Genomic DNA, 115,343 nt, shown 5'->3' with positions numbered 1-115,343 from the left:
TGCAGCAAAACGATTATCATGAAAACCTGGCAGACTCTACGCACCTGATGGAGCTCTTTAGGTTAATCTATACCTTAAAAAAAGTTGTGATTGCCCAGATTCATGGGCATGCTATTGCAGGCGGTTGTGGGTTAGCTGCCATCTGCGACTTCGGTTTTACAGTACCCGAGGCAAAATTTGGCTACACCGAAGTAAAGATCGGCTTTATTCCCGCCATTGTTAAAGTGTTTCTTTTGCGCAAAATCGGGGAGTCGCGGGCTAAGCAACTGCTGCTTACCGGCGACTTGATCTCTGCAGCGGAAGCCGAGAAGTATGGCTTGGTAAACTATGTGGTGCCTGCAGAGGAGTTAGATGCAAAGGTTTATACTTTCGCTCAAAGGTTATGTGCCGAAAACTCAAAGCAATCCATGGAGGTAACAAAGGAAATGGTGGCGAGGGTCCAGGAAATGACTTTGGAAGACGGCTTGCAATATGCCGCCGAAATGAATGCCATTGCCCGTGGCAGCGAAGATTGCCAGCGTGGCATTGCCTCTTTCCTGAACAAAGAACCAGTAAAGTGGTAAATATCTGTTTAATATCTTAAAACTAAATGTTAAACTTGTTGTTTGCTTAGTATGATGGCAGGCTTAGGAATAATGTTATTAACCTTTGTGGCTATGGAAGGCGTGGCCTGGCTGATGCATAAATATGTGCTGCATGGTTTTATGTGGTTCCTGCATAGGTCGCACCACACGCATCATAAACACGCCTTTGAGTTAAACGACCTGTTCTTTGCCTACTATGGTTTGCTGGCGATGCTGTTTTTTATTTTCGGGAGCGAGCCAATAGATTACAGGTTTTGGATAGGCGCAGGCATAACGCTGTATGGCGTGGCCTATTTCCTGATACATGATGTGTTTATACACCGGCGCTTAAAGTTGTTTGGCAAAACGTCTAATGTTTACTTAAAAGCTTTAAACGTGGCGCATAAGGTACATCACAGCAAACAAGGGAAGTATGGCTCAGAGTCTTTCGGGATGCTTTGGGTAGCCCCACAATATTTTAAGAAGGCGAAAGAGATTTTAAGAAATCAACAGGAGGATAAACGTGGCCCAATACACCATTAAAGAATTAGAGCACCTATCAGGTATAAAAGCGCATACTATCCGCATCTGGGAGCAGCGCTACAATATACTTTGCCCCAAACGCACAGAAACCAACATCCGGTACTACGACGATGCCGACCTGAAAGCTATCCTTAACATATCGCTCCTGAACGAGCGCGGTTACAAGATATCAAAGATAGCGCAAATGCAGCCGGAGCAGATCATGCAGACGGTGCAGCAGCTTTGCGATGAGTCCTGTCGTGGTTCGCATCACATCAGCACGTTGGTAAAAGCAATGGTTGACATGGATGAAGAGGCTTTTGAGAGAACTTTGTCTACGGCTGCGCTGCAGCTTGGCCTCAAGGAAACCATGAATGAGGTGATAAACCCTTTTCTTACAAAAATCGGCATCTTGTGGCAGACAGGTAACATTACGCCGGCCCACGAGCATTTTGTGAGCAACCTTATCAGGCAAAAGCTTATAGTTGCCATTGATGGGCAGGTGGTCCGGACCCAGGAGGATGCACCCGTGTACATTTTATACTTGCCAGAGGGCGAGCTGCACGAGTTAGCGCTTTTGTACATAAATTACCTGCTGCGATCCAGCAACAAAAAGGTAGTATACTTAGGGCAGAACCTTCCTTTCGAGGACCTGGAGAAGACTTATAAGCAGTTTAAGGCAGACTGCATCTGCACGGTTTTAACCTCTTACCCTGAGCGGGAGCAGGTGCAGGCGTATATCAACCAGCTTTCGGCAACTTTTCCTGAGTGCACCATTTACATGTATGGCCACCTTGTGCAAAACGAGCAACTTACCTTTCCAGATAATGTTAAACGCATTGGCAATTCAAGAGAAATTATAACTGTTTTTGGTTAAAATTAAACATTAATGTATACAATCCCCTGCCGCTAACGTAAGTTAGTAGCAGGGGATTTTTCTTTTTGCTGTTTGCAGTAAAATAATGTACGTACACAGGGTTTAAAGTGTTGTTTGTCTTTTTTGTTTAATACCAGCTTAAATAAAGGTGAACAATTAGTGCTTTTTAATTTACGATGACGTATATTTGTTTATCGTTTTACATATAAATGATAAACAAAATGACTGCTATCGAATTTAATAATCTTATACAGGCTGTTGCTCAATCTCTTAATCCGGCGGCAATGAACTTGACGCGGAACTCAGATGATGCCAAAGACTTGGTACAGGAAACGATGCTGAAAGCTTTAAACAATAAAGACAAATTTAAGGCCGGCACGAACCTAAAGGCGTGGTTATACACGATCATGCGCAATACCTTCATCAACAACTATAATAAAATTACAAAGCGGAGCAGCAACATTGACAGCTCTGATTATTTAAAGTACTTGAATACCGATGAAAATTACGTGACGCAAAACAAAGGCACGGCAACTTTCGTCATGAATGATATTAATAAGGCAATCGAAAACCTGAACGAAGAGCATCGCACTCCTTTTATGATGTATTATGTTGGGTATAAGTACCTGGAGATTGCCGAGAAGCTTAACATACCTATCGGAACAGTAAAAAACAGGATACACATAGCCCGTAAAGAGCTGAAGAGGGTGCTTAATGTATACAATCAGGATGCCTAAAAAATAACCTAATAACCTCCATCTATGCCCTTAAATAAAGTAATAGTCATTGGTTCGGGTTTCTCCGGCCTTTCTGCGGCTACTTGCCTGGCAGATATGGGCTATGAGGTAACAGTACTGGAGAAAAACGAAACACCCGGCGGCCGTGCCAGGAGTTTTGTAGCCGATGGTTTTACGTTTGATATGGGGCCTAGCTGGTACTGGATGCCAGATGTTTTTGAGTCTTACTTCCGGAGGTTTGGCAAAACAGCTTCCGACTATTACGAGCTTAAGCGCCTAGACCCTTCTTATACAGTTGTTTTTGGAGAGGATGATTTTGTAAACATACCGGCAACTATGCCTGCGTTGCATCAGCTTTTCGAAAGTATGGAGAAAGGCAGCGCTGCGCAGTTAGATAAATTTCTGGAACAGGCGGCTTATAAGTATGAGGTAGGTATAAACCAGCTGGTGTACAAGCCCGGGCGTTCCGTTTCGGAATTTATGAGCCCGCGCCTGCTGCTGGATGTGCTCCGGATGGATATTTTCCAGTCGTTTTACAGGCATATAAGGCGTTACTTTAAAAATGATCGCATTCTAAAGCTAATGGAGTTTCCGGTGCTTTTTTTAGGTGCCTTACCACAGAATACGCCAGCCTTGTATAGCCTGATGAACTATGCCGACATTAGCCTGGGTACCTGGTACCCGATGGGTGGCATGTACAAAATAGTAGAGGGTATGGTTAAGCTGGCCAGCGAAAAAGGAGTGCAGTTTGAATTTGGCCGGGATGTGCAGCAGATAGAGGTGGTAGAAGGCAAAGCAACACGTATCATAACAAGTACAGGAAGATTTGATGCTGATATTGTTGTTGCCAGCGCCGATTACCACCATGTAGAGCAACAATTATTACCAAAAGCCTGCCAAAGCTACTCCGAAAGCTACTGGGGCAACCGTGTCATGGCGCCATCATCCTTGATATTTTACCTGGGCGTAAACAAGCCGCTGCAAAACCTGCAGCACCACAACCTTTTCTTTGATGAAGACTTCGGGCCGCATGCCCACGAAATCTATACAGACCCTAAGTGGCCTGAGAAGCCGCTTTTTTATGTATGTGCTCCTTCTGTAACTGATGCAACTGTAGCACCTGCCGGTTGCGAAAACTTGTTTATACTTATACCTGTGGCTCCTGGGCTAGAAGATAGCCCGGAAATGCGCGAAGTGTACTTTGGCAAAGTGATGGACAGGCTGGAGCGACTTACAAAGCAGGAAATACGCCCGTTTGTTACATACAAGCGCAGCTACGCGCACAATGATTTTATAGCTGACTACAATGCCTTTAAAGGCAATGCATACGGTTTGGCAAACACGCTGCTGCAAACCGCTTTACTTAAACCAAGCCTGAAAAGCAGGAAAGTTAAAAACCTGTTTTACACAGGGCAGCTTACAGTTCCTGGGCCAGGTGTGCCACCGTCACTTATTTCGGGGCAAGTGGTAGCCGCTGAGGTAGCAAAAGAGTATGCAGCCCCGGTTGCAGTTAAAGTATAACATCAAACTAACGAGGGTGCATGGAGCTGTTCAAAGATACTTGTTTACAATGCAGTAAGAAAATAACAGAGGCTTACAGTACGTCTTTTACTTTGGGTATCAAAACCCTGGATAAAAAATTTCATCTGCCTATATATGCTATTTATGGGTTTGTGCGCTGTGCCGACGAAATTGTAGACACTTTTCATGAATACGATAAGCGCCAACTGCTGCAGGAGTTTAAAGAGCAGACCTTTAAGGCTATAGATACTGGCATCAGTCTAAACCCCGTACTGCATGCTTTCCAATGTGTGGTGAATGAGTTTAATATAGACAAGGCTTACATAGAGGCGTTCCTGAAAAGCATGGAAATGGACCTGGAAGACCAAGCCTATGACAGGTCTCTGTATGAGGAATACATTTATGGCTCTGCAGAGGTAGTGGGGCTAATGTGCCTCAAGGTTTTTTGCCAGGGAAACAAGGAGCAGTTCGAAAAGTTGCAAAAGCCTGCGCGTAGTCTTGGCGCTGCCTTTCAGAAAGTTAACTTTTTAAGGGACATGCGCAGCGACTACGATGAACGCGGCAGGGTATACTTCCCGAAAGTGGATTACCTGAATTTCAACAATGCCAGCAAAGCAGAGATAGAAGCAGACATCAAAAAAGACTTTGATAATGCTTATGTTGGAATTATGAATTTACCACGATCTGCCAGAATGGGCGTGTACCTGGCGTATGTGTACTACCTCAAGCTTTTCCGGAAGATCCAAAACCTGCCTGCAACCCATATACTTAAAGAACGCGTAAGAGTACCTGATAACACTAAGCTGGCATTGCTGCTCGGCTCATACCTCAAGTACAGACTTAACGCTATTTAATGATTACACTATTTATTTCCTTACTGTTGGGTGTCGTTGTAAACGTTGCTCCGGCAGATCGCTCTAAAACCTATGCTTTGGCAGTACTTCGGCAGGAATACCTGCAGGCCAGCAAAGACGAAGCTGCCGCAAAGCAGTTTCATAAAAAGATGGCAGCTTACACCGAAAAGCACCCCGTCAGGCTAGCATACAAGGGCGGATCAGAGGCTGTTATGGCCAAGTATCATTGGAACCCTTACTCTAAGTTAAAGTATTTAAGAACAGCGGCATCTTATTTTGAAGAAGCCGTCGCGCTTGATAAAACCAATCCGGAAGTCCGGTTTTTAAGATTTACAGTAGAGCATTACATACCCCGGTACCTTAACTTAAGCGGGCACCTGGCAGAGGACAAGAGCATCATTATCGACAACTTGAAAAAGTACCCGAACTCTAGTCTTTCAGCAGAGATGGCCCGGACTATAAAAGATTTTATGCTGACAAAAGACCATTGCACGGAAGCGGAAAAGCAGGAAATCAGAAGTATAAATATTAATTGATACATACGCATGGCAACCGCCGGATTGGCAGTTGATCGTTGGCCTAGTTTAAACCCTGACATTATTATTTAAGCATGTACATTTACCTGTACCTAAACATCTTCACCATCCTTTTCCCGCTGTTGCTCTCCTTTGATAAAAAGGTGGCGTTTTTCAGAGGCTGGTATGCCCTATGGCCGGCTATAGTCATTAACGCGGTATTTTTTATACTATGGGATGCTGCCTTTACAAAAGCGGGTGTTTGGGGCTTTAATGAAGCTTACTTAACAGGGGTATACTTTTGGGGCCTGCCTATAGAGGAAATAATGTTCTTTATTACCGTGCCCTACGCGTGCGTATTTATTTATGATGTGCTCAAGGCTTATATTCAGAAAGACTTGCTGCAACCCTATGCAAAAGCTGCATCACTATTGCTGCTTGTTGTGCTCCCTGTTATAGCGCTATTCAATTTTGAGCGGATTTATACTTCCATAACATTTATACTGCTTGCGCTGGCCCTGCTGGTGCATCTTAAGTTTTATGGTACACGATACCTGGGGCGGTTTTATTTGGCCTACCTGGTGCATCTGGTACCTTTCCTGCTGGTAAATGGCGTGCTAACCTATCTGCCTATCGTGTGGTACAACGATGCTTACAACCTGGGCCTGCGTATAGTCTCTATACCTGTGGAAGATACGATGTACTCTATGCTGATGCTGTTAGTGACGATATCTATTTATGAAGGTATAAAGCAGCGAAAAGCAATTAAACAATATCAACCTTCAGTTGTATAAATAGTATGAGCGGCCTAAACGTTACCATCGACAACAATTCCGGTTTCTGCTTCGGGGTGGTATATGCCATACAAATGGCAGAAGACCTGCTGGACGAACAGGGTTACCTGTATTGTTTGGGTGATATCGTTCATAACGATGTAGAGGTAGAGAGGCTGCAGCAACGTGGATTGCGAATAATTAACCATGAGGAACTAAGAAAACTGCATAATGAGGCTGTTTTGATAAGAGCACATGGCGAGCCGCCGGAAACTTATCAGACAGCGCTCCAAAACAATTTAACCTTGATAGATGCCTCTTGCCCGGTGGTGCTTAAATTGCAGAATCGCATTAAAACATCTTACGATAAACAAGACCAGATTTTTATTTATGGCAAACATGGCCATGCTGAAGTGCTGGGCTTGCTGGGGCAAACAAACAACCAGGCTGTAGTTTTTGAAAGTATAGAGGAGTTGCTGCAGCATGAGTTGCCGCCTAAAATTACGCTTTACAGCCAAACCACAAAAAGCACCGATAGCTTTTACCGCATAAAAGATAAACTGGAGCAGGATGGGTATGAAGTAAACAGCAACGATACTATTTGCAGGCAGGTGTCTAACCGGGATAAGGAACTGCGCAAGTTTGCTTCTAAGTTTGATAAAATCGTTTTTGTGTCGGGTACAAAGTCATCGAACGGCAAGGTGCTGTACCAGGTATGCAAGGAGACAAACCCAAGTACTTACTTTATATCAAAGGTTAGCGAATTGCAGCCGGCATGGTTCGAAAACGGAGAGTCTGTCGGGATTTGTGGCGCTACCTCTACACCCATGTGGTTGATGGAGGAAGTGCAGGAGGCTTTACTGGCTATGAAAGTATAGCATCTGCTAATCAAGTATCAGGATTTATTAGCTTTGCAGAAATAGGGTTTACCAAGAGCTTTAACAAAGTATAACCGGGGAGAGTTGTAGAGGGAGGAACACAAAAATGGCAATAGCACGGCAAAAAGATAGAAGAGGAGTGGCAATAGCAGCACTTGTAGTTGCTTGCTGGTCTGCTTTGCTTGTATACTTGCTGGCATATTTTGATGTGTCGTTTGCCTCGCCGCTTACTTATCTGTTTATTCTGCTGCAAACACACCTCTACACAGGCTTGTTTATTACCGCCCACGATGCCATGCATGGCGTAGCGGCACCGGGTAATCCTAAACTTAACAAAGCCATTGGTGCAATAACAGCTTTCCTTTTTGCCTATAACTGGTATCCGCGCCTGTTGCCCCGGCACCATCAGCACCACCGCCATGTGGCCACAGAACAAGATCCTGATTATCACCATGGCTCGTTTTGGCCCTGGTATTTTAGCTTTTTAAAGAATTACATTACCTGGTGGCAGATTTTGCTGATGGCTATTACTTACAATGTGCTGCAACTGTTCTTTCCGCTGCAGAACGTTGTGCTTTACTGGATGCTTCCGGCCATACTTGCTACTTTTCAATTATTCTATTTCGGTACTTATTTGCCCCATCGCGGCGAGCACTCTGCCAGCAATCCTCATAAATCCACTACGCAAAGCAAAAATCACTTGTGGGCCTTTGTCAGTTGCTATTTCTTCGGCTACCATTACGAGCACCACGACAAACCTTATCTGCCTTGGTGGCAGTTGTATAAAGCTAAAATATAAGCCGGATATACTGATAATCCTATTTTAATATTTTGGGAATATATTTATATTATATTGATATAGAGGGTATTATATATTCATTTGAGATGATGTGGAATGTTTTGTTATCGTTTCCGAAACATTTTCTAATAGCAGAAGTATGAATCAGCTAGAACAGGAACATGTATACCTGTAAACTTACGCACTTGATTCTACCACTTCACCCTTTGTAAACTATATGAACCGTCATTTACGACTTCTCTATATCATTCCGTTGTTTTTGCTGTTTTCTGCGTCTGCAGCTCAGGCTGGTAAAGACCCTAACATGGTTAAAGCCGGTGTGAGCTACATCTGGCTTTCAGAGTATGACAGCCAAGGTATAATGTTCAGCAATAGCTTTAGCCATCACTTTAGCGATAGGTTTGCCGTGGGGTTAAACCTGGGCCTTGCCAGCGGCTCCCGATACGACGATGTGAAAGAGATTTACTCTATTAAGAATGCCTTTTATATGGGTAACCTGGAGGCAAGCTTCGATGTGATGAACAATGAGTCCGTGGCTTTCAGGCTTGGGGGTGGAGTTGGTGCAAGGCATCGTGCAGAGATCAATTCCAACTCGGAGGATGGTACCGTTGATGGTTCTGTAAAACACATTAAAACATCGGATGTTGGTTTTAACGGGTTTATCGAAAACGACTTTAATATTTTGCGCAACGGCGTAGCAGGGGGCAGGGTAGGTTATTTTTATTATAAAAGCGGCACATCGGTGCTATCTATAGGCTTGCACCTGGGTTTTAAATTCTAATATAAACTTTAAAGCACATAAAAAAGGGGGAGCCATAGTATGGCTCCCCCTTTTTTATGTGCTGTGTGTTTTAGTGTGCTCCTGCTTCTTTCTTGCAGCAATCATCCAATCGTTTGTAGGCACGCTCAGAGGCAGGTTTGCTGTCGGCATCATAACCTGTTTCGTTTATTGCCTTTCGGATGTTATCCGGGCTTGTTTTGCGGCTGTCAAACACAACTGTCAGTACTTTAGAGTCCACATCAAGCGACGACGATTTAACACCCTTCTCATAGGCCATCGCTTTTTCCAGGCTCTTTTTGCACATGCCGCAAACAGCTGAAGTTTTTACTTCAAGGGTTTGTTCGTTTTTAGGCTGGGTTTGCGCATTGGCACCAACGCAAATGAAAAAAAGTGTAAAAACGGCTAAAAAGGATTTCAGAGTTTTCATGTGATAGTTATTTAATGTATTGTTAATCTATTTTAAAGCGTAATCCGGCGTATACAACGCGCCCTGTAATAGGCCCCCAAACCATACTAGCGTCAAAATTTGAGCCGAAGGGTTGGTCAGTACCAATAATAGGGTTTTCCTGTTTATAGTTCAAAATGTTTTCGGCTCCGGCATATAGTTCCCAGCGTTTGAATGCCCTGCTTACCTGCGTGTTAAAAGTATAAAACCTCTCCGACTTATGCACATTGTCTTGCTCTATAGGTGCTAAAGGCATCAATCCAAAATACTGTCCTGTCAGGTCGGCGCGCCATTTATCGAAAGGTGTGGCAAAACCAAGGTTTACAAAGAAGCGGTGCTGCGGAATCATCGGTTTTTGTATCAGCTGGCCGTTATACGTGGTTCTTACATCAAAATACTTGTAAGCCGTTTTCACATCCAGCCCTTTCAAAACCTCATACTGTAGTTCCGCCTGAAAGCTTTTGGAGAAGGAACGCCCATTCAGGTTATAGAATAGTGCCTGCGTTGGCTCAGAGTACATATCCAGCACTACCTGGTTATCAAAGGTGGTGTAGTAATAGTCAGTTACAAATGTGCCTGGCCTGCCGCCTAACTCGAAATACTGTGTAAACGAGCCGCCAATGTTCCAGGCCTCTTCGGGCTTCAGTTCTTCTTTGGCTTTAATCGCACGTGAGCTTACAAGTATGGCTGAGTTCTCGGCGACTGGGTTTGCTATCCGAAAGCCCTTTCCGGCGGCAATCCTGAAAATAGTGTTGGGCGTAGCATCATATTTAACATTTAGTCTTGGTGTAAACACCGTACCATATATACTGTGGAAGTCTACTCTGGAGCCAGCTACTAATGTTAAGTTTGTGGCATTGTTGTAGATATACTCCAAAAAAGCGCCTGGTATGTGCTCGGTGCGGCCAAAGGTGCTATCTGTTAGTGTTTCAGTATAGTCATCGTAAGTATAACTCAGGCCTGCTTTGTAAGTATGGCCCGTGTGCCCAAGTATAGACTGAAAAATAAGACGTGCAGAGCCGCTGTTTTGCTCTCCGTCATAGTCGCGGAAGCCGTAGCTGGACTTAAATTTATAGTGCGCCACCGATGTAATTAAACCAATGCTTTGGTAAGGCCTGCCCGGGTAAGTATAGGAAGACTTATTGTAGGCAGAAAACCTGTCTGTTTCGGAGTTGGTGCCATAGTAAAGCTGCTGCTCCTGCGGGATATCCTCTTTATACTTTAGTTGTCCGCCCACCTTGTTTTCATGGAGGGCATTTACGCCAAATTCCGACACTACGGCATCGTGGCTAAACTTCCACTTGTTAAACACATTGTATTGCGTGCCAATAGGCAAATCCATAAAGTCATCATCGTTGCGGTCTACACGGTTTCCCAGGTAGTTGGAGTGCAGCATCAGAATTGTGCTCCACTTTTTGCCCACAGAAGTGGCGAGGTTCAGGTTTGCATCGAATTTGGCTAAACTATTGCCATACAAGTTAAAGTATACACGCTCTGCCTTTTCAGGATCTTTTAGCAACACGTTTACCTGCCCCGATATAGATTCATAGCCATTCAGCACAGATCCTGTGCCTTTAATAATATCGATAGACTCTATGTAAGTGCCGGAAAGGTAGTTGAGCCTGTAAGGTATGGCAAGGCCGCGTAGGGCAGGTATGTTATCAGTCGTTAATAAAGTATAAGAGCCATCTAAACCCAGCATTTGTATCTGCTTTGCTCCCGATACAGCGTCTGTTGTAGATACTTCAACTGACGCATTTGTTTCAAAGCTTTCGGCCAGGTTGCAGCACGCCGACTTTTCAAGATCACGGCTGGTGATTACCTGTGAGTTAGTGGGGGTGAGGGAGGAGTAGCGCGCCTGCTGCCCTTCTACCACTACTTCCTGAAGCTTGTTGTTGGGCGTAAGCTGTACTACAATGTTGTTCTTGCCAGCCACAGTAATTGTATCTGCTTTATGGCCTATGTAGCTCACAATAATCTCTGGTGTAACTGCATCGGCTAGCGAAAGTGCAAATGCGCCGTTGGCGTTGGTAGAAGTGCCGATGGAGGTGCCTTTCCAGGCTACGTTAGCGCCTATAAGTGGTGTTTGGCTGTCGGTGTTAGCTACTACTTTGCCAGTTAGCTGCTGTGCTGCTGTGGGTAGTGTGGCTAAAATGTATAGTGCAAGCAATGCAGGTAAAGTGCGCAATAGCTTTGCTGTCTTGGTCTTCATTTTAACTTAAAGTCTAATTTACATAGATACAAACTGTAATGGGCACAGGTGTTGTTGCGAGTGCCGTTTCTGTACTATAGTAAGCGTTAGACTAAAAGTGTATGCAACTGGTGGAGCAGTTTGCGCCCGTAAATTGGCGGAGAACTGTCGGAGTAAGTATAAACGAGCTGTGCGGAAGCTTGTAAAACAGCTTGTTGAGGCGTAAACAGTTTGATGTGATGCGGAAAGTATACCGGTAGTTGAAGATTGAAAACCTTAAGCGAAGAAACAGGCTCAAGCTTCTCAAAAGCTACTCTTTCAGTACAGCAATCATCTGTATCCGCATCCGGGTCTGATGGTTTTTTACAGCACTCATCCATGTCCTGGGCAAGTGCTGTGGTTTTGATACCAGCCATTAAGCAGAACTGCTCGCTAAAAGCGACACCAACCGAGCCGAGTAAAATACTCAGGGTCAGTAAAAGCAAAATGCTATGTCTGGTGCTCTGCATCACGGTACAAATATACAATCTGTTTCCCACTTTACCCCACTTTTCCATAAACAAGTAGTTGCTCTGCCATTTTGCCCCACTTTACTGTGGAAATCTATAGTATATATAGTTTATGCTATGTAAAAAGCTGTAAAGTATTGGTTTATATGTATTTGTGTTTATTGATTCTCGTATTTTAGTTAAAAACTATATAGGGTGCAAAAAAACTTATACCCAATATATAGCGTTTTTAGTGTAGATAATGTGGATAAGTGGTGTGGATTACCATAATTTATCCACAAAGTGGTAAAAAGTGGTAGATTGTGGTTGTGGTGTTTTGTTGAATCGCTACATTTGTATAGTCCGAATACCATACGGACCAAGCTATATTGTCTATGAACTTCCTCTCTGGCGAATATGAATGCAAGATTGATCCGAAGGGAAGGTTGGTTTTACCTGCAAAGATAAAAGCCAACCTGCCGGAGGCGTCTGGTAATCATGTGGTGCTGATGAGAGGATTTGAACCTTGCCTGGTGCTTTATCCAAAGGCAGAATGGAAGGTGATTTATGATAAAGTAGCGGGCTTGAATGAGTTTAATGAAGAATATCGCCACTTCCAACGAAATTTCTTTCGTGGCAACACGGAAATTGAGCTGGATGGGGCAGGTCGTTTTATAGTGCCAAAAACGATGTCGCGCTTTGCTGAGCTGGAGAAAGAAGCAATTGTAGTTGGGTTAGGTAATCGCGTGGAAATCTGGAATCCTGATAAGTATGAGGAGTTCCTGATAAAAGACCAGCAGAATTTCTCGCAGCTGGCACAAAAGTTTTTAGGTGATAAACCGGCAGAGGAGCCTTTGATTTAATGGAGTACCATCGTCCTGTTTTGTTTCAAGAATCTGTAGATGCCCTGGCAATTAAGCCGGATGGTATTTATGTTGATGTAACCTTTGGCGGTGGAGGGCACTCCTCGTTAATAGCAAGTAAGCTTACAACCGGTAAGCTTTATGGTTTTGACCAGGACCGTGATGCTGAAGAGCAGTCGAAGAAGATTGAAAGCCCGGCATTTCAGTTCGTGCGTGCCAACTTCAGGGATCTTAAAAAATACCTGAGGCTTTACGGTGTAAAGAAGGTAGACGGCGTGCTAGCTGATCTTGGTGTTTCTTCTCATCAGTTTAACGTGCCGGAACGCGGCTTCTCAACAAGGTTTGAAGGCCCCCTGGATATGCGCATGAACGCAGAGGCTGGCACAACTGCTAAAGAGGTGCTGGAGACTTATTCAGAAGAACAGCTACATCGCATCTTTGGAATTTACGGAGAGGTTAAAAATGCCCGGACGCTTGCGCGTTTAATTGTGGAGAAGAGGGTGAGACAGCCATTTGAAACTATAAACGACTTTAAGCAGGCTATCAGTTCTTGCACGCCAAAGGGGAAAGAAAATAAGTACCTGGCGCAGGTTTTTCAGGCACTTCGGATTGAGGTGAACGACGAAATGCAGGCGTTGGAAGAGATGCTGGAGCAGGCAACAGAAGTTTTAAGCCCGGGCGGTAGATTGGTGGTTATATCTTACCACTCTTTAGAAGACAGGCTGGTGAAGAATTTTATTGCCAAGGGCAAGTTTTTTGGTGAGGTGGAGAAAGATCTGTTCGGAAACGAGATAAAGCCGCTCGATGCAGTAACCCGCAAACCCATTGTGCCATCAGAGCAGGAATTGCTCGAAAACAGCCGCTCCAGAAGCGCCAAACTCAGAATAGCAGAGAAAAGATAAATAGGATGATTAAATAACAGGCTATTACATAGCTCCAAATTTTTACAGTAACTATGGCTTCAAATGTTCTAATAAAACAAAATACCCCGCCGAAGGCCAACTCGGCGCGCGTGAAGCCAAAGGTGGAGCAGCCTAAAAAGCCTTCTGGCAGAAAATTCAGCATCTTCAAGCTCCTGGACAAGTATACCAACGTGGATGCTTTGTTCGAAGAAGGAGTTCCGCTTAAGTACCTTCCGTATATACTTTTTACGACGTTAATTACCCTTTTCTACATTGGTAACACGCATTTTGCCGAAAAAACAATCCGCAGAATCGATAAGATCAAAGTAGAGACAGAAGACCTGCGCGCAGATTATACTACGCTAAAGTCAGACTACATGGAAGCCAGCAAACAGTCCGAGGTTGCACGCAACGTAGAGCCACTCGGCCTGGTCGAAAGTTCATCGCCACCTTATCAAGTGATTGTGCCTGCCGATGAATATTAAGAAGTCCATAGTGTTAAGGGTGCGGGTAGCCTTTCTGGTTATCTGCCTTTTTGCGTGTGCTATTGTGTACAAGGTGGTGCAGATCCAGTTTATGGACGGGGCCCGCTGGAAGAAAATTTCCAAGGAAAGACGTATCCGTTACCAGCCTGTGTTTGCCACACGAGGTAACATTTATTCCGACAACGGAAGTATACTGGCAACCTCATTGCCATTTTACCGGGTTGCATTCGATCCGACGGTTGCCGATGCGGCCACTTTTAATGCAGGCGTGGACTCTTTGTCTATGCTTTTGGCACGTTTCTATAAAGACAAATCAGAGGATTATTATCGCCGTAAGATAAAAAACGCCCGCCACGACGGTAGAAGATACCTGCGACTAAACAGCAGACAAATAAATTACCAGGACAAGAAAATGATGGCGCAATGGCCGATTTTCAGGGCCGGTAAAAACAAAGGCGGAGTCATATTCGAGAAAGTAGAGAAACGTTTTAAGCCATTTGGCTTGCTTGCCGAGCGCACAGTAGGCTTTATAAACGAAGATAAGAACGGAGCTGGTTTAGAGTTCAGCTTTAACAGCCACTTGGCTGGTACTAACGGAGAGGCGCTTTTTGAGCGTATGGCTGGTGGTAACAAGCCTATTTATGATGGCACGGAAGTAAAGCCGCAGCACGGATACGACATTAAAACCACCATTGATATTAACCTGCAGGATGTGGCAGAGAACGCGTTGTATAAAGCCTTGGAAAAGACCAATGCTGAGTACGGCTGCGTGATTATGATGGAGGTGAAGACAGGCGAGATAAAAGCAATTGCTAACCTGGGAAAAACAAAAGGCGGGTACATAGAGGATTATAACTATGCCGTTGGTAACCAAGGACGTACGGAGCCTGGATCTACTTTCAAACTCGCCTCGATGATGGCCATGTTTGAGTATGCACCAGAGGTTAAACTTACAGATAGCGTTGATACGGGAGAGGGTACATACCGGATCAAAAACACGACTATGACTGATGCCAAAAGAGGCGGATACGGCATGTTATCGGTGCAGGAGGTTTTCGAAAAGTCTTCTAATATCGGCGTTGCAAAGCTGATGGAGCAGCATTTTAGTAACAACCCGCAGGCGTTCGTGGACTACCTGAATAAGTTTGGACTTAACAGTACACTTGGTTTCCAGATGGACGGCGAGGCCAGGCCATACATCAAAAGCCCACAGGATAAAAATTGGTACGGTACCACGCTCACCTCTATGTCTATTGGTTATGAGATGAAGTTGTCGCCGTTACAGACACTAGCCTTCTACAATGCCGTTGCAAATAACGGCGTAAAAATACAGCCGATTATTGTAAAAGAAATAAGCAAGACAAATACCGTTATACAGTCTTTTAAAACCCGTGTGCTAAACGAGAAAGTATGCTCTGACGAAACCCTGAAGCGCCTGCGCGAAATGTTGGAGGGCGTAGTTGAGAACGGTACTGCAAAGAATATACTAAGTAAAGATTACAAAGTAGCCGGTAAAACAGGTACGGCCCGCAAGGTAAAGAACGGCCGCTATGTAATGGAGTACTCTACTTCTTTTGCCGGTTATTTCCCAGCCGATAATCCGAAGTATAGCTGCATTGTGATCATCGACAGTCCTAAGGGCGTGAATGTGTATGGTGGCGATGTGGCAGCACCGGTATTTAAAGAGCTTGCCGATAAAGCATATGCGCGTGACCTGGCCATGCACAAATCTTTGAAAGCTAGAGTGGTTCCGAATAAAGACAGCATGCCGGCAGTTGGCGGCGGCAGCCTGGAAGACCTTACCTATATCTGCAATAAAATAGGTATCAGTAACCACGCAAACGGCACCGAAGAGGAGTGGGTGAAAGCAGAGCCGAAAATGCGCTCTTTAGATTTTAAGCCAAACCCTGTGTTGGCGAACAAGGTGCCGGATGTAAAAGGTATGACCTTGCGCGATGCCCTGTTTATACTTGGCAATCAACACCTTGATGTTAGAATTGAGGGAGCGGGCAAACGAGTAAAGCAGCAGTCGCTGGAGCCGGGAACGGATATTACGCAAAAAACTAAAATAACAATTGTACTGAGCTAATGCAGTCGCTGCAGAACATATTAAAAGACGTTAAGGTCCTAGAGATAAAGGGAGGAAAGGATGTGTCCGTTCAGGCCATCACATTCGATTCGCGGCAGGTGCGTGAAGGCGTTGCCTTTGTGGCCGTGCGCGGAGTGCAGGCTGACGGGCATGATTATATCCAGAAAGCAGAGGATGCTAAAGCTGCGGCAATAGTTTGTGAAGAGCTGCCAGCAGAGCTGCAGCCAAGTATAACGTATGTGCTTGTGCAGGATTCCGGGGACGCTTTAGGTAAAATGGCATCAGCGTTTTACGGCCATCCATCTTCTAAGCTAAAGCTGATTGGTGTAACAGGTACAAATGGTAAAACAACATCCGTAACGCTACTGCACAAACTTTTCAGAGAGCTGGGGTATCATGTTGGGATGCTCTCAACAGTACAAAACCAGATTGACGAGGAGGTAATTCCGTCTACACATACAACTCCGGATGCTGTAAAGCTGAACGAACTGCTTGCACAGATGGTAAAAGCCGGCTGTGCTTACTGCTTCATGGAGGTTAGCTCGCATGCTATGGTGCAGAAGCGGGTAGCAGGGTTACAGTTTGCAGGCGGTGTTTTCACGAACATCACCCACGACCACCTGGACTACCACCAAACCTTTGACGAATATATCAAAGCAAAGAAGCTTTTCTTCGATGGCTTGCCGAAAGGCGCGTTTGCACTTATCAACTCCGACGATAAGCGAGGTGCGGTAATGGTGCAGAATACCAAAGCCAGCATACATGAGTTCTCTTTGCGGAAGGTAACAGAGTTTAAGGCGCGTATTATCGATAACACCATACAGGGGCTGCACATGGAAGTGGACGGACAGGAAGTATGGTGCAAATTGATAGGGTCGTTTAACGCCTATAATTTTCTTGGGGTATATGCTGTGGCTGTACTGCTTGGCGAAGAACCGGTAGAGGCGCTAACGATACTTTCCAGCCTGGAGTCTGCAGCAGGGCGCTTTGATTACATTGTTTCTGATTCGCAGGTTACAGCTATCGTTGACTATGCCCATACGCCTGATGCGCTGGAAAATGTACTGAACACAATACAGCAGATACGAACGCCCCTTCAGAAAGTGATAACAGTTGTTGGCTGTGGCGGAAACAGAGATGCGGCTAAGCGGCCTATCATGGCTGATATTGCCTGCCGCTTTAGCGATAAAGTTATACTTACCTCTGATAATCCGCGCTTTGAAGAGCCGCAGGCTATACTTGAGGATATGCAGAAAGGTGTTAAGCCACTTGATTTCAAAAAGACATTGTCGGTGCTGGATAGGAAAGAGGCTATAAAAACAGCCTGCATGCTGGCTGAGCCAAATGATATCATACTTGTAGCCGGAAAGGGCCACGAAACTTACCAGGAAATTAAAGGCGTAAAGTCTGATTTTGACGACAAGCAGGTGTTACGCCAGATGTTTCAGCAACTGGGTAAATAAAAATAGAAAGCTAAAGGAAACCGAAGTATAAATTAATGTTATATCACCTTTTTACATACCTCGACCGGGAATTTGACTTTATAGGAGCAGGTGTGTTTCAGTACATCTCCTTCAGGGCAGGTATGGCTACGCTTGTGTCGCTGCTGATTGCAATGATTTTTGGAGGTAAACTGATAAAAGTATTGCAGCGCAAGCAGGTGGGTGAAAGTATACGCGACCTTGGACTGGACGGACAGCTAGAGAAGAAAGGTACACCAACTATGGGTGGGCTTATCATTATACTGGCCATACTGGTTCCTACCTTGCTTTTTGCGCGCCTGGATAACATTTACATCATCCTGATGCTGGTTTCTACCGTATGGTTAGGCTTGATCGGTTTTCTGGATGATTATATCAAGGTTTTCAAAAAGAACAAAGAAGGGCTGGCAGGGCGCTTTAAGATTTTAGGCCAGATAGGCCTTGGCGTAATTGTGGGTCTTACATTATACTTTAACGACGATGTGGTGGTACGGCAGTATATGTTAGCCGACGGCACGACTTCAGCAGTTAATGCTTCGAAGCATTACGTGGATGTGCACAGCATGATCACAACCATACCGTTCCGCAAAAACAACGAGCTGGATTATTGTAACCTGTTCTCTTTTGCAGGTTCGTTATTTCAGGGTTGGTCATGCTACCTCTATATTCCGTTCGTGATCCTGGTTATTACTGCAGTATCAAACGGTGCCAACATAACAGATGGTATAGATGGTTTAGCAGCAGGCACATCTGCCATTATAGGTTTAACGCTAGCCATTTTTGCATGGATATCGGGTAATACCATTTTTGCAGACTACCTGGATGTCATGTTTATCCCTAATTCCGGCGAACTCACAATTTTCTGTTTGGCCTTTGTGGGAGCTTGCGTTGGGTTTTTGTGGTATAACACTTATCCGGCACAAGTATTTATGGGTGATACGGGTAGCCTGGCCATTGGCGGTATTATTGCCGTGTTGGCGCTGATTGTAAGAAAAGAGTTATTGATTCCGATTCTGTGCGGCATCTTCCTGATAGAGAACCTGTCGGTGATGCTGCAGGTGAGTTATTTTAAGTATACTAAAAAGAAGTATGGCGAAGGGCGCCGCATCTTAAAAATGTCGCCGCTGCACCACCACTACCAGAAGCTTGGTTACCATGAGTCCAAAATAGTAGGCCGTTTCTGGATTGTAGGTATCATGCTGGCCATTTTAACGCTGGCAACACTTAAACTTCGCTAACGAAAAACGATTAAACTGAAAATGAAGATAGCAATACTAGGAGCAGGCGAGAGTGGCGTAGGAGCTGCATTACTGGCACAGGCTAAGGGCATCGATGTGTTCGTTTCAGACATGGGCCAGATCAAAGACCAATACAAAGCCAAACTGGCAACTGCTGCTATCCCGTTTGAAGAAGGAACCCATACGTTAGATATAATTCTAGATGCTGATGAAATCATTAAAAGTCCTGGCATTCCTGATAAAGCTGCAGTTATACAAGAAGCAACCAAGAAACAGATACCTGTAATTTCTGAAATAGAGTTTGCCGGGAGGTTTACCAATGCCAAATTTATTTGCATTACAGGCACCAACGGAAAAACTACAACTACCCTGCTAACTTACCACCTGCTCAAGAATGCGGGAATCAATGTAGGGCTTGCAGGTAATATCGGGGAAAGCCTGGCAGAGAAGGTAATCGACAATAAGCATGATTATTATGTAGTGGAGCTAAGCAGCTTTCAGCTGGATAACATGTACCAGTTCAAGGCGCACATTGCCGTATTGCTAAACATCACGCCTGACCACCTGGACCGCTACGAGTACAGCATGGATAAGTATGCCGCCTCAAAACTGCGGGTTGCACAGAATATGACAGGCAGCGATTTCTTTGTTTTAAACGCTGACGACGAAAACATAGCCAAAGCATTCGACTCTGTAAATTTTGCCGGTACTTCAGTACCCATTTCGTTGCAGGGTGCAGCAGGTGCTAAAGTATACTTTGATGGGGCAAGTATTAAAGTAGAGGAGCAGTTTTACGAAGGCACAGTAGATACTTCCAAGTCTGGTCTTATCGGCAAGCACAACCAGTATAATACCATGGCAGCAGTAGCTGTAGCTAAATTGGTAGGTGTTGCTGATGATGTGATAGAAAAGGCGCTGGAGACTTTTGAAAACGCAGAACACCGCCTGCAGCAGGTAGCAGTAGCCAAAGAGGTAACCTATATCAACGACTCCAAAGCGACCAATGTTGAGGCAGTATGGTATGCGCTGGAAGGCATTAAGCAGCCAATTGTATGGATAGCAGGTGGCGTGGACAAAGGCAACGATTATACTACCCTGGTAGATTTAGCCCGCGAAAAAGTAAAAGTGCTGGTATGCCTGGGTAAGGACAACGAGAAATTAAAGGAGGTTTTTGGCAGGGTAATTCCAATCATTGCAGAAACAACCTCTATAGAGTATGCCGTGCGTTTAAGCCGCTCGCTGGCTACCCCTGGAGATGTGGTTCTTTTGTCGCCGGCTTGTGCGAGCTTCGACTTATTTAACAATTACGAGCATCGGGGGCTGCGCTTTAAAGAGGCCGTGGAGAAGATAGTTTTAAAAAAATAACATAACCGATTTAGCCAAAGGTTTATGATAAAGCAGTGGTTACAGAAAAACCTGAAAGGGGATCCTGTATTATGGGGAATTGTACTGATGTTCTCGCTTATAAGCGTGGCCGTAGTATATTCTGCCACAGGTACGCTTGCCTATAAGAAAATGGAGGGTAACACGGAATATTTCCTGTTCAAGCACTCTTTTCTGATTCTGGTGGGCTTGGGTTTTATGTGGGCTGCCCATAAAATTGATTACCGTTATTATGCCAAACTTTCGCTTGTGGCGCTGGTAATATCAGCACCTTTGCTGCTCTTTACATACTTCTACGGCTCAAACATCAACGAGGCTTCCCGCTGGATCACTATTCCTGTTATCAACCAAACGTTTCAGCCGTCTGACTTAGCAAAACTGGCTTTGATCTCATTCCTGGCCAGTATGTTATCCAGAAGGCAACAGGAGATGGGCAAAAATGAGGATGTTTGGGCTGATATAAAGAAAATACTCCTGCCGATTTTTGGCTGGACAATTGGTATTTGTGCGCTTATTGCCTTAACAAACACCTCTACAGCTTTACTCCTCTTCCTTACGTGCCTGTTGCTGATGTTTATCGGTAGAGTTCCGATTAAGTACCTGGCTGCCGTGGTGATTGTAGGTGGTATTGTAGGTGGTGGCGCTCTGGCAGCAGGTCAGCGTTTGGATACGGCCATTAGCCGAGTAGAGGATTTCATGGATCCAAACGAAACGGCTTTCCAGTTAGAGCAGTCTTACATTGCCATTGCTACGGGTGGTGTAGTTGGCAAAGGCCCGGGAAATAGTGATCAACGTGATATTTTACCTCACCCATACTCCGACTTTATCTATGCCATTATCTTGGAAGAGTATGGCTTACTGGGCGGTATTGCGGTGCTTTTCCTATACTTAGCTTTGCTGTACCGGGGGCTTGTAACTGTATCCAACAGCTATGGGGCCTTTGGCGGCTTGCTATCAGCGGGTTTAAGTTTTAGCCTTGTTATACAAGCGATGGTAAACATGGGTGTTGCCGTAGGGCTAGGCCCGATCACAGGTCTGCCATTGCCGCTACTAAGTATGGGTGGTACCTCCTTGATATTTACGGGTATATCTCTCGGGATTATACTTAGCGTTAGCCGCGGCGACAGCAAATTGAAAGATGCTGCTGTTGGTGCACCTGTTAATGATGTTTCACCGGTAAATGTGCCTGTAAATGCCTGATAAGCAGCGGCCATATAGAGTGATAATAAGCGGTGGCGGCACCGGCGGGCACATTTATCCTGCTGTTGCCATTGCTAACCAGTTAAAGGCTATTAACCCTGCCACAGAAATTCTTTTTGTGGGGGCAAAAGGCCGCATGGAAATGACTAAAGTGCCTGAGGCCGGCTATAAAATTGTGGGGTTATGGATTAGCGGAATCCAGCGTCGGCTTACATTAGACAATCTGTCGTTTCCGCTTAAGGTGTTGTCAAGTATAAAAGCATCGCACAAAATCATAAAAGACTTTAAGCCTGATGCGGTAGTTGGCGTTGGTGGGTACGCAAGCGGGCCATTATTGTATGCCGCAACAGCACGTAAGATTCCGGCGCTTATACAGGAGCAAAATTCTTATGCTGGCATTACAAATAAACTGTTAGCTAAACGGGTTAATAAAGTATGCGTGGCATATCCAAACATGGCTGCCTTTTTTCCGGAAGATAAGCTGGTGCTAACAGGAAACCCCGTTCGCAGCGACATATTGGACAGCAACTCTAAACGAGTTGAAGCGCTTGCGCATTTTGGTATTGCAGCCGATAAAAAAACTATACTTGTGATAGGCGGTAGCCTGGGTGCAAGAACCATCAACCAAAGTATAGCCGCAGGGTTAGAGCAACTGGCGCAAGCCGGGTACCAACTTATCTGGCAAACTGGCAAAGCTTTTTACCAGCAAGCGCAGGAGTTGGAGCAGAAGTATAGCTCACAAGGTATAAAAGCCTTTGATTTTATAAAACGCATGGACCTGGCCTATGCAGCAGCAGATGTGGTGATCTCAAGGGCAGGCGCTTTGTCAATATCAGAGCTTTGCCTTGTAGCAAAGCCCGCTATACTGGTACCATCTCCTAATGTGGCCGAAGACCATCAGACAAAGAATGCTATGGCATTGGTGCAGCAGCAGGCAGCCATACTTGTACGAGACCAGGAGGCAGGGCAGAAACTGGTGCAAACAGCCCTACAACTTGTGCAGAACGAGGAAGAGCAGAAGCGCCTAAGCCAGAACATACTTAAAATGGCCAAGCCCAATGCGGCAGCCGACATAGTAAACGAACTAATTAAACTGATCAAGTGAAACTGGAGCAGTATACATATATCTACTTTTTAGGCATCGGTGGCATTGGCATGAGTGCTATTGCCCGCTGGTTTAATGCGAAGGGATATCCGGTATGGGGTTATGATAAAACCCGCACACCGCTTACCGAAGCATTAGAGCAGGAAGGAATACGCGTGCACTACCAAGATGATGTAACGTTGCTGCCACAGGAGATCATCGAAAACAAAGAGCAGACCTTGGTGGTGCTGACGCCAGCCATACCTGCCGAGCATACCGAGTGGGCATACCTAAGAGAGCATGGCTACACCATCAAAAAACGCTCAGAGGTTTTGGGGATTATCACTTCCGGCGCATTTACGATAGCGGTTGCAGGCACTCATGGCAAAACGACGACCTCATCAATTGTAACACAGTTGCTGCGTCATGCAGGTGTAGATTGCTCTGCTTTTCTGGGCGGTATTTCTACAAACCTTAACTCAAACTTGCTGATAAGTAAAGGAGAGGGTGGAAGTGAAACAGTAGTTGTAGAGGCTGATGAGTACGACAGATCTTTTCTGACGCTTTATCCTGATGTGGCTATTGTAACATCCGCAGATCCGGATCACCTGGATATCTATGGAGATACTGAAGAAATGATCCGCACTTTCCAGAAGTTTATCAGCCAGGTAAAACCTGGTGGTCATTTATTTATACAAGAAGGCACGGATTCGCGATTGACTGACTTAGTGCAGGAGGGGGTGCAGGTTATAAAGTATGGTTTAAACAAGGGACAGGCACATGTGCAGAATGTAAGCATAAACGGTCGCTGGTTCGAGTTTGATGCACAAAGCCCACTAGGGAATATAGCAGGGTTGCGTCTGGGCTTGCCGGGTTTCCATAATGTGGAGAACACCTTAGCCGCTATACTTGCGGCACAGGTTATGCAACTAGATGCGCAAAGTATAAAGGCAGGAGTGGCGAGTTATACCGGCGTAAAAAGACGATTTGAATTTGTGTACGAAGGGCAGGGCAAAGTATATGTAGATGATTATGCGCATCATCCCAAAGAGATTGAAGCTTTTATGACGTCGCTGCGTGCGCTATACCCAAACAAGCGAATTAAAGTGCTATTTCAGCCGCACCTGTACACCCGTACACGTGACTTTGCAGCAGAGTTTGCCCAAAGCTTAAGTATGGCCGACGAGCTGGTGCTGCTGGATATCTATCCGGCACGGGAAAAACCAATTCAGGGAGTAAACTCAGAGCTGATTTTAGAGCAGGTTACGTGCAACCATAAAGAAATATTGCACAAAGAAAATATAATTGAGAATTTGCTTAAAAACAGCGATTTTGATGTATTGGCAACTGTTGGAGCCGGTGATATCGACACGCTGGTAAAGCCTATCAGAAATTTTTTAGAAAAAGAAGGTCATGGGCTTGAATAGTAAAATAAAATCTTTAATTTTTGCAGGTTGTAGCATCATATCGATTGGCGCTCTCGCAGGTTTTGCTGATTCTAGGCAAAATGAAAAAATCTGTAAGAAAGTGTCAATAAATATTGATAATGAGTACAATAATTACTTTATTGGGGATAAGGAAGTAAGAGACCTTTTAACACGTGAAGGAGATCGCAAATTAGAAGGGCTTCCGAACCGCAATATTGATCTTAAAAACCTGGAAAAACGCATCGAAGCAAATAAATTTGTAAAAGATGCCGAAGTATACCGGGGGCTAGACGGAAATATTCATGTTAAAGTAAAACAGAATAGGCCTATTGCTAGAATTATACGACCAGACCAAGATGTCTATATAGATGCGGAGGGCAACATCCTTCCACTCTCAGACAGATACACCGCTCGTGTAATACCAATAACCAAGTCGGCTTTATTAAAGAACCTGGATCGTGAGTTCTTTCAGGATTCAACAGGACAGGCTTACCTTTCTTTGCTGCAGTTCATTGAGAACGACCAGTTCTGGAAGGCACAGATTGCCCAAATGCACATTGACGGCAAAGGGAAAATTTCGTTTCTGCCGCAAGTGGGGGAGCATACCATAGAGTTTGGTAAACCCACCGAAGTAGAACCAAAATTCAGGAAACTGATGATCTTTTATAAAGAAGTGCTGCCTGTAATGGGCTGGGACGAATATAAAAGAGTGAATGTAGAGTACGAAGATCAGATTATTTGCGAATAAATATACAGATATGCAGAACGACAAAATAGTAGTAGGCTTGGACATTGGCACAACCAAAGTTTGCGCACTTGTTGGTCGGAAAAATGAGTTTGGAAAGCTGGAGATACTTGGCATGGGCAAAGCGGTATCGGAGGGCGTGGTACGTGGCATGGTCAGCAACATCGATAAGACTGTTGAGGCCATCAAAAAAGCGATCCGCCAGGCCGAAGAGCAGTCAGGTATCAACATTGGCGTAGTGAACGTAGGGATTGCCGGTCAGCATATCAAAAGTTTACTGCACAACGGCAGCATTACACGCCAGGTAACAGACCACGAGATTACCGTAGAGGATGTTAACCGCCTAACAAATGACATGTACCGTTTGGTAACACCTCCCGGTAGCGAGATTATTCACGTAATGCCACAAGAGTATAAAGTGGATTACGAAGAAGGCATTATTGATCCGGTGGGTATGTCTGGTGTGCGTTTGGAGGGCAACTTCCATATTATCACAGCACAGTCAAACGCTATCAATAACATTAATAAATGCGTAACGCGTGCCGGTCTTGCGGTAGAGAACCTTATCCTGGAGCCGCTTGCTTCGTGCATGTCGGTGCTAAGCGATGAGGAGAAGGAAGCAGGTGTTGTATTAGTAGATATTGGCGGCGGCACAACAGATTTAGCCATCTTTAAAGACAATATCATCCGGCATACAGCAGTTCTTCCGTTTGGGGGTAACATCATAACTTCTGATATCAAGCAAGGCTGTATGGTGATGCAAAACCAGGCAGAGCAGCTTAAAGTGAAGTTTGGTAAAGCAATTGCAGACGAAGCCTCTGAAAATGAGATTGTTTCGATACCAGGATTGCGCGATAGAACGCCAAAAGAGATATCTTTGAAAAACCTTGCCTACATTATTGAGGCGAGAATGGAGGAGATAGTGGAACTGATATACGCTGAGATTGTTCGTTCAGGGTATGCCAATAGCTTAGCAGCGGGCATCGTTGTTACAGGGGGAGGGTCTCAGTTGCAGAATCTGGTGCAGTTGGTGGAGTACATTACAGGAATGGATACACGTATCGGTTATCCGAACGAGCACCTGGGTAAATCTAAGATTGATGCCGTAAAGAGCCCAATGTATGCAACAAGTGTAGGTTTGGTGTTGGCAGGTTATCAGTCTATCGATCAGATGGCAGCAGGCTATACTGAAACGCAGCAAGAACAAACAGAATACAAGAAGCCAACTACTACCCAAAAGGCTGCTAAAGAAAGCAATGGCGGTCTTTTCCAGATGATCAAGGGCTTTTTGTCTGACGACATAGACAATAAACAAAGTTATTAACCCATTATAGAGCAGGAGAAATTAGCATGACTTCAATGTACACTTTTGACTTACCATCAAGCAGTAAGTCCATCATTAAGGTGATTGGCGTCGGGGGCGGTGGAAGCAACGCTGTTAACCACATGTATAGCCAAGGCATCAAAGATGTCGAGTTTATTATATGTAACACCGATGCCCAAGCCTTGAAAAGCAGCAGCGTACCTACTAAGCTTGCCATCGGGCAAAACCTTACGGAAGGTCTTGGAGCTGGTGCTAACCCTGAAAAAGGCAAACACGCTGCCCTGGAAAGCAAAGAGGAAATCCGCGAAATGCTTAGCTCTGACACCAAAATGGTGTTTATTACGGCTGGTATGGGTGGTGGTACCGGTACTGGTGCTGCACCGGTTATTGCTAAAGTTGCCAAAGAACTTGGTATCCTGACTGTAGGTATTGTAACTGCTCCTTTTGCCTTCGAGGGCAAAAAGAAGAAGACAGCTGCCGAAAATGGTGTAAAAGAACTTAGCGAGAACTGCGATACTATACTTGTGATCCTCAACGACAAGCTGCGCGAGATGTTCGGTAACCTGACTATCCGTGAGGCTTTCGCGAAAGCGGACAACGTATTAACCACAGCAGCTAAGTCTATTGCCGAAATTATTACGGTTACAGCTGAGGTTAACGTGGACTTTGAAGACGTGAAAACGGTTATGAAAGACTCTGGCGCTGCAGTTATGGGTTCTGCTACGACAGAGGGCGAGGGCCGTGCGTTACGCGCTGCCGAAGAAGCTCTTTCTTCTCCGTTGCTTAACAACACAGATATTCACGGTGCTCAGAAAATCCTTCTTTCTATTATGTCTGGTGAGCAGGCAGAACTGGAAATGGACGAGTTAACCGAAATCACAGAATACATCCAGGACAAGGCAGGCCAGGAAGCTGAAGTGATTTTCGGCCATGGCATCGACTCTTCGCTTGGTCAGAGCATCCGTGTTACTGTTATAGCAACTGGCTTTGCCAGCAGCTCTGATAACATCATGGAGCCTAAGAAGACTGTTTTTGATCTGGAAAGCCAAAAAAAAATTGAAGTTGCTGAGCCTGCTAAAGTAGAAACTCCTGAAGTAGCTGCTTTTGTAGCGAAACCTGTAGTTGCTCCTGTTGCGATGCCTCAGACGCCTGCTCCGGCCCCGGCCGCACCACAGCAGACCTATGAGCAGCAACAACCTGCACGCAGACCAGTAGAGCAGCCACAGCGCACCATTTATACTTTGGATAGCAATTCTCAGAACGATTTCTTTGCTTCAGTATCAAACGACGAAGATCGTGCTGCTAGAGAAGCTGAGCGAATTGCTGAAGATCGTGAACTGATGCAGCGCCGTGCTGAGGAACGCCGTGAGCGCCTGCGCATGCTTAGCTCTGAAATAACTTCAGAGGCTATCAAAGAAAAGTTGGATGTTCCTGCCTACCTGCGCCGCAATGTATCACTTGAGAAGGTGTCGCATTCTTCTGAGCGTAGCATATCGCGCTTCAACTTAAATGATGACAATGAGATACTAGGCGACAATCGTTTCCTGCACGATAATGTTGACTAAATAACAATTAAGTTTAAAACGAGAAAGGGCCGCGGTTTACTGCGGCCCTTTCTCGTTTTAAAGGTCTTAAACGTAGGTTTAGCTTATACCTGCTACAAAAGCTAGAACTTTATAAACTGTTCTACATGCTGCTCCAATAGCTCCTGGTACAACTCATTTGTTAGTTTGCTGCCGTCAAAGTTCTTTTCTATATGTGCGAATTTAGGTTTCATGGCCATCACGTGCATACCAAGGTAGTTAAGTATATCTGTCAGGTGACTAAGTGAGAGGCCGCTGCCTTGCATACCCGATGATATGCCGATTAAGGCCCCTTTCTTATCCCGGAAGGTATTGGGGTAATCTAGTCCATCAATAAATGCTTTTAGTACACCAGGGAAGGAGGAATTATACTCGGGAACAACAAACACAAACTTATCAGATGCAGCAATCAGGCTGCTCAGCTTATTGAACTTTTCATTTTTACCTACATTATCATATAGAGCAGAGGTTGTGAAGTCTCCTGGTAAGTCGGCTAGGTCTAAAATCTGGTAGCTGATGCCACGTGCCTCCAGTAGCTTAGCATACATATCTACAACAGCTCTGGAATTTGATGCAGGCCTGTTTGTGCCCGATAGTAATGTGATCATTATATGATGTTATTTTATATTTCCTTAACACTTATACTGCGCTAAGGTTATACTTGCTGCAAGTATACTTGATATGTTGCAAAAGAAAAAGGCGAGGAGCAGTTGCCTGCCTCGCCTTTTCTGTATGAATGCCTTATGCTTTTAAGCGAGATTCTCTGAGGTAGCCGTAGCTGAGATATACTCTCTTCGTAGCATCGCAATGTTCTCTAAAGAGATACCTACCGGGCACTCAGCTGCACAAGAACCAATGTTAGTACAAGCACCGAAGCCTTCGATATCCATCTGGGCCACCATGTTCTCTGCACGTGTCTTACGCTCAGCCTTACCTTGTGGCAACATAGCCAGCTGAGATACCTTTGCAGAAACAAACAGCATGGCAGAGGCATTTTTACATGCTGCCACACAGGCACCACACTGAATACAAGTAGCTGCGTCAAAAGCCTTGTCAGCAATTGATTTTGGAATAGGAATAGCATTTGCGTCTGGCACACCACCTGTGTTTACAGATACATAGCCACCAGCCTGCTGAATACGATCAAACGCAGAACGGTCTACTACCAAGTCTTTGTGCACCGGGAAAGCAGCAGCTCTCCAAGGCTCAATGGTAATGGTATCACCGTCGTTAAAGTGGCGCATGTGCAGCTGGCACGTAGTTGTACCACGCTCTGGGCCATGCGCACGGCCATTGATGAACAAGCTACACATACCGCAGATACCTTCGCGGCAATCGTGGTCAAAGGCAATAGGATCTTCGCCTCTACGAAGTATATCTTCGTTCAGCACGTCCAGCATTTCCAGGAAAGACATATCCGGAGATATACCCTTCACAGGATATGTAACCATAGAACCTGCTGCATCTTTATCTTTTTGGCGCCAAACCTTTAGTGTCAGGTCCATTGGTTTAGCATTTGGATTACTTCCAGCCATCTTATTTCAATTATGAATTACGAATTAAGAATTACAAATGAATCAGTAAGTATGAAACACTTATAATTATTCATGATCAATTATTTATAGCTACGCTGTGTTAGCTTCACGTTTTCGAACTGAAGTTCTTCTTTGTGCAGAACCGGATCGTTGCCTACACCTGTAAACTCCCAGGCAGCTACGTATGCAAAGTTCTCATCGTCACGAAGGGCTTCGTTCTCAGGGGTCTGGTACTCTTCACGGAAGTGACCACCGCAAGACTCGTTTCTGTGCAGCGCGTCATCTACCATCAACTCGCCTAGTTCAAGGAAGTCAGCAACACGGTTTGCTTTCTCAAGTGTGATGTTCAGTTCTTCGTTTACACCAACAACTTTAACATCTCTCCAGAACTCGTCGCGCAGCTTACGAATTTCCTGCTTGGCAAAACGCAGGCCTTCAGCGTTACGGGCCATACCGCAGTAATCCCACATAATCTGGCCAAGCGCCTTATGGAAATCATCTACCGTACGTGTACCGTTGATGCCTAAAAGCTGGTTGTTTTTAGCAATAACAGCAGCCTCTGCTTCTTTAAACGCAGGGTGATCGGTACCAACTTTATCGTAAGGCGTTTTAGCCAGATAGTCACCGATAGTATAAGGAATAACGAAGTAACCATCAGCAAGACCTTGCATCAGGGCAGATGCACCTAAGCGGTTTGCACCGTGGTCAGAGAAGTTACACTCGCCTGTTGCATATAAACCAGGGATATTAGTCATCAGGTTATAATCTACCCAAAGGCCACCCATAGTATAGTGAACAGCAGGGTAAATACGCATTGGTCTTTCGTACGGGTTCTCGTCTGTGATCTTAGCGTACATCTCAAACAGGTTACCATACTTGGCAGCAATTGCCGGCTGGCCTTCGCGCTTGATTGCATCGGCAAAGTCAAGGTATACAGCCAAGCCAGAACCTCCTACACCGCGCCCTTCGTCGCAAACAAGTTTTGCGTTACGTGATGCTACGTCGCGTGGTACCAGGTTACCGAAGGCTGGATATTTACGCTCCAGGTAGTAATCACGGTCTTCTTCTTTGATGTCGTTAACTGTGATTTCACCTTTGCGCAGACGCTGAGCCAGTTCTACAGTTTTAGGAACCCAAACACGGCCATCGTTACGAAGCGACTCTGACATAAGCGTTAGCTTAGACTGGTAGCCACCAGATACCGGTATACAGGTTGGGTGAATCTGAGTATAGCAAGGGTTAGCGAACAAGGCGCCTTTTTTGTGTGCTCTCCAGGCTGCTGTGGCGTTAGAGCCCATTGCGTTGGTAGAAAGGAAGAATACGTTACCGTAGCCACCTGTTGCCAACACTACTGCATGTGCACTATGCGATTCAATTTTACCTGTGATCAGGTTACGAACCACGATACCACGCGCCTTGCCATCAACCATTACCAGGTCAAGCATTTCGGTGCGCGGGTACATTTTTACTTTACCATAAGCAATCTGGCGGTTAAGGGCAGAGTATGCACCTAAAAGCAGCTGCTGTCCGGTCTGGCCACGGGCGTAGAACGTACGCGAAACCTGTGCACCACCGAATGAGCGGTTTGCTAGCAAGCCGCCGTACTCACGGGCAAATGGAACACCTTGTGCTACGCATTGGTCAATGATATCTACCGAAACCTGTGCCAGGCGGTAAACGTTGGCCTCACGTGCACGGTAGTCACCACCTTTAATTGTATCGTAGAACAAACGGAAAATAGAGTCACCGTCGTTCTGGTAGTTTTTAGCTGCGTTGATACCACCCTGTGCGGCAATTGAGTGCGCGCGGCGAGGAGAATCCTGGAAGCAAAATGCTTTCACATTATAGCCAAGCTCACCAAAAGTAGCAGCTGCAGATGCACCTGCCAAACCAGTACCAACAACAATAATATCGTATTTACGCTTGTTAGCCGGGTTTACCAGCTTCACATTAAATTTATGCTTATCCCACTTTTCAGCTAAGTTGCCTTCCGGGATTTTAGAATCTAGTATCATAGTAAACTATTTCAGTTTAATTATAACTCGAAGAAAAAGAAGAAATATAGCGGAATGATAGCAAACCCTAGGCAAACAATAACTGAGAAAGCGTAACCGAACTTCTGGATAAATGGAGTATACTTTTTGTGCGTAAGCCCAAGTGATTGGAACGCGCTTTGGAAACCATGAATCAAATGGTAAGCCAAGGCAACCATAGCTAATACATAAATGGCAACATACCACCAGATCTGGAACGACTGTACCACACGCAGGTAAAGGTTATCATACTCCACATCTTCCACAACAACGCCTTCCAAACCGCCGAAGCGAGCCGGAACGAAGAAGTTCCACAGGTGGATGATCAGGAACACAAGTATAACAGTACCTAATAAACCCATGTTACGGGAAGACCAGGGGCTGTTTTCTCCCGGACGGTTCTCTGCGTATCCTACCGGACGAGCCGCTTTGTTACGACGCGTTAAAACGATAGCATCATAGATATGGAAAAGGAATCCTAGTAGCAGGACAATTTCCATGGTGCGGATAACAGGGTTGGTTCCCATGAAATGAGAGTAAACGTTGAAGGCAGCACCTCCATCGTTTTTAAAAAGCTGCAGGTTACCAATCAGGTGAACCACCAGGAAAGAGCACAGGAAAAGACCCGTAATCGACATGATGATCTTGCGTCCGATTGTACTGGAAAACGTTTTAGTAAACCAATTCATCTGTATTAGTTAAAGGTTAATTAATTATGCATTTTTAATTCTCAAAGGTACTAGAGGGCCTATTATAAAACAATTTTAGGTTAATATTTTGAATCAATCTAAATTGTAATGCGTAGGATTGAAAACCTTTATTATGTAAACCATCTTTTCTACTCGTTGTTGATAATAAAATCAAAGTTTTTTAGTTTACTTTATAGCTGATTTACCGCCAAACCCTACCTATATGCCGAACAGTTTACGCAAAAAGTATCTGCTGCATGGCGGTCTGTTGTGGGTGTTGATATTGTTGTTGGGAGCTTATACAGAAGCACAGGCCACGCACATTAGAGCAGGAGATATTACAGCCAAACGGGATACGACACCCAACCCCAACCCGTTACGCTTTTTCTTCACCATGAGGATATATACCGATAGAGCCTCTATTGCGGATGATCCTACAGTAACAATAGCAAACGGAGACGGAACCACCAGTACAGTACCCAAAGAGCGAAATGCCGTTGTCGGCGACCCTGCTGACCTCGTGGACGTGGAGATTTACCGTTGGGAATATACTTATCCTGCACCCGGAACCTATATTATTTCCTGGACAGGTATAAACCGTAACCCTAATATCTTAAACGTAACCCCGCCCTCAGACCAGTTAACCTTTTTCATATCAACTACCATCAACATCAACCCGCTGCGGGGCTTTAACAGTACCCCGGTACTTACCGTACCCCCAGTAGACCTTGCTGCGGTAGGGCGTGTGTTTGTGCACAACCCCGGTGCTTACGATGCCGATGGCGACAGCCTTGCATTTAAGTTAAGAGTGCCACAGCAGCGTGGTGGTACTGCAGCCCTGCCAAGCAATGTGCCCGGCTATGTGCTTCCGAGTCTTTATGGCGGTGGTTGTACCACTTCTACGGGCAGCGGCAATTCCTTCCTGACGCTGGATGTAACAAACGGACAATTAATTTGGGATGCCCCCTGTATAAAGGGAGAGTATAACGTAGCCTTTGTAGTGGAGGAATGGCGTGTGTCCGCAAACGGAGCTGTCAAGCTTGGGGAGGTAGTGCGCGATATGCAGATAATTGTGAAGGAAACGCCTAACCGCCCTCCGCAATTGGCGCCTAAAGATACTTGCGTTATAGCAGGCACAACACTTAACGGCATTATACGCGCTACAGACCCTGATGGTGATCTGATTGACCTGACAGCGATTGGCGGTATATTGCCTCCGGCCACTTTCAGGCAGACTTCCAGAACACAAGGGGCGGCAACCGGGCAGTTTAGTTGGGCGACCAGTTGCTCTGATGTGCGCGAAAGACCTTACCAGGTAATTTTTAAAGCAGAAGACGTACGCCCGCCAAACGAGACGGAACTGGTTGACCTGCAACCATGGAATATCAGAGTAGTGGGGCCACCGCCCCAGAACCTGCTTGCAACCAGCTCCGAGAGAACAGTAACTGTAACCTGGGACCCCTATATTTGCCAGAATGCCTCTACCATACGCATTTACCGGCGCGAAGGAGCCTCAGGGTTTGTGCCGGATGTATGTGAGACAGGCGTACCTGCCAGTACAGGGTATGTGCTAATTGCCGAAGTTGATGCAAGTGAAACCTCTTATACCGATAATAATAACGGTGCAGGCTTAAAAGCAGGAGCAGAGTATTGCTACATTATTTATGCAGAGTTTCCTGGGCCGGCCAGAGGTAAAAGTATAGCCTCTAATGAAAGCTGCGTAGTTATTGAGCAGGACATCCCTTATCTGACTAATGTTACTGTTGATGCAACAGACGCAACAAACGGACGGATAACTGTTAAATGGATTAAGCCTAGAAATATAGAGAGGTTAACGCAACCATTGGAGTACCGCCTGTACCGCAAGGTGGGGCAGCAGACTGGTGCCGGCTTTACAGAAGTGAAGCGTACCCGCAACATGGATGATGTAACGTTTGAAGACCAGGGGTTGAATACCGTAGACAACGCCTACCGATACAGGCTTGAGTTTTACCAGGCACCACAGGCAGGCGGCCAGCCAACAGCTTTGCGCGACAGTACTGAGGCATCGAGTGTGTTCTTAACCGTTACACCGGGCACCGGAGACCAGAAAGAGATCAAGCTTGACTGGACCTATAGCGTGCCTTGGAAAAACGAAGTGCGCCGCCACCTGATCTATCGCCAGATAAACGGAACATTTACGCTTATAGATAGTGTGACTGCAACAGCATCGAGCGGTACATATACAGACAGGGGCACTTTTGGAGGCGCAGCACTTGAGCGTGGCACTTCATACTGCTACTATGTGCAAACAGTTGGCTCTTATGAAATAAAGGATATACCATCGCCGCTGCGTAATAACAGCCAGCAGGTATGCGCGGTATTGCCCAAAGTAGTGTGTGCCCCGATACTTAGCATACAGCAACTGGACTGCGCTGTGTTTAACCAAAGCCCGACGCAGCCACCTTACCAGAATGTGCTCACCTGGGAGCCGCAGATAACCGGCGACTGTACCGATGAGATTGATTTTTACACGGTATACTTTAAGCCAACAGACGATGCAGAGTTTGTGCAGCTTGCCACCACAAAAGAAACAACCTATACCCATACCGGCTTGCAGTCGTTTGCGGGATGCTATGTGGTAACGGCAACGGCTTTAAATGGGCAGGTAAGTCCGTTTAGCAACGAGGCCTGTAACGATAACTGCATCAACTTTACGCTTCCTAATATTATTACACCAAACGGCGATGGCCTTAACGACATCTTCCGACCCGATAAAAAATCATTGTTTATCAGAAGCATGAAGTTTAAGGTATTTAACCGTTGGGGAGTGCTGGTGTACGACAAAACAGCAACAGGCGGAGGCGACGACGTATACATTAACTGGCCAGGGGTAGACAACAACGGAAACCGCCTGACAGATGGAGTATACTATTACGAAGCTGAAGTTGAATTCTTTACCCGCAACCCTGCTGAGTCGCGTAAGAAGTATAAAGGCTGGGTAGAAATTGTTAGATAACATGGCATCAAACCATAAAGAGGATTTAAGCAAAAGAGCCGTCGTGTTTTACGACGGCTCTTGCGGCTTTTGCCAGGCAAGTGTGCAGGTGGTGCTAAAGTATAACCAAAGCCAGGATTTATACTTTGCAGCCCTTCAGTCTGACGTTTTACCCGCGCTGGTGCCACAGGCGCAACTGCCGCAACCTTTGCCCGATTCGATGCTGCTCTACGAAAACGGAAAGCTGTATACGGAGTCTGAAGCAGCCCTCCGGATAGCCCGCCATCTTAATTTTCCGCTTTCTATACTTTACTATTTTAGGTTTATTCCTTTATCTTTCCGCAACTTTGTATACCGCTTTGTAGCGAAGCACCGCTATAAAATTGCAGGCCGCACCGAAAGCTGCATGCTGCCGAGCCCGGCACAGCGGGCAAGGTTTGTAGGGTAATTACATGTTAGATTGTTTGTTTTGAATAAGTATAGCCATTAAACTATATGGCGGCATCATAGCAATTTAGCCTGGAATAAACTTAAGTATAAAGTCATTTAATAATAAAATACAAGAATGAAGAAAGCATACGTTTTCCCGGGACAGGGTTCTCAGTTTGTGGGAATGGGCAAAGATCTGTACGAGCAGCACGATGAAGCAAAGAAGTTGTTCGATAAAGCAAACGAGATCCTGGGTTTCAACATCACCGAGATCATGTTTAATGGCACCGACGAGGAGCTAAAGCAAACAAAAGTAACGCAGCCAGCCATATTCCTGCACTCTGTAGCGCAGGCGGCAGTAGCAGCTGAATTTCAGCCTGATATGGTTGCAGGCCACTCTCTAGGAGAATTTTCTGCCTTGGTGGCCAGCAAAGTATTGAGCTTTGAAGATGGTTTGCGTTTAGTATCGAAGCGTGCATTGGCGATGCAGGCAGCCTGCGAGGCAAACCCATCTACGATGGCGGCTATACTTGGCCTGGAAGATGAGAAGGTAGAGGAAGTATGCGCTTCTATTGACGAGGTAGTAGTGGCAGCTAACTACAATTGCCCCGGGCAGTTGGTGATCTCCGGCTCAAACAAAGGCATCGAGATTGCCTGTGAGAAAATGAAAGAAGCTGGTGCGAAGCGTGCCTTGCCGCTTCCGGTTGGTGGTGCGTTCCATTCACCGCTGATGAAGCCAGCTGAGGAAGAACTGGCTCAGGCCATAGAGGAAACTACCTTTAGCCAAGGCATTTGCCCTATTTACCAGAACGTAGACGCGCAGCCGCATACAGATCCTAAAGAAATAAAAGAGAATCTGATAAAGCAATTAACTGCACCAGTACGCTGGACGCAATCAGTACAGCAGATGGTTGCCGACGGAGCCACGCATTTTGTGGAGTGCGGACCAGGTAAGGTGTTACAGGGCCTTGTAAAGAAAATCGAGCGTACAGCCGAGGTAAGCTCGATAGCTTAAAACAAATCAAGTTTAAAGCAAAAAGCGCCGCTTTCTTTTTATAAGGAAGGCGGCGCTTTTTTATAGTGGTTGCTCTATTTGTCGTTATTTAGACCGAGCTTAAAAGTATACTTTATACGTTGCCCAACGCATTTATACTTGCTTTCATGTGCTCCAGGAACAGGTGAATGTGGTAACCATCTACTAAGGCATGGTGCACCCGCACACTCAACGGAAGTATAACCTGATCGTTTCTAAACTCCAGCCTGCCAAAAGCAAGTTTCGGAATAGAGTCTGAAGGGTCGTTGGCATGGGCGTGTTCCATACCATTAAGCTTAAACCAGGGCAGGGTAGTGGCATGCACTACATCCGGGCCACTGTAACCGTAAAACAGCTTGTTGCTCTTCTTTACAGCAGCCATAATGTCGGAGGCAGTTGCGCAAAAAGTATGAATATCGGCATGGTGAGGCAGGTGCACAAAAGAAACCGTCTTATTGTCTTTAAGTACGGTCGTGGAAATATCCGCCCCTTCATATTTTACAACGCCATCACCTTCCAGCCGGAGCAGAAAGTTTTCTGTGGCATTGATGCCTTCGGTGGCAGCGTGCAGGTAAGCCAGGAAGATGGATAGCTTTTCCTGCTTCGCGTAATGGTAAAGGTTCGTAATATCCACTTCGGTGTGCACATTGAAAAAAGGCTGCGCAAATGCCCTGAAAAAATGAAAGTGCTCCTCACGTTCCCATCCTTTTGTTTCGAAGGGAGCCTTGCTGTATTGAGTTGTTGTATGCATGTGTGTAGTGCCGTAGAAACAGCGGTAATTTAAAATGTGCCTTTGCAGGTTACTCCATTGCAGTAGTATGCTTGTTTTAAATAAGTGGTGCGATAGCCTTAAGCTTAGCTAAGCAACTCTGATACGTGCTTGCGTATGTTGTGGCAAATCTGGTCGGTTGGCAAGTCGTTGTCGTCGGTCCCGAATGGGTTTTCGATTTCCTCGGCAATTAGCTCTAAACTCGCCAGCGCGTAAAGTATAAGCACCACAACCGGTATAATGTAGAAGCCCAGGCTAAACGACCAGCCAAAAGGCAAAGTCATCACATATAAGAAAATAAACTTTTTAATGAACACGCTATAAGTATAAGGTATAGGTGTGTTTTTGATGCGTTCGCAGGCGCCGGTGTGGTCGGTGAGGGAGTGTACATCGGCACTTAGCGAGAGCATCTGTGCTGTAGTAAGCGTACCGTTCTGGTGCAGGATGTTTACGCGGCTGTAAATAGCTGATGCAATCTGGTTAGGCAGGTGGCGGCCGCGCTTCAGGTCCAGAACCGGGTCCAGTTCGGTAAAGTCTTCGTTTTCGCGCAGCATGTTTTTAAGGGCAAACGCAAAGTTCGGGATCATGAGCCGGAAAAAACGGCGGTCTTCTTCCTGAGGCACCATTGCGCTTACTTTTATGGCCATGTTGCGGGAGGTGTTTGTAAGCCCGCCCCATACTTTGCGGCCTTCCCACCAGCGGTCGTAAGCAGTATTTGTCCTGAACACGAGCAGCAGGGAAATCACAAAGCCAAGCACCCCATGCATCATCCCGAAGTTCCGGATATACTTCGAGTCCTCTACACTCATATAGTTTAGCTCTATGTAAGCAATGCCACCGGCGTAAAGGCTAACGGCTGCCATAAGCGGCAGCAACCTCCGGAACGTGTCGGCTTTGGTAAACCTGAAAATAAAGACAAACCAGTCTTTGGGGTTATAGTTGATCACGGTTGGTTAAAGTATAAAAAAGCTTGTAATTAGAAGTGGCAGCCGAGTTTAGTGCTTGTATGATTCCAGCATGTTCCATAAGCTGTTAAACCTTTGGTAGCAGGTAGCAACCATCTCCACCTCAAGTATAAGTACAGCTGTTCTTAAAGTGCATTCGGCGTAATTCATACTTTACAATATGGCGCTGAGGCAAACATTGACAGGACTAAAGTATGCACGGCTAGGTAATTTGCTCAGCGTATAAGCGGTTAATGTATGCCTGTTTCTAATTTGGCGCAAGATACAAAAACTTTAAAGCTGAACAGTTGTGGCTGCCAGCTTTGTGTGCAAACTTGATGGAGCAGGGTATAATATAGCGTGGGGCTTTATAAAGGAGCGTATCAGCGTTATTTGCCTCCTGTGCGGTTTGCCAGCAGCTGTTGCTCTTTCCAGCGCAGGCGGTAAGCATTCATGGCGGTAGTGCCCAGCTTTTTTAGCAACCTGTAATTAACTACTGCGCCAACAGGAGCTCCTATCAACGGAATGAGCTGGGCCATCTTGGCGAGATCTATATAATCGCGGTACTCTTGTTGGAAAGCAAGCCAGTTAAAGTCATTTATATCTTCGGGCAAGTGTTCTTTGTGCGTTTCCCAGTCCTGCACCAGCAAGTATACCTCGCGGCGGTGTTCGTGGCTGCTAAAAGCTAACTGGAATATGTGCAGCAAGTATACCCGCTCCCGGTAATCAGCGGCGTCGTAGCCATACAAGGCAGCAACCTCGAACAAGAATTTAATTTTAAGGCTTAGCAAAAGCGGAAAATCTGCCAACCCTAAAAGTATGCCTCCGGCCCCGGTTACGCCACCCTCAGCAGCAGCAGCTCGCTGGTAAAATGTGATGCGGTCCTGCACCATTAGCTCTCTTTGCTGCAAACTTAGGCCCTGCAGCGGTTTTGTAGTTACAAGCCCTGCTCCAAACAGCATGGCGCGGGTCATTTGTTTGATAGTGGCGGTAATAGCTGCATGTACTTTGTTGGGTATGTAGCTGTTTATCTTGTACTGTAGCTTTCGGGTTACGGCATTCATGAGCGAGGGCTGGCGCAGCATCTCGGCCTGCCACTTCCGAAGCTCCTCAAAAGCTATAGTATTATAGTATGCAGTCATTTTATGATGTTTGGAGTTGCTAAACGCTACAATGATTAAGATAATAAATAAGAATGAAACTTGTTTAAGTAATTTGATGTATGTACATTTGATGTATGTATTTGTAATTTCGGTTTTGGGCAGGATCCTTTGAAGATTTTAAACCAAAGCAGCGCTTGATAACAATTTACATTTTAAGCAGGTATAGATAAATTCATAAATAAAGAACACTAAAGTTAAGATTATGGCAACTACGAAATGGTCTATAGACCCGGCACATAGTGAGATACAGTTTAAGGTAAAGCACCTGATGATCACGACTGTAACAGGTTATTTCCAGAAGTTTAACCTGGAAGTGGAAACAGAGGAAGAGGATTTTACAAAAGCCAGCAGCATTGTGTTTACGGCTGATGTAGACTCTATCAACACTAACAACGAACAGCGCGACACGCACCTTAAGTCGGCAGATTTTTTTGATGCTGAGAACCACGGCCAAGTGAAGTTTGTGGGCAAAGACTTTGAGCAATCATCTGGCGACGAGTATAAACTGAACGGCGAATTAACCATTCGTGGCACTACAAAACCTCTTACCGTTAACGTGGAGTTTGGCGGTATAGTAGTAGACCCTTACGGACAGACAAAAGCAGGTTTTACTGTAGATGGTAAAATCAATCGTAAGGATTTTGGCTTAACCTGGAGTGCAGTAACAGAGGCTGGTAGCGTTGTGGTAAGCGATGAGATAAAACTTCATGCTGAAATTCAGTTAGTGAAGCAAGGCTAATACCTTGAGAATATATTTACTCAATTCAGATACATAAAACAGAAGAGAGATGCATGCACTATGCATCTCTCTTCTGTTTTATACTTTGCTGAAAACAAACAACATCTCTCTGCCAATCTGCAACGCCCTTGTAAAGTATACTTCTTCCTGCTGGGGTGTACCGTCTGAGGCTTTGGGGTCTTGGTAGGTAATTGCAATGCGCTTTTCAGCGCCTTCTACAAAAGGGCAGTTCCCATCGGCATCAGAGCAGGTCATGATGGCGCCAAAACCGGCGGTAGGGTTAGCCGCATCATCATACTTTTTAGACCATACTTTTACCGGTGCTATAGCATCAGCATAGGTTACAGCATACATTGGGTTTTGATCTTCTGTGAGTTTTGACACTTCAAAACCAGCTTTTTGCATTGCTTTTACAGCGGCATGGTAAAAGGCTGTTGCCTCGGTGCCTCCCGAGTAGGTAGTTACCTTTTCAACAGCAAAAGAGGTGGCCGCTGCCTGCGCCCACAGCTGCGCCATATGGCTGCGGCGGGAGTTATGGGTGCAAATAAACACGAGATCTATTGGCTGCCCTGCTGCTTTCTTGTTGCTGATATAGCGGCTCAGTTGCAGCAGCAGTTCTTTTCTTGCTACTGGTATCTGGTCAAACTCTTGTTCCAATTGCAAGGCAGTAGCCTGTAGGGTAGGGCCTAAGATCATGCTTTTAGGGGGTTGGTTTGCTGAGAATAAAACTTGTTTCGCAGCCAGAAGGCTACATTAACCAAAGCAATCAAAGCAGGTACCTCCACTAGTGGCCCCACCACACCGGCAAAAGCCTCTCCTGAGTTTATACCGAAAACCGCAATGGCAACCGCAATGGCTAACTCAAAGTTGTTGCCTGCTGCCGTAAAGGCTACTGAGGCATTCTCTGCGTAATTTGCTCCTGCAGCTTTGCATACAAAAAAGCTGATCAGGAACATGATTGCAAAGTATATTACAAGCGGCAGGGCAATGCGCAGCACATCAAACGGTAAACTTACGATAAGCTCTCCTTTTAGGCTGAACATTACAAGTATGGTAAACAGCAGGGCAATAAGCGTGACAGGAGAGATGGCAGGGATAAATCTGTTTTGGTACCACTCCTGGCCCTTTAGCGGTACAAGTATGATTCGGGTAAGTGCACCGGCCAGAAAAGGTATGCCTAAGTAGATGGCAACACTCTCTGCAATTACACCGATTGAAATATCCACGATAGCACCCTCAAAGCCGAAAAGAGGAGGGAGTTTGGTTATAAAGAGCCAGGCATAAAAGCTGTACAGAAATACTTGGAAAATGCTGTTAAGCGCTACCAGTCCGGCTGCATACTCCCGGCTGCCGTCGGCCAGGTCGTTCCAGACAAGCACCATGGCAATGCAACGCGCCAGGCCGATAAGTATAAGCCCGGTCATGTATTCGGGGTAGTCGCGCAGAAACGTAATAGCCAGTATAAACATGAGTAGCGGCCCAACAACCCAGTTCAGCAGCAGCGACAGGCCTATTACCTTTGTGTTGCCAAACACCTTTGGTAGCAGGCGGTAATTTACCTTAGCCAACGGCGGGTACATCATCAGGATCAACCCAATGGCAATGGGTATGTTGGTAGTGCCGCTGGATAGTGAGTTTACATAGCCAGAACTTTCCGGTAAAAAATAACCTATACTTACGCCAATCAGCATCGCCAGGAAAATCCAAAGCGTGAGAAAGCGGTCTAAAAAGCCAAGTTTTTTTCGGTTATGGGCAGGTGCGCAATGTTCCATGTGGTGTTTAAATGTTGTTCTCAGCTGATTGCTAATGCTTACTCCTTCAAAAGAGGATCTCCACTTATATAATACTCTTTCCTCTAGGAGTAAAAAATGGGGTAATCATCTATAGGAGAAGAGGGTAGAAATAACAATCAGCTGAGCAAGTATATAGGTTAGCAGCAGCCGGCACCCGGCTCGCAGCAGGCAGAGGCAGCTGGCTTATTGCCATAAACGGTAACACTAAAAATGCCCGTCTTGCTGTTTCTAAAAGCCTTGATCTCTTCTTCGGTTAAATAATCGAGCAGAATCTCATCCGGCACCTGTATAGCTTTCTCTTTTTGTACAGTAATATTCTCGAAACCAGCCTCTTTTATAATTTGCAGGTAATCGTTTTTCTGGATAGCACCGGATACACAACCCGCATACATTTCGCTGGCTTTAACCAAGCCTTCTGGTAGCTCGCCTACCAGCACCACATCGGAAATGCTGAAGTGGCCGCCTGGCTTCAATACACGAAACGTCTCGGCAAAAGCCTTTTGCTTGTCCGGAACCAGGTTTAACACACAGTTGCTTACCACCACGTCGGCGCGGTTGGCAGCTATCGGCAGGTCCTCAATCTCGCCCTGGCGAAACTCTACGTTGTTAAAGTCAAGCTTCTCGGCATTCTCACGGGCCTTTTTGATCATGGCCTCTGTCATGTCTACGCCAATTACTTTGCCGTTTTCGCCTACCAGGGCACGGGCCACAAAGCAGTCGTTGCCAGCCCCGGAGCCAAGGTCTATTACAGTATCACCTTTTTTAATCTGGGCAAATTCTGTTGGCAGGCCGCAGCCTAAGCCCAGATCAGCATCGGCGTTATAACCTTCCAGTTCGGTATAGTTGTCTGCAAAAATGGCATAGTCTACGGTGCTGCAACCGGTGGCGCCGCAGCACGAGGCTGCGTTCTGGTCTTTGCTTTGGTTGGCTATCTCGCTGTACTTTTCGCGAACAATCTTCTTTAATTCTTCTGCGTTGTTCATAGTTTCAAATTTTAAATTATCGGTATTTTACGATTAATCTTGTCAAATTTTTTTAGCAGCAACTGGTGTCGCATACTTTATACTTGCCGAACATTACTTGTAAGAGCAGTTGCGCCTCTTGCCATGCCTGTGCATCAATGCAGTAGCATACTTTTTTGCCCTCAATGTCACCTTTTATCAGTCCTGCTTCTTTTAGCTCCTTCAAGTGCTGCGACACCGTAGACTGCGAGAGCGGAAGTTCCTCCACAATATGGCCGCAAATGCAGGAGGTGCGTTCCAGCAAAATGCGAAGTATGGCAATGCGTGCCGGGTGGCCTAGTGCTTTAGCATACTTGGCTATCGTGATATCGGCCTGTGTAAATTCTTCTGTTTTTGTAGCTCCCATATTTTTATAATCGTAAAATTACGATTATAAATTTCAGGTGCAAGTAGTTTTATGAAAAATATTTTAGTGTGTGATTTCGAGCAGGTGGATAAATCCAGGGCATTTTACAGTACCGCAATATTCCATATTTCTCACAGGTGTTTGGGAGGATAGGCAAAAGAGGGGGGTAGTTAAACACAAAAAGCCCCGGAGAGCGCTACACTTCCCGGGGCTTTTTAAATTATACTTTAAATGAACTAGGCCATTACCTTCTTTTGCAAGTTGCTGATTTCCTGGTTTAATTCCTCGATACGGTTCATCTCGGTTTGCAGATCGCGCTTCAGTTTCAGCTCTTTTTCACGGGCAACTTTCTTTACCTCCTGCAATTCTGCGTCAATTTCATCGTAAGCGCGTTTCTTTTGCTCGGTCACTACTTTGCTGTTTTTAAACTGGAAGTATAAAATACCAGCTATTAGCAACAGTACCCCAATAATGGAGAACATCAGGATTACGAATGCTTGCTTTGGAATATAGAAAACACCGAAAATTGAAATGCTGTCGCTTTTCTTTACTTCTTCGTCTTTTAAGGCATTGTCTTTTTGCAGCGCCACTATTTCTGCCTGCTGGGCATCTATTTTAGATTGTGCCTGCTGTAGTTCTTCTTTAGAACCGCTTCGGGCCTTATCCAATTTTGCTTCGGTGGCTTTGATGTTAGTCTCCACGCTTTTCCAGAAAGAATCTAAAGCGCTAACGTTTACTACCTTGTATTCTCGGCTGCCCTCTCTGTAACTGTTGGCGTTTTCCTTCAGGCCCTTAAACTGGCTTTGCAGTTTAGCCGATGCCTGAGCTTCTTGGGTAGCTGCGTCCTGTGCTTGTACTACTGCCACAGACGACGCAAAAATCAAGGTTAAAAAAAATGCCTTCATAATCTTGAAAGAATAAATAATTAATAACTAAAAAGGTTGAAAAGCACCGGGAAATACTTTACTGAAGTGTATTTATACTTACCGGCACAGGCTTGTGCACCTGTTATGCTAAACACTATAAAGGAATGATTATTGTATTTAGTTCGAATAAAACCTATAATCTTCAGAAATCAAACTTTTTTGATTGCATATTTCTAATCTGCTGCTTTTAGGTAGCGGAACATCTAAAATAGTATAAAAGGATGAATCGTGCTGCATAAATGTTGAAAAGGTGCTGGCCCAAATTAATTTTTCTGATACATTTGCTTTAACCATTCACTTCTAAAACTATGGAAGCGCAATCTTCACTTCAGGTATTTGTAAACGGCTCGTTTACATCCGCACCCCAGGCTTTTTTGCACATCAGCGACCTGGCTATACAGCGTGGCTATGGGGTTTTCGATTATTTTAAAGTTGAAGGCCAGAACCCACTTTTCCTAGACGATTACCTGGAGCGGTTTTATAATTCGGCCAGCCTGATGTACCTGCAGGTCCCCTACAGCAAAGAAGATCTCAGGCAGATAATAGGGAAGTTAATAAGGCTTAACAATCTTACGGTGTCCGGTGTAAAGATGATCTTAACTGGCGGCTACTCTGAAGGTGGTTTCGAGCCGTCAGCGCCTAATCTCATTATACAGCAGCAACCGCTTGTGCTGCCTTCAATAGCTAAAGTGACGCAGGGCATCAGCATCATCACCCACGAGTATTTGCGCGACCTGCCCGTCGTAAAATCCATAAACTATACTACAGGCATCAGGCTGCTGCACCACATGAAAGCGCAAAATGCCGAGGAAGTGCTTTACCACAGTAACGGCTTCGTTACTGAATTCCCGCGCTGCAACTTTTTCATGGTTACCCAGGATAACACCGTGGTTACGCCAGCCGAAAACATACTTAAAGGCATCACACGCAAAAATGTAATGAAGCTGGCTGCCAGAAAGTATAAAGTAGATGCCCGTGACATTATGCTGGATGAAATAATGCAAGCTAAAGAAACCTTCCTGACCAGTACCACCAAACGCATCTTACCCATTGTGCAAGTAAACGGGCAGCTAATTGGAAGCGGCAAGCCTGGACCAGTTTCGCTGGAGCTGCTGCAGGATTTGATTGCATTAGAGCAAAGTGTTTTGGCCGAGCCAGTAAAGTAGTTCCTTCTCAGTTTTTAGGCTGTAGTTATAAGCCGGAACACGGCACGTTTTACGCTCTTACATCGTTGATAAAGTATGAAAATGTTTGTGAGAGAAACCTCTGTTGTTCGGGAAATATGGGGTAAAAGCGATACTGTGCTTTTTATATTTGCCGGTGCCTCTGCTGAATTTGCTTTAAACAAAGCTGTGGATTGGCTGTATTTTACAGGTCGCCTGCCTTCTGACCCGCTTGGGCGTTTGTTCTCTACCGTTGGTTACGCAAGGCAGATTGTTTTCTCAACCGAGGAGGTTGCCCACAGCGCGATTGATAAAATGGCGGCCATACATGCTGGTGTCGAGCAGAAGCGGGGGCAATCTATACCGGACTGGGCCTACCGCGATGTGCTTTTCATGTTGATTGACTACTCTATTCGATCTTTTGAGCTGCTGGAGCGAAAGCTTACGGAGGCAGAAAAAGCAGAAGTTTTCGATACTTTTTATCGGGTTGGCAGCCGCATGGGGCTTAAAGACCTACCACAAACTTTTGAGCAATGGCTGGTGGCAAGGGATGAACACCTGCATCAGAATTTGCAGGAGAGTAAGTATACGTTTGATCTGTATAAGCAATATAAAAAGCACCTTGGCCCGATACGGTACATGCTGCTGCTGGAGGCGCAAAAGTTGGTAGTACCGCAGTTAGTAATCAAAATGCTTGGTTTGGGGCGGTACCACTGGTTGGTGCCTGTGCTGGGCATCTACAAAATAACCCGCCGCTTTAACCTAGACTGGTTATTGAAAGCAGCCATACTACCGGGAGCTTATAAAAACGAGATAAAAGCTTTGGATCGTGTGCCGGCTTGACCTAAAGTAGGCGTGATATAAAAAGAAAGAGGCTGCGTTAGTTACGCAGCCTCTTTCTTTTTATTCTTTGGTGTGTTTATTTATCCCACCATACTTTGCCGTAAAGGCCATCAGTTCCACCAAATTGTCTTTGTAAAGCTTCGTTGTAGTTAGCAGTATTGTTGGCTGCTTCGTTAGCTGTATACATTAATCTGGTTGGTACTGCTTTACCTTCTGGTGCCACTAAATTATCAGGATAGCCAGTTCTGCGCCATTCTGCCCACGCCTCATAACCATGCATGAACAGGTGAATATAGCGTTGCTCTGCAATTTGCTCTATGGCATTGGCTGGGGTATAAGCTACTTCAGCATTTGCAAGGTAATCTGCTGCTGCTGTAGTGCTTCCTGTCCATTGGTCGATAGACTGCTTTATAGCTTCATTATAGTTAGCTTCCGCTTCTGCATCACCGCCTGCAATCCAGCCGCGCTTGGCAGCTTCTGCTTTAGCAAATAAAGCCTGTGCGTAAGTTACCAGGTAAACCGGAGCATCCTGTTCCCAGATCTGGCCACCAAGGGTAGAGAATTGGTTAGGGTCGCCGCCGTTAGGAGAGCCAAACGTTAAGCCTGCGTATTCGCCATCTTCGTTTGTGTTTGCAAAAACTGGCAGGCGGGGGTCATCTGTAGCTTCCAATGTGTTAACAAGGTTCTCACTTAAAGACCACCAGGTTAATCGGTTCTGACGGAAAATCTGTGAATACCAGTAGTTTTCATTCGCTTCAACAGCCAGATGCTTGAAAACAAAGTTATCTTCGTTTGAAGTCATAATACCTGCTTCCAAGGCTTTATTAAACTCTTCTTTACCTTTGGTTGGGTTTACCTCCGATATACGAAGCGCCATCAGTAACCTTATAGTGTTGCCAAGCTTTCTCCATCTCTCCATATTGCCTCCATAAACAATATCATTACTTATAGAGCCGGAAACGATCTGCTGATTTGCCTCATTCAAAAGTATAAACAGATTGTTGTAAATGGATTCCTGTGTATCGTAAGCCGGTGTAAAGTTTTCGTTTCCTTTTAGCGCCTGTGCATATGGTACATCTCCCCAACGGTCCGTAATGTTCCAGAAGTAATAGGCCTTTAAAATTTTAGCAACAGCCTTCTGATTAGCAATAGGGCCTTCTTTACCGTCTAGTTCCTCTGATGTGATTACTGTCTCAAGGTTCATGAGCGGGCCTGTATACCAACCATAAAAGTTAGTAGCACCTTCCGGGTAAAGAGAAGCTCCAACGTACTGCAGTTCTGACAGGTACTGCGCCATAAACTCACCTTGAGTAGAGGAGCTTAAACCCGGCAGGCTGAGCATGGAGTTTGCTAAAAGCTGACTACCAGATGCCTCACTTGGCTTGTTTGGGTTTACATTAATGTCTTCATCTATCTCACAGCTTGTTAGAGACAGACAGGCTAGTAGAAATATATATAGTTTCTTCATCTGCTTTTCTGTTTAGAATGAAATATTCAAGTTTACCCCGTATGATCTTACGGTGTTTAAACCACCAGTCTCCAGCCAGCCGAAAGAGGATGAACCTGTTGCAAGTTCTGCAGGATTCAGGCCTTCTGGTGCTTCCTGCCAGATCATTAAAGGGTTACGGGCAATAAGTGCAATGCCTATTCTTTGGAAAGGCAAGCTACCTAGTGAGGCTTTGTCCAGGCTGTAGCCTAACCTAACTTCTCTTAATCTAACATAAGAGGCATCATATATCCACTCCTCGTAAATTCTGGTACCTAATGTGTTTCTGAAGTATGTTCTTGCATCTACAAAGCCATTGAATTCTTTGCCGGACATATCCTCTCCGCCTATTATTACACCTGGACCGTAGATTCCGCTAACTTTTACGCCACCACCTTCAGCAAGTGGGTCGCGTACGTTTTTGCCGTTTTCATTCAAAGCGGCTGTTTCAGGAGCCAGACCAGCCTTAACTGATAGCATGCGTGACCAGCTGATAAACTGACCGCCGAACTGATAATCGATCATAGCACCTAGATCAAACTTACCAAGGCGGAAGGTATTCTGAAGGCCACCTGTGGCATCAGGCAGTACAGTACCAAAGTTGTGTGTTGCAGTAGTATACAATGGCATGTTGTTGCTGCCAAGAAGTATTTTGCCTGTTGCAGGGTCGCGCTGGTATGCCTGCCCTACAATAGTGCCAAATTGCTCGCCAACATTTGAGTACAGATACATTGGCACACCGCTATACGTATTGGATTCTAACAAACGAGAGTCTAGTCCAGGGTAAAGTTCTTTCACGGTGCCTCTGTTTCTTGCAGCGTTAAATGCTATATCCCAAGAGAATTTCTGAGTTTGTATTGGTGTACCTGTAAGTGCAATTTCGATCCCTTTGTTTACCATTAAGCCGGCGTTGATGTAGGAAGAACTGTAACCGCTTGCACCAGAAACGTTAAGAGAAATTACGTCATCCTCATTACGCTGTTCATAGTATGTGATGTCTGCTCCTAATCTACCGTTAAAGAATTGTAAGTCAGTACCTATTTCGTATGATGTGGCAAATGATGGTTTAATGTTAGGGTTATTCAGCACATCAGGAACATAGGCTGTATTAACTGTGCCTCCCTCATTTCCGTACAGTCCGCCTGTTTCATAGTTTAAAGAGGTAGCATACACACCAACATCGTTACCTGCCATGGCGTAGCTAGCTCTTAACTTACCATAAGATAGTGGCTGCCAGTTAAGCAATTCGCTGAATACAAACGAGGCAGATACTGAAGGATAGTAATAAGGATCTGGTAGGGTTGATGAGTGGTCTCTTCTAACTGAGAAGTCAACAAAGTAGGTGTCTTTATAACCAACTGTTGCCATACCGTAAACACTATTTAACTGTTTTCGGAGTAGGTAAGAAGAAACTACAGGCCTTTCTCTTGAACCTTCAATGTTGTAGAAGCCTGGGCTAGTTAATCCTCCTCTTGTTTCCTGGCTTAGATAAGTATAATCTCTTTCAAATAAGTTGGTACCTACGTTTACATTCAAAGAGAAGTCATTCCAATCTTTTGCATATTGTGCTAAGAACTCATAGTTCATTTCTTTGTTCTGATATTTACCTACCGAGTAAGCTGCATCAGGACTTCTGCCACCTGCTGCTACCCGGCTCTCAATGTTCTGTGTAAACATATCAGAACGCACAAAACCGCTTAACTTTAGCTCTGGCAAAATCTGGTATGTTAAGCCCACATCACCGAAGAAGCGGTCACGGTTGTCGTTGTTAAGGTTCTCATAAGCCTCAAAATAGGGGTTATTCCAGTCAGATGGCTGCCAATTTGTAATTACACCTGCAGCGTTTGGTCTGCCTATGTTCCAGTGGTAGAAAGTGCCATCCTCGTATTTGTAGTTTTTCAGGCGCTTCATGTCTAGGTTGCGTTGGAACCACTGCATAAAGTTTCTAGAGCCCTCATAATACCCCTGGGCAGGGCGCTGCCCATCATTATTAGCATAGTTGATATTAGCAGAAGCAGTAATTTTATCGTTCAGGTCAAGCGATGCGCTAAGGCCCAGGTTATTGCGCTTAAGCCATGTATTTGGTTCTACACCTTCAATTTGAGTGTTATTGTAGCTTAAGCGGAAAGCAGAGTTCTCGTTCCCTCCGGAAATACTTATCCCATTGTTGAGGTTGTATCCAGTTTCAAAGAAGTCTTTAATGTTGTCAGGTTGAGGCACAAAAGGCTCTAGTTGGCCATACATCGGGTCCTGAGGATAGAAGCTATGCATGTGGCGAACCGGAGTGCCGTCCATTTTAGGTCCCCAGCTTTCATCTGTGCCATCTACATACTTTTCACCGTTTGCCAAAGTTCTCCAGGTCTGGCTGCCGCCGCCGCCGTATATGTTTTGCATCGGCATGAGGTTGCCAACTCTCTCAACAGAGAATGCAGAGTTTAGCTGTACATCTACCTTCTTAGGCCCCCTACTGCCTTTTTTAGTTGTGATCATCACTACACCATACTGGCCACGAATACCATAAAGGGCAGATGCTGCCGGGCCTTTTAGGACGTTAATGGTTTCAACGTCCTCGGGGTTAATATCTTGAGCTAAGTTACCGTAGTCAGCTCCGTTTCTGCCGGCAAAGTTTGCGTTAGAGATAGGTGTACCATCTACTACAATCAAAGGCTGGCCACCACCAGTTACAGAATTTACGCCTCTTATCTGAATTTTTTGGGTACCACCCATACTTGCACCAGAGGCACCAGTCATTTGCACACCGGCAATTTTGCCTGAAAGAGATCCAAGTATGTTCTGCTCCTTGGTTAGCGTTAGGTTATCGCCTTTAACTTCTTGCGTAGCATAACCAAGCGAACGTTCGCTTCGCTCAATGCCAAGAGCTGTAACTACAACTTCGCTAAGTTGCTTGCTGTCTGTTTGTAGCTGTACATCAATTACACTCTGGTTGCCAACACGTACTTCCTGGGCTAGATACCCTAAAAATTTGAAGACGAGTACAGCATCCTCGTTAGGTACTCTTATCTGGTAAGTACCGTCGGTGTTTGTAGAGACGCCTGTAGTAGTACCTTTCACTACAACGCTTGCACCAGGAATAGCAAAGCCATCTGTAGCCCCAATTACTTTTCCACGTACATCTCTTTGTTGCGCTAAAGCCCCTGTCGTAAGAAGCAGGACTAAAGGTAAAATGGTTAGTAAAAGTTTTCCTTTCATAGTTTTAACTTTTTTGTTAATACTAAAATAGGAATATTATTGTATTAACAAAAGTAAGATTGCGGTTTTATGTATAATTATGGTAAAAATCAGCAAATTAGTGCAACCAGACTGAAATTCAAATCATAATACTGCTAGTGAAATGTCGTGTTTTCTGACTATTTACTTTGTAATTGGCAAAGCACATAAAGCAAAACCCGAAGACGTTCTTAAAGTGCTTCGGGTTTTGCTTTATGTACAAATCATGCTGTACACTATTTAAGAAACTAATGCCTTTATTCTCTGTGTCGGTTTTTGTTCTTCTTCCTTTCCCGCTTCTCCTTGCGGCGTTCTTTCCAGCTTTCTTTCCACTCCTCAAAAGTTTGCGCGGCTTTGCCCGTTACCGTGTTTAATACCCGCTCCAGGAAATTCTCTTTTGGAGGCTCTGCGCGGAAAGATTCACAATTAAGGCTGGCAAGTATACTTGGCGGCAAAGGCTCAAACTTACTGTTGTAATAGCCTTTATACTTAGGGTCGATGGCAATGCGGCGTATGTAGTCGCCCCAGATAGGCAATGCTGTTCTGGATCCCTGGCCTAACTCCAACGTCCTGAAGCGCACTTGTGGGCTTTCGCCGCCTACCCAAACGCCTGTAACCAACTGCGGCGTGATGCCAATAAACCAGCCGTCGGTATTATCCTGTGTAGTGCCGGTTTTGCCGGCAATATCCATTTGCAAACCAAACTGAGAGCGTAGCTTGTTTGCGCTGCCCTCCTCCACCACACCTTGCATCAGGTACAGCATTACAGCCGCTGTTTGCTCCGAGATAACTTTTTGGGTCTGACGGCCATCATGGTGCTGGCGTAAAACTTCTCCATCACGGTCAGTAATCCTGGTAATGTAAACAGGATCTACGCGCATGCCGCGGTTGGCAAAGGTGGCATAAGCAGTAACCATTTCCTGGAGTGATAGATCTGCAGTACCTAATGCTAGCGAGGGCACCTTTGGCAATTCGTTTTTAATTCCTAGGCGGTGCGCCATATCAATGGTTTTATCAACGCCGGTTTTCATGATGATCTGTGCCGAAACCGTATTGACTGAATGTGCCAGGGCTCCGCGCATGGTGTACTCGCCACCATACTGCTCGTTTGCGTTTCTCGGCGACCAACTGTCATTTGTCGGGAAGGTCATGCGTTCGTTCGGGAAGTAATCGCAAGGCTTCATGCCTCTTTCCAGGGCTGCCGCATAAACAATAGGCTTAAAAGTAGAGCCCACCTGCCTTCTGGAGCGCACATGGTCATACTTAAAGATGCTGTGGTTGATGCCGCCCACCCATGCACGCACGTAACCAGTATGCGGCTCTACAGAAAATAAACCTGTGTTCAGGAAGCGTTGGTAATAGGCAATAGAGTCGAGGGGGCTTATAGTGCGTTGGTTGCTGCCATTCCAACCGTAAACTGTCATTTTGCGGGGCTCCCGAAAAGCTTTCGTGATTTCTGCTTCCGAGGCGCCGGCTGCCTGCATTTTTTTGTACCTGTCGGAGCGTTGCATTGCCACCTGAATTACATCGGAGTTCGTGCCCCAGGGGCTGCGACCACGCCAATGCGCATCAAAAGTTTTTTGTAGCTGGGCCATTTGCTTTCGTACAGCGGCCTCGGCGTGGCGCTGCATGCCTGCATCAATAGTGGTGTATATTTTTAGCCCATCTTTATAAAGGTTGTAAGGCTGCCCGTTTTTTTTCTTTTTGCTTGCTGCCCAGCTTACAAGTTCCTGCCGTAGCTGCTCCCTAAAGTATGGGGCCAGGCCATCGTTATGGTTAGTGACATTGTAATTAAGCTTTAGCGGTAGTTTTTTAAGAGAGTCGGCCTGTGCTGTAGTAAGGTAATTATACTTTGCCATCTGCCCCAATACCACATTTCTTCGGGTTTTAGAGCGTTCGGGGGATAACCTAGGGTTATAAGTAGTAGTAGCTTTCAGCATGCCAATAAGCACAGCTGCCTCTTCGGTTTTGAGCTCTCCTGCAGATTTATTGAAAAAGCGTTGCGCCGAACGTTCAATACCATATAGGTTGCCACCCATGGGTACGGTGTTCAGGTACAACTCCAGTATCTGTTCCTTTGAGTAGAGGCTCTCTAGTTTTCTGGCAATAATCATCTCGCGAAGCTTGTTCACGAGCATATCACCAAACCAGTAATTTTTGCGGGGATACAGGTTTTTGGCCAATTGCTGGCTTAAAGTGCTACCGCCACCAGAACTTTCGTTCTGCATCAACAGCGATTTAACAACTACACGACCAAGGCTTCGGGCATCTACACCGCTATGCTTGTAAAACCGGACGTCCTCTGTTGCCACTAAGGCATCGATAGCGGCAGGAGAGATGTTGGCATAGTTTACATTGGTGCGGTCCTGTATATAATAACGCCCCAGCAACTCGCCATCTTTTGCATACACTTCAGAGGCCGTGTTGTTGTGTACCGATTGCAGCTCTTTAGTAGAGGGCATGCCTCCCAGAAAGCCAGTATAAATAGCAAAATAGAAGAGCACCATAAAAAGTACTCCTACCAAAGCAAGTTTATAAAATACTCTGAAAAGAAACTTATAATTGGATTGGCTGCGGCTGGCTTGCCACTCGGCCCATTTCTGCTTCCAGTAGGTACGGGTAAACTTTGGCTTAAGGCTACCAAAAAAAGCCGACAGTTCGCCATGAACCAGCCGCACAAACGGCGCCATTATCTTGGTAACTATAAATTTTATTAGCCTTTTAAGCGTGTGCTTCATGTTTTGTTATTGGTCGCTTGCCGGCGAAAGCCGCTTTTGCTTTGACGCATACTGCATACAAACGATTATTCAGCTGTTTTGGTGCAAATGGTTTTTAGCAATAACTGCGCCGGAATGTAGTATGGCCGGTAATGAACAGGCTTAGATTAAGTTACAAATTACTCTGCAGTACCGGGGCCAATCAACGCTGCATATTTACTTCACCCCTTTCTTAGCAACAGGAGAAGGCGTTTTAAATTTTTCTGAATTCCCCTCTTGAGAGGGGGTAGGGGTATGTTCTTGCCGTGTCGCACTAGCTTAATCTCCCTTCTGCCAAAATCCTTTTAGGATGACAACGTTAAAGGCAGCAGCTATTATGATGACAAATGAAATAGTAAGTAAAATTCTTCGCCTTAGACTAGTGAAAACGAGAGTTTGAAACTAGCGAGCAGAGCTCTGAGGAGTTAGGGGGTGGTTGGACCCGGTATTGCAGCAACTTACTATCCCGGCCGCTTTTTTGTGCCTCTCGTTGCCTGTGCTTCCAGCGGATTATCCGGCCAATGGTGTTTTGGGTAACGGCCCCTTAAATCTTTACGCACATCAAAGTAACCCGCATTCCAGAAGCTGTGAAGGTCGCGGGTAACTTGTACGGGGCGTGAGGCAGGGGAGAGCAGGTGCATGAGTACAGGCACTTTGCCCCCGCCTATTCTTGGTGTTTCAAGCATACCAAATACCTCCTGCAGGCGCACCGCTAGTACAGGTGTAGTTACATCAGAGTAGTCTATAGCGATCCTGGAACCGCTTGTTACCTGCAAGTGGACAGGAGCCAGTTTATCCATCTCTTGGCGCTGTTCCCAACTTAGATCCGATAGCAGCACCTCATCGAAGTCTAGTCTGGATGCCTGGTCCAGAGAACGAAGGCCAGAAAGGTGAGGTCGCAGCCATACTTCCATACTCTCCTGCAGCGCCTCATCTGATACATCCGGCCAGTTTTCAGGAGCTAACTGGTGTAGAAATGCCAGCCGTTTACGTGTTCTGATAGCTTCATCAGGCCAGGGTAGGCGTGCCACACCTTTTTCCTGTATGGCCAGAAACAGTGCATCGGCAATCTGTTCCGGATCCGGGTTGGGCTGCTGCCTTTCTTCCAAAACCAATGCTCCAAGGCGGGTTATACTTCTAGCTACTACACGGGCAGTTGTTTCGTCCCAGCGTACTTCTTCCAGATCCTCCAGTTGCTCTGCAAAATACTTTAGAAGTTCAGCTTTGGTAAGCGGGGCAGCCAGTAAAGCACGTGCTCTGGAACCGATTTCCAGGTGTGCTATACTATAGAAAGGTGCTTCGCCTAATAACTCCGTTTGTAAAGCAACACGCTGACCCGTTACCAGCCGCACGCGTCCTGAAGTTTCGAGTTGGGCAATGCGATCAGGATAGGCCAGGGCCGTAAGTATTCCTACTGCATCATGCGTCAAAGCGGCCTTAGTCTCACGCAAACGCTGTCGCAGGTGTTGGGCCTGTTCTTTTACCCTGCGCAGGGCATTTTCATCTACTACAAAACCAGGTATGTAAGGGCGTTTACCTTCCAGCAACTCGAGGCGAACCTGCACGTCCGGTAATGGCTCCGACCAAGGTTGTTGCACCGGCTTTAACACATCTTTTTCTGAGAGTAGCGCAGCTAAAGCACAGGCCGTGGAAGTATGACCCAGTTCACGGCCACGAATGACAAGGTGCCCCAGGCGTGGTGCTAAGCCCATCGAGGCAATAGCTTTACCGTGTGCCGTTGCATTTCCTGTTTCGTTGATGGCCTCTAAACGCAACAACAGATCGCGGGCCAGGGAAAGAGCAGCGGCAGGAGGGACGTCGAGCCACTTTAGATCAGTCGCATCTTTTACTCCCCAGATGGCAAGCTCCAGGGCAACGCCGGTAAGATCAGCCTCACAAATTTCAGGAGTCTGGTTCTCGGGTAGCTGCAATTGGTCGGCCGTAGACCAGAGGCGGTAGCAGATGCCGGGACCTAAACGGCCTGCACGGCCACGGCGTTGATCGGCTGCAGCTCTGGAAACGGGTATGGTTACAAGCGTGGTAAGACCGGTGCGCGGTACAAATCTTGGCACACGGGCGAAGCCTCCGTCAATTACAATTTTTACACCCTCTATAGTTAAGCTTGTCTCGGCGATACTAGTGGCTAATACAACTTTTCGCCTGCCTTTAGGGGCTGGTTGAATGGCAGCTAACTGCTTTGACAAAGTAAGGTCGCCGTGCAGGATGTGCAGGTCTATACTTGGTGCTAAACGTCCTTCCAGTTGCTCAGCTACTTTCCGCATTTCGCCCATGCCTGGCAGGAAAACAAGTATGTCGCCCTCTGGCTCCTGCTCCAGCGCCTGCCGGATTGCCTTTGGTACCAGGTTTGCTAGGCGCTGTGCCGGACGTGTACCAGCTGCCGCTACTTCGGCATTAGATAAATAGTGAGTTTCTACCGGATACTGCCTACCCATACTTTGCACTACCGGCGCATCCAACCATTTAGCTGTAGCGGCGGCATCCAGGGTAGCACTCATCACCATAATGCGCAGGTCAGGCCGGAGTACAGCTTGTGCATCCAGGGCAAGGGCCAAACCAAGATCGCCCTGCAGGTTGCGTTCGTGAAATTCGTCGAAGATGATGGCGGAGATTCCTTCCAGCGCCGGGTCTTCCTGCAACAGGCGGGTAAGTATACCTTCGGTTACAACCTCAACCTGTGTGTTAACCGACACCACATGCTCCATCCGCACCCAGTAACCCACCGTCTGCCCGACAGGCTCCGAAAGTATATCCGACATGCGTTGCGCTGCGGCGCGGGTAGCTAACCTACGAGGCTCCAGCACCAGAATTTTACCGCCACCGCGCCACGAAGCTTCGAGTAAAACCAGCGGTACAAGCGTGGTTTTACCTGCTCCGGGAGGTGCTTCCAATACCACGCGTGTATTGCCTTCGAGGGCAGCCAGCAGCTGCGGCAGCGCTTCCTTTACAGGTAAGTCGGGTAATCGATGAAGTAATTCTGGTATAGCCATCTGCTGCAAAGGTCTGAAAAATATCGTTGGGATGCAGCAGGAGAGGAATCAGAAGTATGGTCAGGTTATTTTGTCATTTCGAACGCATGTGAGAAATCTGAAATATTGCGGGACTGTGAAATACACCAGATTTCTCCCGGTGCTCGAAATGACCGGTAAACTATCTTCCTATATCAACCCCCGAGCCTTCAGTTCCAGATATTTGTTAATAGTATTTACCGTCAAATCCTTGGGCGGAGTAAGTATAGCGTGGATGCCGTGCTGCTGCAGTTGCTTCACGATCTGGCGTTTGTCGTAGTCGAATTTCTGGGCGATGGCTTTTGTGTATACTTCTTCGGTGTTGGTGGCGCGTTTGTGCAGCTCGGCATGCAGTTCGGTATTTTCGAAGAAGATAACCACCAGCAAATGGTGCTTTGCAATAGCGCGTAAGTAGGGCAACTGGCGTTGTGCACCGTTCAGCGTTTCGAAGTTGGTGAACAGCAGGAGCAGGCTGCGCTGTTTTATCTTGTGCCGTATGGTAGCGTATAGGCGTTCGTAATCTGTTTCCTGGTACTTGGTTTTCTGGTTGTAAAGCAGCTCCATGATATGGCGAATCTGGTCGGCTTTGCGCTGTGCCGGTAGCATGTTGCTGATGTTGTCGGAGAAGGTGATCAGGCCGGCTTTGTCGTGCTTTTTAAGGGCAATGTTGGAAATCACTAATGAGGCATTAATGGCATAATCCAGCAGCGTGAGGCCTTGGAATGGCATCTGCATTACCCGGCCTTTATCAATCAGGCAGAATATCTGCTGCGACTTCTCGTCCTGATAGCTGTTCACCATCAGGTCGGCTTTGCGGGCGGAGGCTTTCCAGTTGATAGTGCGTTGGTCGTCGCCGGCTACGTAGGGGCGGATTTGCTCAAACTCAGAGCTATGGCCGATGCGGCGCACTTTTTTCACACCAATTTCGTGTAGTCTGTTTGAAATGGCCATCAGTTCATACTGGCGCATCTGGATGAACGACGGATACACCGGCACTTCCTGGTCGTGGGCAAATTTGTAGCGGCGCTTTACCAACTGCAGCTTACCCATGGCAAATACATTGATCGCACCAAAGTTGTAGCTGCCGCGCTTGGTTGGTATAACAGTATAATGGATGATGTGGGTACGTCCTGCAGGTATGTGTGCTTTGAAAACAGTATCGCGGCGCTGAAACTGGAAGGGTAGTTCGTCTATTACCTCGGCATCTACGGCAAAGTTATACTTGTTCTCCAGGTATAGGTAAATGTCGTTGTCGCTGCCGTTGGAGAGTTTTTCCTGCATGCTGCGGCTGGCGTGCACGCCTTCTTTGCTGCGGTAAAGCTGGAACAGGTCCAGCAGGGTAAGCAGCAGCAGTACCCCAAAGGCTACCTTCGCGAAGACCAGTAGTATGGGTATGAAGAATGCCACTACAAACAGGCAGGCCAGGGCTGCAAGGCTGTAGTATAGGCGGTTGGTGAAGTATAGACTGCGGATGAACTGCACTATTGGTTTATTATTTTAAGTTGCTTTAAATGCCTGTTTGTCTCGATATTTACTTCTTTACTCTTGGTTGGCTTTTCGCCTCGCCGGCTGGGCCCTACTTTTTGTCTTGACACAAAAAGTAGGCAAAAAAGTCAAGACGCTCCAAACTCGCTGAACGCTCAAACAGTGGACCGCCGTAAAGTGCACCTGGCCAAGGCCGTGGCTGCGTAGCTTTGGGTGCTATAGTATAAACATGGCGCGAGCGTCCTCGCTCGTGACTTGCTATAGTTTGGGCCTCTGGCCCAGTCGAATATCAGATTCGACATTATTTTTAAGACACGGGAAAAATTCCCGCGCCAGATTATTTTACACTACCTCGGAACTTCTATCTTCTGGATGATCTGCTTGATGATGTCATCGGCAGTCAGGCCTTCCATTTCGCGTTCCGGGGTTAGCAGGATGCGGTGGCGTAGCACAACCGAAGCCAGTTCCTGTACATCTTCAGGCGTTACGAAGCCACGGCCACGCAGGGCGGCAAGAGCTTTAGAGCTGTTAAGCAAGGCAATAGAGGCACGCGGCGAGGCTCCTAAGTATAGCGATTTGTTTGTTCGGGTTTCGCCTACGATCTGGGCAATGTACTCCAGTAGTTTTTTATCCAGGTGTACCTGCTGCACGGCTTCTCTTAAAGCTACCAGCTCATTAGCAGAGAGTACAGGCTGCACACAATCCAGGTCGCGCTTTAGTTTGTTGCCGTTGTGCTGTAGTTCAAGTATGGCAATCTCTTCCTCAAGGCTTGGGTAATCTACCAGCACTTTAAACATGAAGCGGTCCAACTGGGCTTCCGGCAGGCGGTAAGTACCTTCCTGCTCGATTGGGTTTTGGGTAGCCAGCACTACAAAAGGGGATGATAGTTTGTATACTTCACCGTCGTGGGTTACGTGCTGCTCTTCCATCACCTCGAACAAAGAAGCCTGGGTTTTGGCAGGGGCACGGTTTATCTCGTCTATCAGCACGATGTTGGCGAAAATAGGGCCACGCTTATAATCAAAGGTAACGGTGCCGGGGTGGAATACCGAAGTACCCAACACGTCGGATGGCATCAGATCCGGGGTGAACTGAATTCTGCTGAAATCTACCTGCACCGTGCGGGCAAGGAGTTTGGCTGTTAAAGTTTTGGCAATGCCGGGCACACCTTCAATCAGTACATGGCCCTCCGCCAGCATAGCCACTAAAAGTAGCTCTATCAGGCTCTCCTGACCCACAATTACCTGACGCAGCTCTGCTTTTATGCGGTTTGTTGCCTCGCGTAGCGCGCTGTAATCTGTCTTGTTTTCCTGTGCGGTAATTAATACTTCTTCTTCCATGGTTATGCGTTAGCCTTTGGCCTTATGGATGTTTGTGCGTTAAATTCTTCTAAATAATTATTAAGCATCATCAGCGTTTGGGCTGTAATGCTATTGCTTTCCCGGATGCTGCTGATCAGGTTAAAGATATTGGCTACCAGCGCTTCGTTTGCTCCGGATTTATTTACAATTCTGTCTTTCAGCTCTTCGTCCAGGGTGTTGGTGCTGAGGTGGTACTGCAGGCGCAGGTGCTCCAGAAAATATGCGATCTTTTTCTCTGCTATGTTTTTATGATCGCCGTTGTTGAAGTATAAACTGCCGATGGTCTTCACAAAATCGAGGGTGGTATTGCGTGGTGGCTCTGCAACGGGAATAATGCGCTGCGTACGTTTACTCTTAAACAGCAGGAACAGCACCATACTTGCCAGCGCAATGTAGTAGGCCCAGGTAAGCGGTTCATGCTCCATCAGCACCCTGAATTTGGACTGGCTTTCCATGCGACCCTGTTTCTGGTACTCGTCCCAGTACACCGGTGCTACAGGCAAGTGCGATAAGGCTGTGGCAGCATAATCACTTTGGTCCTGGGTGAGCAGCTGGTAGTTCGTAAAGGCCAGCGGAGCAGAGTTGATGTAGAACCAGCCTTTGCCAAACGGTACTTTCATAAAGTTTAAATAGCCGGCTTTGTTACGGCCCAGCGCCACATGCCCGGCCTTGTGATCGGCCTCTAAGTATACAGCCTCCTGATTTTTAGGGTAAGTATAAACCAGGTGCTTTTGCTGGCTGGTAAAGTATAAAGCAGTAGAGTCCGGGGTGTTGTTATCCAGATGATGTGTATCAAACTTCAGGGTATCGGTCAGGAACCTGGAGATATTTTCTGCAGCAATGAACACCTGGTTGCCACGGCTCACAAAGTCCAGCAAAGCATTGGTGTCTACACTATCTGCCTCAAAGTAATTATGGATGAACACGTAGTTGCCCGATAGGGTAGAGTCCTGCAGCAGGTTATAGATCGGCTCCCGAACTTCCTGGACTTCCTTCTTTGGGAACAGGGAAGGCAGCAGGTCGTAGAGGGCGTAGGTGCCAAACGGCATCTTTTCCTTGCGGGTATAAGTATGCGACCAGTCCACCGGCTTCGGGCGGAAATACTCTAGCATTACCAGCGCACCGAACAGCAGCACGATCAGGATAATATAGTTGCGGTATCCTTTCATGCGTACTGGTTTAGCTGTTTATCGAAAAGTATAAACTCGGCACGCGCAGAGGCAAAAAGCTCGTCGCCTAAGGCTGCACCACCGTACCACACGTACTCAAACATGCTTGTAAGCTGCTCGAACTCACGGCGTAATTCCTGCGATTTGATCTCGCTAATATAGCTGCGGTTTGTTTTGCCGGGCCTCCAAAGTATAAAACCACGATCGGTCAGGTGTTTCAGGCTTTGCAGGTAGTGCAGGCGTATGGCTTTACGGAAGTCGCGTTGCTGTACCGCCTCCTCAATCAGGGCCTTCATGTCCATTTCGTGGATATTCTCTTCGTAAACCTGGTATGGCATGTCGCTGATTTCTGTTTTTTTGCCAAACAGATTACCGGTATCCATTCCGAGAAGTCTGATGATGATCAAGATTATACCCGCTACCAAAGCCGCATACAGCAGGTATTCCCAAACCGGCCCGGACTTAGAAGTATAGAATATTTTTCTGAGCCATTTTTTAAAACCACTCCAGGCCCTTTCAAGGAAATTCTGATCGGGTTTTACTTCTTCAAAATACTCAAAGTCTTTGCTCGCTTTTAGCTTCTGCAGCTCCTGCTCGTTAAAGTGGCGTATCGTAACAGGCGTTGCCGAAGCTGGTATACCATCCTGTGCCTGGGCATAGGTAGCAGGGCCAAAGCTTAGCAGCAGGCAAAGTATAAGTATAAAAGTATGAAGTTGCTTAAAAGTCGCCCTCATTCTTAAATGTGTTATTGTCGCGCTTGCCAATAAGGTTTACCTGCTCTATCCAGCCAAATCCGTCCTTCTGCTCTACCAAATGAAAATATTGAAAGCTGATGGCCACCATGGAAATGGCGGATGCGTATATGGTGAAAATGGAGGCGATCGTATTGGTTACCACCAGCAGCACGTCGCTTTCCATGCCGGGTATTCCGAACAGGCGAAGCACCATTACGATGCCGGCCGGAAAAGAACCTAGCCAACCAATTATCCCCTGGATAAAGCCGACCACGATCAGGAAACCAAAAGTTGCCCACCAGTTGCGCTTAATCAAGTAAAAGCACCGCTCCATCGTTTCTACAACTCCTGTCTCTTCCCGTATCATCACGATAAAGAAAATAGAACAAACCACCCCCAGGTACAGCCCAAAACCGAGTAAAAAGAAACCGAAGAAACAAACAATGCCGAGGCCTACACCTGCGTAAATGCCCTGCACTATGTTTGCTTTTACATTATCCCATACAGCACCCGGAGATACTGTGCCTTCGTCGCTATCCATATACACAACCATGAAGCTGTGCACCACCAGCGCCACCATAATGTAACCCAGCATCACAAAGAATAGCATCACGATATAATTAAGCGATGTTACCTGCTGAAAAAAGCTGTACTCACCATAGGTGTTGTAGTCGCCGTTACCACTAATGGCCTGGAAGAGCCGTGCCTGGTACAAGCCTGAAAATATGCCTGCCAGCAATGCAACCGGCGTTACATAAAGCAAAATGGCCCTGAACAGCGGCTTGAAGTTGGCTTTTATAAAATGGAACGTGGCATTCAGCTTTTCACCGAAATCGCGCTCTTGCCTTAGGTTAATTTTATGGCTGGTGTGGTGCATGTTGCTTGTGCAGTAAACGTGGGTAAAGTATAAAGTAGTAAAGTATAAATGCCGCCGACGAAAGTATAATGAACAGGCTCAGCGCCATCGGCATCTCGGTGTGGCGGGTAACAAAACCCTCCAGGAAACCGGCAGCAATAAAAATAGGCACTAAACCCACCACAATTTTTAACCCACGGCGGGCCCCCTGTTTAAAGGAGTGCAGGCGGGAGTGAGTTTTCGGGAAAAGTATACTGTTGCCCATCACAAAACCGGCACAACCGGCAATTACAATAGCCGATATTTCCAGGGTGCCGTGTATCCAGATGGTAAGTGCAGAGGTCAGTAGTAAACCTTGTTTGTAGAAAAAGTACTGGAAAGCCCCCAGCATAATACCGTTGCTAAACAAAACATAAAAGGTGCCGACAGAGCAAAACACCCCCAGCACAAAAGCCATAAAAGAAACCCGGATATTGTTGATCGTGATAGCCAGAAACATTTCTGCCTGGCCATGGCTTTTATACACAGCCATGGGGTCGCCGTTGCGGATGTTCTGCAGCGTCTGGTTTACATAGCCATCGCCAAGTATAAGCCGCACAAAAGTATCATCTAAAGCAGCAGAGAGTGCCCCGATAAAACAGGCCACAGCAAAGATTACAAAAGCGTAGAGTAGCTGGCGGTGGTGCTCCCGAAACAGCAAAGGCAGTTCATACTTCCAGAAGGTAGCAAGGCGGTTTTTTTTCTCTTTTTTGTTTTTGTAGATGGCCTGGTGCGTTTTGCCGGCAAGGCTGTTCAGGTAAGCGGTTGTTTCGGAGTTCGGGTAAAACGTGCGTGCATACGAGAGGTCGTCGGTAAGCTCTATAAACCTGTCGGCCAGGGCATCGGGGTTAGCCGCAGCCTCGGTTTCATAGGACTTCCACTTAAGCTTGTTTTTTCGGATAAAGGCTGCTTCGCGCACGGTACTGTATGTGTTGTGTTATCTATCAAATATATATATCTTGTGATGTAAATAAAAGAAAGCAAACTTTTTTATCAGATGAATACCATAAAAATCCAGACGACGCAGCACGTGGAGGTTGAGTACCCGCTGGCAAGTGTAGGTGACAGAATTCTGGCAACTATCATTGATGGGGCTGTTATGTTTGTATGGGCAATAGCTGTAGCTATAGTTTTTGCGGCCGGAAACTGGTTTCAGGAAGGCGGAATGGGGCTAATTGTTTTTATGGTGTTAATTTACCTGCCCCTGCTCTGCTACCACCTCCTGTGCGAAATATTCCTGAACGGCCAAAGCATAGGTAAAAAAGCTCGGGATATCAAAGTAATCAAACTTTCAGGTGAGTCGCCCTCAATCGGTGATTACCTCCTGCGCTGGCTTTTCAGGTTGGTGGATATGGGTATTTCGAGTGGTTTGATAGCCATAATTACTGTAGCTGCCAGTGGTAAAGGGCAGCGCTTAGGCGATATGGCAGCCGGTACCTGTGTTATCCGTACCCGTGCGGTTCAGAGAAGGGCCCCTGTAATCAACACAGAAGAAAATTACCAGATCGTTTTCCCGGAAGTGCACCTGCTTAGCGACGAAGACCTGGCCCTGATACGCAAACTGGTGTACAAAGCAAAACAACATCAGAACCATACTTTACTGGAACAGGTCGCGCTGCGGGTAAAAGAAATTACCGGCATCCAGACCGAGCTGTCGGACTGGGACTTTCTGAAAACTGTTGTGAAAGATTATCACCACTATACCCACGGCGACATGGAAGTGCATTAGAAAATTGTTCTAAAGTATACTATAACGCACAGAGGCCGCTAACCTGCAAAGGGAGCGGCCTCTGTGCGTTAGCTTGTTACGTTTATAGCCTGCCTGCACCTACGCACCTGCCTCTACTGCCTTTTATTAACGACTTCTGCACCATGCTGCGCACGTATAAATTGTTGCCATCAGTACAAATAAAGGCACTTTAGGCACTATGCCCTGCAACGCTACTTCATGGATTTATATAAAGTATAAATAAAGTGTCATCATTTCTTCCATAGTATAATTTGAATATTTATATTAGGTGTTTTATAATTATCTTCCTGTGAGGTGTATGTTAGAATATCACATTCCTGGTTTCGCACGCTGGCTCTAAAGTATAAGTTATGAATAACATCTTAGTGATTGAAGACGAACGACTTGTTGCCGAGTACATTGCTTCTGTACTTCGGGAGGCAGGGCATAAGCAGGTAGCCATTACCGATAACCGCGACGAAGCTTTAGCGTTCTATCAATCCAATGCTGTTAGCCTTGTTATCAGCGATCTTAACTTATTTGGGGCATACGAGGGCCATCTTATTGTAAAGGAGCTGCTCAAGATAAAACCGACACCTGTCATCTACTTAACCGCCTACTCCGGGCAGCAAACCGTAGACGATGCATTATCCACGGAGCCTGTGGCTTATGTGCTTAAGCCTTTTACAGAGCGGCAACTGCTGATTGCTGTTACAATGGCGTTAAGGCCCCAGGCTACAGACGGAGCAGCAGAGGGCAAAGATTTGCGCCCCTCTGACCGGGAAATGGATATTGTGCGTTACCTGGCTGCTGGTTTTAAAAGCCGTGAGATTGCCGAAAAGCTGTTTATCAGCGAGAACACAGTACGCACACATCGCCGTAACCTGCTTCGCAAATTCGATTTGAAAACCAGTTCGGAGCTTATTGCCATGGCTGTTAAGCATAAGTGGATCAAGTCTTAGAGCAGGTAACATGCAGCCAATAAGCAAGTATATCGGGACTATAACCGGCAACAGCGAAACCTTTAGCCTGGAGCACCGCATTTTTAACGTTTCCAGTTTTTTTATCACCTCGTTTGCATTACTGGGTGGCACAGCTAATTTTCTTATCGGCCTGCCGCACCCAACTGTGTGGCTTAGCTTTATTGGCGCTCTTGTTTCTGCATGGCTATACTTTGTAGGTAGGGTAAAACGGATCTTCTCGGCTAACCTCATTTTTTGCTATGTGGGGGCCACCATGTTGCTGCTCAGTATCATGCATTTTTACAATGGCGGTATAGACGGGAATCTTTTCTACCTCATCATCATGCTGCTTAACATCTTTTTGCTGATTGTGCCAGCGCGGTACCAGTTTTGGGTGTATGGCGTGATGTATGGCAATTTGCTTGTGCTGCTGGTGCTGGAGTATGTGTTCCCGCATTGGGTGCTGCCCTACAATACCATGGAAGAAAGGATGATAGACCATGGCGTAACCATGCTGTACACGCTTTTTTATACAACGATCATAATTATTACCTACCGCAAAAGCTACAACACAGAGCGCCAAAAGGTGCTTGACCAGAACAACCAGTTGCTTGAGCTGAATGAGCAGATCACAAAGCAGCGCCTTACCCTGGAGCAGAAAACACATGAACTGGAGGAGGCTGTTAAAATCGCCAACGAGCGTAACGACCACATCAACATACTGCTGCGCGAACTGAACCACCGTGTAAAAAACAACCTGCAGGTAGTAAGCAGCCTGCTTAATTTACAGGCATATGCCATTGCTGACGAAAACGCAAGAAAGGCATTACTGGAAGGTAAAAACCGTTTGTTATCGATGATACTGATACACCAACGGCTGTACCAGAACGAAAATGCGACCGCAGTATACATGCCGGATTACCTGCAGGAGCTGACCGAAACCATTATGTTTACTTACAGCAAAACCTATAACGAAGATATGCTGGAGTATGACGTAGAGCCTATCTGGATGAATGTTGAGGCTGCTATACCAGTAGGGCTTATCTGCAACGAGTTAATTACCAATGCTTTTAAGTATGCCTTCGTGAATGTTTCTGAACCAAAGCTGCGTTTAAAACTGGTTAACTTAGATAGTGAATACCTGCTACAGGTGAGCGATAACGGAGCCGGCATGCAAACAGACCCTACTAAAAAGACATTCGGCATGGATTTAGTAAGCTCGCTGTTAAGGCAACTGGACGGCAAGCTGCACCTGGATGTTACGAAAGGAAGCACGTTTACGATCCGCTTTAGCCAAGTGTTGAAGCCCCTTGTACTGGATTAGAATTTATACTTTATACTTGCTAAACATGATCTTGAAGGGCGTATACATTTAACGCTTCTACTAATGAGCAACGCATACACTACTTCTGCAACCGCCGCTTTTAAGCAACAGACCTAGAAAGGGTAGCCAATCGCAATGTTAAGCACCATGCCGTAGTCGCCGCTAAAGCTGCCGTTAAACTCGTTCAGCACGAAGCGTTCGCCTTTCGGCAGATACGGTACACGAACAGGTATACCTAAATCAAGGCGGATAACGAAAAACTCCACATCTACGCGCAGGCCTACACCGGTACCCACAGCCAACTCGCTCAGGAAGTTTTTAGCTTCAAATTTTGCCCCGGGCTTTTCTGGCTCCCCATTCTCATTTAACGTCTCGCGTAAATTCCAGATATTACCGGCATCAGCAAAAACAGCGCCTTTAAAAAAGCCTGCAATCGGGAAACGGTATTCGAGGTTACTTTCCAGCCTGATGTCACCTACCTGGTCAAAGAAAGAGAAAACCTGCTCGTCAGGGAGGTTATAAGAGCCAGGGCCAACACTACGTGCCCGGAATGCCCGCACGCTGTTAGGGCCGCCAATAGAGAATTGCTTTACATAAGGCATAGTAGAGGAGTTGCCGTAAGAGTAACCCACACCTGTAGCCAGGCGCCACACCAACTGGCTTTCTTTGCCCATGTTCAGGTAGTGCCTGAAATCATTATCGAGCAACACATACTGTGCATAACGGTCTTTGTACAATACGCGGGGCACTTCCTCGGTAGGTTTTGGCTTGCCTACTGAAGTCTGAAACAGGCTAACCACGTTACCAGACATATCCAGGGTTATTTTGTCGAAGATGTTGCTGGTGCGGTCTTTATACATTTGGGTGCTGTAGGTCATCTGGTAAATGCCGCCAACTATAAATTGGTTTTCAAAGCTGCGTTGCAAGTATTGGTTTCTCTCTAGTAGGGCGTTAAACGTTTCGGTTGTGTTGGATAAGCGCACATACTGCAGGTTGATAGGCGTGACATCAAACGTAAGTTCCTCTTTTGGCCGCCATGTATAGCCGTAGGTGGCATTATAAGAGTTTAGCTGATAATACCCTGACCTGCTCAGGAAGTTAAAACCTAACCCAATGCGGGTCTGTGGCACAAACTCAGTACGGAGGTTGCGCAGGTTAAACGGCGACACGATTCGAGGTATGGCTAAGGTTGTTTGCACGCCTAACTCATAAGAGGGAATGTTTTTTTTCTCCGGAGGCTCCACGCCCTCTGGCACTTCTCCGGTTCCCCGGCCACCCACCTGCGACTCAAAACTGCCTGTAAACTCCACACTTAGCACCTCAGACCCTCTAAAAGCATTCCTGTTACGAAACGATATGTTCAGGCCGGGGCCGGCAAAGTTGTTTGATTTGCTTACCATGCGAGCCTCCGCGCGCAATGATTTTTTTAGGGCAGGAGTAAGGTATACAAAGGCATCTAACTTACCGGTATTTAAGGTGTCTGGCTTATAATCTATGTTTACAAATTTATAAGCAGACAAGCCGGAAAGTCTCTTTATGGTAAGCAAATGGTTTTCACGGGTGTACAGGCTGTCCTGCTCCAAAAACACCCCGTCTAGCAAGTGCTTTGCTTTCAGGTAGTTCTCATTAGGGATGTAGTGATAACCCTGGAAGTCAATGGTATCGTTTACGGCAAGGCTATCACCAAGGGAGTAATTTGCAAAGATAAATACATCATCTACCGTATAGGGGCGCAATGCATTTGATGGGGCAGTATTTTTTACGCGCATCAGTACATCAACCTCCCTGTTGCCTACTGTAGTGTCTGCACTAAAAATAAGTACATCGGGGCTAAAGAAATAATAGCCCTTGTTCTTAAGCACACCATCAATGCGGATGCGCTCATCGGTCATCACACTTAAATCGTAAGGCTCTCCTTTTTTTAGAAGCGACTCTGGCTGCGTTTTCTTTATCGCCTGGTGTACCAGCAACGAATCGTTTAACATGTACTTTATAGTACGAATGCGATACGGTTCGCCTACTTGTGCTGTCCAGTTAATGGTGCCTTTCTTTTTTTCTTTGTTTATTTCGGTGGTGCTGCCTACTGTGTTGTTAAAGTAGCCCCGGTTGTGCAGGCGGCTACTCATTACCTGGCTTACGCTGCCAGTATCCACCTGCGAGATGAGCACGGGCGGCTCTCCCAGTTTGTTCATGATCCATTGCTTCAGGCCCTTTTCCTTTTCAGTATAAAAAGCATTGTAAATAGCCAGTTTTGGGCGTAAACCAAGTATAGAGGCGTTAGGCTCGGGGCGTACGGTGGCACTTAATTCGGTTTCCAGTTCTGCGCTGCGGTTGCTGCTGTCATTTTCTCCCTCCACCTTCACGTCAAATCCAATAAACAAGGCATCATCCTCAGGCACAGTTTTGGTTACGCTGCACCCGGCAAGCAACAGCCAGACAAAAAGTAAAGGAAACAAACAGGCGCTCTTACACCTGGGCCGGTGGTATACTTTAGACATAGTTTTATTTTGTACCTTCTTCTTCAAGTTCTGCTTCTACCTCTTTTTTCTCTTCACGTATTTTTTTTGCAGCCTCCAGCCTGCGTTGCTCCTCGCGTCTGCGGCGGGATTCCAGATCACGGAAAAGGTCGGAGAAGCTGTTGTACTCGCGCACGAAAATAAGTGCCAGGCCAGTAGCCCTAACATCACCACCCTCAATTACGCCTTCGTACTGCGTACGCTGGAAACCCCGCACACGCAGCCTGCCATCCTCAGTTAATGAATACTCCACGGATAAATCGCCGCCAAACCCGCTCATAGACTGGTTTGTCTGGCTGCCACCTTCCAGGCCGATATCAGTACCCACACGTACCGTAAGCCTGTCGTTTAGGAACTGCTGGCGCATAGCTACGTTCAGGTCTGTGCGGCCCTGTGCTGAGCCGGAAGAGTAATCTTGGTAAGAGTCTACGCCCAACTCAAGACCTAAGCCGCCGGCATAGCGGTTGGTAAGCTGGTTTAACTGGTCCGTCATTACCTGGCCTAAGCTGTTGCGTGCCGTAGATTCAAAGCCGCCTCCGGAGCTGGTAAAAGGATCGGGGGCCATAAAGCGATTGAGAACCAGCAGCGAGAATACCTGCTTATTCATCTCCGATTCATCCTGGCGCAGGTTACCGAGACTGGTAAGTACCAAATCCGGTACGCTGCCCCTGTTTTCTTCCGGCATCTGTATATCAAAGCTGATCTCCGGTGTCAGCATTTCGCCGCGCACGTAAACGTATACCTCAAAGGGTACTTGGTTTCTAAAGGCAGGATCACTTTCGGCGTAGCCACCGGCCTGTGAGGCTACCAACTCTTTCGGAGCCGTTTCTACGTTGTAAATGGCAGTAATATCCATGTTCGCCAGCAGCGGGTCACCGGTCCAGTTTATGTAGCTGCCTTCGGCAATGTCCAGCTCGCGGGAGGCCAGGTCGTAAAAATCCATGCTGTACTTGCCTTCGGTTACTGTAAACCTCCCCGACATATTTATTTCGCCACTTGGGCGCATACCTATGAACAGCGGATCCGCGGAGCCACGCACAGCAAGGTTATCGCCAGTAGTTGGATCTATGATAATTGTGATGAGCGTTTCATCTGTTACGATTAGTTCGGCTTCCACGTCAGCGCCTACAAAGCCCGTTACCTCTGTTGTATCTTCTTGTTTGCTGCGTATGATGCTGGTCATTTGCGGGTTCAGGTTCACGAACTCTACTATACCTTCCCGCTCTGCGGCGCCTACTTCATCGGCAGGTATTACGGTAGTAAAATCGGAGCCTTCAAGTACGCGTGCATTTACCCTTACCACAGGCTGCATCATATTTCCCCTGATAGTGGCATCCGCGCCTACGTACACGGTGCCGTAGAACAGGCTGTTGTTTTGGGCAGTAGAATTAAGCGCCAGGAAACGCTCTGTATTTACATCCAGGGTAAAATCATAGTCAAGATAATCTTGCGTAAGTATGTTGCCATTGATAACCATATCGTTTCCTATGGAGTCGGTTATGGTAAAGTTTGGGAAGTTGATGCCTGCCTCATTAAATACAAGGCGTTCGTCCTGTAGCGTAAACAAAGAACCCAGCATGGTAAGGTTAAACTGCGCCTCATTAAAGTTAAGCTGGCCAAGTATGTTCGGGTCTTCCAGGGTGCCTGTGATACGCAAATCCCCATTTGCCCTGCCCCCTAAATCATCAACCAACCCTTCGGTAAACCCTTGGAATGAAGCCATGTTCAGGCTAGCTATATTAGCGTTCAGGTTGAGCAGCGTAGCGTTGGGTTGCGCTTCCATAAAGCCATTGATCTTAACCTGGTTGTTGTTCCCTGTTAAGCCTGCTGTTATATCGTAGCGGTTACCTCCTGCGCTGTTGGCCTGTAAAACAATGTTACCGATAGGTACCCGCTGAAACACCAAGTCAGATAAGGTTAAGTCAGATGTAAACGATAGATTGCCTGCAAGTATGTTTTGTAATGTTGCCTCACCGTCTAATGTTCCGTTTATCAAACTGTCCTGCTTCTGAAAAGCCTGCACCAGGTAGCCTATGTCCACATTGTCAAAATCTACTTGAAGCGGAGCGTCTGGTGCTACAGGGCCTGTACTATTAAGCCCAATGGCCATGTTGTTGCGCTCTAGCCTGATGTTGTTTGCATAAAGCAGGTTGGTGCCAAACTGGAGGTAATTATCTTGTGGTACAGTCCAGGTGTCGCCGTTTATAACCAGTTGCTCCGGGTTAAAGGCAAAGCGATAGCCACGGCCTATACTTGATAGCGCACCTCCCAATACAAACCTGCCCCTGGCGCTGTCTTCGGCAACAGCAAGCCTTACAAGCAGTTCATCGTCTTGGGCGGCACCTGCCAATGTTACATTGCGCACACTTAGCGACGGAGAGATCATGCTGCTTAAAGCCAGTTCATAACCTAACTGGTTGCGGTCGCCTCGCATCTGCAGGTCCAGGTTGTTTAAAGTATAGTCGGTATACACTATTTTATTAATGGTGCCGTCTAATGCCAGTTGCTGCGTATTGCCGTTATACGAAGCAGTTATGGGTTCTCCGGTTTGTATTTGTGTCAGGCCTGGTACAAAAGAAGTTATCAGGGCAGTTTTCTTCAGGTTAATGGCTGCTGTAAAATCTCCCAGGTTCAGGTTGGCTGGGTAAGGCGGGTCAGGTTGCAGATCAAAGTAGTTTGAGAAATGCTTTTGTAAGGCTGTAGGCAAGGTAGCCAGCGAGTTCTCAAACTTCATATCCGCATCCACCATATCCGACTGCAAGGTAATAGCTGCTGTTTCACCTGTCTGATTTAGCGTCATCACCAGCGAATCGATAGGGTGGGAGCGTTGGTTGTGCTGTACGACTACCTGGTTACCTGTAAGTTTTCCGCTGATTGTGTTGGCATCAGCCCCGGTAAACTGCCCGGTTAGCTGCCCTTGAATGGCTAGTGGCTCAGGGTATAAATTAAGCGCCTGCAGGTCTGCATTATCCAGGTCCAGGTCAAAATTGTAAGCCGGCTTTTCTGCATTCCTGAGGTTAAAGTCGCCAATCAGGTTGAAGTCTAAGTTTTTATCCTGTGCGGTTGCTTTTACGGCATAAAGGTTTCTGTTGATGTTGGCGTTAAGTGCAATGTTGTTATACGTATAATTGTTATAGTCAAACCGCTGGATAGTGCCCTGCACATTAGCCTGCATCGTTTCAGGAGTCAGGCCTTTTCCATTTGCTTTCATGTTTAGCGCTACTTTGCCGAGGCCCAGGCTATCGGTAAACAGTTGGTTCAGGTCTAAGCCCCCGGAGCGCACCGTTGCAGTAAAGGTTTCGTTTGCGCCCATATCTACATCTATATCGGCGTTACCAATAGTTGTCCTGATGTCTGCTTTGGCATCAAATGCAGTCATGCTGCCGGTAAAGTTGCCTGTCAGGTTCATTTGGTTCGGAAGCCGTACGTTGGAAGGCAGCGTGCCGGCAGGCAGCAAGGCCTGCACGTCGGTACGGGTGGTGGTAAAGCGCCTGATGTCAGCATCCAGGTATAAATTGTCAGGGTCCATGGTATTGCGGATGCGGCCGCTCACATCAATGTTGGTCCCGCTCAAGCCCTGTAACTCTAAATTGTTTATCTGCAGATTGTTTACCGGGCCATTTGCCTGTGCATTTACACGGATAGTAGCGTTCGCTATACTTCTAAAAGAAGGATTCTGGGCCAGATCCGGGGCAAAGTATAAAGCATCCCTCATACCAATGTAGCTGTTGCGCAGGTCCACATCCAGGTTTATACTTCCCGGGTTCTCAGCCATGGCATCTAAAGACGGGTACTGCATGGCCAGTTGGTTTTGCAGGTGGCTGTTTGGTGTTTTAATGTCCAGGCCGGTTATACTTGTGCGGGTAGTGTCGAAGATGATATTTGCCTGCAGGTTCTCTAGCGTAAAGCCGCTTTTCTCTTTTACCTGCAGTTGGTTTACCTTTGCCTCTGTTCTGTTCAGGCTGTAGGCTATATCCTCCGCGTCCAGCAGCAGGTTGCTGAAGTATAGGTGGTTGTAGTCCATGCCGCGCGGTTGCTGCGGTGTGTTAAAATTATCAAACTTCACATCCAGCCCACTCACATCCAGCTTGCCAAGAGCAAGCACCCAGTTCATTGGCTGTGCGTTGGCTTCTTCTACTGATTTATCGAGTTTTTCAGCGGTCCTTTCCGGGTTTACAGCCAACGAGTCGGAAGGCTTATACTTCTCCTGCACGTAAAGCACCTGCGTGTTGTGCAGATCAAAACTTTTAAGGTCGATGCGTGCACCCTTAATGTCGATGTTATCCGAAACTACCTCTGATTTGCCTAAGTTTAACTCTATTCGTTGCTCAGCTATGCGGTTCTGAAACTTTACTTTTATGTTTTCGAGTGTCACTCGGTTAAGGCCAAAGTCCATCTCTAGCGGCTCCGACTCCTCGGAAGGGGGCGGAATTTTGGTTTGCTCGAAATTAACCCAGGTATTGCGCAGTTCCACTTCATCCACGAGGTAGCGCTGTGCATCCAGGTCCAGCTCCTCCATGGTGGTGGTTAACTCGCCTACCCTGCCTTTTATGTAGTTACCGCCTGCATCATCATTAAACACAATGTATACTTTGTTCAGGTTGATAATACCGAGGTTTATGGCCATGGCAGCACTTGTGTCGGCGGGTTGCGCTACGGTGGTATCGGTGGCAAAAGCCTCCATTATAAAGTCGTAGTTGGTGGTGCTGTCTTCCCGGATGTGCAGTTTTAGGGTAGCATTGTCCAGGTCAACTTTACTGATGTTCACTTCACCGCTAAGAAGGGAGAAGATACGCATATCCACGCCAAGCCGCTCCGAGTACCAGAGCGTGTCCTGCTGCTGGTCTTCCACGTACACATCTTTCAGCACAAGGCTGTTGCGCCAGTCTGTGGTAAAGCGGCCAATTGCTACTTTGGTATTTAGCATTCCCGATAGGTAGCTGGCACCTTTTTGTGCAGCAAAGTTTTGCACCCCCGGTATCTGGAGTGCTATAACAATAAGTATAACAAGAGCCAGTACAATGGCTAAAAACCAAAGTATAACTTTTCCTATTGTGAGTCCGATATGTTTTGCAGAAGCGATACTTAATTCAATTTTGAGTGTGTTCTGCTTTTACGGAAAAGTATGAATATGGATAGACTCAGAGCATTTAATTAAAAATTTATGCGCTGGTAATTTGGCAAAACGTGCAAGAGCAGATAAAAAGGTGTGCAAAAGCAAAGGCTGTGCATCCATGCACAGCCTTTGCTTTTTAGTCTACATTATATGTAGCTTTTACTATGTACGCGGATAAAGTATAGCTATGCCGATAGTATGTTCACCATCTTTATATAATGCGGATTTATGACTTTCTGCTTTGTGATGGTGTCGATAAAGGGGGTATAAACAAGCTGTGAGTTTATGATGCCGGCCATTTCACTTTTTCTGCCTTCCAGCAGGCCATCAACGCAGGCAATGCCTAATTGGCTGGCCAGCAACCTGTCTGCAGCAGTAGGGGCCCCGCCTCGCTGCACGTGGCCAAGTATCGTCACGCGGGCATCCATGTAGGGCAGCATTTTCTGTACCTGGGCAGCTATTTCTGTTGCGTTTCCTTCTTCGTCTCCTTCGGCTACAATAACGATAAAAGACGTTTTAGAACGGTCCCAGCCTGTGCGCAGGGTATCTACAACAGACTGTATACTTGTTTCTGTTTCCGGGATCATCACAATCTCGGCGCCTCCGCCGATGGCACAAGGTATGGCTATGTAACCCGAGTCGCGACCCATTACCTCGATAAAGAAAACACGGTCGTGGCTGTCAGCGGTGTCTCTTATTTTATCAATGGCATCCAGGGCTGTATTTACAGCGGTATCGTAACCAATGGTATAGTCTGTGCCATAAAGGTCGTTATCAATAGTGCCGGGTGCACCGATGATAGGGATGCCAAACTCCTCGCAAAATATGTTGGCACCGGTAAATGTACCGTCGCCGCCAATAGCTACAAGGCCGTCAATCCCATGCTTCTGCAATTGTTCGAAAGCTTCGCGTCTTCCCTCTTTTGTGGCAAACTCTTTACTTCTGGCAGATCGGAGAATTGTGCCGCCTTTCTGAATGATATTACTCACAGAGTTAGATTCCAACCTGATAATTTCACCTTTGATCATGCCGCGGTAGCCGCGTGTGATGCCGTAAACCTCTAAACCTTTGTTTATTGCAGTACGCACTACTGCACGTATGCAGGCATTCATGCCGGGTGAGTCGCCGCCGGAAGTAAAAACTCCTATTTTTTTCATGTTTAATCTCTTTACAACTTTATAGCTCTTATTGTGTTGAAAATCAAATGTATACTTGATTATTTAGAGGAGCTATAAGCTACTATGTTACTTTTGTTAAGCATACCCTTTACGGATGCGCCGCCATAAAATTAAAAAAAGCTGTTAAACAGTGTCTCTAAAAATATAGAAAACCGTATGTACTACAGGTAGTAAACAAACCGTAAGCCTATGGCTGTGTTATAGGCCATACTTACGCGATCCTGCTACACCTGCAAGATGCATTAATTACAAAATATATACTTATAAAAGAGGCAAAGTATGTTTGGTTTTTTTGAAAGCGAAGAGACAAAGAAGTTAAAGAGCCATATCGCTAACCTTAGTGCTTTAGCCAAAATTGACGGCCATGTAGACCCCAACGAGGTAAATTTTATCATATCGATTGGGAAAAAACATGGCATGAAGGCCGATGAAGTACGTCATCTTATATCGGGTGCCGAGAAAAGAGAACCGCAAATGCCCACTAACGACTCGGAACGGTTTGACCAGATTTACGACCTCGTGGAGATGATGTTGGCAGATGGCATCGTAGATGAGAGCGAGATGGAGTTTTGCATAAACATGGCGGCACGTCTGGGTTTCAAAAAATCAGTTGTTGGGGTTTTAGTCCGAAAAATATCTGTGGGGGTAAAAGATGGGTTTTCGCGCGAGCACATTAAACGCGAAGCACAGGCTTTCCTAAACTACTAGTATATGGGTAAACTCAAACCAAACGCTACTGCACTTATAACGGTGTATATTTGCCTGCTTTTGCTGCTGGCCTCGAATTTGTTGCTTAACAGCGTATCTCTTACAAACTTTACAAGTGCAGGCCTCCTGCCGCTCAGCTTTTTAATACGCTTTAGTATTTTCTGGTTTATAAGCTTTGTGCTGGCGCTACTGTTTTTTGTAATGCACATCCGCTTGCACAACTGCTCTTTTTCTGATGCGGAGATTGCGCAGTCGGCCAGGGTGGGCACTTTTACTTTTATTACGGGTGTATGCATGGCTACAGCATCAGGGATACTTTTTTATACATTAAGCTTAGACCTTTAGCAGCTTTTTAATCCTTAAGGGAGTTATAGGCCCTAAACCCATTTTTCGCATATACATAGGTTGTCACATCGCCTGACAAAGCAACCGAAACTGCCTCGCGCTCCAATTCCGTTTTTTCTCCGCTAGCTGGGTCTAGCATCGTATGGCCGGGTTCTGCCAAGTATAAATGATAGGTGCTTTTAAGAGTGCCGCGGTCGTTAAATAATATGTCTCTCTTTAATTCGTGTAGTGCCCAGTTGCCATCGCCGGTATCTGTTACAGCTACTATAAGCAGGTTCTTGTCGTGTTGTAGCTGTAGGGCATAGTCCTGCCGGTTATCGTCTGTAAAATTGCCTCTAACTAATAACGGGCCTTGCTCGTTACCTTCGGCCCTGCTACTGACATCGCCTGTAAGTGTTGGCTGCTTATTGCCGGGGTATTTCTGAGACAACAGCCGTAATACAGCTGGAGGCAAAGGCAGGGTGGGTGTTATTTCGTTTTCATCTGTGTTAACTGCATCCAGGCGGGTGTTTGCCACAGAATCCAGCGCATCGGCAGGTTCGCCTACTTCTACGTGTTCATCTTTTACTTCGTCGTTTTTAGGAGAGCACGATAAGCCAAAAGCAAGTATAAAAAAGTAAATAAAAGCGTTTTTCATGATACAGGCTGTTTCTTAAATTTTACTTACTTAGGGCAGCAGCAGTTACATTGGCCAGAATACAGGTACCAGCAATACAATTACCAGCACAAGTAATAAGGTAAGAGGAGTTCCTACTTTTATAAAGTCCCAGAAACGGTATTTGCCTGGGCTGTACACAAGTATGCAGGCCGGCTCGAAGGGTGTAACCATAGATACAGAGGCAGCAAGCATGATGGCAATGGCGAACGCCCTTGGGTCGGCGCCCAGCTCAATTGCCGCACGCAGCGCCACAGGCACAATTACCAGCGCCGCCGCCGCATTAGACATAGGTTGGGTAAGCACCACCGTAAGCACCACAAAGCCCGCCAGCACAGCTGTTTTGCCTAACGGCCCCATCAGGTTAACGATGCCCTCTGCCAGGAAATCGGCCGCACCGGAGTTCTCCATCGCACTACCAAAAGCTGTCATACCGCCGATTAATATCAACAGTCGCCAGTCTATGGATGCGTAAGCTTTGTCTGTGCTGATGCATCTGAAAAGTATAGTAAGTATGGCCGCCAGTAAAAAGGCAATGGACAGGGGCAGTAGTTTGGTGGTGCCGGCGGCAATGGCAAGTATAAAGCAGGCAATGGCAATAATACCCTTACGCTTTCTGAAAAGTACAGGCTCAAAGGCATCCAGTAAAGCCACATTGTTTGACTGCCGTAATTGGTCCAGACGCTCAGCAGCCCCCTGCACCAGCAGCAGGTCCCCGAGTTGCAGGCGTATGCTCCCTATTTTGGAACGAAGGGTTTCGCCATGCCTGGATATAGCCAGTACTACCAGGCCGTAGCGCCGCGTAAACTCAACTTCTTTTATCGTTTTCCCGATCAGGTTAGACTGCCGCACTACAAGTAACTCAGCCAGCCGGATATCTTCAGTTACAAGGTCCTTGGAAAGTATGGCATCCGCCATAATCTGTATTCCCTTGGTTTCCTTCACCTTCATCAGGTTATCCAGATCACCCTCTACTAAAAGTATGTCATTTGCCTGGATGCGGGTTCGGAAATCGGGCAGGAAGTTGTCCTTGTCACGGATAATGTTGAGCATCCGGAAATTAAGCGTGGTCAGGTCTGATGCAAACACCAGCTGCCCGACAAGCGGTGAGTCTGGCAAGACTATGATCTCGGTCAGGTATTTCTGTAGTTTATACTCCTCCGCTAGTTGCTGGTCGTCGTGGTTTGGCAGCATACGCTGGCCAATGGTAAGCATGTACACGATACCCACTACAAAAATAATGAGACCGATACCTGATATCTCAAAAAGACCGATTGGGGCCAGGCCGGTTTTGGCAATATAACCACTTACAGCCACATTGGTGGAGGTGCCGATGAGGGTGCAGGTGCCACCAAGTATGGCCGCAAAGGCAAGTGGCATCAATATTTTAGAGGCGCTACGGTTAATGCGTTTCGAAAGCCCGACAAGTGGCGTTACAAACATGGCTGTAACGGTGGTGTTGTTCATAAACGCTGATACGATACCTGTTACAAGCATCACCACCAGCATCATCACATTGTTGCTTTGCCGGGCAAGGTTGGCGAGCCGCACAACAGCAAAATCCAGGATACCGGTTTCCTGGAGGGCAGCACTAAGTATAAATATAGAAGCGATAATGATGATGAAGTCGCTGCTGAACCCGGCAAAAGCCTCTTCCGGGGAGATAATGCGTACACTAGCGAGAATTATGAGCATGATAAGGGTCACAATCTCGATAGAAAGGTATTCGGTTGCAAACAAAATGATAGCTACAACCAAGAGACTTAGCACAAGCGCTATTTCCATAAAAGCCGTTAGGGGTATGCCATACCTCGGGGTAGAAGTATAGTTTCGGCTTTTACGTGCTATATCGGATTTGAGTTAAAGAGAAATGAACTCCACGGTTAAAGGGTTAAGAAGCCAGGTAAAACCGCCTGGCTTCTTAAAGCTGTTTAGGCTATTTCTTTTTCCACGTCATCAATGGCCTTAAGTACAATACCGCAGGCTTCGCGTATTTGCTCTTCTGTTATGGTAAGTGGCGGGGCAATACGCATGGAGTTATCGCAGAACAGGAACCAGTCAGTAAGTACGCCATAAAGTATAGCTTTGTCTATTACAGCCTTCAGCACCTCAAAAGACTCAAATTCAGCAGCCATCATCAAACCGCAGTTCCGGATCTCTTTAATGCGTGGGTGCACCAGCAACTGTTTAAACAACTGTGCCTTTTGGGCAACGCCTGCCAGTAAGTTTTCTTCTTGTATGGTCTGCAAGGTTGCAAGTGAGGCTGCGCAGCTAACCGGGTGGCCTCCAAAAGTGGTGCAATGCCCTAGTATAGGATCTGTTTTAAAGGCAGCCATAATTTCTTGTGGCGCGATAAAAGCTCCAATTGGCATACCGCCGCCCATGCCTTTGGCGCAAAGCAGTATATCTGGCTCTATGCCAAACTGCTCGAAAGCCCAGAACGTGCCGGTGCGGCCAAAGCCGCATTGTATCTCGTCTAATATCAAAAGTGCCCCAACCTCTGTGCAACGCTGGCGCAGGTGCTTCAGGTAATCGTTTTCTGGTGTTCGCAAACCTGCCTCGCCCTGTACTGTCTCTACTATAACAGCCGCTGTGCGTATGGTAATATCCTGTAAATCGGGTATGTTGTTGTAGTGGATGTGGCGCACGTCGGGCAGCAAGGGCCTGAATGCGTTTTTAAAGCTTTCGCTCCCGTTTACAGACAAAGCCCCTTGCGTAGACCCGTGGTAGGCGTTACGACAGGAGATAAGTTCGGTGCGGCCAGTATAGCGCTTAGCCAATTTTAGAGCACCCTCTACTGCCTCCGTGCCTGAGTTCAGCAAGTATACATTGTTAAGGTGGGAGGGAAGCGTGCTTGTAAGGGCCTCTGCCAGTTTAGCCTGTGGTGCCTGTACAAATTCCCCATACACCATCAGGTGCATGTACTTATCCAGTTGGTCGTGTATGGCCTTTAGAACGCGTGGGTGCCGGTGCCCCACATTGCTCACGCCAATGCCCGAAATCAGGTCGATGTAACGCTGCCCCTCTGTGCCATACATATACACACCTTCGGCTCTTTCAATCTCAATCATCAACGGAAAATCGGATGTCTGCGCCTGGTGCTTTAAAAATAATTGCCTCATCGAAATCATGCTGCAAAGGTAGGCAATAATGGGCAAACAGACTTATACTTATCGCATTGATGCAGACATGCCACCATCCACGATCATGGTGTGGCCGGTAATGTAGGAGGCCGCATCAGAGCATAGCCAAAGTATGGCATTGGCAGCTTCGGAGGGGTCGCCTATTCTTTTCTGAGGGATAAAGTTAAGATACATTTGCTTTACCTCCTCCTGCTTCTGAAGGTCGTCTTCGCCTTGCATCTTAAACATATCTTGCAGCATGGGCGTGTCATGTGCACCGGGTGCCAGTACATTTACTCTTATCTGCTGCGTAGCCAGCTCCTGTGCCGATGCTTTGGTTAATGCAATCACGCCTGCTTTGGCTGCAGCGTAAAGTGCGCCTCCTGGTGCGCCACCCAGGCCATTTATACTTGCCACATTTACAATAGCACCACCAGCAGGGTTTTGCTCCAGCATCATCCGGATCTCTTGTTGCATGCATAGCCATACTCCGCGCAGGTTGGCTGCCATGGCCTGCTCAAAGTCTGCAAGTTCAAACTCGTGAAGTGGCTTGCCTATTCCTGTTTCGTCGGCTGCATTGTTTACGGCAATATCTAATTTGCCAAACTGCTGCTTTATCTCCTGAAATAGATTTAATATACTTTCTGGTTGGCTGTTGTCGGTAGGTATAAATTGGGGCTTTACAGGTACGTTTCCTATCAGGTTTAAGGCTGAGTCTGCTTTTTGCTGCTGCCTGCCGGTTAAGACAATAGTGGTGCCTGCTTCCGCAAAAAGTTTGGCCGTGGCTAAGCCTATGCCTGATGTGCCACCAGTTACCAACACAACTTTTCCTGCGAAATCATACTTCACATTGCTCATAGGTTTATGGCTTTAAGTAATTTATTTCAACTCTTTAGTAATATGAAAGTAAGTTAAAGGTGTTTTACGCACTATTGGTTATCATGAAAACAGAAAAAGAGAAAATGCTTGCCGGTGAGCTTTACAACCCCCTGGATGAGCAACTAGTAGAGGATAGGCTACGGACCAGGCTATCGATTAAGGAGCTGAACGATAGCAGAGAAGATCAGGTGGAGGAGAGGCACCGCATCTTGAAAGAATTACTGCCTAATGCCAGCGATGGTTTGTGGCTTCAGCCTCCTTTTTACTGCGACTACGGCTATAATATGCTGATCGGCGAAAAAGTGTTTTTTAATTTTAACTGCGTGGTGCTGGATGTGGCGCAGGTTACCATAGGCAGCAGAACGTTATTTGGGCCAAACGTGCAGCTTTACACAGCCACTCACCCCATGGATCATAAAGAAAGAGCTTCAGGAGTGGAATATGCTAAACCAATTACTATCGGTGAAGATGTTTGGATAGGGGGAAGCGTTGTAATTTGCCCGGGTGTAAGTATAGGCAACCGCAGCGTGATTGGTGCAGGAAGTGTGGTTACAAAGGATATTCCAGCGGATGTGTTTGCCGCCGGCAATCCCTGTAAAATAATCAGAGCGTTGGGGCAGCAGGAGTAGCAGCTGCAATGTGCTTTACCGGGCTTTGCAGTTTAAACCATACAAGTGTAAAGGAAGAGGAACTTGTTCTAACCCTACAGCTAACGAATAAGGGAACTAGCGCAAAGTATAAAATACTCAAGACGAGTTTATTATATAATGTATCGCCTCTTTTTAGATGGTAGTTGAGGTATAGTTGGGAGGCAACAAGTCGCAGAACCAAAAGCTGGTATCATAGCTTGGTTTAGCTTCTGTTTTAAAGCATGCATCAGCAGCAGTAGCAGGCACTCCGTAAGTTTTAAGCACTTTTTCTCCTAATGTATACTTTACAGGGTTTCTAAAGATAGGGCCATCAAAAACAAATGTATGGTATTCGCCATTCTCTCCGGCAGGGTCTACTGTAGCAGGCAGGTCGTCTATGAAATCGTGATCAAGTATACGGCCCACAAAAGACTCGTTTAAAACGCGTGCATTCGCACTAACAACCACCGCCTTAAAACCGAGGTCTATAAATTCGCGCACAAGCATTTTTGTAGGCTTGCCCCAAAGCGGAAAAACAGCTTGCATATTTACCTGTGCCAATTGCTGCTCACGGTATAGCCGTAGGTCTTCCAGGTTGATATCGCCAAAAATGGCATGTGTGAATTCCTGATTTTGTAAAGGCAGCAGCGCATTTTTCATGGTGTTGTCATAAGCAGCCATCGAAGCGTCTTCAGGCAGCAGGATTTTTTGCAATGGTAGCCCTATACTTGTAGCCTGTTGCTCCAGCAACTCCTGCCGCACACCGTGCATTGTTACGCGTTTGGTAACGCTGCTAAGTGTTGTAAGCAGCAACTCAACGTCATACTGCTTTTGCTGTAAGGTATGGTAAAGGCACAAGGCAGCATCTTTGCCGCCACTCCAGTTAAAAAAGCTTTTCATGTTTGCGCTTTGAGGTATGGCAAATGTAGGCACAAAGTATAAACAGCCAAATAAGTATGATGTTATACTTGGTAGAGTGATGTTCTATGCTTTATACAACCATTACGTGTGGCTAAGCCGTAAAATGAAGTAGCGCAGCAGCAAAAGGCGCTGTGATGTATAACTTAGAAAAGGAGGTAAAAATGCCACAGGGCGATAAATCTGCCTACACAGATAAGCAGAAAAGAAAAGCAGAACATATAGAAGAAGGCTACGAAAAGCGCGGCATAAGCCACAAAGAAGCTGAGAAAAGAGCCTGGGCAACCGTTAATAAGCAAGATGGCGGTGGCAAAAAAAGCGGCTCTGGCAGAGCCAACCACAAAAGTGATTAAGCAGCGTTAACTATTCAAAACAAAATCGGCCAGGTATGCAACATGCCTGGCCGATTTTGTTTTATGGATAATTATTGGTGTGCGCTTCCGGGTTATCATGATCCGGGTCTATGGTAGGAGGCATTCCGGTCATCACGCGGTTATGGGAGTAAGGCCTTTCCTTCCGGTACGACTGATATTGCCGCTGTTGTCCATGTTGGCGATGGGTTTCGTTACGCTTCCGGATAGCCATCCAGCACAACCCGGCTAATGCTACGGCACCAGCCACAGCAAGCACTTTGGGAACCGTGTTGTTAACTGCCGGAGGCAGAGATACGATGCCTCGTTCATCTGTTACGGCAGGCTCGTGCACGTAACGGCCATACTTTGGTACAGCTTTAACCCAGAAATTCTTTACCAGGTCTTCTAACTGTTGCAAAAGTTCGTCGCCTTTCATCGGCATGCCATGCCCGCTTGCTGCTATTTTGGGGCTTAGGTTTAGCAGCGCTTCCACGGACTGGTGTGCTGAGCCCCAATCTGGAGTGTAATAATTTGGTGGGCCATGCACCTCGCGCTTGTCTGTCATTACGGCAATAGCAGATTCGGCGTCGCGGGTTGTAAAGGCATCGCCCACTATAAGTACACGGTCCTCTTCTCTGAAAAAGGACACATGCCCGGGGCTGTGGCCTGGCGTGTAAACCCAATGCCACCCTTCCAGGCCGGGCACGCTTCCATCAGGGGGCAGTACTTCTAGAAACTGGTGTATGTCTATCGGTTTTTTGGGGTATATAAAAGACATATAAGCCATAGCTCCGCCGCCTACACTTGAGTCTGGTGGTGGATAGTTAGACTGGCCTGTGAGGTATGGGAACTCCATGGGGTGCGCGTACACCGGCACCTGCCACATTTCTGCCAGCTCCCGGACGGTGCCCACATGGTCGAAGTGCCCGTGGGTGAGCACTATTGCCTTAGGCCTGCTGTTCTCCCCGAATATCTCGTCGGCAGCATCGCGTATTTGCTGTGCATAGCCGTTTACGCCTGCATCTACTAAAACCCAGGAGCCATCGGGGTTGGCGACATAAAATAAGTTTACGAAAAGTGTTTTAAGACCCCAAACCTGCGGAGCGACAGGAAATGTCTGGCGCGTGGCGGCATGGTGTTTTTGCGATGTTTCCATAGGTGTGCCTTTACTTAAAGTTAGCGAATTAGTGTCAGACTTTTTAGTACGGAGCATGGCAAAAATTGGCTGATTTAAAGTAAGGTAAAAATACTGGGCAAAATGCTTACTATTTGTCTGGCTGTTTATTAACTTAACTCTTATTACCATACTGCGACACGTGTAATTTAAGGCATGTTTTTTGACGCTGTAAATTAGAATTGCTTTAATTGTTGCAGTTTGATTTCCTGTATCAAGGAATTATTTATCTTTCTGGAAAGTTTATTTTTTATGGTTAATTTATTCGTACCACCAAGCTACATGACGGTTTATGCAAAGTGCGTAGATGCGTCGATGCCAGCCTTCGACCCTGAAGAGTGGATAGAGGAGGGCAAGGTGTATCCTGTAAAGCATTTTTCGGAGCCGCTTAACCAAGGCGATGGCTTTGCCATTACCATTATGGATGAGGACGGTATCGAAATTCACCCTTCGTCTTCGCATTGGAGCTTTGCTTCTTCGCGGTTCGAGCTTTACACCTTACACCTGAACTAGACCAAAATCTGAAAAATTACGTTAAACTATAAAGGCTGCCCTGGGCAGCCTTTTTTTTACAGTTTTTTGCCAGATTAGTATAGGAGTACACATTTACCATGATTAGCGCCAAGGAATTTAATGAGCTGCCACCTCATTTACAATCAGAACTAGTCTTATCTCAAGGCCATTACCTTTACCACCGCATTAAAGGCTGGTGCAAAATAGACCTCTATTGGTTTCATGAGTATTACGTGGAGATATGGTTTCTCTACGACCTTAAAAGTATAGGCTTGGTGCGCGCGTTAACCAAATATCGCCACCTGGAGCCGTACCTCGAAACAATTAAACTAAAGCTTAAGTCGGTGCGGAAAGGAGAGTAAGCGTAATGTGCTCCTTTGGGTTTACCGCCTAGTTTAAAAATTTATACTTTACTGATTTGCTCATTAATGCTGCAAGGTTAAGGTATGATGATACGCGCGCGTTTAAAATTTTTTAACTTTGGACATGAGCAGAAATCTACTTTTAATAAGCACCTCTACAACGCATGGCACCGGATACCTGGAGCATGCCAAAGATAATATTCTGGAGTTACTGGACGGAAAGTCCGCCGTCTTATTTATACCTTATGCCCGCCCGGGCGGAATTTCCCATGCTGATTATACTGCCAAGGTAAAAGCGGCAATGGAGCCCTGGGGCTTTAACGTTTCAGGAATACACGAGTATAGCGATCCGGTTAAAGCGGTTCAGGAGGCAGAAGCTGTTTTTATTGGCGGCGGCAACACCTTCCAGTTACTTAAAAACCTATACAACAACCAACTTATAAAGCCAATACAAGAACGGGTTAAGAAAGGAATGCCTTACATGGGCACAAGCGCTGGTACAAATGTGGCAGGAAAAACCATCGGCACCACCAACGATATGCCAATTGTGCATGTAAAATCTTTTGACGCTTTGCAGTTGGTTCCTTTTAACATCAACCCTCATTACCTGGACCCAATTGAAGGCTCTACCCACATGGGGGAAACCCGCGAAACCCGCATTGCAGAATTCCATTACTTAAACCGGCAACCAGTTGTTGGCCTGCGCGAAGGAAGTATGCTGCGTGTTATAGGTGATAAGATCTCACTTAAAGGGCCACTCTCTGCCCGCATATTCCTGCAAGCTGAAAAGCCGTTGGAATTTAACCCCGGTGATGACATTGGCTTCTTATTAGAAGCGTATTAAACTGTCTGAAAAAGAGAAGGCGCCAACTAAGGGCGCCTCTCTTTTATCAACTTTAGCCAATTGATTTTATTTATTTGCTGCTCTGCTGTTATCCAGTTTCTTTAATAGCAACTTAGTAAAGTCTCGTTCTGCGCGGTAAAGCCTGATCAGCTGTTTGGTAGAGATGATGCGCTGATAACGGGCTGCGTACTCCTTCTCAAGTGCCAGTTCTCTATCTCTTGTATCAAACATCTCATCAATTCTTGCCTTAGCCTCCTGCTCACTCATATCGTCCAGGTTCTTACGGTAGCCGCTACGATAGCCCTTCATCAAGTCGCGGCGTTTTGCTTCGTACTCGTTGTATACGGGCCAGAATTTCTGCGCTTGTTCTGCAGTCAATTCCACCTTGTCGGTAAGGTAAGCAACCTTGGCCGCTTCTATGTTTTCGTTACGCTCCTGGGCAATTGCACTAGAACTGCCTAAGGCAAATGCACAGAAAAGTATAAGTATAAAAAATCGTTTCATGGGTGAGTTATTCTTCGATGTTTCGTATGTGGTAGTACTCCAGTTCCGCTTCGGCTGCCGTAGAGCTAATGTTCAAAAAATCGGACGTAAACTCTTGTTTCGTCAGGTAACTTAACTCGGCAAAGTCAGCTGTTTCCAAATCTTCGTTATAGTGCAGATAGTCCAGTATTTCCTGCTCAGCCAAAGGCTGCACGGCTGCAAATTCGTCTTTGTCTTGGTCCTGCACGTTAAAAAAGAATACCCCCACAAAAACCAGAAGCAACACCAATGGTGCAGCAACTGCGCGTAAAGATACCCAAAGGCCTTGCTGCCAGGCGGGTATATGCTTTTCAGCTGCTGTGGTACGTTCCATCACACGCGTGGGCAGGCGGTCGAAGTAATGCTCCGGTACCTGGTACACATTGTGCTTTGGAAGGCTATCCAGTTTAAAATCCTCTTTCATTTTATTCATACTCTAGTGGTTAGATAGAGAACTCGCGCTAAAGTTTAATCCCGTTTAATAAATTCTTCTATTTTTTTTACTGCCAGATGATAAGATGTCTTTAAAGCACCTACCGATGTGCCTAAAATCTCAGAGATTTCCTCGTACTTCATCTCATCGTAATACTTCATATTAAAGACCAGGCGCTGTTTATCGGGTAGCCGGAGCAAGGCCTTCTGAAGCTTAAGCTGTATTTCATCCCCGGATATGTCAGGAGAGGTGTCTATCTTTTCTGCCAGCTCGGCGGCAACATCGTGTATCGGTAAAAAGAAGCGTTTCTTCTTATTTGTCAAAAAGGTAAGGCACTCGTTTGTGGCAATACGGTAAATCCAGGTATAAAGCTGGGCATCCTGCCTGAAATTGCCGAGGTTCTTCCATACTTTCACAAATACTTCCTGCGTGAGGTCGTCCGAATCGTCATGGTCTATCACCATCTTGCGGATGTGCCAGTAGATCTTCTGCTGGTACTTGCGCACAAGTTGGTTAAAGGCCATGTTCTGGCTTTCGGGGTTGGAGAATTTGTCTAAAATCTCTTTGTCTTCCACAGGTTAGTAAGGTGCAAGCGGCAGATGGTGTACGCTGCTTTGGCAGTGGCTATAAGTTAAGATAGCAAGTATAAAAAAATAGAGGGAGATAACGATGTACCACCCTCTATTTTATAGTATAAAATTAATCGCGTTACTGCTTTCTGCTCATAGCGCGTTCTGCGGCTGCAACAATGTCATTCTCTGTTAAGCCATACTTCACCATCAGTTCTTCTGGTGTGCCAGACTCGCCAAAGGTATCGTTGGTGGCTACATACTCTTGCGGAGCCGGAAAGTTAGTAGCCAATACCTGTGCCACGCTATCGCCAAGGCCACCAAAGCGGTTGTGCTCTTCGGCAGTAACTACGCATTTTGTTTTGCGAACAGATGCCAGTACAGCTTCGTTATCAAGCGGCTTGATAGTGTGGATGTTCATCACCTCTGCAGAGATGCCTTTATCTGCCAGCATTTTACCGGCAAGTATGGCTTTCCATACCAAATGGCCTGTCGCTATAATAGTAACGTCTGTACCTTCGTTCAACATCACAGCTTTACCGATCTCAAACTTCTGGTCGGCAGGCGTAAAGTTAGGAACCGACGGACGGCCAAAACGCAGGTATACCGGACCTTCATACTCGGCAATAGCAATAGTGGCAGCTTTTGTCTGGTTAAAGTCGCATGGGTTGATTACGGTCATGTGCGGTAGCATTTTCATCATGCCGATGTCTTCGAGTATCTGGTGGGTTGCACCGTCCTCGCCAAGCGTTAGGCCTGCATGCGAAGCACATATTTTTACGTTTTTGCCAGAGTACGCAATCGACTGACGGATCTGGTCGTAAACGCGGCCCGTAGAGAAGTTGGCAAACGTGCCGGTAAACGGAATCTTGCCACCAATGGTCATACCTGCGGCAAGGCCCATCATGTTAGCCTCTGCAATACCCACTTGGTAGAAACGCTCCGGAAAGTCTTTTTTAAAGGCATCCATTTTAAGCGATCCGGTAAGGTCGGCGCAAAGGGCTACTACTTCCGGGTTGCTTTTACCTAACTCATGCAGTCCGGCACCGAAGCCTGAGCGTGTGTCTTTTTTCTCTGAAAAGGTGTACTCTTTCATTTGTATGTTTTGGCTTTAGTTTGCAGGTTCCGCTCGGCATAATGTAGCGCTATAGGAGCCATGCATGTTTCTTTATCTATTGAAAATTTTAACGTTTGTTGTTGCCCCAGACCTGATCGTAAAATCCTGTACATCAGTAAATTTACTTGCCTGGGCAGATTTCATGCGGTAAACTAATCTATACTTGCCGGGCTGTAAGGCCACGGTTACTCTGCTGTTGTCTTCGGGTAAATTACACACCCAGCTTTGCCTGCCTGCTTCGTCAACTTCGTAAATGCTGCCATATCCCTGCATTTGCGAGGGTATAGCCAGTTGCCCCGGCGGTGGAATAGTAATGGTATTGGCCTCTCCCTGTTTTACCTGTGCACCTTCAAGATAGATGCGAGGCAGCGTGAGTATCTCCAGATCATACTTTCCGGTAAGGTACTTATGCCTGTTGCCAAAAGCCTGTACATGCAGGGTTTGGTCCGAGCCATGCTGTCTTACGATAGCCATCAGAGTTCCGTAAGGGGAGGGGCCATCCTGGCGTAAGTATAACTCGCCCTGGGGAGATTTTACCCTGATAACATTATGCTTACCCGGCTTGATTTGCAGGTTCTTTTCCACTACAACAGGCGTTGTGTTTACTACCAGGTTGTAGGGTACAAGCGCATCAATTTCCAGCACATCTGCTTTTCCTTTGCTGTCTTTGTAATGCACGAAGTTATACTCTGTGCTGCCTGTTACAGCGTTTACAAAGGTCATGTTCAAGTTGGTTTCTACCGGTCGGTTTTGTTCGTCCAACAGTTCCACGCTCACGGTTGTCTCGCTAAGTGTTTGCGTCACGATTTCCGTCAGAACATTTTCAAAGGTTTTTACATCGGCAGCATTAAAGTACTGGCCAATGCAACTTAACTGCTGCTCGTACTGGGGATCTATGCCTATGCCAATTACAAAAGGCCTCAGAAAAATCCGGTTCTTTTGCAATGCCAGCGAAACAGCACATGGGTCGCCGCCGCAAGACTCCAAGCCATCAGTAATCAGAATAATGACGTTCCTGGCTTTATCAGCCGGAAAATCATTTGCTGTTTGCTGTAGCGAGTAGGTAATAGGCGTGTTGCCGCGCGGTACTATCTGCTCCAGCTTTTTACGGATAGCGTTGCTGTTATTCTCCGGTGTAAAGGGCACTTCCAGCTTAGTGTCTTTGCAGTCGTTGCGCTCACGCCCAAACTGGTGACCGTATACCCGTAGTGCTACCTCCACATTATCGTAACTTTCCAGAGAATCCACAAGGTGGGCCAGCAGGTTTTTAGCAACGCTCATGCGATCGCTGTCTTCCCACTTGGCCAGCATACTTCCCGAAGCATCAAGCAAGAAAAGGATGCGTGTTTTAGGCTGCTGCTTTTTCTCCTGGGCAATAGCTGCCCCGCCTGCCGATAAAATCAGCAAGACAAGCAGTACTGCCAAAGGTTTGCACCAGTTAAACATCCAGTATCAAGCTAATCGCGTAAGCAAAGGCAATTTATACTATAGGTATATTAATAGTCAGAAGCTTGCTGTACAGCTAACTGCTGCAGGGCAATTTGCAGCTGCTCGTCGTTTGGTGCAACGCCATGCCACTTGTGCGATCCCATCATAAAGTCTACCCCGTAACCCATTTCTGTATCCATCAGCATAAGAACTGGTTTTCCGTGGCCTGAGCTTTTCTTTGCCTCATCAAGCGCTGGTAACAGCGTTTCAAAATTGTTGCCGTTAGCCTCTATCACATGCCAGCCGAATGCTTCAAATTTAGCTTTCAGGTCGCCTAAGCCCATTACCTCGTTTGTAGAGCCGTCTATTTGCTGGCCGTTTCTGTCGATAGTGGCAATTACGTTGTCAATTTTGTGATGTGCAGCATACATGGCAGCTTCCCAAACCTGGCCTTCTTCTACTTCACCGTCACCCATCAATACATAAACAAGGCTGTTGTCGTTGTTCAGTTTTTTTGTTTGAGCAGCGCCCAAGGCAACAGATAAGCCTTGCCCAAGCGAGCCCGATGCGATACGGATGCCTTCTAAGCCTTCCTCAGTTGCCGGGTGGCCCTGCAGCCTTGAGTTGATTTTACGGAACGTAGCTAGTTCTTTTACTTCAAAGAAGCCTGCGCGCGCTAAAGTGCTGTACCAAACCGGGGAGATGTGGCCGTTTGAAAGGAAGAAAAGGTCTTCGCCTTTGCCATCCATCTTAAAATCTGTGCTGTAATTCATTACTTTAAAGTACAGCGACACAAAATAATCTGTACAGCCCAGCGAGCCACCCGGATGGCCCGAGTTTACGGCATGCACCATGCGTACAATATCGCGGCGAACCTGTGCTGCAATCTCTTTTAGCTCTTCAATGCTCTTGTTGTGTGGATTCACGGTATTTAATGGTTGTATGTTAAATTGTTTTACTCCTGCTTCAATGCTTTATACGTTATACGCTGGCCGGGTAAATGTAATGCTGTTGCCGACTTTAAGTATAAAACCTTGTACATGTGATACGAAAAGCGCAGCTGCCCGTAAGGACAGCTGCGCTCGTTGTTACTTCAGAATCTGTTTGGCGTGGTCGCTTGTCTTTACTTTTGTGATGATGTCCTGTATAGTGCCGTTCTCATCTATTATATAAGTATAGCGCATGGTGCCCATATACTTCCGGCCATACATCGATTTCTCCTGCCAAACCCCGAACTGCTCTACAATCTGTTTATCGGTGTCTGCTAGCAGCGTAAAGGGGAGCTCATACTTGCTGATAAAGTTCTGGTGCGATTTCTCGCCGTCTATGCTTACGCCAATTACCTCGTAGCCTTGTTGCTGCAGCTCGCTGTAATTATCACGGAGGTTACAGGACTGGGCGGTGCAGCCGGGAGTATTGTCCTTCGGGTAAAAGTATAAAACTACTTTTTTGCCAAGGTAATCGCTAAGTTTAACGGTGTTGCCGTGTTGGTCTTTGCCTTCAAACGCAGGGGCTTTGTCGCCTATGTTTAACGCCATGGTTTCGTTATCAGATTGTTGTTGTAAAAGTGGCTTCGTTGCCAGCAATGTCCTTCACCTTCAAAACTACTTCACCGGACAAAGGTACACTTTTATCCAGTTTTTCTGAGTAAATAAGCGCCTGTTTGTGCTCATACTTCATCAGCAGCCACTCACCGTTTATATAGGCGTTAAACGAGGCTATACCCGATAAATCATCGCCAATCTTAAACCTGATCTGCTCCTTGCTTTTGCCCAGCAGCTTAATAGTAGGGGCTTTTACATCTTCAAGTACTTTAAACTTGCCCATGTTCCTGGTGCTGAAGGTTATGCTGTTGCCATCCCACCTGCCGCCGGTGTAGCCACGCCCACGGCCTGTGCCTAAGAAGTATACTGCTGCCTTTGTCTTGTCTTTTATCACATTCGGAGGCGTTATAGTAACCTGTATAGCCTGGTGCAATGGCGTAAAGTAATCGCCGAAAGTATAAACATCACCCTCCAGCTTTGTTTCAAAGTATAATGTGTCGTAAAGTGATGCTTTGTTAAACTGCACTTTGGCAAACTTGTTTGTAAAAGTGAAATCTGTTGCAGGCGGTACCACTTGCTCGGCACCCAGCGCAGACGAAACACCACAGAATCTAATAGAATCCGGAGCGCCTGCGCGTAGGTCGTAGAGGCCAATACCTGCCGAGTTTTTAACATAGCTAGGTACAAGTATAAGCGCTTTGCCGCCCATGTAAAGCTCTATGTTCTGCGGTGTAGAGCTGGTGTCGGTAGCACTTACTTTGAGTATATTGCCTACAATCTCGTACCTTAAGGCAGGTTTTTTAACCGTTTTCGACATTGACTGTGTGAAAGCCGGCTTTCTGCCTTGTATTACAAAATTTAGGGTAGAAGTGTTGTCGTAAGAGTCGCGGGCAACAAGTTTAACCTGGTAGGTAGAGTCTGGGTGCACGTTAAACCTGCCCTGGCGGCCATTGGTCTTGTAAAGCGGTAAATCGTTGCCATTGTCTACAAATGCCTTCTGGAAAGTGCGGCCGGTGCGCTTGTATTGGTCATAGTTAATGTGCTGCGACACCTGGCGCGACAACTCGAAAGGCACCTGGTCTATGTAATGCTGGTACACTTGTTTACCGTTTACCAGCAATGTTACCTCTTGTGTGCCATTTTTATTTGTAGCGCCATCCAAACGGTCATTTGTCTGCAGTTCCAGCCCTAAAACTCCGCTGGCAAACACGGTATCGGTTAAAGTATAATTGCTTCCTTGCTTTGTGGTTTTAAACTCCGTGCGCTCAAACTCATTGTTCACGCGGGCATGTATGTTCAGGGGTGTTATACCAATACTGTGTATATCAGGAGGCGTGGTGTCTATTACTTCGGCAAATTTATACTTCAGCGGGTTGTAAAGGCGGTCCTTCTCATCGCGTATCTCAAAGTGCAGGTGCGGGCCACCAGAGCCGCCTGTGTTACCAGAGTAGCCAATAATATCGCCGCGCTTTACCTGAAACTTATCCGGCTCCGGAAACAGCTCCAGTTCAAACGTTTTTCTATCATACTGCCTTTGTAGCACGTGGTCTGCCAGGGGTTTGGCAAACTCGCGCAGGTGCGCATAAGTAGTTACCAGCCCGTTGGTAGGGTGCGTAATGTAGATAATGTTGCCATACCCATAAGTAGACTGCTTTATCCTGGATACATAGCCATCAGCGGCTGCATATACAGGCAAGCCTTCACGCTGGTCTGTTTTGATGTCCAGGCCACCATGAAAGTGGTTAGAGCGTATCTCGCCCATCGTACCCGAAAGGTAATTGCGTTCGCCGGGTTTTATCGGGAACAAAAATTCTCCTGTAGTGGGCAAGGTTTGTGCAAAAGCGCCTGTGGTGGCAAAAAATGAAAGTGCAGCAGCAGCTAGCCGCTTCTTATTTAACTTCGAAATCCAAAAGTTTTTTATCTTCAACATACCCTTCTAATCTGTCTCCTATCTTAACTGGGCCAACTCCTTCTGGTGTGCCTGTAAAAATAATGTCGCCTTTTTTTAATGTTATAAATTTTGAGATGTAGGCAATGATATCGTCAAATGAGTTAAGCATCATTTGGGAGTTGCCTTTCTGTTTTGTGTCGCCGTTAACCTCCAGCCTGAAGTTAATATCCTGCAGGTTGGGGAACTGCTCTAACGGTAAAAACTCCGAGATAGGTGCGGAGCCGTTAAAGCCTTTGGCTAATGTCCAGGGTAGGCCTTTGGCTTTTGCCTTTGCTTGCAGGTCGCGGGCAGTAAAGTCTATGCCCAACCCGATGGCATCATAATATTTATGAGCAAATTTTTTATCGATGTTCTTTCCTTCGCGGCCAATGCGCAGCAAAAGCTCTACCTCGTAGTGCACATCATTTGTATATTCCGGGTAATAGAACGGGTCGTTATTTTTAAGTATGGCTGTGTCTGGCTTAAAGAAAATAACAGGTTCGTCGGGCACTTCATTTTTGAGTTCTGCAATGTGCTCGGCATAGTTCCTGCCAATGGCTAATATCTTCATAAAGGGTGCTTTGGGTGATCTGTTTCTCAAAAATAGGGTTTCTAACGTTTCTATGCTTCAAAAAGTGACAAATTTATACTATAAGCCAGTAACTGCTGCGCCACCTCCCGCTTTACTAGCCTTAAGTACTATAACTCCCGAAAGTTTTAAATATTACCTTAACCGCTCTCAGAACATATTACTAAGATTAAAACGTATAACGGAACAGGTGTTTTGCACTTTGCTGAGTAGCTAAACCAAGTGAAACGAAGTAAGAACGGCTACTCAAAACATAGTGATATGATAATTTATTAATGTATTTGTGATTGGTTTTTGAAAAAATGGTTCAAAATTTGAATTCGTTTTAAAACCACTAAAAATTTAAGAAGATGTATAATAGAATTTTTGCTTTTGTAATAGCTGTGGTAATGTTTGTGGGCTGTACAACAGTTCCTATAACAGGCCGCCGGCAGCTAAGCCTTGTATCCGAGGCTGAAATGCAGACCATGAGCTATGAAGCTTATGATCAGTTTTTGAAGGAGAACAAACTATCCAACAATGCACAGTCTACAGCTATGGTTAAGCGTGTAGGCCAGCGTATTCAAAATGCGGTAGAGCGCTATATGGCTGCCAACAATTTAAGCAGCGAGTTACAGGGCTTTGATTGGGAATTTAACCTTGTAGCAGACGACCAGGTAAACGCTTTTGCTATGGCTGGCGGTAAAACAGTAGTTTATGAAGGAATTTTACCTGTAGCGCAAAACGAAACCGGCCTTGCTGTCGTAATGGGGCATGAGATTGCCCACGCTATTGCCAAACATGGCAGCGAACGCATGAGCCAGGCGCTGGCGCAGCAGTTTGGCGGGCAAACGCTATCGGCGCTTGCCGGTGCGCAACCAGGTACGGCCAGCAACTTAGTTATGGCTGTTTACGGTGTGGGTTCGCAACTTGGCCTGTTAAAGTATGGCCGTACCCAGGAGTCTGAGGCTGACCGCTTAGGCTTAATTTTTATGGCTATGGCCGGGTATGACCCACAGCAGTCTGTTGCGTTTTGGGAGCGAATGGGAGCGCAGGGAGGTCAGGCACCACCAGAGTTTTTATCGACGCACCCTAGTGCAGGTACCCGCCAGGCTGACTTAAGAAAGCACATGCCGGAGGCCCTGCAGTACTATAAGAAATAAACAACCACTATATCCACATGATCAAAAACACCCTTGGCCGCAACTGGCGCGCCGCTCTTAAAGCCAGTATTTTCTTTCTGTTCGTGTTTCTTGTAGCTACAGCGTGTACCAGACGCGAGGCCTTTCCGGAAGATAGCGAGTCGCCGGTTGAAGTAGCAGAAGGGGAGGAGGCGCCAGAAAAGTATGATGGTGTGCTGCTGGCACAGGTGGTGTTTGATAGCGTGGACTATATTGTTGACAGAAAAGACCTGCTGCAGCCGTTTATCAGGGAGTTTGCTGACGGTACTGTAGTTGATAAAGTGATGATCAGGAAGGTGCAGGAAACGAAGGACGATGACCCGGCATACTACCTGGTAGGGCTTGGTATCCGAAACGGTGCTTTCAGGTCTATGGCGTTGCAGTTGGACATTGCCGCTAACAACAGTTTGTATCTGAGCAGTAAAAGCCCAAAGTACATGTGCAATGCAGGCCCGGGATGCGACTTCTGTTACTTTACCTTTTTAGGCAACAAGATAACAGGCTGCGAGTGTTCGGCTAAGGCTGCAGGCAATAACTGCGCACACAAAGTATCAGACACAAACAGCTTGCTGGCTAATTCCCGGTTACGGGAGGTGGATAGATCGTCGCAAAGGCGTTAAACAAAAAGGGGCTGCAAGTATACTTGCAGCCCCTTTTTGTTTAACGCCATATCTCTTAGGAAAGCTGCACGTTGCGCAGGCGGATGCGCGTAAGCACTTTCTTCGTATAAAGCGGAAAGTCGCCTTTCATCATCCAGTCGTAGTAGCTTGGCTCTTTTTTAAGCACTTCCTCTACTGATACATTTTTATACTTGCCGAAGTTAAATACTTCCTGGCCGGCGTTATTATACACTATCCTGCCTGACAGGTCAGCGGTCTTCTGGGTAGTGAATTTATGCAAAGCCTCCATATCGTTCTGTACCGGAAACTCCTCTACACCCTCCGCTACCTCGATAGGGGTGTTTTGGTAACGGTCCAGTTGGGCCATCAGAATATGGTACGTAGCTATGGTGTCGGCTTCGGCGCTGTGGGCATTTTGCAACGATTTGTCGCAGTAAAACTTGTAGGCAGCTGATAAGGTGCGCTGCTCCATCTGATGGAACACGCGGCACACATCCACTACATGTCTATTCTCAATGTCGAAGTCAATATCGCAGCGCAGAAATTCCTCTGCCAGCAACGGTATATCGAAACGCAACAGGTTATAGCCTCCCAGATCACAGCCTTTCAGGAAATTATCAAAGTCCCTGGCAACCTGTTTGAAAGCAGGGCAGTCTTTTACGTCTTCATCATAAATTTTATGAATCAAGCTCGACTCCAATGGGATGGGAATACCCGGGTTTATGCGGCGCGTCTTCAGGATCTCTTCTCCGTCGGGCATAATCTTCAGCACGCTTATCTCTACAATGCGGTCGTTGCAGATGTCGGTGCCGGTGGTTTCCAGGTCAAAGAAAACCATAGGGCGCTTTAAGTTTAGTTTCATAGCTAAGCTAGTATAATTTTAAAGTATAACTTCTTTTAAAGCTCCCAGATCCATGTTATTGTAAGTGCCCGAACTCATTAGCAACAGGTTGGCATTTTGCCAGTTGCGGCTTGACAGGTGCTGTTGCAGGGCAGCGGCATCGGTAAATATCTTTATGCTTTGATTCTTAAATGCCTCTTTCAATTCTGCTTCAGAAATCATTTCCATGCGCTTGTGCTCCAGCGTTTTTGGGCTGAAGAATACGATCGCCTCATCAGCTTTATCCAGCGCGCCGGCGTACTGCGGCAAGAAGTTCTTGTTCAAGCTACTGAAGGTATGAAGCTCTACAACGGCCACTAGTTCGCGCTGCGGAAACTGGCCTTTTACAGCCTCTGTCGTTGCCTTAACTTTAGACGGGGCATGCGCAAAATCGCGGTAAATAACGGAGCTACTGTTTTCCCCTAGCTTTTCTAAACGCTTGGCAGCACCTTTGAATGTTTTAAGGGCTTCGTAGAAATCATGCGCCTTCACACCGATTTTCTTGCACACCTCTTTAGCCGCGTTTATGTTGCGCAGGTTGTGCTCACCGAACAGCTGTATCTCTATGTCGCCTTCTTTTTTAGTGTGCAGTATAGTTTTGCCATCGCGGATGCTGTGCTCGTGTACGCCATAGCCAATGTAGGCAATATCGGCAGGGTTGCGTGGTACGGCCACCAACTGCACCTGCTCGTCATCCTTGTTATAAATAAGCGTACCTGCTTTTGGGGTAAGCTCAGCAAAAATTCTAAACTGATCGCGGTACATGTCCGGGTCCGGGAATACGTTGATATGGTCCCAGCTGATGCCGCTAATAACTGCAATATGATGATGGTATAAATGAAACTTTGGAACGCGCTTTATTGGGTCTGATAAATACTCGTCGCCTTCGATGATGATGATCGGAGCGTCGTCTGAGAGCTTAACCATGCGGTCAAAGCCCTGCAGTTGCGCACCAACGGCGTAATCGAATTTGCGGCCCAGGTGCTGCAGTACGTGCATAATGATAGAGGTGATAGACGTTTTGCCGTGGCTGCCACCTATTACAATGCGCTGCTTGTCTTTGCTCTGTTCGTAAATAAACTCCGGGAAAGAGTAGATCGGGATGTTAAGCTCCTGCGCGCGCTTGAGCTCCGGGTTGTCGGGACGGGCGTGCATGCCAAGTATAACGGCATCGGGGGTGGCATCAAGCTTCTCCGGAAACCAGCCTTCCTGCTCAGGAAGTATACCTGCAGCAGCCAGCCTGCTTTTGGCGGGTTCGTAAATCTCATCGTCAGAGCCTGTTACTTTTAACCCTTTATCGTGCAGGGCCAAAGCTAGGTTATGCATAATGCTGCCGCCAACGGCAATCAGGTGTATGTGCTTCAAATCCTTCTCCATAAGCCAATCGGTTTAATCTCAATCAAGCAAAGTTAAAATTACTCCTCTAAAATAAAATAGCTATACACTAATATGTTGATACTTTGTGGATATCTTGTGGATTATTAACAAGGTTATTAAGATAGGTTCTACTGCATATCTGTTAAATTTGTGCTTATGGAGGAGATGAAAATGAATGTGCGGCCTGCAGGCAACCGCAACGGGTGGCAGAAAAAAGCCCCTGCTGTATCGGAGTTAGGCAAAAAGCCGCCGCAGGCACTTGATTTGGAGGAGGCCGTTTTAGGTGCTCTGATGCTGGAGAAGGACGCCCTTACCAGCGTGATTGATATTTTGCGTCCGCAAAGTTTTTACAAAGAGGCGCACCAACGCATCTTTAAAGCTATACTTGCCCTTTTTGATAAGTCGGAGCCGATCGATATTTTGACGGTAACGCACGAACTGCGCGAGAACGGCGAACTGGAGCTGGCAGGCGGTGCCTACTATGTGACACAGCTTACCACACGCGTAAACTCAGCGGCTAACATCGAGTACCACGCACGTATCATCACAGAAAACTCCATTAAGCGCGATCTGATCTCTATTTCCTCTGAAGTGCTTTCCAGCGCCTTTGAAGACACTACCGACGTTTTCGAGCTACTGGATAAAACAGAGGCCAAGCTTTACGAGGTATCCGAATCAAACATCCGGAAAAACTTCGACGATATGCGCTCTTTAATGCACATGGCCATTAAAGAACTGGAAGAAAAACGCAAACAAGCCGATGGCCTGACAGGTGTACCTACCGGCCTTGTGGCGTTGGATAGAGTTACCTCTGGCTGGCAGAAGTCTGATTTGGTTATACTTGCAGCACGTCCGGCGATGGGTAAAACAGCCTTCGTACTGTCGGTGATGCGAAACGCTGCCGTAGATTTTGGTAAAGGCGTAGCTATTTTCTCCCTGGAGATGTCGTCGCTGCAGCTGGTGAATCGTTTGATATCGTCGGAGGCCGAGCTGGAGTCGGAAAAGATTAAAAAAGGCAGCCTGGAAGAGTATGAGTGGGCACAGTTGAACCATAAAATCGCCAAGCTAACCGAGGCGCCAATTTACATTGATGATACGCCGGGCCTTTCGATTCGTGAGTTGCGTACCAAGTGCCGACGCCTGAAAGCGCAGTACGACATACAGATGATTATTATTGACTACCTGCAGCTGATGAGCGGAAACTCGGATGGCAAGGGTGGCGGTAACCGTGAACAGGAAATTGCGTCGATATCACGAGCCCTGAAAATGTTGGCAAAGGAACTGAACGTGCCGGTAATTGCGCTGTCGCAGCTAAGCCGTGCCGTAGAAACGCGTGGTGGAGACAAGAGACCACAGCTATCCGACCTTCGTGAATCCGGTTCGATTGAGCAGGATGCGGATATGGTGTGCTTCCTGTACCGCCCGGAGTACTATGGTATAACGGAAGACGAAATGGGTAACCCAACAGCAGGAGTTGGAGAGGTGATTATTGCCAAGCACCGTAACGGTTCGCTGGAGAACGTACAGTTGAAGTTTATAGGTAAGTTTACTAAGTTTACAAACCTGGACCACGATTTCGGGGGTGATGCCATGGGAGGTTTTAACGCCTTGCCAAACAGCACCTTTGATACTGAAGCTCCAGGGTCGATAAGATTAGGTAGCCGCATGAATGACGGCACCGGTGGGGGCGGTTTCCCAACATCTAATTTTGATGAGGAACCACCTTTCTAAAGTATAAATTTTAGCTAAAGGCAATAAACAGATGTATAGACTGTTATCTTAAAGTATAAAAAGGTAAACAGCTCTAAAAATATAGCCAAAGGTAGATTAGCCGTTGCGTTTAAAAACCAGCGGCTTTTCTTTTGGCTATACTTTTATACTACTTTAAGCTTTTGTTCGCTTTGCTCCATAACCTCTGGTGTGCGAGTCAGGACTCCCTGTACCAACTCTTCCAGTTTGTCGAGTGGCACCTGTATGCCTTTGTTCATTGCCTGGCGCAGGTTAGTTGCCTTAGGATAAGTATGGCTTATCAGGTAATTATAATCAAGGCCTACTTTGGTTGCTAAATCTGTATACAGGGTTAATAAGTACTCTTTTGCGAATAACTCAATTACCTGGGTGCCTTTCTGGCAGAAAACAAGATTTGTTAAACCGGCACCATGCGGCCCAACAATTGCCTCCGCCGACTGAAACATACTTACCTGCTCTGCAAACGTAAAATCGCTAAGCACAACCTTCTTAAAGCCATACTTCTCAAGCAAGGCTATTACCTGGACCTCGTTGGTTACGTTTCGTGCGTCGCTGTCTTGGCGGCTGATGTATATGCGCTTTGGCGGCTGAATAATTTTCTGGGCAATAGGTAAAAACTTGTCTCTCAGATACTGGCAGGCCCACATAGGTATATGTTCTATGTTGCGCACAAACGTGGAGGCATACATGGTATCGGCCTGCACATGGTGTACGTCATGGCCTTCCACAATTTTGGTGTTCGGAATACCCAGCAACCTTAACGTGTCTTTTTGGTAAGGCAGGTTATGCTTTGGCACCACAAACCAATCCATTTTATGTAAGAGGCCGGCTTTTTCCAGCAAGTGCATCCTGGGAAGAGAATCGAACATCCAATGGAAGTAGTTGTTTTCGCCGCTGCCGCCAATTAAAGTATGAAAAGCATTGCCTTTCAGGCCTAGGGGAGTCGTAAAATAACTTTTCCTGAAAATTCCGTTTTCTTCTGGCTGGGTAGTACCCACGTGCAGGGATAAATCTCCAATGACCTTATTATCCTCCGAAATTACCGCAGCAAAATGTGTGGCATCGGTATACAACCTGCCCCTGTTTACGGCAGTAACTACGGCGGCATGCTGCACCCCTGTTCTAGGAATGCTGTTATAGTTTTTAGACCCAACCAAGAGCTCCTCCGGTATGTCCAGAGTTGATTCTTCTGGAGGGTATACCTCGACGCAAGCTGCACCTGTTGCCGCTACATAATCCGAGATGTTATTGTAGTGCCCGGTTGGTTTATATGTTTGGTTATAAGGTATATGCCGTTCAAGTATACGATTTATTTTCCTGTGAATACGAGTATATAACTTTGATATTTGTAGCATTTTTGTATTAAAAAACTTGGTAAATGGCCGCTTGATTGCAACACATTTAGTATACTCTCAAGTATGCAATATGTTATACATTTAGGAATTAATTAATATCCATATTTTGGCAAAGGGGTTAATTTGGCAGCTGAACAGCCTTAATAAAATGGATAACGTAATATTTTAAGCGCTACATATAGGGATGCACTAGGGCTACATAGATTATATAATTGAATTATTTAAATATTTAAAGTTGTTATAATATATTTTTTGTAGTACGCTATCTAGCATATCTATATTTTATAATTGCACTATTTTATATAAGTTATTATTTATTAAGCAATTACAAGTGAAGCCTTAGTCCCTGAAGAGAATGTAGCCGTCATACTGCCAGTTAATAAAGGAACAGGCGATGAAATTATTTATGCAAAGCACTAGATGCTTTAACAGAAAGCAGACCTAAGCATGTTAAAAGCAAAAATCCAGCACTACCGTAAGTGCAATGCCGGATTTTTGCTTTCAGGTAAAGTATACTTCAAGCTTAAGCAAGTAAGCGCGCCGCAACAAATTTGTAGCAAGAGGCTACTTTAATTTCAAATCTACCAGGATCTGCTCAATTTTACGGTTCAGCTTTTGCTCTACCGCATCAAACTCTTTTTTAGAGTTTAGTGGCTCGTTTACGCTAATGTAGAACTTGATTTTAGGTTCAGTACCCGATGGGCGTGCAGAAATTTTGCTTCCGTCTTCGGTCAGGTATTGCAGCACATTAGAGCTTTCCAGGTCTAGTTTACTTTCTTCTCCTGTAAGCAGGTTTTTGCGGGTGCTCAGCTTGTAGTCGCTAACTTCTACTACCTTGGAGCCGGCTATACTTTGAGGCGGGTTGCTGCGCATGTCAGCCATCATCTGCTGAATTTCTTCGGCACCGCGCTGTCCTTTTTTAGTGAACGACACCAGTTCTTCTTTGTAGAAGTTGTGTTTCTCATACATCTCCACCATCATCTCGAACAAGCTCTGCCCATTATCTTTAGCCACCGCTGCCATCTCAGCTATCAGCGCGCAGGCGGATATACCGTCCTTGTCGCGGATAAAATCACCGATCATGTAGCCGTAACTTTCTTCGCCGCCGCCAATGTATACTTCCTGGCCCTCAACTTCGCGTATCTTCTCAGCGATATACTTAAAGCCTGTCAGTGTTTCGTACATTTTTACGTTGTAGCTATCGGCAATATCTTTTATAAGGTCGGTAGTTACGATGGTTTTAACGATAAACTCTTTACCAGTTAGTTTGCCTGCTTTTTGCCAGGCCAGCAGCAGATAGTTCATCAGCAAAGCGCCGGTTTGGTTGCCGTTTAACAGCACGAACTCTCCTTCAAGGTTTTTAACAGCTATCCCTACACGGTCAGAGTCGGGGTCGGTGGCGAATACGATGTCAGCATCTACCTCTGCTGCTTTCTTAAGCGATAAAGTCATGGCTTCTTTCTCTTCCGGGTTTGGGTAAACTACCGTCGGGAAGTTGCCGTTTGGTTCTGCCTGCTCCTGCACAATGTGCACATTGGTAAAACCGAAACGCTTTAGCACCTCCGGCACCAGCGTAATGCCTGTACCGTGTATAGAGGAGTAAACGATTTTGAGATCGTGCTGGCGTTTGATGTCATCCTGAGAAATGGAAAGGCCAAGCACTTTCTCCATGTAAGCCTCGTCTACTTCTTTGCCAATCAACTCGATATTTGCAAGGTTTGGCTCAAACTTAACCTCATCAATGCTTGTGATCTTGTTTACTTCTGTAATGATGTTTTTGTCGTGAGGGGCAGTTACCTGCGCGCCGTCGTTCCAGTACACTTTATAGCCGTTGTATTCTTTCGGGTTGTGCGATGCCGTAACCACCACACCGCTTTGGCAGCCCAGGTGGCGAATGGCAAACGATAGCTCCGGTGTTGGGCGAAGCGCCTCAAACAAGTATACTTTAATGCCATTGGCAGAGAAAATCTCCGCAGAAATGCGGGCAAACACATCAGAGTTATTGCGGCAGTCGTGGGCAATGGCTACTTTAATCTGTTGGTCAGGGAAGTTTTGCTTTAAATAATTGCAGAGGCCTTGCGTAGCCATACCTAAGGTATAGCGGTTCATGCGGTTGCTGCCTGCGCCCATTATACCCCGTAAACCACCTGTGCCAAACTCCAGGTCCTTGTAAAATGCATCAGACAGCGCTTCGTGCTCGTTACGCTCCAGCATCCCCGTTATTTCGTTCTTTGTAGCCTCGTCGTAGTTGCCGGCCAGCCAGCTATCTATCTTTGTTTGTATTGCTGTTTCCATCATAGGTTTCTGATGTCGTATCTTAATTATAAAAATCCAATTAACTGCGTTGGTTTATACTTGCTTTGTGCCGGTTTACAATAATGCTAAGCCAGGTAGCTAGCGTATAAACCGATCAGCCCGCACTTTTAAAGTATATGAATTCCCTTTGGAGGGAAAGTTGTTTTAAATATCAGGAAGCACACAAAAAATCACACCAGCTCATGCTGCGTTTGCCTGAGAGCTGGTGTGATTTTAGGTTTATCATCAAAGCATAGTGCCCTAATATTCACGGGCATCTATACTTTAGTTTTTGCTTAAAGGTTACCGCGTAATTCCTGCTCGCGCTCTATGGCTTCGAACAAAGCCTTAAAGTTGCCTTTGCCAAACGATTTGGCTCCTTTGCGCTGTATAATTTCATAAAATACCGTTGGTCTGTCCTCAACCGGTTTTGTGAAAATCTGCAGCAGGTAGCCCTCATCGTCACGGTCTACGAGTATGTTTAACTTGCGGAGGTCTTCCATGTCTTCATCAATATGGCCGATGCGCTCAATCAGGTCTTCGTAGTAGGTTTCGGGTACGTATAAAAACTCAACGCCACGGCTACGCAGGTCTGCTACCGTTTTAAGTATATCGTGGGTGGCTACGGCAATGTGCTGCACGCCGGCACCACGGTAAAACTCCAGGTACTCGTCTATCTGCGATTTCTTTTTGCCCTCGGCTGGTTCGTTTATCGGGAATTTAATGTAGCCGTTGCCATTAGACACTACCTTAGACATAAGTGCTGTATACTCGGTGCTGATGTCATTATCATCAAAGGTCAGGAGTAATTTAAAGCCCATCACGTCTTCGTAGAACTTAACCCACTCGTTCATGTGCCCAAGCTCTACGTTGCCTACGCAATGGTCTACATACTTCAGGCCAACTGGTTCTACCTGCAGTTCTGATGTGCGGGCCACATAGCCTGGCATAAACGGTCCAGAATAGTTGCGGCGCTCTACAAACGTATGGATTGTATCGCCATACGTATGGATAGAGGCCGTGGTAACTTCCCCAAACTCATCGGATACTGTCTTAGGCTCTATGGCTGGTCTGGCACCACGGGCAACTGTTTCTCTGAATGATTTCTCTGCGTCATCAACCCATAAGGCCAGTACTTTTACGCCGTCGCCGTGCTGGTGCACATGCCTGGCTATGTCTGAGTTCGGGTCGAGGGAGGTAGTAAGTACAAAGCGGATCTTATCCTGCACCACCACGTAAGAGGCGCGGTCGCGGACGCCGGTTTCGGGGCCGGCATAGGCTATCAGCTTAAAACCAAACGCAGTTTGGTAGAAGTGGGCCGCCTGCTTGGCATTACCTACATAAAACTCGATGTGGTCGGTGCCGTTTAAGGGCAAAATATCGGTTATGGTTTTTTCTGCGGTGCTTATATCAGTAGTCATAGTTTGTAGTAAAGTTTAAATAAAATGTATTACGTAAAAATACATCTTTTAATGTTTTAACAAAAGCTGAGAGGCTGTAAGTCAAATTATCAATCCGAATACTTGCAATTGCTGTGGCATGTATACAACTTTGTAAAAAATACTTGATGTTATGAACGTAGAAGCCCTAAACAGCTCCATTGTTGCCATCCTGGCTAAAAAGCAAGAGCTAAACTCTTTGGATTATAACGATGCCCGCTACGATGATATTGAAGAGGAGCTGCACGATTTAGAGGACGACTTTAACGAAGACTTTGGCGATATACTGGAAGATGCCCTGGAAGATGTGCACGGAAAGATAAAATCGGACGCTGATATTTTGCTGCCAACAGCTTACCTGGCTAGCTCTTTAGATGGCAGAGAGATTGAGGACGGTGAAGTTTCTGAAGGTGTTTGGGTAGAATCTGATTCTTTTCCGGGTGTTGAAATGCGCCTGGTGCTCGTGGCAAACCCACCTCGCATCCTGCTTATACTCTCCGACCAGGAGCGTGTACTCTGGACAGCTGAGTAAACTTTAACTGTATACTTTAGCCCAACAGGCTATTTTTATACTTGCCGCACTTACCAAGGCTATATGCCAAGGTGGGTGCGGTAATTTTTTTGTTTTTATATTAGGATTTTATACTTATATTGTATTAAGTAAATATATAGCCTTATATCTGCAGCATGTTAACTCTAGCTACCAATAAGGCAATTAAAATAGCCTTAGCAGCTCCGCATATAGTGCAGATAAACGTCACGATGACGTTTATACAGTAGTTATGTGTAATAGAGAATAATAGATGAATCTAACTTCGATATTTCGGTTTTTGCCTTTTCTGTTGCTGTTGGTCGCCTGCAACAATAACAGAGAATTCGAAGAAATATATGATAGCGAAACAGGCTTGACTGAGCGAATAGAATACCATCCTGATGGAAAAGTAAAGGCAAGAGGTTTATTCAAGGAAGGCAAGGAACATGGAGAGTTTATTCACTATGACGAATTTGGCAATCTTGAAGAAACAAGTGCTTATAGAGATGGTGTGTTAGAAGGTATACTTAAAGTTTACTACCCGAATGGGAAATTGAAAGAAGAAACCTACTATTCTGAAGGAGTACCAGTTGGTTGGAGTTACCTGTACAGAGAGAATGGAGAAAAGAAAGCAGCTTACCAATACATCAGGTTTGAGGATAGGTACATAGCTACCCAGAGAATAAAATACAATGAACTTGGCGCAATAATAGTTGACAGCAGTCACTATATGACGGTTTCCAGTAAACATGACACCGTATCCTTAGGAGAAGAGCTAAGATTGCATTTCAAATTAGATGCTCCCTTCTATGGGAGCAAAAGTCAGGTACGACTGAACTTCGGTGGCTTTGACGAGACGTACAGACTTATAGACCCCGCAGCGACCGATACAGTCAATGGTAACGGATTAAAAGCCGAGTTAGTCGTTCTTCCAAAAAGGAAAGGAAAGCATGTGGTGCGAGGGCGTTTGGAGGATTTTAGAGTCGAGCAGATAAGTGCTGAAGAAGCGAAGAAGAGGTTTAAGGTGGAAGTGGAGAATCCTGAGGAGATAGGAAATGTAACGGAGAGTGTCTATATCTACTTTACAAAAGAATTCTATGTGAGGTAGTCACTCTATATGGAAAGGTTAAAGCAGGCATGTTGGTGTAACAAAGTAAATCAACTAAAAAAGTAAAACTAAAGCACATAACCCTGCACAGGCTCCACACTCGGCTACGCCTCGTCAGCAGCCTGTACTAACCGTTGGGCATAACTGCTATACCATCAGCTTGTTCAAACCTCATGTAAATAATTATTTCATTCCAGCAAATCTTGGAGGGAGGTCTGCCAAGTTCAAATCAAAATAATGCTGACTAAAATGATGAAAACAAATCTCCTTGGCATACTAAGCCTTTTGTTATTAATAGCATGTAACCAGCCTGTTAGCAGGGTAACGGATAAAACTGCTATAGAAGCAGGTACAACAAATATAGTGGCAGGTACAGCTACATTAACAGGCAGCATAACAAGTCCGAACGACACAAGCAAGGACAGTATTTATGTAAATGTGTTTATTCCACATCCAATTTCGGGAGAGACTGTTTCATATAAAGCGCTCGTTGATCAGTCAGGTGAGTTCTCTGTTGATGTGGATGTTGAAACGGCTGTTTCTTTGGTTGGCTTAAATATAAGTTTAAATCCATACAAGACCCTTTATATTGAATTGACAAGTGGTGGTGTTACCAATCTCGATATTACTTATAATTCGGATTTTGAAGTGGAAAATATTGACATTACGCCTGCTACTATGACTCAGTATGATATGATCCATGGCTTAGAGGTTATGAATAAAATGTTAACATATAGATCAGGTAGGTCATTGGAACCTTTGTATAATAAAAGCACGGAATATTATCAAAATCTTTTTAAGGCTGGTATATCAGAAAGATTAAGGATTTTAAGCAATGATTCATTACTGTCAAATGAATTAAAAGAAGTTCTGTCTAAAGACCTTCGTTTAACTAGGTATACAACACATGTCTTTAATTATGAATCTGAGATGATATTGAATTATAGAAACACAAGTGATAATAAAAGCAACAAACCTGATATACAAAAAATTGACCGAACCTATTATCGTTTCCTGAAAGATTTCAAGCTCAATGATCCACAGTATTTGCATGTTTCTTCATTTTCGGAGTTTCAAAAAGAAATCCTCCAAAATGAAATATTAGGGCTCCCTGAAATAGCAGAAAGCGATATTCCCTCCTGGTTAGCAAGTGTGAAAGTTACCTTGTCGGATCTGGTCGGATTCGACCATGGCCCATACTACGATGTTTTAGCAGCCAATGCTTATGCCAGGCAGTTGAATGAAGAAGTAAGACCGCTAACCGAAAAGCAAAAAGAACATATAGCAGCTTATTGGAAAGGCGGAGAAATCGCAAAGATACTATTTCGGAAAAACCAGCAGGTTGCTGCATTAGACAAATTCAAATCGCCTGCTGTTGTCATTGACATCTCATCTGTTTCGGCCGACAAAGTAATCCAAACAATTTTAGCTAAACACAAGAACAAGGTTGTTTTAATTGACCTTTGGGCAACATGGTGTGGCCCCTGCCTGACAGCCATGAATGAATTCAGAAGTACAAAGGGTGAATTTCATGATAAGGATGTTGTTTTTGTGTATTTAACAGACACGTCCTCACCTCGGGAGCGGTGGGAAGAGAAAACTAAGGGAATAGGCAGTGAACATTATTACCTGACAGACGCTCAGTGGGAGTACACCATGAACCAGTTTGAGTTCGAGGCTATTCCGGCATATCTTTTATATGATAAGGAAGGTGTGCTCATCAATAAATTTATCGCCTTTCCTGGAAAAGGCGAAGTGAAAGGGATGATTAACAGTCTTTTGTAAAATGAGTAATTTTCACAATATATTAGCCCCCATATTTAAAGAAATAAAATTACTCTTGCCAACCTAATGCATAAGTAACCCTTGCTACCACTACGGGCTCCTCATGCACCAGCACGTTGTCTATGTTAGGTGCCATTGCTAGTCATGCAGGTTTTAATTTAGCTATGATATATTTCATCTTTTATCAATTGTAAAAATACAGCCACCAATATTGTGCATAAGATATGCTTCGGCCCCATGCGGGTTCCTATCATAAGTCATCAGCCTGCATTAAAAGCACTAAAATAAGTATGAATTTTAAGTATGAATCATGATCAGGCTTTACAGACCCAGCGATAAAGAGCAACTTATAGCGCTGCTTCGGCTTAACACACCCGCTTATTTTGCAGCTGAAGAGGAAGAAGATTTTAAGAGCTACCTGGATAAAGAAGCGGAACACTACTTTGTGGTGGAGGAGAACTGCATCATTGTTGGATCAGGAGGGATTAACTACCTGGAGGAAGGCACCCAGGCCCGCATCTCATGGGATATTGTTCATCCAGCGCACCAGGGAAAAGGCATTGGCAGGGCGCTAACGTCTTTCCGGTTGCAGGAGATACAGAAAAATACAGCTGTGCAGGTAATCATGGTGCGCACATCGCAGTTTGTTTACAAGTTTTACGAAAAGCTTGGGTTTGAACTCGAGAAAGTAGAAAAGGACTACTGGGCAAAAGGGTATGACCTTTATCAAATGAGATATCCAGGGTGAGTACATGTGCGGGGCGTTATGTTATCAAATAGTAAACACGCCTGCATATTAGGTAGATTCTAGTATCTTTAGCCGTTGCCTCTACGGTAGGGGCAGCGTAAACAAAAATATATGAGTACAACGATTGCCTTGATTGCCCATAACAGCCGGAAAAACGATTTGCTGAACTGGGCAAAAGTAAACTACAACATCCTGCGGGACCACAAACTAATTGGTACCTCAAACACCTCACAATTGATAAACGACATGCTGGATTTGGGCGTGATGCCTTTCGGACATGGACCAAGTGGGGGAGATATTATACTTGCGGCCAAAATTTTGCAGGGAGAGGTACATAAGATCATCTTCTTTATCGATGCTGAAACCCCACATGGCCACGAACACGATATCCAGACGCTGATCAGGACGGCGGTGATCAACAACATTCCTATTGCTTTAAACCGCGCCTCCGCTGATTTGCTAATACAAGAGAACGTAGCATAACGGTAGTTTACTTCTTTTTTTGATGCACTTGCAACTGCAGAACGCGCAGTACAAGTGCTTTTTTTATTTTCGGGGTTTTAGCTGCAGTTACCTGACAGCCCATTTCACAAACTATGAAACCAAGTATAAGGCCTTAAAAACACAAAGTGCCTGCTATACTTTAACAGGCACTTTGTGTTTTAAAATTGAGGAAACCTAGAAACCCAGCTTCTGCCTTACGCGCTCCAGCACCGGCCCGGCAATTGATTTTGCTTTCGCAGCGCCTTCCAACAACTTTTTATCTATTTCCGGCAGGTTGTTTATGTAGTAGTTAAACAGCTCACGCTCTTTAGCATACTTTTTAAGTATAAGCTCGTAAAGTGCTTGTTTTGCATGGCCATAACCGTAGCCACCCAGCAGGTAGTTCTGGCGCATTGTTTCAACTTCTTCGGCAGAGGCCAGCAGGCGGTAAAGTTTAAACACCGTGTCGCTTTCAGGGTCTTTGGGCTCTTCCAGGCCTTTGCTGTCTGTTACAATGCTCATGATAGTTTTGCGCAGCGGCTTATCTGCTTCAAATATATCAATGATGTTGCCGTACGATTTGCTCATTTTCTCGCCGTTTATACCAGGCACCGTCATCACAGTCTCATCTATACTTGCCTCTGGCAAAACAAATGTTTCGCCGTAAGTATGGTTAAAAGAGCTGGCAATGTCGCGGGTAATTTCCAGGTGCTGTATCTGGTCTTTGCCCACAGGTACAATGTTGGCATCATACATCAGAATGTCGGCAGCCATCAGTACAGGGTATGTAAACAAACCTGCGTTCACCTCAGATAAGCCTCTTCTCGTAGATTTGTCTTTAAACGAGTGGGCATTGGCCAGCATCGGGAACGGCGTGTAGCAGCTCAGGTACCAAGTTAGCTCCGTTACCATCGGCACATCCGACTGGCGGTAGAATATATGCTTGTCAGTATCGAAACCGAAGGCTAGCCAGGCAGCTGCCACAGCGTAAGTATTGCTTTTTAGCAAGGCGGCATCGCGTATGGTGGTAAGCGAGTGCAGGTCTGCAATAAAAAATAAAGACTCCTGCTCAGATGAGTTGGAAAGTTCTATAGCTGGAATGATTGCGCCCAGCAGGTTGCCCAGGTGAGGTCTGCCAGTAGCCTGAATTCCGGTAAGGTAACGTGCCATGTATATAGGTTGTGCTTAGGTTCGGCACGCAATTTAAGTTAAAATGCCTTTTAATAGAAGCATCCGGAGCAAATTGGCAAACTTGGCTAGGCCCGCTGCTTTTTAAGCGTATAATTGTGCCTCGATTTTATCTGTCTCTGCGTTCTGTCCAACAGCTTTATACTTCCATCCTTCATCAACTCAAAGTACATTAGTTCATCTTTTCCGCTGGGTATAAGCTGCAGTATCCTGGCTTTTGGGTTTTGTTTGTTGCCGGTTGCCAGAAACCATTGGCCGGTTATAGTGTGGATATTTTTGTTTGCAGGTTTACCTAAATATTGCTGCTTTAGCACAAAGGTTTTACGTTTCGATTTCTGTGCTTCCTGTAGGGTTAGCTCCATGGTAATGCCCTGGCAATCGGCGCAGGGGATGGTGCCGAGGTAGGTTCCGGTGTAAGCAGCTTTGGTAACTGCAGGCGTGCTTTTATCAGGTGTTGCTGCTACTGTATAAGATTGGCCCTTGTAAGAAAACAGGCAAAAGGCTGATACAAGAATGATCGCGATTGATTGCTTCATGGTGTACCTGGTTATATGATAAGTATGGTTAAAAAAAGCCAGCCAAGGGAGATGTTATACTCCATCAATACTGTGCCGGGTTTATACTTGTAACAGGATAGCCGGTGTTATTATTGTGTTGGCAAGCATGCGGATTTTGCTGATGGATGGTAGGCGTTTGGGTTTGGGCATAAAAAATAATGGTTAGCGAACAGCGCTGCGCTGAACCTAACCATAAAATCAACCAATTTAATTTTTATAAAACTTTATTGCGTCATAGGCACTATTGTCAGATTAAGGTGTAATTAGGTTTTCTTTATTATTCTATTCAGCAACGGCAAACGCGCCTGCTTTTTTGTTCTTCTTAAAAATTGTTTTCCAGTTGGCTGCCAGTATCGCAACAAGTATAAGTGCTACGCCCAGCCATTGCACCGGCCAAACATCCTCTTGCAGCACCACCCACGACATAAATACAGCTACTGGCAACTCTGCAGCACTAAGTATAGCGCTTAAACCAAGTCCGGTTTTAGGGATGCCGTATGCAAAAAGTACAGGCGGTAACACCGTTCCAAACACCGATAATACAAGGCCCCACTTAAACAGGCCATTCATCAGAGCGCCGTTAACCAGGAAAACAGGCGGGAAAATAGTGAATACTAGTATAGTTGCACCGGTTAAAAGCAAAGCGCTTTTAGTGAAAGGGTGCAGGTTATTGCCCGCTTTGCCATTAACGGCTAAAAATATAGTATAACAGAAAGCGGCAAGTAAACCGTAGCCAATACCAGCCAGGTCGAAGTTTGGTAATTGATCTGAAAACAGCCTGCCCGCAAGGCAGGTACCCACTAAAACAAGGAGCACCATACTTACCTGAGATGCCGTCGGCATTTTACGTTTGGTTATGGCATCTACTACCAGACTCATCCAGGTAAACTGCATCAGCAAAAGTATTGCGATAGAGGCAGGTACTGTTTGCACGCATTTGTAGTAAAAAATGCTAACCAAACCGGTACTGGTGCCCATGGCAGCCAGCGTCAGCTTTTCCCTGAACGACGTGCTGTTGCTTTTGCCGCCAAGCAGCTTACGCAACAACACCATCACCCAAAGAAAAATCAACCCAAAAAATACCTGGGTGCCAGTCACGTCACCCAAAGTAAAGCCTTCTTTATATGCTAATTTTACAAAAGTCGATAAGATCCCGAAGCTGCAAGCCCCGAGAAAAACCATAATGCTTCCTCTGAACACAATCGTCCCTCCAAAAAAGTACTAAAACAAAAAAAGGAAATAGTTGGGCCGCAGAGCCCGATTTAGGAAAGGGGCCTGTTACAAGTCGTGTAGAACGTAACCTGTAATAAAGATTTGTGTATGTGCTAAGTGAGCTGGCATTTTTTAATTTGCAAGGCCACAAAGGAACTCCCTATGTTTGAACTTTGCAAATATTCTTTGCATTATTTTAAATCGCTGCTATCCATGGCAGCCTTTTCTGTAAGTGCTTCAGCTTGATTCTCACCTAAGTAGCTATCAATAAAAAAATGTGCAACATAGAGCACAGGCGTGAGTGCGAGGGCCACTAAAAACTTATAAATGTAGTTGATTGCCGCTACTGACAGTACCAGCTCCATGGTCCAGTTGCCGAACAGGAAGAAAGCTATAAACAGGACAACAAAGCTATCGATCAGCTGCGATACCAGCGTAGAACCTGTAGCCCTGAGCCATATTTTTTTGCTGCCGGTATACTTGCGCAGCCAATGGAAAATAGTGGCATCCAGGAACTGCGAAACCAGAAATGCCACCACCGAACCGATGATTATGCCTAAACCCTGGCGATAAATGGCATTAAAGGCAAAATTGATGTTGAAGGGGTTGCCTTGCGCATCGGTGTTGTTTATTTCCAGCCAGAAAGGGGCAGGAGGGAGGCCAGTTACCAAGCTGATTACAAGAAATGCATAGAGTATAAGCACAACTGTGAGTACACTTACTTTTTTTACGCCGCTCTTCCCAAAGTACTCATTGATGATGTCGGTGGTAATAAAAACCACAGGCCATATCACAACTCCGGCTGTCAGGTTAAAATCCAATTTGGCGTCGCCTAACAACGGTAGTTGTGCACCGGGTAAACCAAACAATGCCTCACCAGAAAATATCTTCACACCTATAAGTTCTGCAAGCAATGCATTGGCTATAAAAATGCCACTAAGCACTAAAAACAGGTTAGTGCGTTTTTTTTCTGAAGCCGTTGAGTTGAAAGCCATAGTTTGTGCTGCTGGAGTAAGTGCGCAATTTACAAAATATTAAGAAAGGCAGATATTGCTGCTTTATAGCCACACGTATTTGGTTTACTTCCCAATCCAGCCCAGGTGCGTGTGCTTAAACCCATCATCATACTTAAGGCCATAACCTAATGCTCTATCAAAAGCGCTATGCCCGAAAAGTATAAGGCCCGCTAGCTGTAACCACCCGATACCTAAGTATAAACCAGCCAAACCAGCCATAATAGCCACTCCCTGATGATGGAAAAAGTTATAAAGCCAGGCTCCGATTTTTGAGTTGACCGCATAACCGATCATACTTAAGTCGGGGCTTAGCAGCAGCGCCAGAAATAGCCACCATTTGTATCCAAGGTACAAGCTTAAAGTATAGGCAAGTATAAGTTTTGCCAGGTCCTCTAATTTCAGGAGGGTTTTCATGAGTGTTTTTCGGCTTAAATAAAGTGAAGTGCTTTATAGAACATATAGCAAGTATAGCATTTATTCATTTAAAAAGTGTGGAGGCAGGATTGCAGGTGCCTGGCTAATTTGCTTTACAGTTTCAAAAATATGTGTGATGCAAAGCTATCTTGCTATACTTGAAACAAGCCTAAGCTAGCCAAGGGCATCTAAAAGGAGCTATTGGAGTGGGTGAGGTATCAACAGAAAAGCACTATTCCTCTATCCTGAAAACGCTTCCTTCTATAGCCAAATCAGCTTTCGGAAAAACTTGAAGCGCTTCTTCCAGGAGGGGAGTAAGGTCTTTGTAGCGTACAGAGAAATGGCCTAGCAATAGTTCTTTTACTTCAGCGGCTGTGGCAAGTTCAGCGGCCTGTAATGCGGTGCTATGGAACGTGTAAGCGGCGCGCTCGCGCATATCATCCAAAAAAGTTGCTTCGTGGTAAAGCAGGTCTACGTGCTGCACAATTGGTATAATGTCTGGCTTGTAGCGGCTATCGGCACAGTAGGCATAGCTCCGGCTGCGCTTTGGCTCGTTGGTTACTTCTTTATAGCTTACAACAACATTACCTTTTTCGTCTTTGATATCCTCTCCCCATTTTAACCTAACCAGTTGCGGCGGAGTTAAGCCTTCCGGTAATTTCTCTTTTATCAAAGGCCGTGGTTTTTGTTTTTCTTTAAACAGAAAGCCACAGCAGGGGATGCGGTGCTCCATGGGAATGGTATGCACCGTTATCTGCTTATCCTCAAAAATTTTCTTGTGGCATGCGGTATCCAACTCATTAAACACAAGCGGAAAACTCAGGTTTGTGCCGGAGTATTTAAATTGTAAACTAAGGATTTCGGATAAGCCGGGAGGACCGAAAAGGTATAGGGGCGTTTGGCGGCCCTGCAAGTGCATGGTAGAAAGCAAACCTGCAAGCCCAAAGTAATGGTCGCCGTGCAAGTGGCTTATGTATATGTTGGTAATGCGCTGATGCTTTATTTTGTAAAGCATCAGCTGCATTTGTGTACCTTCTCCGCAGTCGATTAAGTGGTATTGGTTACCAATAATTAAAACCTGTGCGGTATTGTGCCTGTTAGCCGATGGTGTAGCCGACGAACTTCCTAGAATTCTGAGTTCGAAATCACCCACCGGCGGTTACAGTTAGTCTTCTTTATTTGTAAGGTCCTGCTCAATCTCGTGTAAAAAAACACGGTCAATGGCTTCTTCTACTGTAGGCAGTATGTTTAATACTGACTCCAGTTTAGAGATGGTGATTAGCTTCATCACGTGGTCCTGCAGCCCGGTTAAAATAAGTAAACCGTTTGATGAGTTGCAAAGGCGGTTTGCGATCAGTATTGAGCTCAGACCTGAAGAGTCTGTATATTTTACGTTATTAAGGTCAAGAATCAAGTTGGTGATCCCCTCAGCGTTCAACTTCACGAACTCAGATTTCAGATCGGGTGCGATGGAAGTATCTAGTTTCTTCTCATCTATCGTGATGGTTGTGTAGTTTTCTTTCTTATCAATCGTGTACTTCATAGATCTACCTATAAGGATTTAAAAGCAAATGTACCAAATCTACTTTAAATATTGTAATCTTTGGCGCTAAAAATGTTTTCTGTTAAGTGCTCTTCTATTCTTGCAAGAGCGTTGTCATAATCCTGTTTTAC

The 115,343-nt window shown here is 46.0% G+C and carries 104 protein-coding genes (2 of these 104 cut by a window edge); 48 read left to right on the top strand and 56 right to left on the bottom strand.

Annotated features, from left to right (window positions below; genetic code table 11):
* From Q1A23_RS06075 to Q1A23_RS06025, 11 genes are all read left to right on the top strand, one after another.
* A protein-coding gene (locus Q1A23_RS06075; RefSeq protein WP_299821216.1) for an enoyl-CoA hydratase-related protein crosses the window boundary here: on the top strand, window positions 1-563 show its 3' portion. The gene continues 211 nt to the left of window position 1, outside the view; the window shows 563 of its 774 coding nt (coding positions 212-774); its start codon lies beyond the left edge, outside the window; it ends in the stop codon at window positions 561-563.
* A gap of 72 nt (window positions 564-635) precedes the next feature.
* Complete coding sequence (locus Q1A23_RS06070; RefSeq protein WP_299820977.1) at window positions 636-1,106, top strand: sterol desaturase family protein; 471 nt, start codon at window positions 636-638, stop codon at window positions 1,104-1,106.
* On the top strand, window positions 1,087-1,962 hold the full coding sequence (locus tag Q1A23_RS06065; protein ID WP_299820974.1) for a MerR family transcriptional regulator: 876 nt from the start codon (window positions 1,087-1,089) through the stop codon (window positions 1,960-1,962). The genes Q1A23_RS06070 and Q1A23_RS06065 overlap by 20 nt, the downstream gene beginning before the upstream one ends.
* A 221-nt stretch (window positions 1,963-2,183) precedes the next feature.
* Window positions 2,184-2,699, top strand: coding sequence for a sigma-70 family RNA polymerase sigma factor (locus tag Q1A23_RS06060; protein WP_299820971.1), 516 nt, complete (start codon window positions 2,184-2,186; stop codon window positions 2,697-2,699).
* A gap of 24 nt (window positions 2,700-2,723) precedes the next feature.
* Window positions 2,724-4,220, top strand: a complete 1,497-nt coding sequence (gene crtI / locus Q1A23_RS06055) for a phytoene desaturase family protein (RefSeq protein ID WP_299820968.1) — start codon at window positions 2,724-2,726, stop codon at window positions 4,218-4,220.
* Window positions 4,221-4,240: 20 nt separating this feature from the next.
* Window positions 4,241-5,074 carry a phytoene/squalene synthase family protein gene (locus Q1A23_RS06050; protein ID WP_299820965.1) on the top strand — a complete coding sequence of 278 codons (834 nt, stop codon included), beginning with the start codon at window positions 4,241-4,243 and terminating at the stop codon, window positions 5,072-5,074.
* On the top strand, window positions 5,074-5,610 hold the full coding sequence (locus tag Q1A23_RS06045; protein ID WP_299820962.1) for a hypothetical protein: 537 nt from the start codon (window positions 5,074-5,076) through the stop codon (window positions 5,608-5,610). Before Q1A23_RS06050 ends, Q1A23_RS06045 begins: the two co-directional genes overlap by 1 nt.
* A gap of 74 nt (window positions 5,611-5,684) precedes the next feature.
* The gene (locus Q1A23_RS06040; RefSeq protein ID WP_299820959.1) at window positions 5,685-6,383 is read left to right on the top strand and encodes a lycopene cyclase domain-containing protein; all 699 of its coding nucleotides are present in this window, start codon (window positions 5,685-5,687) and stop codon (window positions 6,381-6,383) included.
* A 5-nt stretch (window positions 6,384-6,388) separates the two neighbouring features.
* Window positions 6,389-7,240 carry a 4-hydroxy-3-methylbut-2-enyl diphosphate reductase gene (locus tag Q1A23_RS06035; RefSeq protein WP_299820956.1) on the top strand — a complete coding sequence of 284 codons (852 nt, stop codon included), beginning with the start codon at window positions 6,389-6,391 and terminating at the stop codon, window positions 7,238-7,240.
* Window positions 7,241-7,346: 106 nt separating this feature from the next.
* Entirely contained in the window at window positions 7,347-8,039 is a 693-nt protein-coding gene (locus Q1A23_RS06030) for a fatty acid desaturase (protein ID WP_299820953.1), read from the top strand.
* A gap of 217 nt (window positions 8,040-8,256) precedes the next feature.
* A complete protein-coding gene (locus Q1A23_RS06025) occupies window positions 8,257-8,820 on the top strand; it encodes a hypothetical protein (RefSeq protein ID WP_299820950.1) in 564 nt (187 codons plus the stop codon).
* A 70-nt stretch (window positions 8,821-8,890) separates the two neighbouring features.
* Here Q1A23_RS06025 and Q1A23_RS06020 read toward each other — a convergent pair whose 3' ends face one another.
* The 3 genes from Q1A23_RS06020 to Q1A23_RS06010 all read right to left on the bottom strand — a co-directional run bounded on the left by Q1A23_RS06020 (window position 8,891) and on the right by Q1A23_RS06010 (window position 11,941).
* Window positions 8,891-9,247: a heavy-metal-associated domain-containing protein gene (locus Q1A23_RS06020; protein WP_299820947.1), complete on the bottom strand. Its 357-nt coding sequence runs from the start codon at window positions 9,245-9,247 to the stop codon at window positions 8,891-8,893.
* A gap of 22 nt (window positions 9,248-9,269) precedes the next feature.
* Window positions 9,270-11,477 carry a TonB-dependent receptor gene (locus tag Q1A23_RS06015; RefSeq protein ID WP_299820945.1) on the bottom strand — a complete coding sequence of 736 codons (2,208 nt, stop codon included), beginning with the start codon at window positions 11,475-11,477 and terminating at the stop codon, window positions 9,270-9,272.
* An 86-nt stretch (window positions 11,478-11,563) separates the two neighbouring features.
* Window positions 11,564-11,941 carry a hypothetical protein gene (locus tag Q1A23_RS06010; protein ID WP_299820943.1) on the bottom strand — a complete coding sequence of 126 codons (378 nt, stop codon included), beginning with the start codon at window positions 11,939-11,941 and terminating at the stop codon, window positions 11,564-11,566.
* Between the two features lie 398 nt (window positions 11,942-12,339).
* On the opposite strand from Q1A23_RS06010, the gene mraZ reads away from it, so the two are divergent.
* The 13 genes from mraZ to ftsZ all read left to right on the top strand — a co-directional run bounded on the left by mraZ (window position 12,340) and on the right by ftsZ (window position 27,730).
* The gene (gene mraZ / locus Q1A23_RS06005; RefSeq protein ID WP_299820940.1) at window positions 12,340-12,807 is read left to right on the top strand and encodes a division/cell wall cluster transcriptional repressor MraZ; all 468 of its coding nucleotides are present in this window, start codon (window positions 12,340-12,342) and stop codon (window positions 12,805-12,807) included.
* Window positions 12,807-13,709, top strand: a complete 903-nt coding sequence (gene rsmH, locus Q1A23_RS06000; protein WP_299820937.1) for a 16S rRNA (cytosine(1402)-N(4))-methyltransferase RsmH — start codon at window positions 12,807-12,809, stop codon at window positions 13,707-13,709. The genes mraZ and rsmH overlap by 1 nt, the downstream gene beginning before the upstream one ends.
* Before the next feature lie 53 nt (window positions 13,710-13,762).
* Window positions 13,763-14,194 (top strand): FtsL-like putative cell division protein, encoded by a 432-nt coding sequence (locus Q1A23_RS05995; protein ID WP_299820934.1) that lies wholly within the window; start codon window positions 13,763-13,765, stop codon window positions 14,192-14,194.
* Complete coding sequence (locus Q1A23_RS05990; RefSeq protein WP_299820931.1) at window positions 14,184-16,283, top strand: penicillin-binding protein; 2,100 nt, start codon at window positions 14,184-14,186, stop codon at window positions 16,281-16,283. The genes Q1A23_RS05995 and Q1A23_RS05990 overlap by 11 nt, the downstream gene beginning before the upstream one ends.
* Complete coding sequence (locus tag Q1A23_RS05985; protein WP_299820929.1) at window positions 16,283-17,746, top strand: UDP-N-acetylmuramoyl-L-alanyl-D-glutamate--2,6-diaminopimelate ligase; 1,464 nt, start codon at window positions 16,283-16,285, stop codon at window positions 17,744-17,746. Before Q1A23_RS05990 ends, Q1A23_RS05985 begins: the two co-directional genes overlap by 1 nt.
* 35 nt (window positions 17,747-17,781) lie before the next feature.
* Entirely contained in the window at window positions 17,782-19,002 is a 1,221-nt protein-coding gene (mraY, locus tag Q1A23_RS05980) for a phospho-N-acetylmuramoyl-pentapeptide-transferase (RefSeq protein ID WP_299820928.1), read from the top strand.
* A 21-nt stretch (window positions 19,003-19,023) separates the two neighbouring features.
* Window positions 19,024-20,367 (top strand): UDP-N-acetylmuramoyl-L-alanine--D-glutamate ligase, encoded by a 1,344-nt coding sequence (gene murD, locus Q1A23_RS05975; RefSeq protein WP_299820926.1) that lies wholly within the window; start codon window positions 19,024-19,026, stop codon window positions 20,365-20,367.
* 24 nt (window positions 20,368-20,391) lie between these two features.
* Window positions 20,392-21,585, top strand: coding sequence for an FtsW/RodA/SpoVE family cell cycle protein (locus Q1A23_RS05970; protein WP_299820924.1), 1,194 nt, complete (start codon window positions 20,392-20,394; stop codon window positions 21,583-21,585).
* Window positions 21,578-22,690 (top strand): undecaprenyldiphospho-muramoylpentapeptide beta-N-acetylglucosaminyltransferase, encoded by a 1,113-nt coding sequence (murG, locus tag Q1A23_RS05965; protein WP_299820921.1) that lies wholly within the window; start codon window positions 21,578-21,580, stop codon window positions 22,688-22,690. The genes Q1A23_RS05970 and murG overlap by 8 nt, the downstream gene beginning before the upstream one ends.
* Window positions 22,687-24,096 carry a UDP-N-acetylmuramate--L-alanine ligase gene (gene murC, locus Q1A23_RS05960; RefSeq protein WP_299820919.1) on the top strand — a complete coding sequence of 470 codons (1,410 nt, stop codon included), beginning with the start codon at window positions 22,687-22,689 and terminating at the stop codon, window positions 24,094-24,096. The genes murG and murC overlap by 4 nt, the downstream gene beginning before the upstream one ends.
* Window positions 24,097-24,196: 100 nt before the next feature.
* Window positions 24,197-24,844, top strand: coding sequence for a hypothetical protein (locus Q1A23_RS05955; protein WP_299820916.1), 648 nt, complete (start codon window positions 24,197-24,199; stop codon window positions 24,842-24,844).
* Between the two features lie 10 nt (window positions 24,845-24,854).
* Window positions 24,855-26,165, top strand: a complete 1,311-nt coding sequence (ftsA, locus tag Q1A23_RS05950) for a cell division protein FtsA (protein WP_299820912.1) — start codon at window positions 24,855-24,857, stop codon at window positions 26,163-26,165.
* A gap of 26 nt (window positions 26,166-26,191) precedes the next feature.
* On the top strand, window positions 26,192-27,730 hold the full coding sequence (gene ftsZ / locus Q1A23_RS05945) for a cell division protein FtsZ (protein WP_299820909.1): 1,539 nt from the start codon (window positions 26,192-26,194) through the stop codon (window positions 27,728-27,730).
* A gap of 101 nt (window positions 27,731-27,831) precedes the next feature.
* Here the strand turns inward: ftsZ and Q1A23_RS05940 are convergent, their stop codons facing one another.
* The 4 genes from Q1A23_RS05940 to Q1A23_RS05925 all read right to left on the bottom strand — a co-directional run bounded on the left by Q1A23_RS05940 (window position 27,832) and on the right by Q1A23_RS05925 (window position 32,005).
* Complete coding sequence (locus Q1A23_RS05940; RefSeq protein WP_299820906.1) at window positions 27,832-28,356, bottom strand: NAD(P)H-dependent oxidoreductase; 525 nt, start codon at window positions 28,354-28,356, stop codon at window positions 27,832-27,834.
* 141 nt (window positions 28,357-28,497) lie between these two features.
* Window positions 28,498-29,253, bottom strand: a complete 756-nt coding sequence (locus Q1A23_RS05935) for a succinate dehydrogenase/fumarate reductase iron-sulfur subunit (RefSeq protein ID WP_299821213.1) — start codon at window positions 29,251-29,253, stop codon at window positions 28,498-28,500.
* Between the two features lie 110 nt (window positions 29,254-29,363).
* A complete protein-coding gene (locus Q1A23_RS05930; RefSeq protein WP_299820903.1) occupies window positions 29,364-31,298 on the bottom strand; it encodes a fumarate reductase/succinate dehydrogenase flavoprotein subunit in 1,935 nt (644 codons plus the stop codon).
* Window positions 31,299-31,318: 20 nt separating this feature from the next.
* Window positions 31,319-32,005 carry a succinate dehydrogenase cytochrome b subunit gene (locus Q1A23_RS05925; protein ID WP_299820900.1) on the bottom strand — a complete coding sequence of 229 codons (687 nt, stop codon included), beginning with the start codon at window positions 32,003-32,005 and terminating at the stop codon, window positions 31,319-31,321.
* 223 nt (window positions 32,006-32,228) lie between these two features.
* On the opposite strand from Q1A23_RS05925, the gene Q1A23_RS05920 reads away from it, so the two are divergent.
* From Q1A23_RS05920 to fabD, 3 genes are all read left to right on the top strand, one after another.
* Window positions 32,229-35,003, top strand: coding sequence for a gliding motility-associated C-terminal domain-containing protein (locus tag Q1A23_RS05920; RefSeq protein ID WP_299820898.1), 2,775 nt, complete (start codon window positions 32,229-32,231; stop codon window positions 35,001-35,003).
* 1 nt (window position 35,004) lies between these two features.
* Window positions 35,005-35,430, top strand: coding sequence for a DCC1-like thiol-disulfide oxidoreductase family protein (locus Q1A23_RS05915; RefSeq protein WP_299820896.1), 426 nt, complete (start codon window positions 35,005-35,007; stop codon window positions 35,428-35,430).
* A gap of 117 nt (window positions 35,431-35,547) precedes the next feature.
* Window positions 35,548-36,426: an ACP S-malonyltransferase gene (gene fabD, locus Q1A23_RS05910; protein ID WP_299820894.1), complete on the top strand. Its 879-nt coding sequence runs from the start codon at window positions 35,548-35,550 to the stop codon at window positions 36,424-36,426.
* A 112-nt stretch (window positions 36,427-36,538) separates the two neighbouring features.
* Here fabD and Q1A23_RS05905 read toward each other — a convergent pair whose 3' ends face one another.
* The 3 genes from Q1A23_RS05905 to Q1A23_RS05895 form a co-directional block, all read right to left on the bottom strand.
* The gene (locus Q1A23_RS05905; RefSeq protein WP_299820892.1) at window positions 36,539-37,195 is read right to left on the bottom strand and encodes a CatA-like O-acetyltransferase; all 657 of its coding nucleotides are present in this window, start codon (window positions 37,193-37,195) and stop codon (window positions 36,539-36,541) included.
* Window positions 37,196-37,299: 104 nt separating this feature from the next.
* Window positions 37,300-38,160 (bottom strand): bestrophin family ion channel, encoded by an 861-nt coding sequence (locus tag Q1A23_RS05900; RefSeq protein ID WP_299820889.1) that lies wholly within the window; start codon window positions 38,158-38,160, stop codon window positions 37,300-37,302.
* Window positions 38,161-38,546: 386 nt separating this feature from the next.
* On the bottom strand, window positions 38,547-39,299 hold the full coding sequence (locus Q1A23_RS05895) for an EcsC family protein (protein WP_299820886.1): 753 nt from the start codon (window positions 39,297-39,299) through the stop codon (window positions 38,547-38,549).
* Between the two features lie 223 nt (window positions 39,300-39,522).
* On the opposite strand from Q1A23_RS05895, the gene Q1A23_RS05890 reads away from it, so the two are divergent.
* Window positions 39,523-40,059, top strand: a complete 537-nt coding sequence (locus Q1A23_RS05890) for a YceI family protein (RefSeq protein WP_299820883.1) — start codon at window positions 39,523-39,525, stop codon at window positions 40,057-40,059.
* Window positions 40,060-40,137: 78 nt separating this feature from the next.
* Here the strand turns inward: Q1A23_RS05890 and Q1A23_RS05885 are convergent, their stop codons facing one another.
* The 5 genes from Q1A23_RS05885 to Q1A23_RS05865 form a co-directional block, all read right to left on the bottom strand.
* A complete protein-coding gene (locus tag Q1A23_RS05885; RefSeq protein ID WP_299820880.1) occupies window positions 40,138-40,755 on the bottom strand; it encodes a protein-tyrosine-phosphatase in 618 nt (205 codons plus the stop codon).
* On the bottom strand, window positions 40,752-41,831 hold the full coding sequence (arsB, locus tag Q1A23_RS05880; RefSeq protein ID WP_299820877.1) for an ACR3 family arsenite efflux transporter: 1,080 nt from the start codon (window positions 41,829-41,831) through the stop codon (window positions 40,752-40,754). The genes Q1A23_RS05885 and arsB overlap by 4 nt, the downstream gene beginning before the upstream one ends.
* 158 nt (window positions 41,832-41,989) lie before the next feature.
* Complete coding sequence (locus Q1A23_RS05875; protein WP_299820874.1) at window positions 41,990-42,835, bottom strand: arsenite methyltransferase; 846 nt, start codon at window positions 42,833-42,835, stop codon at window positions 41,990-41,992.
* Between the two features lie 52 nt (window positions 42,836-42,887).
* Entirely contained in the window at window positions 42,888-43,220 is a 333-nt protein-coding gene (locus Q1A23_RS05870; RefSeq protein ID WP_299820871.1) for a metalloregulator ArsR/SmtB family transcription factor, read from the bottom strand.
* 236 nt (window positions 43,221-43,456) lie between these two features.
* On the bottom strand, window positions 43,457-44,125 hold the full coding sequence (locus tag Q1A23_RS05865) for a hypothetical protein (RefSeq protein WP_299820868.1): 669 nt from the start codon (window positions 44,123-44,125) through the stop codon (window positions 43,457-43,459).
* 329 nt (window positions 44,126-44,454) lie between these two features.
* Here Q1A23_RS05865 and Q1A23_RS05860 point away from each other — a divergent pair, with 329 nt between their 5' ends.
* Both Q1A23_RS05860 and Q1A23_RS05855 read left to right on the top strand, forming a co-directional pair.
* Window positions 44,455-45,312 carry an aminotransferase class IV gene (locus Q1A23_RS05860; protein ID WP_299820865.1) on the top strand — a complete coding sequence of 286 codons (858 nt, stop codon included), beginning with the start codon at window positions 44,455-44,457 and terminating at the stop codon, window positions 45,310-45,312.
* Window positions 45,313-45,387: 75 nt separating this feature from the next.
* Window positions 45,388-46,152 (top strand): oxygenase MpaB family protein, encoded by a 765-nt coding sequence (locus Q1A23_RS05855; RefSeq protein ID WP_299820863.1) that lies wholly within the window; start codon window positions 45,388-45,390, stop codon window positions 46,150-46,152.
* Window positions 46,153-46,228: 76 nt separating this feature from the next.
* Here the strand turns inward: Q1A23_RS05855 and Q1A23_RS05850 are convergent, their stop codons facing one another.
* The 10 genes from Q1A23_RS05850 to Q1A23_RS05805 all read right to left on the bottom strand — a co-directional run bounded on the left by Q1A23_RS05850 (window position 46,229) and on the right by Q1A23_RS05805 (window position 63,211).
* A complete protein-coding gene (locus tag Q1A23_RS05850) occupies window positions 46,229-47,620 on the bottom strand; it encodes a SusD/RagB family nutrient-binding outer membrane lipoprotein (RefSeq protein WP_299820861.1) in 1,392 nt (463 codons plus the stop codon).
* Between the two features lie 12 nt (window positions 47,621-47,632).
* Complete coding sequence (locus Q1A23_RS05845) at window positions 47,633-50,848, bottom strand: SusC/RagA family TonB-linked outer membrane protein (RefSeq protein ID WP_299820857.1); 3,216 nt, start codon at window positions 50,846-50,848, stop codon at window positions 47,633-47,635.
* A 275-nt stretch (window positions 50,849-51,123) separates the two neighbouring features.
* Window positions 51,124-53,604 carry a PBP1A family penicillin-binding protein gene (locus tag Q1A23_RS05840; RefSeq protein ID WP_299820854.1) on the bottom strand — a complete coding sequence of 827 codons (2,481 nt, stop codon included), beginning with the start codon at window positions 53,602-53,604 and terminating at the stop codon, window positions 51,124-51,126.
* Between the two features lie 479 nt (window positions 53,605-54,083).
* Window positions 54,084-56,639, bottom strand: coding sequence for an ATP-dependent helicase HrpB (hrpB, locus tag Q1A23_RS05835; RefSeq protein ID WP_299820851.1), 2,556 nt, complete (start codon window positions 56,637-56,639; stop codon window positions 54,084-54,086).
* A gap of 159 nt (window positions 56,640-56,798) precedes the next feature.
* Window positions 56,799-58,130, bottom strand: a complete 1,332-nt coding sequence (locus Q1A23_RS05830) for a DUF58 domain-containing protein (protein ID WP_299820848.1) — start codon at window positions 58,128-58,130, stop codon at window positions 56,799-56,801.
* A gap of 350 nt (window positions 58,131-58,480) precedes the next feature.
* On the bottom strand, window positions 58,481-59,473 hold the full coding sequence (locus tag Q1A23_RS05825) for a MoxR family ATPase (RefSeq protein WP_299820846.1): 993 nt from the start codon (window positions 59,471-59,473) through the stop codon (window positions 58,481-58,483).
* Window positions 59,474-59,475: 2 nt separating this feature from the next.
* Window positions 59,476-60,663 carry a DUF4350 domain-containing protein gene (locus tag Q1A23_RS05820; protein WP_299820843.1) on the bottom strand — a complete coding sequence of 396 codons (1,188 nt, stop codon included), beginning with the start codon at window positions 60,661-60,663 and terminating at the stop codon, window positions 59,476-59,478.
* A complete protein-coding gene (locus Q1A23_RS05815; RefSeq protein ID WP_299820841.1) occupies window positions 60,660-61,397 on the bottom strand; it encodes a DUF4129 domain-containing protein in 738 nt (245 codons plus the stop codon). The genes Q1A23_RS05820 and Q1A23_RS05815 overlap by 4 nt, the downstream gene beginning before the upstream one ends.
* Window positions 61,381-62,274 (bottom strand): hypothetical protein, encoded by an 894-nt coding sequence (locus Q1A23_RS05810; protein WP_299820839.1) that lies wholly within the window; start codon window positions 62,272-62,274, stop codon window positions 61,381-61,383. Before Q1A23_RS05810 ends, Q1A23_RS05815 begins: the two co-directional genes overlap by 17 nt.
* Entirely contained in the window at window positions 62,255-63,211 is a 957-nt protein-coding gene (locus Q1A23_RS05805; protein WP_299820836.1) for a stage II sporulation protein M, read from the bottom strand. Before Q1A23_RS05805 ends, Q1A23_RS05810 begins: the two co-directional genes overlap by 20 nt.
* A 78-nt stretch (window positions 63,212-63,289) precedes the next feature.
* Between Q1A23_RS05805 and Q1A23_RS05800 the strand changes: the two genes are divergently transcribed.
* From Q1A23_RS05800 to Q1A23_RS05790, 3 genes are all read left to right on the top strand, one after another.
* Window positions 63,290-64,021, top strand: coding sequence for an RDD family protein (locus Q1A23_RS05800; protein WP_299820833.1), 732 nt, complete (start codon window positions 63,290-63,292; stop codon window positions 64,019-64,021).
* 371 nt (window positions 64,022-64,392) lie between these two features.
* On the top strand, window positions 64,393-64,983 hold the full coding sequence (locus tag Q1A23_RS05795; protein WP_299820830.1) for a response regulator transcription factor: 591 nt from the start codon (window positions 64,393-64,395) through the stop codon (window positions 64,981-64,983).
* Between the two features lie 10 nt (window positions 64,984-64,993).
* Entirely contained in the window at window positions 64,994-66,307 is a 1,314-nt protein-coding gene (locus tag Q1A23_RS05790; RefSeq protein ID WP_299820827.1) for a sensor histidine kinase, read from the top strand.
* 113 nt (window positions 66,308-66,420) lie between these two features.
* Here the strand turns inward: Q1A23_RS05790 and Q1A23_RS05785 are convergent, their stop codons facing one another.
* The 3 genes from Q1A23_RS05785 to pfkA form a co-directional block, all read right to left on the bottom strand.
* Window positions 66,421-68,805 carry a BamA/TamA family outer membrane protein gene (locus tag Q1A23_RS05785; protein WP_299820822.1) on the bottom strand — a complete coding sequence of 795 codons (2,385 nt, stop codon included), beginning with the start codon at window positions 68,803-68,805 and terminating at the stop codon, window positions 66,421-66,423.
* Window positions 68,806-68,809: 4 nt separating this feature from the next.
* Window positions 68,810-73,750: a translocation/assembly module TamB domain-containing protein gene (locus tag Q1A23_RS05780; RefSeq protein ID WP_299820819.1), complete on the bottom strand. Its 4,941-nt coding sequence runs from the start codon at window positions 73,748-73,750 to the stop codon at window positions 68,810-68,812.
* Between the two features lie 374 nt (window positions 73,751-74,124).
* A complete protein-coding gene (pfkA, locus tag Q1A23_RS05775; RefSeq protein ID WP_299820816.1) occupies window positions 74,125-75,096 on the bottom strand; it encodes a 6-phosphofructokinase in 972 nt (323 codons plus the stop codon).
* 300 nt (window positions 75,097-75,396) lie between these two features.
* Between pfkA and Q1A23_RS05770 the strand changes: the two genes are divergently transcribed.
* The gene (locus Q1A23_RS05770; RefSeq protein ID WP_299820813.1) at window positions 75,397-75,825 is read left to right on the top strand and encodes a TerB family tellurite resistance protein; all 429 of its coding nucleotides are present in this window, start codon (window positions 75,397-75,399) and stop codon (window positions 75,823-75,825) included.
* Window positions 75,826-75,828: 3 nt separating this feature from the next.
* The gene (locus Q1A23_RS05765) at window positions 75,829-76,170 is read left to right on the top strand and encodes a hypothetical protein (protein WP_299820810.1); all 342 of its coding nucleotides are present in this window, start codon (window positions 75,829-75,831) and stop codon (window positions 76,168-76,170) included.
* A gap of 7 nt (window positions 76,171-76,177) precedes the next feature.
* On the opposite strand, the gene Q1A23_RS05760 is transcribed toward Q1A23_RS05765, so the two are convergent.
* The 4 genes from Q1A23_RS05760 to Q1A23_RS05745 form a co-directional block, all read right to left on the bottom strand.
* Window positions 76,178-76,807, bottom strand: a complete 630-nt coding sequence (locus tag Q1A23_RS05760) for a hypothetical protein (protein ID WP_299820807.1) — start codon at window positions 76,805-76,807, stop codon at window positions 76,178-76,180.
* Window positions 76,808-76,852: 45 nt separating this feature from the next.
* Window positions 76,853-78,610, bottom strand: a complete 1,758-nt coding sequence (locus Q1A23_RS05755) for an SLC13 family permease (RefSeq protein WP_299820804.1) — start codon at window positions 78,608-78,610, stop codon at window positions 76,853-76,855.
* Window positions 78,611-78,756: 146 nt separating this feature from the next.
* On the bottom strand, window positions 78,757-79,953 hold the full coding sequence (locus tag Q1A23_RS05750) for an aspartate aminotransferase family protein (protein ID WP_299821211.1): 1,197 nt from the start codon (window positions 79,951-79,953) through the stop codon (window positions 78,757-78,759).
* A 42-nt stretch (window positions 79,954-79,995) separates the two neighbouring features.
* Complete coding sequence (locus tag Q1A23_RS05745; protein WP_299820801.1) at window positions 79,996-80,805, bottom strand: glucose 1-dehydrogenase; 810 nt, start codon at window positions 80,803-80,805, stop codon at window positions 79,996-79,998.
* An 83-nt stretch (window positions 80,806-80,888) separates the two neighbouring features.
* On the opposite strand from Q1A23_RS05745, the gene Q1A23_RS05740 reads away from it, so the two are divergent.
* On the top strand, window positions 80,889-81,455 hold the full coding sequence (locus Q1A23_RS05740) for a sugar O-acetyltransferase (RefSeq protein WP_299820799.1): 567 nt from the start codon (window positions 80,889-80,891) through the stop codon (window positions 81,453-81,455).
* A gap of 153 nt (window positions 81,456-81,608) precedes the next feature.
* Here the strand turns inward: Q1A23_RS05740 and Q1A23_RS05735 are convergent, their stop codons facing one another.
* Complete coding sequence (locus Q1A23_RS05735) at window positions 81,609-82,355, bottom strand: diphthine--ammonia ligase (RefSeq protein ID WP_299820796.1); 747 nt, start codon at window positions 82,353-82,355, stop codon at window positions 81,609-81,611.
* Window positions 82,356-82,537: 182 nt separating this feature from the next.
* Here Q1A23_RS05735 and Q1A23_RS05730 point away from each other — a divergent pair, with 182 nt between their 5' ends.
* Window positions 82,538-82,726, top strand: coding sequence for a hypothetical protein (locus Q1A23_RS05730; protein ID WP_363322029.1), 189 nt, complete (start codon window positions 82,538-82,540; stop codon window positions 82,724-82,726).
* A gap of 61 nt (window positions 82,727-82,787) precedes the next feature.
* Here the strand turns inward: Q1A23_RS05730 and Q1A23_RS05725 are convergent, their stop codons facing one another.
* Window positions 82,788-83,882 carry an MBL fold metallo-hydrolase gene (locus tag Q1A23_RS05725; protein ID WP_299820790.1) on the bottom strand — a complete coding sequence of 365 codons (1,095 nt, stop codon included), beginning with the start codon at window positions 83,880-83,882 and terminating at the stop codon, window positions 82,788-82,790.
* 270 nt (window positions 83,883-84,152) lie between these two features.
* Here Q1A23_RS05725 and Q1A23_RS05720 point away from each other — a divergent pair, with 270 nt between their 5' ends.
* From Q1A23_RS05720 to pepE, 3 genes are all read left to right on the top strand, one after another.
* A complete protein-coding gene (locus Q1A23_RS05720) occupies window positions 84,153-84,413 on the top strand; it encodes a hypothetical protein (RefSeq protein WP_299820787.1) in 261 nt (86 codons plus the stop codon).
* Window positions 84,414-84,511: 98 nt separating this feature from the next.
* Window positions 84,512-84,775, top strand: a complete 264-nt coding sequence (locus Q1A23_RS05715; protein WP_299820784.1) for a hypothetical protein — start codon at window positions 84,512-84,514, stop codon at window positions 84,773-84,775.
* A 124-nt stretch (window positions 84,776-84,899) separates the two neighbouring features.
* Complete coding sequence (gene pepE, locus Q1A23_RS05710; RefSeq protein WP_299820781.1) at window positions 84,900-85,619, top strand: dipeptidase PepE; 720 nt, start codon at window positions 84,900-84,902, stop codon at window positions 85,617-85,619.
* 66 nt (window positions 85,620-85,685) lie between these two features.
* Here pepE and Q1A23_RS05705 read toward each other — a convergent pair whose 3' ends face one another.
* From Q1A23_RS05705 to Q1A23_RS05665, 9 genes are all read right to left on the bottom strand, one after another.
* A complete protein-coding gene (locus Q1A23_RS05705) occupies window positions 85,686-86,123 on the bottom strand; it encodes a hypothetical protein (protein WP_299820779.1) in 438 nt (145 codons plus the stop codon).
* A 7-nt stretch (window positions 86,124-86,130) separates the two neighbouring features.
* Entirely contained in the window at window positions 86,131-86,574 is a 444-nt protein-coding gene (locus Q1A23_RS05700; RefSeq protein ID WP_299820776.1) for a hypothetical protein, read from the bottom strand.
* A 35-nt stretch (window positions 86,575-86,609) separates the two neighbouring features.
* Complete coding sequence (locus tag Q1A23_RS05695) at window positions 86,610-87,149, bottom strand: RNA polymerase sigma factor (protein WP_299820773.1); 540 nt, start codon at window positions 87,147-87,149, stop codon at window positions 86,610-86,612.
* Window positions 87,150-87,282: 133 nt separating this feature from the next.
* Window positions 87,283-88,239 (bottom strand): transketolase C-terminal domain-containing protein, encoded by a 957-nt coding sequence (locus Q1A23_RS05690; RefSeq protein ID WP_299820770.1) that lies wholly within the window; start codon window positions 88,237-88,239, stop codon window positions 87,283-87,285.
* Between the two features lie 72 nt (window positions 88,240-88,311).
* On the bottom strand, window positions 88,312-89,685 hold the full coding sequence (locus Q1A23_RS05685; protein ID WP_299820767.1) for a VWA domain-containing protein: 1,374 nt from the start codon (window positions 89,683-89,685) through the stop codon (window positions 88,312-88,314).
* A gap of 71 nt (window positions 89,686-89,756) precedes the next feature.
* On the bottom strand, window positions 89,757-90,614 hold the full coding sequence (locus tag Q1A23_RS05680) for a transketolase (RefSeq protein ID WP_299820764.1): 858 nt from the start codon (window positions 90,612-90,614) through the stop codon (window positions 89,757-89,759).
* Between the two features lie 162 nt (window positions 90,615-90,776).
* Window positions 90,777-91,226 (bottom strand): thioredoxin-dependent thiol peroxidase, encoded by a 450-nt coding sequence (bcp, locus tag Q1A23_RS05675; protein WP_299820762.1) that lies wholly within the window; start codon window positions 91,224-91,226, stop codon window positions 90,777-90,779.
* Between the two features lie 10 nt (window positions 91,227-91,236).
* Window positions 91,237-93,162, bottom strand: coding sequence for a M23 family metallopeptidase (locus tag Q1A23_RS05670; RefSeq protein WP_299820759.1), 1,926 nt, complete (start codon window positions 93,160-93,162; stop codon window positions 91,237-91,239).
* A complete protein-coding gene (locus Q1A23_RS05665) occupies window positions 93,122-93,733 on the bottom strand; it encodes a fumarylacetoacetate hydrolase family protein (protein WP_299820756.1) in 612 nt (203 codons plus the stop codon). Before Q1A23_RS05665 ends, Q1A23_RS05670 begins: the two co-directional genes overlap by 41 nt.
* 368 nt (window positions 93,734-94,101) lie before the next feature.
* Here Q1A23_RS05665 and Q1A23_RS05660 point away from each other — a divergent pair, with 368 nt between their 5' ends.
* A complete protein-coding gene (locus tag Q1A23_RS05660; protein ID WP_299820753.1) occupies window positions 94,102-94,893 on the top strand; it encodes a M48 family metallopeptidase in 792 nt (263 codons plus the stop codon).
* 17 nt (window positions 94,894-94,910) lie between these two features.
* Window positions 94,911-95,531 carry a hypothetical protein gene (locus tag Q1A23_RS05655; protein ID WP_299820750.1) on the top strand — a complete coding sequence of 207 codons (621 nt, stop codon included), beginning with the start codon at window positions 94,911-94,913 and terminating at the stop codon, window positions 95,529-95,531.
* Window positions 95,532-95,586: 55 nt separating this feature from the next.
* Here the strand turns inward: Q1A23_RS05655 and Q1A23_RS05650 are convergent, their stop codons facing one another.
* Together Q1A23_RS05650 and Q1A23_RS05645 are read right to left on the bottom strand one after the other, a co-directional pair.
* A complete protein-coding gene (locus tag Q1A23_RS05650) occupies window positions 95,587-96,393 on the bottom strand; it encodes a 3'-5' exonuclease (protein ID WP_299820747.1) in 807 nt (268 codons plus the stop codon).
* 18 nt (window positions 96,394-96,411) lie between these two features.
* Window positions 96,412-97,788 carry a Mur ligase family protein gene (locus Q1A23_RS05645; protein WP_299820745.1) on the bottom strand — a complete coding sequence of 459 codons (1,377 nt, stop codon included), beginning with the start codon at window positions 97,786-97,788 and terminating at the stop codon, window positions 96,412-96,414.
* A 156-nt stretch (window positions 97,789-97,944) separates the two neighbouring features.
* On the opposite strand from Q1A23_RS05645, the gene dnaB reads away from it, so the two are divergent.
* Window positions 97,945-99,519: a replicative DNA helicase gene (gene dnaB / locus Q1A23_RS05640; RefSeq protein ID WP_299820743.1), complete on the top strand. Its 1,575-nt coding sequence runs from the start codon at window positions 97,945-97,947 to the stop codon at window positions 99,517-99,519.
* A 143-nt stretch (window positions 99,520-99,662) separates the two neighbouring features.
* On the opposite strand, the gene Q1A23_RS05635 is transcribed toward dnaB, so the two are convergent.
* The 3 genes from Q1A23_RS05635 to hppD all read right to left on the bottom strand — a co-directional run bounded on the left by Q1A23_RS05635 (window position 99,663) and on the right by hppD (window position 104,608).
* The gene (locus Q1A23_RS05635) at window positions 99,663-100,892 is read right to left on the bottom strand and encodes a glycosyltransferase family 61 protein (RefSeq protein ID WP_299820741.1); all 1,230 of its coding nucleotides are present in this window, start codon (window positions 100,890-100,892) and stop codon (window positions 99,663-99,665) included.
* Between the two features lie 564 nt (window positions 100,893-101,456).
* Window positions 101,457-103,190: a phospho-sugar mutase gene (locus Q1A23_RS05630; protein ID WP_299820738.1), complete on the bottom strand. Its 1,734-nt coding sequence runs from the start codon at window positions 103,188-103,190 to the stop codon at window positions 101,457-101,459.
* Window positions 103,191-103,483: 293 nt separating this feature from the next.
* Window positions 103,484-104,608, bottom strand: a complete 1,125-nt coding sequence (hppD, locus tag Q1A23_RS05625) for a 4-hydroxyphenylpyruvate dioxygenase (protein WP_299820735.1) — start codon at window positions 104,606-104,608, stop codon at window positions 103,484-103,486.
* Window positions 104,609-104,759: 151 nt separating this feature from the next.
* Here hppD and Q1A23_RS05620 point away from each other — a divergent pair, with 151 nt between their 5' ends.
* The 5 genes from Q1A23_RS05620 to Q1A23_RS05600 all read left to right on the top strand — a co-directional run bounded on the left by Q1A23_RS05620 (window position 104,760) and on the right by Q1A23_RS05600 (window position 109,282).
* Entirely contained in the window at window positions 104,760-105,158 is a 399-nt protein-coding gene (locus Q1A23_RS05620; RefSeq protein ID WP_299820732.1) for a hypothetical protein, read from the top strand.
* Between the two features lie 271 nt (window positions 105,159-105,429).
* Window positions 105,430-106,266 (top strand): hypothetical protein, encoded by an 837-nt coding sequence (locus tag Q1A23_RS05615; RefSeq protein ID WP_299820729.1) that lies wholly within the window; start codon window positions 105,430-105,432, stop codon window positions 106,264-106,266.
* Between the two features lie 249 nt (window positions 106,267-106,515).
* Window positions 106,516-108,051, top strand: a complete 1,536-nt coding sequence (locus Q1A23_RS05610) for a TlpA disulfide reductase family protein (protein WP_299820726.1) — start codon at window positions 106,516-106,518, stop codon at window positions 108,049-108,051.
* Window positions 108,052-108,361: 310 nt separating this feature from the next.
* Window positions 108,362-108,799: a GNAT family N-acetyltransferase gene (locus Q1A23_RS05605; RefSeq protein ID WP_299820723.1), complete on the top strand. Its 438-nt coding sequence runs from the start codon at window positions 108,362-108,364 to the stop codon at window positions 108,797-108,799.
* A gap of 111 nt (window positions 108,800-108,910) precedes the next feature.
* Window positions 108,911-109,282 (top strand): methylglyoxal synthase, encoded by a 372-nt coding sequence (locus Q1A23_RS05600; protein WP_299820720.1) that lies wholly within the window; start codon window positions 108,911-108,913, stop codon window positions 109,280-109,282.
* A gap of 195 nt (window positions 109,283-109,477) precedes the next feature.
* On the opposite strand, the gene trpS is transcribed toward Q1A23_RS05600, so the two are convergent.
* From trpS to Q1A23_RS05560, 8 genes are all read right to left on the bottom strand, one after another.
* On the bottom strand, window positions 109,478-110,452 hold the full coding sequence (gene trpS / locus Q1A23_RS05595; protein WP_299820718.1) for a tryptophan--tRNA ligase: 975 nt from the start codon (window positions 110,450-110,452) through the stop codon (window positions 109,478-109,480).
* A gap of 86 nt (window positions 110,453-110,538) precedes the next feature.
* Window positions 110,539-111,006, bottom strand: coding sequence for a copper resistance protein NlpE (locus Q1A23_RS05590; protein ID WP_299820715.1), 468 nt, complete (start codon window positions 111,004-111,006; stop codon window positions 110,539-110,541).
* Window positions 111,007-111,309: 303 nt separating this feature from the next.
* Window positions 111,310-112,209 (bottom strand): DMT family transporter, encoded by a 900-nt coding sequence (locus tag Q1A23_RS05585; RefSeq protein WP_299820712.1) that lies wholly within the window; start codon window positions 112,207-112,209, stop codon window positions 111,310-111,312.
* A 221-nt stretch (window positions 112,210-112,430) separates the two neighbouring features.
* Window positions 112,431-113,234, bottom strand: coding sequence for a queuosine precursor transporter (locus Q1A23_RS05580; RefSeq protein WP_299820709.1), 804 nt, complete (start codon window positions 113,232-113,234; stop codon window positions 112,431-112,433).
* An 84-nt stretch (window positions 113,235-113,318) separates the two neighbouring features.
* Window positions 113,319-113,669, bottom strand: coding sequence for a DUF4260 domain-containing protein (locus Q1A23_RS05575; protein WP_299820706.1), 351 nt, complete (start codon window positions 113,667-113,669; stop codon window positions 113,319-113,321).
* A 232-nt stretch (window positions 113,670-113,901) separates the two neighbouring features.
* Window positions 113,902-114,822, bottom strand: a complete 921-nt coding sequence (locus Q1A23_RS05570; protein WP_299820703.1) for a ribonuclease Z — start codon at window positions 114,820-114,822, stop codon at window positions 113,902-113,904.
* Window positions 114,823-114,834: 12 nt separating this feature from the next.
* Window positions 114,835-115,212 (bottom strand): STAS domain-containing protein, encoded by a 378-nt coding sequence (locus tag Q1A23_RS05565; protein WP_187066453.1) that lies wholly within the window; start codon window positions 115,210-115,212, stop codon window positions 114,835-114,837.
* Window positions 115,213-115,256: 44 nt separating this feature from the next.
* On the bottom strand, window positions 115,257-115,343 hold the 3' portion of the coding sequence (locus Q1A23_RS05560) for a phosphoribosylaminoimidazolesuccinocarboxamide synthase (protein WP_299820697.1). It continues 870 nt past the right edge of the window; the window shows 87 of its 957 coding nt (coding positions 871-957); the start codon falls outside the window, past its right edge; its stop codon occupies window positions 115,257-115,259.

Origin of the sequence: uncultured Pontibacter sp., from assembly GCF_947492645.1 — a bacterium.
Taxonomy (GTDB): Bacteria; Bacteroidota; Bacteroidia; order Cytophagales; family Hymenobacteraceae; genus Pontibacter.
This window is presented reverse-complemented; position numbering and strand designations above follow the sequence as displayed.

Bases quoted from the DNA above. Each gene is read 5' to 3' on its own strand.
- Q1A23_RS06070 (WP_299820977.1), top strand. From the start codon at position 636: ATGTTATTAACCTTTGTGGCTATGGAAGGCGTGGCCTGGCTGATGCAT.
- Q1A23_RS06060 (WP_299820971.1), top strand. From the start codon at position 2,184: ATGACTGCTATCGAATTTAATAATCTTATACAGGCTGTTGCTCAATCT.
- crtI (WP_299820968.1), top strand. From the start codon at position 2,724: ATGCCCTTAAATAAAGTAATAGTCATTGGTTCGGGTTTCTCCGGCCTT.
- Q1A23_RS06050 (WP_299820965.1), top strand. From the start codon at position 4,241: ATGGAGCTGTTCAAAGATACTTGTTTACAATGCAGTAAGAAAATAACA.
- Q1A23_RS06045 (WP_299820962.1), top strand. From the start codon at position 5,074: ATGATTACACTATTTATTTCCTTACTGTTGGGTGTCGTTGTAAACGTT.
- Q1A23_RS06040 (WP_299820959.1), top strand. From the start codon at position 5,685: ATGTACATTTACCTGTACCTAAACATCTTCACCATCCTTTTCCCGCTG.
- Q1A23_RS06035 (WP_299820956.1), top strand. From the start codon at position 6,389: ATGAGCGGCCTAAACGTTACCATCGACAACAATTCCGGTTTCTGCTTC.
- Q1A23_RS06030 (WP_299820953.1), top strand. From the start codon at position 7,347: ATGGCAATAGCACGGCAAAAAGATAGAAGAGGAGTGGCAATAGCAGCA.
- Q1A23_RS06025 (WP_299820950.1), top strand. From the start codon at position 8,257: ATGAACCGTCATTTACGACTTCTCTATATCATTCCGTTGTTTTTGCTG.
- Q1A23_RS06020 (WP_299820947.1), bottom strand. From the start codon at position 9,247: ATGAAAACTCTGAAATCCTTTTTAGCCGTTTTTACACTTTTTTTCATT.
- Q1A23_RS06015 (WP_299820945.1), bottom strand. From the start codon at position 11,477: ATGAAGACCAAGACAGCAAAGCTATTGCGCACTTTACCTGCATTGCTT.
- mraZ (WP_299820940.1), top strand. From the start codon at position 12,340: ATGAACTTCCTCTCTGGCGAATATGAATGCAAGATTGATCCGAAGGGA.
- rsmH (WP_299820937.1), top strand. From the start codon at position 12,807: ATGGAGTACCATCGTCCTGTTTTGTTTCAAGAATCTGTAGATGCCCTG.
- Q1A23_RS05995 (WP_299820934.1), top strand. From the start codon at position 13,763: ATGGCTTCAAATGTTCTAATAAAACAAAATACCCCGCCGAAGGCCAAC.
- Q1A23_RS05990 (WP_299820931.1), top strand. From the start codon at position 14,184: ATGAATATTAAGAAGTCCATAGTGTTAAGGGTGCGGGTAGCCTTTCTG.
- Q1A23_RS05985 (WP_299820929.1), top strand. From the start codon at position 16,283: ATGCAGTCGCTGCAGAACATATTAAAAGACGTTAAGGTCCTAGAGATA.
- mraY (WP_299820928.1), top strand. From the start codon at position 17,782: ATGTTATATCACCTTTTTACATACCTCGACCGGGAATTTGACTTTATA.
- murD (WP_299820926.1), top strand. From the start codon at position 19,024: ATGAAGATAGCAATACTAGGAGCAGGCGAGAGTGGCGTAGGAGCTGCA.
- Q1A23_RS05970 (WP_299820924.1), top strand. From the start codon at position 20,392: ATGATAAAGCAGTGGTTACAGAAAAACCTGAAAGGGGATCCTGTATTA.
- murG (WP_299820921.1), top strand. From the start codon at position 21,578: ATGCCTGATAAGCAGCGGCCATATAGAGTGATAATAAGCGGTGGCGGC.
- ftsA (WP_299820912.1), top strand. From the start codon at position 24,855: ATGCAGAACGACAAAATAGTAGTAGGCTTGGACATTGGCACAACCAAA.
- ftsZ (WP_299820909.1), top strand. From the start codon at position 26,192: ATGACTTCAATGTACACTTTTGACTTACCATCAAGCAGTAAGTCCATC.
- Q1A23_RS05940 (WP_299820906.1), bottom strand. From the start codon at position 28,356: ATGATCACATTACTATCGGGCACAAACAGGCCTGCATCAAATTCCAGA.
- Q1A23_RS05935 (WP_299821213.1), bottom strand. From the start codon at position 29,253: ATGGACCTGACACTAAAGGTTTGGCGCCAAAAAGATAAAGATGCAGCA.
- Q1A23_RS05930 (WP_299820903.1), bottom strand. From the start codon at position 31,298: ATGATACTAGATTCTAAAATCCCGGAAGGCAACTTAGCTGAAAAGTGG.
- Q1A23_RS05925 (WP_299820900.1), bottom strand. From the start codon at position 32,005: ATGAATTGGTTTACTAAAACGTTTTCCAGTACAATCGGACGCAAGATC.
- Q1A23_RS05920 (WP_299820898.1), top strand. From the start codon at position 32,229: ATGCCGAACAGTTTACGCAAAAAGTATCTGCTGCATGGCGGTCTGTTG.
- Q1A23_RS05915 (WP_299820896.1), top strand. From the start codon at position 35,005: ATGGCATCAAACCATAAAGAGGATTTAAGCAAAAGAGCCGTCGTGTTT.
- fabD (WP_299820894.1), top strand. From the start codon at position 35,548: ATGAAGAAAGCATACGTTTTCCCGGGACAGGGTTCTCAGTTTGTGGGA.
- Q1A23_RS05905 (WP_299820892.1), bottom strand. From the start codon at position 37,195: ATGCATACAACAACTCAATACAGCAAGGCTCCCTTCGAAACAAAAGGA.
- Q1A23_RS05895 (WP_299820886.1), bottom strand. From the start codon at position 39,299: ATGACTGCATACTATAATACTATAGCTTTTGAGGAGCTTCGGAAGTGG.
- Q1A23_RS05890 (WP_299820883.1), top strand. From the start codon at position 39,523: ATGGCAACTACGAAATGGTCTATAGACCCGGCACATAGTGAGATACAG.
- Q1A23_RS05885 (WP_299820880.1), bottom strand. From the start codon at position 40,755: ATGATCTTAGGCCCTACCCTACAGGCTACTGCCTTGCAATTGGAACAA.
- arsB (WP_299820877.1), bottom strand. From the start codon at position 41,831: ATGGAACATTGCGCACCTGCCCATAACCGAAAAAAACTTGGCTTTTTA.
- Q1A23_RS05875 (WP_299820874.1), bottom strand. From the start codon at position 42,835: ATGAACAACGCAGAAGAATTAAAGAAGATTGTTCGCGAAAAGTACAGC.
- Q1A23_RS05870 (WP_299820871.1), bottom strand. From the start codon at position 43,220: ATGGGAGCTACAAAAACAGAAGAATTTACACAGGCCGATATCACGATA.
- Q1A23_RS05865 (WP_299820868.1), bottom strand. From the start codon at position 44,125: ATGAAGGCATTTTTTTTAACCTTGATTTTTGCGTCGTCTGTGGCAGTA.
- Q1A23_RS05860 (WP_299820865.1), top strand. From the start codon at position 44,455: ATGGAAGCGCAATCTTCACTTCAGGTATTTGTAAACGGCTCGTTTACA.
- Q1A23_RS05855 (WP_299820863.1), top strand. From the start codon at position 45,388: ATGAAAATGTTTGTGAGAGAAACCTCTGTTGTTCGGGAAATATGGGGT.
- Q1A23_RS05850 (WP_299820861.1), bottom strand. From the start codon at position 47,620: ATGAAGAAACTATATATATTTCTACTAGCCTGTCTGTCTCTAACAAGC.
- Q1A23_RS05845 (WP_299820857.1), bottom strand. From the start codon at position 50,848: ATGAAAGGAAAACTTTTACTAACCATTTTACCTTTAGTCCTGCTTCTT.
- Q1A23_RS05840 (WP_299820854.1), bottom strand. From the start codon at position 53,604: ATGAAGCACACGCTTAAAAGGCTAATAAAATTTATAGTTACCAAGATA.
- Q1A23_RS05825 (WP_299820846.1), bottom strand. From the start codon at position 59,473: ATGGAAGAAGAAGTATTAATTACCGCACAGGAAAACAAGACAGATTAC.
- Q1A23_RS05820 (WP_299820843.1), bottom strand. From the start codon at position 60,663: ATGAAAGGATACCGCAACTATATTATCCTGATCGTGCTGCTGTTCGGT.
- Q1A23_RS05815 (WP_299820841.1), bottom strand. From the start codon at position 61,397: ATGAGGGCGACTTTTAAGCAACTTCATACTTTTATACTTATACTTTGC.
- Q1A23_RS05810 (WP_299820839.1), bottom strand. From the start codon at position 62,274: ATGCACCACACCAGCCATAAAATTAACCTAAGGCAAGAGCGCGATTTC.
- Q1A23_RS05800 (WP_299820833.1), top strand. From the start codon at position 63,290: ATGAATACCATAAAAATCCAGACGACGCAGCACGTGGAGGTTGAGTAC.
- Q1A23_RS05795 (WP_299820830.1), top strand. From the start codon at position 64,393: ATGAATAACATCTTAGTGATTGAAGACGAACGACTTGTTGCCGAGTAC.
- Q1A23_RS05790 (WP_299820827.1), top strand. From the start codon at position 64,994: ATGCAGCCAATAAGCAAGTATATCGGGACTATAACCGGCAACAGCGAA.
- Q1A23_RS05785 (WP_299820822.1), bottom strand. From the start codon at position 68,805: ATGTCTAAAGTATACCACCGGCCCAGGTGTAAGAGCGCCTGTTTGTTT.
- Q1A23_RS05780 (WP_299820819.1), bottom strand. From the start codon at position 73,750: ATGCTAAATACCAAAGTAGCAATTGGCCGCTTTACCACAGACTGGCGC.
- pfkA (WP_299820816.1), bottom strand. From the start codon at position 75,096: ATGAAAAAAATAGGAGTTTTTACTTCCGGCGGCGACTCACCCGGCATG.
- Q1A23_RS05770 (WP_299820813.1), top strand. From the start codon at position 75,397: ATGTTTGGTTTTTTTGAAAGCGAAGAGACAAAGAAGTTAAAGAGCCAT.
- Q1A23_RS05765 (WP_299820810.1), top strand. From the start codon at position 75,829: ATGGGTAAACTCAAACCAAACGCTACTGCACTTATAACGGTGTATATT.
- Q1A23_RS05760 (WP_299820807.1), bottom strand. From the start codon at position 76,807: ATGAAAAACGCTTTTATTTACTTTTTTATACTTGCTTTTGGCTTATCG.
- Q1A23_RS05755 (WP_299820804.1), bottom strand. From the start codon at position 78,610: ATGGAAATAGCGCTTGTGCTAAGTCTCTTGGTTGTAGCTATCATTTTG.
- Q1A23_RS05745 (WP_299820801.1), bottom strand. From the start codon at position 80,805: ATGAGCAATGTGAAGTATGATTTCGCAGGAAAAGTTGTGTTGGTAACT.
- Q1A23_RS05740 (WP_299820799.1), top strand. From the start codon at position 80,889: ATGAAAACAGAAAAAGAGAAAATGCTTGCCGGTGAGCTTTACAACCCC.
- Q1A23_RS05735 (WP_299820796.1), bottom strand. From the start codon at position 82,355: ATGAAAAGCTTTTTTAACTGGAGTGGCGGCAAAGATGCTGCCTTGTGC.
- Q1A23_RS05730 (WP_363322029.1), top strand. From the start codon at position 82,538: ATGCCACAGGGCGATAAATCTGCCTACACAGATAAGCAGAAAAGAAAA.
- Q1A23_RS05725 (WP_299820790.1), bottom strand. From the start codon at position 83,882: ATGGAAACATCGCAAAAACACCATGCCGCCACGCGCCAGACATTTCCT.
- Q1A23_RS05720 (WP_299820787.1), top strand. From the start codon at position 84,153: ATGGTTAATTTATTCGTACCACCAAGCTACATGACGGTTTATGCAAAG.
- Q1A23_RS05715 (WP_299820784.1), top strand. From the start codon at position 84,512: ATGATTAGCGCCAAGGAATTTAATGAGCTGCCACCTCATTTACAATCA.
- pepE (WP_299820781.1), top strand. From the start codon at position 84,900: ATGAGCAGAAATCTACTTTTAATAAGCACCTCTACAACGCATGGCACC.
- Q1A23_RS05705 (WP_299820779.1), bottom strand. From the start codon at position 86,123: ATGAAACGATTTTTTATACTTATACTTTTCTGTGCATTTGCCTTAGGC.
- Q1A23_RS05700 (WP_299820776.1), bottom strand. From the start codon at position 86,574: ATGAATAAAATGAAAGAGGATTTTAAACTGGATAGCCTTCCAAAGCAC.
- Q1A23_RS05690 (WP_299820770.1), bottom strand. From the start codon at position 88,239: ATGAAAGAGTACACCTTTTCAGAGAAAAAAGACACACGCTCAGGCTTC.
- bcp (WP_299820762.1), bottom strand. From the start codon at position 91,226: ATGGCGTTAAACATAGGCGACAAAGCCCCTGCGTTTGAAGGCAAAGAC.
- Q1A23_RS05670 (WP_299820759.1), bottom strand. From the start codon at position 93,162: ATGTTGAAGATAAAAAACTTTTGGATTTCGAAGTTAAATAAGAAGCGG.
- Q1A23_RS05665 (WP_299820756.1), bottom strand. From the start codon at position 93,733: ATGAAGATATTAGCCATTGGCAGGAACTATGCCGAGCACATTGCAGAA.
- Q1A23_RS05660 (WP_299820753.1), top strand. From the start codon at position 94,102: ATGTATAATAGAATTTTTGCTTTTGTAATAGCTGTGGTAATGTTTGTG.
- Q1A23_RS05655 (WP_299820750.1), top strand. From the start codon at position 94,911: ATGATCAAAAACACCCTTGGCCGCAACTGGCGCGCCGCTCTTAAAGCC.
- Q1A23_RS05650 (WP_299820747.1), bottom strand. From the start codon at position 96,393: ATGAAACTAAACTTAAAGCGCCCTATGGTTTTCTTTGACCTGGAAACC.
- Q1A23_RS05645 (WP_299820745.1), bottom strand. From the start codon at position 97,788: ATGGAGAAGGATTTGAAGCACATACACCTGATTGCCGTTGGCGGCAGC.
- dnaB (WP_299820743.1), top strand. From the start codon at position 97,945: ATGGAGGAGATGAAAATGAATGTGCGGCCTGCAGGCAACCGCAACGGG.
- Q1A23_RS05635 (WP_299820741.1), bottom strand. From the start codon at position 100,892: ATGCTACAAATATCAAAGTTATATACTCGTATTCACAGGAAAATAAAT.
- Q1A23_RS05630 (WP_299820738.1), bottom strand. From the start codon at position 103,190: ATGATGGAAACAGCAATACAAACAAAGATAGATAGCTGGCTGGCCGGC.
- hppD (WP_299820735.1), bottom strand. From the start codon at position 104,608: ATGACTACTGATATAAGCACCGCAGAAAAAACCATAACCGATATTTTG.
- Q1A23_RS05620 (WP_299820732.1), top strand. From the start codon at position 104,760: ATGAACGTAGAAGCCCTAAACAGCTCCATTGTTGCCATCCTGGCTAAA.
- Q1A23_RS05615 (WP_299820729.1), top strand. From the start codon at position 105,430: ATGAATCTAACTTCGATATTTCGGTTTTTGCCTTTTCTGTTGCTGTTG.
- Q1A23_RS05610 (WP_299820726.1), top strand. From the start codon at position 106,516: ATGATGAAAACAAATCTCCTTGGCATACTAAGCCTTTTGTTATTAATA.
- Q1A23_RS05605 (WP_299820723.1), top strand. From the start codon at position 108,362: ATGATCAGGCTTTACAGACCCAGCGATAAAGAGCAACTTATAGCGCTG.
- Q1A23_RS05600 (WP_299820720.1), top strand. From the start codon at position 108,911: ATGAGTACAACGATTGCCTTGATTGCCCATAACAGCCGGAAAAACGAT.
- trpS (WP_299820718.1), bottom strand. From the start codon at position 110,452: ATGGCACGTTACCTTACCGGAATTCAGGCTACTGGCAGACCTCACCTG.
- Q1A23_RS05590 (WP_299820715.1), bottom strand. From the start codon at position 111,006: ATGAAGCAATCAATCGCGATCATTCTTGTATCAGCCTTTTGCCTGTTT.
- Q1A23_RS05585 (WP_299820712.1), bottom strand. From the start codon at position 112,209: ATGGTTTTTCTCGGGGCTTGCAGCTTCGGGATCTTATCGACTTTTGTA.
- Q1A23_RS05580 (WP_299820709.1), bottom strand. From the start codon at position 113,234: ATGGCTTTCAACTCAACGGCTTCAGAAAAAAAACGCACTAACCTGTTT.
- Q1A23_RS05575 (WP_299820706.1), bottom strand. From the start codon at position 113,669: ATGAAAACCCTCCTGAAATTAGAGGACCTGGCAAAACTTATACTTGCC.
- Q1A23_RS05565 (WP_187066453.1), bottom strand. From the start codon at position 115,212: ATGAAGTACACGATTGATAAGAAAGAAAACTACACAACCATCACGATA.